This is a genomic window from Metapseudomonas boanensis (genome assembly GCF_018704125.1).
Taxonomy (GTDB): Bacteria; Pseudomonadota; Gammaproteobacteria; order Pseudomonadales; family Pseudomonadaceae; genus Metapseudomonas; species Metapseudomonas boanensis.
On the sequence record NZ_JAGTIS010000008.1, the window covers coordinates 1 to 112,598 of the forward strand.

Genomic DNA, 112,598 nt, shown 5'->3' on the forward strand with positions numbered 1-112,598 from the left:
ATCCTGGGCAAACTGCCGACCGTCGAGGAGTACATGGCCTACGCGAAGAACATCGACAGCATGGCGGCCGATATCTACCGCTACCTGTCCTTCGACCAGATCGCCGAGTACAAGGAAGCCGCTGCGAGCAGCAGGATACCGGCCCTCCAGACAGCCTGACCGGGCTATGGGAATCCCATTGGGATTCCCAACTGGCCGCTCAGGGTTCGTTGAGCGAATAGAGGTCGATCCAGCCCAGTTGGTTCTAGCATCGTCCTCTGCTTGATCCCGTTAGAGTCGCTCCCGAAGGAAGTCCACGAATGCCCGAGTCCGCGCAGAACGGCGCCGGTCGTGACTGAAAACCGCGCTTACAGGGAGCGCAACAGGTTGATATTCGGCAAGGATGGTGGCGACCGCCCCTTGCCGGACATCCGCGGCGAACAACCACTCGGGGGAAAGGGAAATTCCCAGGCCAGCCAGAACCATTTCCCGGATGGCCTCGCTGCTATTACTGGTGACGTTCCCCTTGATACTGACGCTGTGCTCCTCGCCGTCACGGCTGAAGCGCCAGACATCGTAGTGTTCCAGCAATGTGAAGCCCAGGCAGTTATGGTGCGAGAGGTCAGCGGGCTTGCCAGGCGTGCCATGGCGGCTTAGGTACGCTGGCGTGGCATACACCTGGCGCAGGGTGTTTCCAAGCGAAACCGAGACCAGCCTTTCGCTCTTCACCACGCCAATGCGAATCGCAACATCGATGTTCTCCCTGAGAAGATCTTCGTTCTGGTCGTTCAGTCGCAGGTCCATCTGAACGCGCGGATAGCGCTCTAGAAACTCGCACACCAGCGGCGCGATGCACAATCGTCCGTAGCTGACCGGCGCCGCCACCCGCAACGGTCCGGCGATTTGCTCCTGCCCACTGGCGAAATTGAGCGTGGCAGCCTCCAGGCTGGCGAGAATGCTCTGGCTCTCTGCGTAAAACCGCTGCCCCTGGTCGGTCAGGGATAGCTGCCGCGTGCTGCGTGCGAAGAGCGCACCACCTAAGTACTCCTCCAAAGCACGGATCTGCTTGCTCACCGCGGGCTGGCCGAGGTTCAACTCCCTGGCGACAGCCGAAAACGAGCCGCGCTCGACCACTCGCATGAAAACGCGCATGGAATCGAAGAGGTCCATCGAGCAATTCCCTCTTTGTACGGAATAAATCTAATCAACTTTTGCTTTCTTATCGGAATACACCGGCGCGGGGAAGATGAGCCCATCCACTGACCGGAGGTTTACCGCCATGAATCACACGATGCTCGCTGCCATTGCCGAATCCGCCCAGGCCAAGCTTGTAGTGCACAACATCCCCCGGCCCGTTCCAGGCACAGGGGAAGTGTTGATCAAGGTACAGGCTGCGGCCGTCAATCCTCTGGATACGAAGATCGCCGCGGGGCAAGCGGGTCATGCCCGGCAGCCGCTGCCGGCAATATTGGGCATGGACCTGGCCGGTACGGTGACCGAGCTGGGAGACGGCGTAGACGGTTTCGCCCCTGGAGATGAAGTATTCGGCATGGCCGGGGGTATCGGTGGCATCCAGGGCACCCTGGCCGAGTACATTGTCGTGGATGCCCGACTGATCGCGCCCAAGCCCCGGGCGTTGAGCATGCGCGAAGCGGCGGCGCTGCCGTTGGTGTTCATTACCGCCTGGGAGGGGCTGGTGGATCGCGCCAATGTCCGAACCGGCCAACAGGTGTTGATCCATGGTGGCGCAGGCGGGGTCGGCCATGCGGCTGTGCAACTGGCAAAGGCCAGGGGGGCCCGCGTTTATGCCACTGGTTCGGCGACCAGCCTGGACTTCATCCGCGAGCTGGGTGCGACCGGGATCGACTACCGGGCCCAGACCGTGGAGGACTATCTCAAGCGTTATACCGGGGGCGAGGGATTCGACATCGTTTATGACACGGTCGGCGGAGCGACCCTGAATGCGTCGTTCAACGCCGTGAAGGTCTATACCGGGCATGTGCTCAGCTGCCTGGGCTGGGGCCAACACAGTCTGGCGCCCTTGTCGTTCCGTGGTGCGAGCTATTCCGGAGTGTTTACCCTGATGCCACTGCTCACGGGCAAGGGGCGACAGCACCACGGCATGATCCTGCGCGAAGCGGCAGCCATGGCGGATGCTGGGCAATTGAAGGTAAATGTGGATCAACGCCGCTTCGGGCTTCACGATGTCAATGAAGCCTTCCGCCAGGTTTCCGAAGGCCTCGGCCAAGGGAAAACAGTGATCGAGATGGACCGCTGACCAGTTCGGCCGCCAAGTTTACCTCACCTTCGCCGCTGCGACCGAAGGCTTTGCACGGTCGCGGCGACTTTGGGATCTGCCCGGCTCAATTGTCCGCATGGGTTGGCTCGGCGCGGTTACGACCTGGTTCTGGTGGCGCGCAGTCGCGATCGATTGGAGCAGCTTGCGCAAAGGCTGGTCGAGCAGACCGGGCGCACGATCGAGGTGGTCACCGCAGACCTCAATGACGATTCCGACCTTGCGCGCGTTGAACATCTGCTCCGAACCGACTCCCGCATCAGGGTGCTCGTCAACAATGCCGGCATGGGGGCGACAGCGCCGCTCCTGGAGTCCGACATCGAGAAGATGACGCAGATGATCGGGCTGAACGTGACCGCGCTTACTCGGCTGACCTATGCCATTAACGCCGGGGCTCGTCGCTCGCAAAGGAGGGACGATCATCAATATCGCCTCGATCGTCGGCATCGCACCAGAGCTCCTCAACGGTGTTTACGGTGGCACCAAGGCATTTGTGCTGGCATTCAGCCAATCACTGAACCATGAATTAGCGGACAAGAATGTTCGTATCCAGGTGGTTGTGCCGGGCGCAATCTCGACTGAGTTCTGGGAAATTGCCGGCACTCTGGTCGAATACCTGCCAGGCGAGATCGTGATGCAGGCGCAAGACATGGTGGACGCGGCGTTGGCAGGCCTCGATCAAGGAGAGCTTTTCACCATCCCCTCGTTGCCGGAGGTGACCGATTGGGATGCTTACCAAGCCGCACGACAAAAACTCATGCCTAATCTTTCGAGGCACGTACCCGCCGAACGTCATCGCGCTGACCACAAGGCAATCTGACCGTCAGGCAACTATCAAAGGGGTTGTCAGGTCGAGAGAAATGGCTTGAGCAGCATGCGGGAGAATGTAATGAGCGAACTCACCAACCAGATCATCAATGCCCACGGTGGATTGAAGCGCTGGATGACGTTGCAGCAGGGACAAGGGCTGCGCGTACGGTTTCCTGGATCGATCGCGACGCACAGCGAAGTTCAGGATTTCTATTTCGATCGTGACTTTCTGCTTCGCCGACATGACTACAGCGTGGATGTAGCCGGAGGATTCGTTGCCGCGCAGTATGTTCATGACTACATCGAGGCCGATGGTATCCGTCTCCCCACCAAGCGCCGGGCTTTCAGACTGGGACCGGATAACCAGGCGTTGACGGACAACATGCTGGTTTCGATCGATTTGAGCGATATCCACTTCAGCTGACATCCCGCACACCACAACGCGTGACGATACGATCAAGCGTCATGGAAATGCCGGGCGGTTACTGGACGACGTCCCCAGGCGATACCTTTCGGAGCGATTGATGGCAGATTGACGAAAGCCAATCAAAAACGTTGCGAGGCAATTCGATCTGCAGTCATTTCATCTCGATAATTAAATGAAATGAGCAAAGACATGCTGCTCGGCGAACGGGCAAATGCGTATTGGCTCTTCAGTCAAGTTTGAGCGCACGCCACGTGGCCTGTCCCCGCGCTGGAGAACAGGATGACCATTCACCTCGACCACCTGATGGTGCCCTCTCGCAACAAAGTCCGATCGGCGAAGCTGCTGGCCGAACTGCTGGACGTGCCCTGGTCGGAAAGCGGAACCGGCCCGTTCGTGCCGGTTTACGTAAACGACGGTTTGACCCTCGATTTCGATGAGTGGGCCGACCCCTTCCCGCTGATCCACTTCTGCTTCCGCGTGAGCCCGGAGGAGTTCGAGGCCATCCTCCAGCGCCTCCAGGCAACGGGCATCCCTTACCGCAGCAACGTCCACGGGCCAGTCAATTACCTGGTCGATACCGAGCATGCCGGCCGCATCGTCTACTGGAACGAGCCCGACGGCCATCAATGGGAAATGCTGACGCTCAGCTATGCGCGCCAAGTCAGGGAGGATGCGTCACCAGAAGGAAGCGGTACCTGAAAAAACGTTCGACACGTCAGGCCGAGCGAGCGACCGGACTCGCAGCGCCCATCCCGAGACGTCAATTGGATCGGTACAGGAGCCTTTCACTGTATGGGCTCGTACCTGAGCGGCAGTGTATCGGGCCCCGTAAGGTTTCCTTCAATTTGTCCTGACAAGTAATTGACCCCTGCCATCACCCCCGTATCGGGGTTGCGCATCAGCTCGAGCCACTCTTCGTCAAAGTCATCGTTCAAGCTTTTTCGAAGATGCGCTTCGACTCCCGGTCTCGCGTTTTCCTTCGAGATGATGCTGAAGCCTGCGACTCCCAGGGATATCAATGTGCCAGCGACGCGTCCGGCCAACGCGGAAACGGCGCTTGCAGCGCCGCGGGTGACGAGTTCGGCTGCCAGTTCTTCGCTGGTCTGTTTCGCCACGGTCGATATGCCAGCCGGCGATACGCCCGTGCCCTCGCGAGCAGAGCTACCGCGAACCCGATCGACCAGGGCCACGTAGGCGGGTAGCTCGTCGAGCGGATCGGCGTGAATGACCTGGTAAAGCGAGGCACTGTGGGTTGTGGAGGGTGCCAGTGCGATCGCCGGGATGCCTTGCAGCCGCCGGTCGAATTGATCCAGAGGAACGCCGTAGCGCTGGGGTATTCCCTGAATTTGCTGTCCAAGGAGCTGGACGTAGAGCTTTGTCGCCTGGTCCATGACCTTGATCGGATCGATCTCCTCAGCCACGGGGTCCAGCACTCGATCCTGGTATTGCTCCTGGAGATAAATGGAAATCCGATCCACGGTCGGATCTATCTCGCCCTCTGCGCCAAGCTTGTACCAGGCCACCTTCAGAGTCAGCCATTGCTGGGTCCAGTAGCTGGTAAACCACGGGATGAATTCTGCGTCAGTGCGCTGGTAGACAAGGTCCATCCAGCTCTCCATGGATTCATGTGCGTAGGTGTTGGCCCGTTCCGTGGCGGAACGTGATGCGGCGACGATTTGACTGTCGACCTGTCGCCAGGTGCTCTGCGGTACGATTATCGGCGGAGCCGGCTCTTGGCTGCGCTCTGAGGTGGCGCATCCCCCCACCGCCACCATCAAGGCGACGATCAGGGCACGCCAGCGCAACATCGCGCTCTCCTATAACAGACTGGACAGCGGTATGGTCACCGCCATCGGATCGGTTTCGAGCGAGCGCTTCACATCGCTCATAAGGATTCAGCTACTGCCCAGATGGGCTGCTCTCTTCCTCCTGACAAACTGCAGTTGGCACTTTCGCAGTTATCCCAGCCCCCTATCCAACGGAACGTCCACTACGTCCGACCATGGTTTCTTGAGTATAGGCGTCAAGAACGTCGACAGGATAAGCAGGCGAAAAGGGGCTGAAACAGGAGGAGCACAGCTACCTGGGAGGCCTGGAATTGGAGCAATAGCGGATGTCGACCATCATCCGATCGAGCCATTTAGAGCAATTTCCGGAGTTTGCCGGTCCGAGTTTCAAGAACCTCCTTGTCGCTCACCCACGCGTTCTAGAGCAAAGACTCAAGCACGACTTGTGACATCGCGATGCCCAGACGGCAAACTACCAGCCAAACGAGCAGCGCGAGACCGCGTTCGGAGCCCACCATCTGGTGCAATGGCCCCCTCCCCGGCTCGTTGGCAAAACACATGGAACCTAGAATGCCCCCAAGACCCGTCATCAACGCTCAAGTAAGCCCGAAAGGCAGCCTGGAAACACTTTCTCAACGCGAAGTACAGCAACTGAGCGAAGCCGGCTCAGGCAGCATGTACGCGCTGTTCCGCCAGTGCGCCTTGGCAATCCTCAATACCGGCGCTCACGTCGACAACGCCAAGACCATCCTCGATGCCTATAGGAACTTCGAGGTTCGCATTCACCAGCAGGACCGCGGGGTGCGCCTGGAGCTGCTCAACGCACCGGCGGATGCCTTCGTCGATGGCGAGATGATTGCCAGCACGCGCGAGATGCTGTTCAGCGCCCTGCGCGACATCGTCTACACCGAGAATGAGCTGGAGAGCCGACGCATCGACCTGGACAGCTCCCAGGGCATCACCGACTACGTCTTCCACCTGCTGCGCAACGCTCGCACCCTGCGCCCCGGAGTGGAGCCAAAGATCGTGGTGTGCTGGGGCGGCCACTCGATCAGCACCGAAGAGTACAAGTACACCAAGAAGGTCGGTCACGAACTGGGCCTGCGCCACCTGGATATCTGCACCGGCTGCGGCCCCGGCGTCATGAAGGGACCGATGAAGGGCGCCACCATCGCCCATGCCAAGCAACGCATCCACGGCGGCCGCTACCTGGGCCTGACAGAGCCCGGCATCATCGCCGCCGAGGCGCCCAACCCGATCGTCAACGAACTGGTGATCCTGCCGGACATCGAGAAACGCCTTGAGGCCTTCGTACGTGTCGGCCACGGCATCATCATCTTCCCCGGCGGCGCCGGCACGGCCGAGGAGTTCCTCTACCTGCTCGGCATCCTGATGCACCCGGACAACCGCGACCTCCCCTTCCCCGTCATCCTGACCGGGCCGAAGAGCGCCGCGCCCTATCTGCAGCAACTGCACGCGTTCGTCGGCGCGACCCTGGGGGAAGCCGCCCAGCAGCGGTACCAGATCATCATCAACGACCCCGCCCAGGTGGCCGTGCAGATGGCCCAGGGTCTTAAAGAGGTGAAGCAGTTCCGTCGCGAGCGCAATGACGCTTTCCACTTCAACTGGCTGCTGAAGGTCGACGAGAGCTTCCAGCGCCCGTTCGACCCCACACACGACAATATGGCCAGCCTGAAGCTCAGCCAGAACCTGGCGCCCCACGAACTGGCGGCCAACCTGCGTCGCGCCTTCTCCGGCATTGTCGCGGGCAACGTGAAAGACAAGGGTATCCGCCTGATCGAGCAGCATGGTGCCTACGAGATCCAGGGCGATGCGGCCGTGATGAAGCCGCTCGATCACCTGCTACAGGCATTCGTCGAGCAGCACCGGATGAAGCTGCCCGGCGGCGCGGCCTATGTGCCCTGCTATCGGGTCGTGGAAACCCGGACCTGAGCAGCCTGAAGCGACCACCAGAGGCTTGAGGAAGGAACCAAGGCCCGGGCTGTGATGGTTCAGGGCCTGGTCGGGGCAAAGCGCCGGCACGAATTCTCCACACGTGATAACCCAGTTCGGCCGCAAACTTGCCAGTGGACGCGATGCAGGTGTTGACCAATATCCCGACGATGCCCTCGGAGCTCAGCCGGGCTCACCCGACGGCCGCCCCAAGGGGCGGCTCGGCAGGCCAGCGTACGAAAGCCCTCACGACCTCACTTGCCGGCGCGCGCCATGCAGCGTCGATGACGCTCATCGACGCGATTGGCGAACCAGGCTGTGGTGAGATTACGGGTGATCTTGGGGCTTTTCAGGGTGATGCCCGGCAGCACGGCACGGGGCAATCGCTTGCGTTCGACTTTCTCGGCCAGCGCGAACACGCGCTTATAGAGTCTGGTGTCTTCGAAGGCCAGTTGATCGCCCTGCTCCAGGTCGCGCCGAATGGCGCTGTCGCTCAAGTCCAAATGCTTGCGCAAGGTACGTACGGCGAGCTCAGTCGAGCCTGGGATCCGAGAGCCGTGGATGATCAGGTCGCCGTCGAGCGCCAGCGGTATACCGGAGGCCCGGCTGACCGCCGCCTGGAAGGCGGCGTTGCGGCTTGCGTACCACCCGGCATTGAAATCGGCAAATCGAAAGAGCGGCCGACCGTAAGTGACCGGATAGCCCAGCAGGTGAGCGATGCCGAAATACATGCCACCCCTTCGGCTGAACACCTCCTGGCGGATGGAACCCTTCACCGGGTAGGGGTAGCCCCGCGCCTGGCTTTCGGCAAAGGCGATGCTGACCTGCATCGGCCCACCGGTTTGCACCGGGTTGAAGTTGCCGAACAGCTTCTGGCCCATGGGGGCCATGCCGATGAAGTCATCGAAGATCGCACTCAGTTCCTTCTCTGTGCGGACGGTTTTCAGCCGCTGGCTATAAGTTTTGCCCGAGGGCGAATCGATCCCCAGCGCGGCGTTCACCAGGAAGCTGGGGACATGCAGCTTCGCCGCACGGCGGTCGATCTCCTGCCGTGCGATCTTCGCCAGCCCCGGCACCGAAGGGTCGGTCTGAAAGGTCGACTCCTGCTCTGTGACGGCCAGCACAGCACAGAGGTTCTCCGTGGTCGGCGGGATGTCCTGCGCTGCGAATGCCGCGTAGATATCAGTCGCCCAGCCCTGTCGGTCAGGCGTTTTGGCCGGCATCAGCCGTACGATCTTTGCCCGCACTTCGGCCGGGTTGGGTGGGGCCTCCTGACCGAGGCGTGTGCCGCAACCGGCGAGTGTCAGGAGCGATACGATACCCACCATCGCGATCCCGTAGCGAAACGCCGAGACCGGCCATTCCCTGCTCGATCCTCTTGCAGCAGCAGGTTCTGGAAAGCCCGCCGGCAAATAGCGGCAAGCGAGCTGTTCAAGGTTCATATTCGAAACACCTTGCGGAAAACGCTCGCGAAGATGTCATAAATAGGTGGGGTCAGCCAGAAGCGGAATATCCCCTTCCCTCAATCACCCCTCGCCCCGCCACCGTTTCCGCACATGCAGATACGCAGCCACGTCACTGTATCCCAGCTGCATGGCAATCTCGGAGCGGCTTTCGCCTTGTAGTTGGAGGTGTTGTTCCAGCTCTGCGCGTACCAGGTCGAGCAGTTGGCGGAAAGTCAGGCCTTGCTCTTCAAGGCGGCGAAGCAGGGTGCGGGCGCCCTGGTGGAGAGTTTCGGCCTGGGTTTTCAGGCTGGGTACTTCACCACGTGCCAAGGCATGCCGGGCGCTGGTTACGACTTTTCCCGCCTAGCCGCTGAGCTGGCGATGACGGGCGATGCGCGTGTCCAGTTCCCGGGTGAGCATTTCCAGCATGCCCGCGTGGCGAGTCAGCAGGGGCAGGCGCCCACCGGCCTACGGTATCGAACACCTCGTGCCAGTGAGCGGGCAGGATGAGTTGTTCTGGCCATTGATGCGAGCTCGCAAGGCTGATGCCACCGCGCAACCGGAACAGGACTTTGCTCCATGAGCACAGACATGATCCTGTTCACGAGCCACAGCCGGGGCCTTGGGAAAGGCAGCGCACCGAGCGCCTGGGTTAGCGAGTTCATTCGCGATTACAGCCCAAAGCCCAACCGCAGAATGGAGCTGAGTCCAGCGATGCCCAACATCCCGACGTCCCCTGACGAAGCACCTTGAATCACCCACCGATTCCGCTAGGCTCTGCAAGCTCAATTTCAAGGAGTACCCCACCATGGCCCGAGCCACCGCCCGCCACATCCTGGTTGCCACTGAAGCCAAGTGCAACGAGCTCAAAGCCGCCATCGAAGCCGGCGCCGACTTCGCTGAACTAGCCAAACAGCACTCCACCTGCCCCTCCGGCCGAGACGGAGGCAACCTCGGTTCCTTCCGCCCTGGCCAGATGGTCAAGGAGTTCGACACCGTCGTGTTCAGCGCTCCACTCAACGTTGTACAAGGCCCTGTGAAAACCCAGTTCGGCTTCCACCTGCTGGAAGTCACCAGTCGCCAGGACTAGCAGTCCCCAAGGCGCCGCCGACAGGCGGCGCCTACTGAACGCCTCCACACCTCTCAATAAAAAGGGACCATCCAAAGACGACGGAGCCATTCGTGCCCCAGCCCTCCCGTCCCAGCCGTCGAGCCCGCGCACTGCCTAGCTGACAGAAATGTAATCACCTCTCGCCTTCCGATGTGGCAACTTGCACGGACTGGCCGCATGCCTCCGAGGCTGCGGCGATTCTCCTGACTGACTGGATTGGAATGGCATGCAGTGCAAAACCTCGCGGCGGACCTTCGTCAAAGGCCTGGCCGCCGGCGGCATCCTCGGTGGCCTGGGCCTATGGCGCAGCCCGGTCTGGGCGGTAACCAGCCCGGGTCAGCCAACAGTGCTGAGCGGCACCGAATTCGATTTGTTCATTGGCGAGACCCAGGTGAACTTCACCGGCACGCCACGTACCGCCAAGACCATCAATGGCTCGCTACCCGCGCCGCTACTGCGCTGGCGCGAGGGCGACACGGTGACGCTGCGGGTGCGCAACCGCCTGGATGAGGACACCTCCATCCACTGGCACGGCATCATCCTGCCGGCCAACATGGACGGCGTGCCGGGCCTGAGCTTCCATGGCATCGCTCCCGACGGGATGTACGAGTACCGCTTCCAGGTGAAGCAGCACGGTACCTACTGGTATCACAGCCACTCCGGGTTCCAGGAGCAGGTGGGCGTATACGGCCCCATCGTGATCGACCCGAAAGAGCCGGAGCCCTTCCAGTACGACCGCGACTACGTGGTGATGCTGAGCGACTGGACCGATGAGAACCCCTCGCGCGTGCTGGCCAAGCTGAAGAAGCAGTCGGACTACTACAACCATCACAAGCGCACGCTGGGCGACTTCATCGACGATGTCAGCGACAAGGGCTGGGCCGCAGCCGCAGCCGACCGCAAGATGTGGGCCGAGATGAAGATGAGCCCCACAGACCTCGCCGACGTCAGTGGTGCCACCTACACCTACCTGATGAACGGCCAGGCGCCTGACGGCAACTGGACAGGCCTGTTCCGCCCTGGCGAAAAGCTCCGCCTGCGTTTCATCAACGGCTCGGCCATGAGCTACTTCGACGTGCGTATTCCCGGCCTGAAGATGACGGTCGTCGCCGCCGACGGCCAGTATGTGGCGCCGGTGAGCGTGGATGAAATCCGCATGGCCGTCGCCGAAACCTATGACGTGATCGTCGAGCCCAGCAGCGCCGAGGCCTATACCATCTTCGCCCAATCCATGGACCGCACCGGCTATGCCCGCGGCACCCTGGCAGTACGCGAAGGTTTGAGTGCTGCGGTACCGGAGCCAGACCCGCGCCCGCTGATCAGCATGGCCGACATGGGCATGGACCACGGCGCCATGGGCCATGACATGCCCGCGACGGATGACTCAGGCATGGCCGGGATGGACCACAGTCAGATGGCCGGCATGGATCACTCGAACATGGCGGGCATGGACCATGGCCAGGCCAGTGGCTCGGTCAGCCAGATGCAGGCGCATCCGGCCTCGGAGAGCAACAATCCGTTGGTGGACATGCAGACCATGACGCCTGTGCCCAAGCTGGACGACCCCGGCATCGGCCTGCGCGACAACGGGCGTCGCGTACTGACCTACGCCGACCTGCGCAGCACCTTCCCCGACCCGGACGGGCGCGAACCGGGGCGCACCATCGAGCTGCACCTGACCGGGCACATGGAGCGCTTCGCCTGGTCATTCGATGGCATCAAGTTCTCCGACGCCGAACCGCTGCGCCTGAAGTACGGCGAGCGCCTGCGCATCACCCTGGTCAACGACACCATGATGACCCACCCCATCCACCTGCACGGGATGTGGAGCGACCTGGAGGACGAGCACGGCAACTTCCTGGTCCGCAAACACACCATCGACATGCCGCCAGGCTCCAAGCGCAGCTACCGCGTGACTGCGGACGCGCTCGGCCGCTGGGCCTACCACTGCCACCTGCTCTTCCACATGGAAATGGGCATGTTCCGCGAAGTCCGCGTGGACGAATGAAGGAGAACTGAAAAATGAACAAGACTGCCCAAACCTCGACGCTGGTCGGTGCCGCGCTGGCGCTGATCCTGCTGACGCCCACCGTACTGGCGAGCAGCCACACCCATGAAGACCATCAGAAAGCCCCGGCCAGCGGCTCGCAGGTAATGAACCACGGCCAGATGGATCATGGACAGATGAGCCACGACAAGATGATGGAGTCGATGCCTCATGGCGACATGAACCACGATCAGATGATGAACCATGGCCAGATGATGCAGCACGGTTCCAAGGCTGCGGGCCAGAATGGCAAGACGGCGGACACGGATCGTAAAGATGACCAATAGCCAACCACGCCCTGCCCTGGCCGCATTGGCCATCACCCTGAGCCTTTTCGGCCCGGTCAGCGCAGCGCAAACCATGGATCACTCCAGCATGGGCCACGAGCCGGCGCCTGCCATGGACCATGGCCAGATGGACCACGGCACGATGGATCACAGCCAGATGAACCATGGGCAAGCTGCCGGGGCCGCCACCGGCGCATATGTCCCGGAACTGACCGATGCGGACCGGGCCGCCGCCTTTCCACCGCTGCCAGGGCATGGTGTGCATGACCGCGCAATCAACAGCTTCTTCCTGCTGGACAAGTTCGAATACCAGGATGCCGACGAAGGCAGCGTGCTGAACTGGGACGCCTCCGGCTGGATCGGTGGCGATATCGATCGCCTGTGGCTGCGCTCGGAAGGCGAGCGCACCAACGGCAAGACCGAAGACGCTGAGCTCCAGGCGCTCTGGGGCCACGCCATCGGCCCGTGGTGGGAAACCGTGGCCGGAGTGCGCCAGGACTTCAAGCCTGGTGAACCACAAACCTGGGCCGCGCTCGGTGTGCAGGGCATGCCCTTCTATGGTCTCGAAACCGAGGCCACGGCCTTTCTCGGCGAGAACGGCCAGAGTGCGCTGCGCCTCGAGGGCGACTACGACATCCTGCTCACCAACCGCCTGATCCTGCAGCCCACCGCAGAGATGAACTTCTATGGGCGCAACGACCATGAGCGCGGCGTCGGCTCCGGGCTGGCCAATACCGAGGTTGGCTTGCGGTTGCGCTATGAGATCATTCGCGAATTCGCGCCCTACGTCGGCGTGACCTGGAATCGCAGCTACGGCAACACCGCAGACATCGCCCGCGAGGACGGTGAAGACACCGATGAAGCTCGCTTCGTCGCCGGTATCCGAATCTGGTTCTGAGCCTGAACAATGAAAAAAACAATGAAAGTCCTGGCGGTGGCCGGCCTGATCACCGCCTCTGCGGTGGCCGGTGTGGGTTATAGCGGTTGGATCAACGTCGCTGCCGATGACCCGCACTCGGCACCGGTATATGCCTTCCTGACCGCCGTGCGGGAGCGCTCGATCGAGGTCCGCTCACGGGATATCCAGGTCCCGAACCTGAATGACGGGGCCCTGATTCGTGCCGGCGCAGGCAACTACGACGCCATGTGCGTCGGCTGCCACCTGGCGCCTGGAGTCGAGCCCACCGAACTCAGCCAAAGCCTCTACCCCACGCCGCCGGACCTGGGCAAACAAGGGACCGACGGCAATCCAGCCGCTACCTTCTGGGTGATCAAGCACGGGATCAAAGGCAGTGGCATGCCAGCCTGGGGCCAAGGCATGGAAGACCCATACATCTGGGGCATGGTCGCCTTCCTGCAGCAACTACCCCAAATGGATGCGCGGCAGTACCAGGCACTGGTAGCCAGCAGCAGTGGGCACCAGCACGGCGGTGGCGAAAGCCAACTGCACGAACACCAGGTCCCGGACGACAGCCCTTCAGGCAAAGGGCATCATGAAGCTGAACTGGCGGATGACGGGATGGCTGCACCTGAGGTGCACGTACATCCGGACGGCAAGGCGCATAAACACTGAGCTGATCCAGACATCCCTCACCCCTTGCTCTACCCCAGTTGGTCCGTGCAGCGTGAATCGCGCGAAAGCAGCCCTGAGAATGTGGTTTCCCGCACTCGACTGAACAATCAATAAACACGAAGCCCCGCCGCGGCTTGTGGCCGGGGCGGGGCTTCGTTGCAGGCATGCGTCAGGCGCAGGCTGTCTGCATGGTGCGATGGGTATCGATCAGGTGTTGCACCACTCCGGGATCGGCCAGGGTGGAGATATCGCCGAGGGCGTCGTATTCGGCGACAGCGATCTTGCGCAGGATGCGGCGCATGATCTTGCCCGAGCGGGTTTTCGGCAGTCCCGGCGCCCACTGGATGACATCCGGCGAGGCGATCGGGCCGATTTCCTTGCGGACCCACTGTTTCAGTTCCAGACGCAGAGCCTCGGAGGCCTCCACGCCAGCGTTCAGGGTGACGTAGACGTAGATACCCTGCCCCTTGATGTCGTGCGGCATACCGACCACGGCAGCCTCGGCCACTTTCGGGTGGGCGACCATGGCGCTCTCGATCTCGGCAGTACCCATGCGGTGGCCAGAAACGTTGAGCACGTCGTCAACGCGGCCGGTGATCCAGTAGTAGCCATCTTCATCGCGACGAGCGCCGTCACCGGTGAAGTACATGCCTTTGAAGGTCTTGAAGTAGGTGTCGACGAAACGATCGTGGTCGCCGTACAGGGTACGCGCCTGGCCCGGCCAGGAGTCGATGATCACCAGGTTGCCCTCGGTGGCGCCTTCCAGGATATTGCCAAGGTTGTCCACCAGAGCCGGCTGCACGCCGAAGAATGGGCGCGCAGCGGAGCCCGGCTTGAGGGCGTGGGCGCCCGGCAGCGGGCTCATCAGGCAAGCGCCGGTTTCGGTCTGCCACCAGGTATCGACGATCGGGCAGCGTGACTGACCGACAGTCTCGTAATACCAGTGCCAGGCTTCCGGGTTGATGGGCTCGCCCACCGAGCCCAGCAAACGCAGGCTGGAGCCGTCGGCGCCTTCGACCGCCGCCTTGCCCTCGGCCATCATGGCGCGGATGGCAGTCGGTGCGGTGTAGAGGATATTGACCTTGTGCTTGTCGACGATCTTCGACACGCGGGTCACGTCCGGGAAGTTCGGCACGCCTTCGAACATGACGGTGGTGGCGCCATTGGCCAGCGGACCGTAGACCAGGTAAGTGTGACCGGTGACCCAGCCGATGTCGGCGGTGCACCAGAAGACCTCGCCCGGACGGTAGTCGAACACGCGCTCGTGGGTCAGCGAGGCGTAGGTCAGGTAGCCTCCGGTGGTGTGCAGCACGCCTTTCGGCTTACCGGTGGAGCCGGAGGTGTAGAGGATGAACAGCGGGTCTTCCGCGCCCATTTCCTTCGGGGCACAGTGGCTGGAGGCCACTTTCATCAGGTCTTCGAACCAGACATCACGGTGCGGGTGCCATTTGATGTCGGCACCGGTGCGCTTGCAGACGATGATCTTCTGCACGCTGTTGGTTTCGGGGTTGGCCAGGGCGTCATCGACGTTGGCCTTGAGCGGGGTTTTCTTGCCGCCGCGCACGCCTTCGTCGGCGGTGATCACGACCTTGGATTTGCAGTCGATGATGCGGCCAGCCAGCGCTTCGGGGGAGAAGCCACCGAACACCACGGAGTGGATGGCGCCGATGCGGGTACAGGCCAGCATCGCCACCACGGCTTCCGGGATCATCGGCATGTAGATGGTCACCACGTCGCCACGGTGCACGTCCTGGCCACGCAAGGCGTTGGCGAACTTGCAGACGCGCTCGTGCAGGTCGCGGTAGGTGATGTTTTCGTGCTCGGAAGGGTCGTCGCCCTCCCAGATGATCGCGACCTGGTCACCGCGCTCGGCAAGGTGACGATCGAGGCAGTTGGCGGAAACGTTCAGGGTGCCGTCAGCGAACCATTTGATGTCAACGTGATGGTCGTCGAAAGAAGTCTGCTTCACCTTGGTGAAGGGCTTGATCCAGTCGATGCGCTTGGCTTGCTCACGCCAGAAGCCGTCCGGGTTGATCACGGACTGCTGGTACATGGCTTTATAGGTCGCCTCGTCCGTCAACGACTGGGCGGCCACCTCTGGGCGGACCGGATACAGTGAAGCAGCGCTCATGGTTCTTACCTCAATGGGCAGTTGTTTTTGTATGGCGCCTTTTGTATCCCCCGTCCCGCTGTAGGGCCATTCGACCATGGTCTTACCAAAGATGGACTATGGTGTTGCATGCACCGCGCCCCCAGGGGCTGGCGCCTGCCCGCCGGTTTTCAGGCGCCAACGAGAGATCTGGCCCGGCAGTTCCCAACGATTGCTTGTAGCGGCCAGCGACAAGCCGGCGAGACGTGACCTTTATGCTCAAGTTTCAGCAAGGGCTTGCCGAGCTTTCCGCCAGCAAAAGACACCCGTTTCCCTGGCAGACGCCACCCATAGAAAGATCATAATATTGAACACCCACTCCTGACCGACCCGACCAACACCAGCGAATACCCCCTATATTTCGGCATAACTTGATAAATTTTTTATCAAAAAAACTATCGATTTGCATTTATTCATATCTACAGGTAATATATCGTTCATTATGTTGAACACAAAGCCTGTATCTCTCTCCACTTCTCGCCTGGTGTCTCGCGAACGACACTGGACCGGCGACCTCTAGCTCCTCCCCAACGGCAAACACCTGCTGGTGACGCTGCGCCAGGCGGCATTTCGCCCCTGAAATATCAGCACCGTCACCGCCACCGATCCATTGAACCGCAGCTCGCCGCTTCCTGGCGAAAAGCCTGCGGAGCCCTTGGGAGGGCACTATGCGTTCCTGGATTTACCTGATGGTCGCCATCGTCTTCGAAGTGGTGGGTACCACGTCGATGAAGTTCGCCGCCGGTCACTACCCCATCCTTGGCCACCTGCTGATGTACGGCCTGATCGGCCTGTCGTATTTCTTCCTCGCGCTGGCGGTAAAGCGCGTCCCTGTCGGTGTGGCTTATGCGCTCTGGGAAGGGATCGGCATCGTGCTGATCACCGCAGTGAGCGTCACCTGGCTGGGCGAAAGCCTCGGCCTCTACAAGGCCCTCGGCCTGGGCGTGATGATCGCCGGCATCCTGCTGATCAAGGCCGGTACCCGCGCCCAAGCGGACACCAAGCGCACTGACGACCTGGAGGTTGCAACATGCTGAGTCCGAGCTGGATTTCGTTCGCCTGGTTGGGCCTGGCCATCACCCTGGAAGTCGTGGCCAACCTGTTTCTGAAGTATTCGGACGGCTTTCGCAAACGCGGGCTCGGGGTTGCCTCGATCCTCTGCGTGCTGGCAGCCTTCACCGCGCTGGCTCAGGCAGTACAAGGCATGGAGTTGTCGCTTGCCTACGCTATCTGGGGGGGCTTCGGCATCCTCGCCACGATCGCTATGGGCTGGGCGCTTTTCGGCCAGCGGCTGGCCTGGCGGGGTTGGTTGGGTCTGGTTCTGCTGCTCGGCGGGATGAGTCTGCTGAAGATGGCCTGATAGCCGAGGGCCATCTCACCTTGGAGAACGACACACCTGCCGCAGTCTTGCCGAGACCGACATTTTCGAAGACAAAAAAAGGTTCATCGCGGGATCTGGGGGAGAGGCGAGTTGACAGCCGGATAGCCGGTACTCTCTCTGTAGGAGCCAGCTTGCTGGCGAACATGCGCCATTCGCCAGCAAGCTGGCTCCTACAAGGTTTCGCGCGCCTTCGATTCACTCCGCCCGACAAGTCCGCCAAGGAGGTGTTGCAGGCTGCTTTCCGGGGAAGGCGGGAAGCCGGCGCCAGACAGTCGATCCGCTCGGATACGCGTCCGCAGTAGAGGCAGTCGACGCGACGCACCGGCAGTTGTAGCAGGACGCGCTGATCCTGCAGGTCACGATCCCGCACCTGGCGATGTGCTGTTGCTCGTGGATCAACAGGTTGGGTTTGGCACGCGGCTGCAAATCGGAAAGCGCTCCGCTTGGGGCTCAAGACTGATCAGCAGGGTGTCGTGAGTAGATTGGCGACAGGCGACGACCTCGTAGCCCGGCCAGAAAGGGGCCAGATCAATAGGATGCACGGCGACAGCAGGGGGTGGGGGTTGGGCTGTTTGGCGACTGCCAATTTACCCGCTTCCCTGACTGTCAACTCGCTCTTCCCCCAGATTCTGCGAAGCACCCAAAAAAATGGGCGACCAGTTGGTCGCCCGCCCAATCATTCCGGGAGAGGAATGTCAGAAACGCTTGTGTCCGCATCACGCAAGATTCAGACACCTGCCTTTTTACGCGTCAGCCCCCGGCCGGGCCATTACACCAAGGTCTAACCGTCCTCTTTGCCCAACCCATGTTGACGCAGTTTGTTGGCAATAGTGGTGTGGGACACTCCAAGGCGTTTGCCCAGCAGCCGGCTGCTCGGATGCTCGGCATAGAGGCGCTCCAGCACTGCCTTCTCGAAGCGGCCAACGATGGCGTCCAGCCCACCCTCCAGGGAAAAGTCGCCCAGCGGCTGCGGCGCACCGTAATCCGGCAGGCGGATATGCTCGGGCTTCACCGTGCCGCCGTCGCACAGCGAAACGGCCTGGAACAACACGTTCTCTAGCTGCCGCACATTGCCGGGCCAGTGATAGTGGCTGAGCTTGTCCAGCACCTGCGGCGCCAACTTTGGCAGACCGCAGCCGATCTGCCGGCTGGCCTGGTCAAGAAAATGCTCTACCAGAGGGGGCAGGCCATCCAGACACTCGCGCAGCGGTGGGATGTGCAAGGACAGCACATTGAGGCGGTGATAAAGGTCCTGGCGGAACTCACCCCGGGCGCAGAGTTCGGAGAGGTCCACCTGGGTTGCGCAGATTACCCGCACATCCAGGTACACCTCTTCGTCGCTGCCGACGCGGCGGAAGCAGCCATCCTGCAGGAAGCGCAACAGCTTGGCCTGCAACCGCGGGCTCATCTCGCCCACCCCGTCGAGGAACAGCGTGCCACCGGCGGTCAGTTCCAGCAGCCCCAACTTGCCTTCCGGACGGGCGCCCTCGAAGGCGCCAGGGCCGTACCCGAACAGTTCGGTCTCGGCCATGGATTCCGGCAGGCCGGCGCAGTTGAGTGCCATGAACGGCGACTGGCCCCGCGGGCTGGCCAGGTGGCAAGCGCGGGCCAGCAGCTCCTTGCCGGTGCCGGTTTCACCTTCGATGAGCAAGGGCGCATCGAGCGGCGCCATGCGACGCGCCTCGCGCACCACTGCCGCCATCACCTTGGAGCTCTGGAAAATACTGTCGAAGCCGCGCAGTTCGTGCTTGCGCACGTTGTAGATGCGCTCGCCGACGCGGTCAGCACGATGCAAGGTGATTACAGCGCCAGCCAGGGCCTCGCTTTCGTCGTGTTCCGACTGCAGCGGCGCGATGTCGGCAAGGAAGGTATCGCCCTTGACCTTGATGCGCAGGCCGTTGATCCGCGCCTTGTTGGCACGCACCAACTCCGGCAGGTCGAAGTCTTCGACATAGCGCGCAAGCGGAATACCCGGCACCTCGTCCACGCGCACCCCGAGCAACTGCGCCGCCGCGCGGTTGGCCGCGACGATGGAACCACCCATGTCGATGGAGAGCACCGGGAAGTCCAGAGCCCCGAGCAAGGCATTCAGTTCGAGGTGACGCCGCTCGCTGGGCATCAGGCCGACACGCTTGACCCCGAACACGCCGGGAATGGTCTCCAGTTTTGGCCGCAAGGCCTGGAACTGCAGATTGATAAGGTTCGGGCAATGCAGGTAGATGGCATTGCCCTGCTCACCGCCCACCTCGCCTCGGGCGACGTTGATGCCATATTCGACGAGCAGGTTGAGAATGTCGCGCAAGATCCCTACGCGGTTCTGGCAATGGACTTTGATACGCATCTGGCACCCCAGGTATCGGGCTTTTCTGTGGGTTCTGGGCGAAAAAATCCGCTCTCGACCCTATTTTCCCGTCAAGAATATGTGACAAATCAACGCACCAGCAAGCCGATGAATCGCCATTCCGCCGCATCCGTAACCTTTTCTTTACGATTTCAACCCCACCAAGGCGGCACCTGAGACTCCTGCCCTGCTGCGCTGCAGCCCGCTGTGCGCTATCGATAAGGCAACACAACAACGAAGCCCCATTTTCCAGGAGGCCGAATGAAAGTAGCGAAGTACGTGGCCCGCGAACCCGATGCCAACGGTTTTATCCATTACCCGGAAACCGAGCACGCGGTTTGGAACACCCTGATCACCCGCCAACTGAAAGTGATCGAAGGCCGCGCCTGCCAGGAATACATGGACGGTATCGAACAGCTCGGCCTGCCGCGCGACCGCATCCCCCAGTTGGGCGAGATCAACAAGGTGCTGCAGGCCACCACCGGCTGGAGTGTCGCGCGCGTACCGGCGCTGATCCCCTTCCAGACCTTCTTCGAGTTGCTGGCCAGCCAGCAATTCCCGGTGGCCACCTTTATCCGTACCCCGGAAGAGTTGGACTACCTGCAGGAACCGGACATCTTCCATGAGATCTTCGGCCACTGCCCGCTGCTGACCAACCCCTGGTTCGCTGAGTTCACCCACACCTATGGCAAGCTCGGTCTCAAGGCCACCAAGGAAGAGCGCGTCTACCTCGCTCGCCTGTACTGGATGACCATCGAGTTCGGCCTGCTGGACACCCCCCAAGGCCGGCGCATCTACGGTGGCGGCATCCTCTCCTCGCCGAAGGAGACGGTCTACGCTTTGTCGGGCGAGCCCGAGCACCAGCCCTTCGACCCGCTGGAATGCATGCGTACGCCGTACCGCATCGACATCCTGCAGCCCCTGTACTTCGTGCTGCCAGAGCTCAAACGCCTGTTCGACCTGGCCCATGAGGACATCATGGCGCTAGTGCACCAGGCCATGCAGATGGGCCTGCACGCGCCGAAATTCCCGCCGAAAGCGGCCTGATCGAACCTCGATGTAGGTTGGGCCGAGCAGAGCGAAGCCCAACATTGCGGGCGCGGGGCCTCGCTTCGCTCAGCGCCAAGCTACACAAATGCATATCCGGAGAACTCCCATGACCGCCCTGAACCAAGCCCATTGTGAAGCCTGCCGCGCCGATGCGCCGAAAGTCTCCGACGAAGAACTGGCCGAGCTGATCAAGCAGATCCCCGACTGGAACATCGAAGTCCGTGACGGAATCATGCAGCTGGAAAAGATCTTCCGCTTCAAGAACTTCCGCTACGCCCTTGCCTTCACCAATGCCGTCGGCGCCATCGCCGAGGAAGAAGGCCACCACCCGGGCCTGCTCACCGAGTGGGGCAAGGTCACCGTGACCTGGTGGAGCCATGAGGCCAAAGGCCTGCACCGCAATGACTTCATCATGTCTGCCCGTACCGACGAGGTGGCTGCCACCGCCGAGGGGCGTAAATGAACCATTTCACCAAGGTGGGCCGCGTACCAGGCGACCCCATCCTCGGCCTGATGGATGCCTACCGCGCCGACCCCAACCCGGCGAAGATCGATCTGGGCGTGGGCGTCTACAAAGACGCTCGCGGCCTGACGCCGATTCCGTACGCGGTGAAATTGGCCGAGCAGCATCTGGTCGACAGCGAAACCACCAAGACCTACATCGGCGGCCATGGCGATGCAGCCTTCGGCCAGTTGATGCTGAACCTGGTGCTGGGTGCTGGCAACCCGCTGATCACTGCCGGTCGCACCGGCGCCACCCAGACCCCGGGCGGTACCGGCGCCCTGCGCCTGGCGGCCGAGTTCATCGCCGCCAACATGCCGGGACGCGGTGTTTGGCTGAGCGACCCGACCTGGCCGATCCACGAAACCATCTTTGCCGGTGCCGGCATCAAAGTCGCCCACTACCCCTACGTGGATGCGGCCAACCGCCTGGATGTCGAGGCCATGCTCGCCGCGCTCGAGCGCGTGCCGACTGGCGACGTGGTGCTGCTGCATGCCTGCTGCCATAACCCGACTGGATTCGACCTGGGCCAGGATGACTGGCAACGGGTGCTGGACGTGGTCAGAGCCCGCGAATTGCTACCGCTGATCGACTTTGCCTACCAGGGCTTCGGCGATGGGCTGGAGCAGGATGCCTGGTCCGTGCGGCTGTTTGCCGAGGCACTGCCGGAGCTGCTGATCACCAGCTCCTGCTCGAAGAACTTCGGCCTCTACCGCGAACGCACCGGCGCGCTGATCGTCTGCGCCGCCGATGCCGACAAGCTTACGGACGTGCGCAGCCAGCTGGCCTTCCTCGCCCGCAACCTCTGGTCCACCCCGCCGGCCCATGGCGCCGCCGTAGTGGCGACCATTCTCGGCGACGCCGCGCTCAAGGCGCAGTGGGTCGAGGAGCTGAACGCCATGCGCCAGCGCGTAGCCAGCCTGCGCAGTGGTTTGGTGGAAGCCCTACAGCCATTCGGCCTGGCCGAACGTTTCGCCCACATCGGCGTGCAGCGTGGCATGTTCTCCTACACTGGCCTGTCGCCTGAACAAGTGGCGCGCCTACGGGCGGAGTTCAGCGTGTACATGGTGAGCACCGGCCGTGCCAACGTGGCGGGACTGGATGCGAGCCGAATTGGGGATTTGGCAGCTGCGATCGCCAAGGTGTGCTGAGCAGCCCCTCGCCCGCTTGTAGGTTGGGCCGGGTGGCCCGACCTACGGCAGGCGTTCAGCCTGCTCGGCGAATGGATTGGCTATGTCTGCGTTAGCTATTACTAGCAATCAATGGCCGGGCTGAGAGCCTTGTAGGAGCGGTGTGACGCCGAGTTCATGCTCGCGAACCGGGCCCTTTCGCAAGCAAGCTCGCTCCTACAAGGAATGCCGCCACTCGCAACACTCAACGCAGCCAGAGCCAATGGATTCGCCCCTACGCTCGATTCAATAATCAACTTTCCCCCTCCCCGCCTTGACCGCCCCGCGCTTGGCTTTTCCCTCCAGCCGGCGCTTCTTCGAGCCCAGGGTCGGCTTGGTCGGTCGCCTTGCCTTTTCCACCTTGGCCACGCTGCGGATCAGCTCTGCCAGGCGTTCCAGCGCGTCGGCGCGATTCTGTTCCTGGGTGCGATACTGCTGCGCCTTGATCACAATCACGCCATCGCCGGTGATCCGGTTGTCACGTAGCGCTAGCAGCCGCTCCTTGTAGAAGGGCGGCAACGAGGAAGCCTGGATATCGAAGCGCAGGTGCACGGCGCTGGACACCTTGTTGACGTTCTGCCCGCCAGCGCCTTGGGCGCGGATGGCGGTCAGCTCGACTTCGTCGTCGGGCAGATGGACGCTGTTGGAAATCTCCAGCATGGGGGCAGGCACATGGCAGTATGGGTGCACAGCATAGCCGCCGGGCGTCGCTTTGGCGCGGCTCATGCTCCTTGAAATCTTTGGTTCGATATTCCCGAAGCCAGCACCCTGCAATCGGGATTAACGTAATCCACTGATCGGCAAAGAGGGGCAGTGATGGACTCGATAACCCAGGCGGTGCTCGGCGCCAGCATCCAGGGCGCACTGCTGGGGCGCTGGCAGGGGCGCCAGGCACTGCTTTATGGCGCCGTGCTCGGCACACTGCCAGACCTGGACGTGGTGATCGACTACGGCGATGCGGTGGCCCAGATGACCTACCACAGGGGGTTCAGCCACTCGCTGTTCGTCCTCACCGCCCTGGCCGCTGTGCTCACCTGGCTGATACGACGCTTCCGCCCACACCCAGGCTACACGACACGCCGGCTGTTCCTGGCACTCTGGCTGGTACTGGCCACCCACCCACTGCTTGACGCCTTCACCAGCTACGGCACCCAGTTGTTCTGGCCGCTGGAGATGCCGCCAGTGGCCTGGTCGAGCATCTTCATCATCGACCCTCTCTACACCGTCCCCTTGCTGATCGCGGTGGTCGCCGGACTGGTCGGCGGCCTCAAGGAGAGCACGGCGCGGCTGCCGGTGATTGCGTTGATCCTGTCGAGCCTCTACCTGGCTTCCACCCTTGGCGGCAAATGGATGGCCGAACAGCGCGTCGAGCAGGTCCTGGACCGTCAAGGCATCCGCGCCCAAGCGATATTCAGCACACCGACGCCCTTCAATTCGCTGCTCTGGCGGGTGATCGTGCTGGATGGCGAGGACTACCATGAAGCGCTGGTAAGCTGGCTGGATACTGCCCCTCCCAGACTGGAACGCATACCACGCGGCACCACCCTCGCCCGCCACCTGCGCGACTCGCCCCAGCACCAACGGCTGGTCTGGTTCACCCACGGCATCCTGCGATACGACCAGATCGGCCCGGCGCTGGTGGTCACCGACCTGCGCTTGGGCATGACCGGCTTCCACCCCTTCCGCTTCGTCCTGGCCGAGCAACAGGGCGGCCGCTGGCAGCTGGTGCCAGCGGCCCGGCGCTGGCCGACGGACCGGGGCGACCTGTCTCGTCTGCAAGTGCTGTGGCAACGCATTTGGCGCGAGGATCAGCCCGTACCGTTGATTGCCTGGGCAAATGGTTTGCAGAAGAAGCCTTGATGCATCCGCAAGGATGCAGGCAGTAAGAAGGAGTCACTCACAGAGGAAACAAGGGCGAGGCGCCAGGCACCTCGCCCCTGTCAATCAGCCGACCTCGTAGCCGGCGACCTTGCCAGCCTGGGCCTTGCTGGACAGCTTGAGGCGGTAGCAGCCCCACATCACCAGCAGCCACACCGGAATCGCATACACGGATACCTGGATGCCCGGGATCATCAGCATGATCACGAGAATGAAGGCCACGAAGGCCAGGCACAGGTAGTTCGCCGCAGGGAACCAGAACGCGCGGAAGCCGGTGCGCACACCGTCGCGATCCATGCGCTTGCGGAACTTCAGGTGCGAGTAGCTGATCATCGCCCAGTTGATCACCAGGGCTGCGACGACCAAGGACATCAGCAGTTCCAGCGCGTTGTGCGGGATCACATAGTTCACCACCACGGCGAGGAAGGTCACCAGCGCGGAGACCACCAGCGCACGTACCGGCACGCCACGTTTGTCCACCTTGGCCAGGGAACGCGGGGCGTCGCCCTGTTCGGCCAGGCCCAGCAGCATGCGACCGTTGCAGTAGGTGCCGCTGTTGTAGACGGACAGCGCGGCGGTGAGGACTACGAAGTTCAGCAGGTGGGCTGCGGTGTCGCTGCCGATCAGCGCGAAGATCTTCACGAAGGGGCTGCCGCTGTAGGGATCACCGGCACTGTTGATGGACTGCAGCAGCGCATCCCAGGGGCTCAGCGACAGCAGTACGACCAACGCGCCGACATAGAAGATCAGGATGCGGTAGATCACCTGGTTGATCGCCTTCGGGATCACCTGCTTCGGCTTGTCGGCCTCGGCAGCGGTGAAACCGAGCATTTCCAGGCCGCCGAAGGAGAACATGATGAAGGCCATCGCCATCACCAGGCCGCTCACGCCGTTGGGGAAGAAGCCGCCGTGGGCCCAGAGGTTGCTGACCGCAGCCTGCTCACCACCCGAGCCGCTGAACAGCAGCCAGCAGCCGAGGACGATCATGCCGACGATGGCCACCACCTTGATCATGGCGAACCAGAATTCGGCCTCGCCGAACAGCTTCACGTTGGCCAGGTTGATGGCGTTGACCACCAGGAAGAACACCGCAGCAGTCGCCCAGGTCGGTACCTCAGGCCACCAGAAGTGGATGTACTTGCCGACTGCGGTCAGCTCGGACATGCCGACCAGGGTGTAGAGCACCCAGCAGTTCCAGCCGGACAGGAAGCCGGCGAAGCCGCCCCAGTACTTGTGCGCGAAATGGCTGAAGGAGCCGGCTACCGGTTCTTCGACGATCATCTCGCCGAGCTGGCGCATGATCAGGAACGCGATGAAGCCGCAGATGGCGTAGCCGAGGATCATCGACGGCCCGGCAGACTTCAGCACCCCGGCCGAGCCCAGAAACAGGCCGGTGCCGATGGCGCCGCCAAGGGCGATCAATTGGATGTGGCGATTCTTCAGGCCGCGTTTCAGCTCGCCTGAGTGTTGCAGATCACTCATTGCGTCACCTTTTGTTGTTGTCGTGACGGGATTGAATCCACCGAGCTTGTGGCCCGGTAGACGTTTGCAAGGCAGGTAGACCTCTTACTGCGCGTCTGGCTGCACCTCCGGAGCGGCATTCCTGAACGCTTCGAGGGTTTCGCAGCGTGCAGCGATATCGAGGATGCGCGGATAGCCCGACAAGTCACAGTTGAAGCGCCGCGCGTTATACAACTGAGGAATCAGGCAGGCCTCCAGATAGCCCGGCCGCGTGCCCAGGGAAAGCTTGCCGCCGAATACCTCCAGGCCTCGCTCGACTGCCGCCAGGCCGGTCTCGACCCAATGGCGGTACCAAGTGTCCTTGGCCTCGTCCGACACGCCCAGCTCACCGGTGAGGTACTGGAGTACGCGCAGGTTGTTCAACGGGTGGATGTCGCATGCGATGTGTTGGGCCAGCGACCGCACCTGGGCGCGATGCGCCGGGTCGGCGGGCAGCAGGGACGGCACCGGGAAGACCTCCTCCAGGTATTCGAGGATCGCCAGGGACTGGGCGATGCGCACCTCTCCCCCGGCATTGCCACCATCGAGCAGCAGAGGCACGAGCCCCTGGGGATTCAGTTCGCGATAGGCCGGCTGGTGCTGCTGGCCACCGTCCTTGACCAGGTGCACCGCGACCTGGCGGTAGACCAGGCCCTTGAGATTGAGAGCAATACGGACGCGGTAAGCGGCACTCGAACGCCAGTAGCCGTAGAGGGTCAGTTCAGTATTCATGCGGGCTCCAACAGCCGTTGCCGAGCATTTGAACGCAGGGCAGCGAGGCTTGGTTTTCAGGGATCAGACGACCTGGATCATGCCACGGTGCGGTTGCGGAATGCCTTCGGCATCAGGGGAGGTGAATTCGATGAACGCCAAGGCGTCGCTACCCATCGGGTTGGTTTGCTCGATCAGGGTCACGGCGTACATCCGGCCTCCTCGTCTTATTCTTCTGTGCGGCTCGCTGCCTGTGCAGCGGTAACGCCCTGGATGACCCAATCACACTCTCTGCCAGGTGCTTGAACAAGCGGCTCGAAGCACAGGCGAACGCTCGCAACCACGAGAATCGGCAAGTTTTCCTTACAACGAAAAATATTCATTGATGCCCCCTGCAAAATGCCCTGGCTTCGTAATGAATTATTTACAAGCCGTCTAACCAGGCTTCCAGACGGAACAGCGGTCACCCACGCGCACCCCGACCAACGGTGATTTGCAGGATGGGTTGCGCCGTGCCAGATGAAGGCGACACGCCATTACACCGTATCGAGCGACAGCCGAAGGGACCGCGGGCAATGCCAAGAATGGATGACAACCGCCTGTACGATGAACTCGTCAACCTGTGCTACGAGTGCGTGCTCGACCCTGACACCTGGCGCCCCTGCTCGACCGCCTGGTCATGAGCAGCGGGCATCAACAAGGCGCGCTCCTGTTCCTCGACCAGCGGGAAAATCACCCACAGGTCACCTCGATCCACCTGTGCGACCCGGCCAGCGTGGAGGCCTACAACAGCTACTACCACTAGTTCGATCCGGCCAAGGAGAAGCTGGTCCCGCGACCGGTTGGCAGCTGGTATCACGATCTGGAAGACCTGGGACCACAGCGCATCTGCCGCGACCTCTACTACCAGGAATTCCACATCCCCTACGGCATGCACCACATTTCCTGCATCAAGCTCCATGAGGAGACTGACTCAGGCGTCTACCTGTCATTGCTCACGGCCGTCGGTGCAGCCTTGCCGGAAAGTCGCCACCGAGACCTGCTGATGCGCCTCAGCCCGCACCTGCTCAGGGCTGCACGGATGTCCAAGCGGTTCGAGAACCTGGAACTGGAAGTGGCCAAGCGCGACCTGCGGCTCGACCGCCACCAGACCCCGGTGTCGCTGCTCAGTGATGATGGCCGCCTGGTGTTCTGTAACCGCGAGGCAGAAAAACGCTTGGCTGAACCGGCCGCCCGGGCACTACGCTGCCGCCGCAGAATCATTGCGCGAGCGCTGGACGATACCTGCGCCCAGCCCGGCAAACAGGCGCGCGTGCTGTGCATTGCCGGCGGACACTTCCGCGAAGTGGAGCTTTCCCGCGCCCTGCGACATGGTCAGTTCGCTGAAATGTGCGTCTTCGACGACGATGAAACCTGCCTGGCGACCGTTCGACGCAGCTATGGAGCGCTGGGAGTCACGACCTTGCAGGGCACTCTGGAACAGCTGCTGGCCGGGCAGTTCGAGTTCGATGGATTCGACCTGGTGTATTCCGCCGGGCTTTGCGAACTGCTGGACGACCGCACCTGCGAACGCCTGGCGCAGCGCCTGTTCCATGCGGTGAAGCCGGGAGGCCGCCTGCTGCTGGGCAACATGCGCCCGGGCATTTCCGCAATCGGTTTCCTGGAGGGTCTGCTGGACTGGCACCCACACTACCGACAGGACTCACGCATGCTCGGACTGCTGGACGGTATCGACTGCAACGAGATTGCTTCGGCACGGGTATTCCATGACGTCGGCCAGCGCGTCGTCTTTCTGGAGGCCGTGCGCTACGGATAAACCGGAGCACCCCGGCCACTCAGTTCTGCAGGTGGCCGTAAAGCTTGGCGTAAAGCCCGCCCACGGCGATCAACTGCTGGTGATCACCGTCTTCGGCGATATGCCCACCGTCGAATACCAGCACGCGGTCGGCCTGCTTAACCGCCGACAGCCGGTGGGCGATGATCAGCGTGGTGCGGCCATTGAGGAAGGTGCCAAGGGCCTGGTGCAAGGCGTACTCGGTGGCGGCGTCCAGGGCTGAAGTGGCTTCGTCGAGGATCACCACCTTGGGCTCGGCGAGCACCATCCTGGCAATCGCCAGACGCTGGCGCTGGCCACCCGAAAGGCGCACACCGGAACGGCCGACGACAGTCTCCAACCCTTGCGGCAAGGCCCGGATGGTGTCGGCCAATTGGGCGATTTCCAAGGCCCGCCAGCAGGCCTGATCACCGCGTTCGCGGCCCATGGTCAGGTTGGCGCGGACGCTGTCATTGAACAGGGCGGGATGCTGCAGCACCACCGCGACATTGTCCCGTACCTGGGACAGGCCGATTTCCTCCAGCCGGCAGCCGCCGAAGCGAATGCTGCCCGCCTGGGCCCGGTAGAGGCCGAGCAACAGCTGCACCAACGTGCTCTTGCCACCACCGCTGGCGCCGACGATGGCCACCTTTTCGCCCGGGGCGATGGACAGGTCGAGTCCGTCGAGCACCGGCTCATCGGAGTACGCGAAGCGCAGGCCGCTGACCTCGATACCGACGGTGTCGCGCCCTTTGAACGGGTCCAGCGCGGGGACGTATTGCGGCTCGTCGGCCCGCGCCAGCAATTCGTTGATACGCCCCAGGGCCGCGCCGGCAGCGTAATAGGAGTACTGCAGGCCCAAGAGCTGCTCAACCGGGCCGATCATGAACCAGAGGTAGCTGAACACCGCGAGCATCTGGCCGATCGAGAGATCGGAGAACAGCACCGTCAGCATCGCCGCGGCGCGGAAGAAATCGATACCGAACTGGAACAGCAGGCCACTGGTGCGGGCTGACGCGTCGCTTTTCCACTGCGAGGCCACGGCATAGTCGCGGACTTCCTGGGCACGCTGGCCAAGCCGACCGAAGAAGAAGCCCTGGCGATTGCTGGCGCGCACCTCCTGGATCGCCTCAAGGGTTTCCGTCAATGCCTGGGTAAAGCGAGCGGTGCTGTCGTTCTCCAGCTTCTTCAGGTGCTTGACACGCTTGCCGAGCTGCACCGTGGCGTAGATCACCAGCGGGTTGAACAGCAGGATCAGCAGCGCCAGTTGCCAATGCATCCAGACCAGGATCGCCGCTGTGCCGGTCAGCGTGAGCACCGCCACCAGGAAACGACTTAGGGTCTCACCGACGAACTTGTCGAGGGTATCCAGGTCCGTCACCAGGTGGGCGGTGACGGTACCGCTCCCCAGGCTCTCGTATTCGCCCAGGGAGATACGTTTCAGCCTATCGATCAGGCGGATGCGGATGCGGTAGACGATGTCCTTGGCCAATTGCGCGAACAGGCGGGCCTGCAGGACGTTGAACACCAGGGCCATGCCACGCAGCACCAGGGTCGTCAGCAGCATCAGGCCGATGTAGCCGGTGGCATTCTCCCAGGCAAGGGGCAGAAAGTTATCCATGAAACGCAGAGCGGCATCACCCCGCTCGAGCAGCACTTCATCTACCAGCAGCGGTAGCAGTAGCGGGATCGGCACGCTGCAGAGCGTAGCCAGCACGGCCGCCAGGTTGGCCAGCCAAAGGGCCTTCTTGTGGCGCAGGGCCAGACGGCGGACCTCCGCCCAGCTCAAGCGATCAGGCATGGAGACCTCGCTCCAGCCAGCGCTCCAGCAAGGGGGCAAGCTCGTCCAGAGGCTGATAGCCGTTGGTCAGCAGCGCCAACTGGCCATTGCGCTCGGCCAGCAACGTCGGGAAACCGGCAATGCCCAGGTCCTGGACCCAGGTGAAATCCGCCGCGGTGGCCTCACGGGTGGCAGCCGCATCGAAGGCCTCGGCGAACTCGATGCGTGGAATGCCCACCTGCTCGGCCAGTTCAACCAGGGTGGAGGCCTGGGTCACGTCGCGCCCCTCGGCATAAAAAGCATGCTGGATGCGGCGCACCAAGGGCCACACGGCTGCGGGATCGAGACCCCGAACCGCGACCAGTGCCCGGCAGGCCGGCTCGGTGTCATAGACGAAGCCGTCAGGCAGGGCACCCTCGAAACGGAAGGGCTGGCCAGTGGCCTGATGCACGGCCTGCCAATGCTCGAGGATATAGCGCCGGGTATTCATATCCAGGGCCGAACCATGGCCGGCTCGCAGGCCGCCCGCCACCAGGTGCAGTGGCACACCGGCGGCCTTGGCTCGCGTGGCGAGGGCCTCGGCGACCGGAGCAAAACCCCAGCACCAGGAGCACATCGGATCCATCACGTACAGCAGGCGAGCCTTGGACACGCTTACATCTCCGTTGCTTGGCGGGGGTCGCGGCCGATCGGGTGAGGCAAGTTGCGCGCCTTGGCGAGCTCGATCTGCTTCTGCCGCTCTCGAGCACTGGCACGGGTCTTCTCACTCAGGCTGTCCCAGCAGTGCGGGCAGCTGATCCCCGGTGCGTAATGCGGCGATTGGCGATCCTCGACCGAAATCGGGTTACGGCAAGCATGGCACTGGTCGTAATCCCCTTCAGAAAGATCGTGGCGCACAGTGACCCGATTGTCGAAAACAAAACAGTCACCACGCCAGAGGGTTTCCTCCTGGGGCACTTCTTCCATGTACTTGAGGATCCCGCCCTTGAGGTGGAAAACCTCCTCGAAGCCTTCGTTCAGCATGTAGCTGGACGCCTTTTCGCAGCGGATGCCGCCCGTGCAGAACATGGCGACCTTCTTGTGCTTGGCCGGGTCGTAATGGGCCTTGATGTAGTCCGGGAACTCGCGGAAGGATTTGGTTCTGGGATCGACCGCCCCTTCGAAAGTGCCGATGGCCACTTCGTAGTCGTTGCGGGTATCGATCAGCAGCACCTCGGGGTCGCTGATCAGGGCGTTCCAGTCCTTCGGCTCGACATAGGTGCCGACCTGCTGGTTGGGGTCAACACCCGGTACGCCGAGGGTGACGATTTCCTTCTTCAGCTTGACCTTGGTGCGATAGAAGGGTTGCTCGGTGCAGTAGGACTCCTTGTGGTCCAGGTCCGCCAGGCGCGGATCGGCCTTGAGCCAGGCGAGCAACGCGTCTATGCCTTCGCGGGTGCCGGAAACAGTGCCGTTGATGCCCTCTTCGGCCAGCAGCAACGTGCCTTTGATGCCGTTGTCGGTGAGGGTCTTGAGCAGGGGTTCGCGCAGCGCAACGTAGTCCTTCAGAGAGACGAACTTGTATAGCGCCGCAACAACGATCTGGGTCATGCGGGTATTTCCTCCAGTGGTCGCCCGCGTAAGGGGCGGACCGGGGTGATAGAAACGACTGCGCCGGCTTGGCCGGCGCGGTGCGAAGTCTACCAAAAAGCCGCAGCCTGCTGGCTGCATGAAAAGGTCTCAGGTGCCCAACGGGCACCCGCAAACCTGTCTCAGGATCTCGCGAGCTGCGGCCAGCGGATCCTGGAGCAGATTTCAATGGTCGTGCTTACTGCCGCCCTTGCACGTCGGCGAGTCCGGTGCCGCGCCCTGCTCCACCCACTCATCGGGCGTGTAGGTATGCAGGGCCAGGGCATGGATCTGCCCCATCAGCTCGCCCATGGCGGCGTAGACCGCCTGGTGGCGCTTGACGACGCGGAGTCCTTCGAACCGTGGGCTGACGATCACCGCCTTGTAGTGGGTTTCCAGGCCACGGCTGTGCATATGGCTTTCGTCCAGCACGTCAAGGTGCTGGGGTTCGAGCGCTTGCAGGGCGACCAGGATGCGATCACGCATGGACATGCTGCTTCTCCACTCAGGGCTTTTTCTTATCCTGGGGGGCCAGCTCGCCGGTCATGTCGCTGAGCAGCTTGTTGACCTCGGGCACGGCACTCTCCAGGCGGCTCTGGGTGAGCTGGGCAGATTGCTGGGTGAGCGCGGGCATCTTCTCCAGCACCTTCTTGCCCAGCGGCGATTCGTAAAAGGCGATCAGGTCCTTGAGCTCGCTCTCGCTGAAGTTGCTGGTGTAGAGCTTCACCAGATCCGGCCTCAGCTTGTCCCAACCGACGGCCTTGTCCAGGGCAGCATTGGCCTTGGCCTGGTAACTCTCGAGGGTGGCCTTCTTCGCAGCAGGCGCCTTGGTCTGCTCGAAGCGCTGGGCGAACATTTGCTGGACCTGGGCGTATACGGGCACCGTCAGCTTGTCCGCATGGGCAAGCTTCAGGAAGCGCTCGGCATTGGCAGCGTGGCTAGCAGCGTCGGCCAGGACCTGGCCGCTGGCGCAAGCCAGCAGGACGGCAGTGCAGAGTACGCGGAACTTGGTCATCGGGTTTCCTTGTCTGGACAGGGCTGGGGTTGTGCCCGGAAGTCGGTCATTCTGCGCTCAAGCCGTTACCAGGCTCAAGCCGCCAGGTTCAGACATCATCCCGGCGAAAATGTGCGCGACCAGACACCACTGAATGATTGCCAAAGTGCCATCACTTGCTCATGATTTCGCGCCGTGGGCATGCTTGCGTTCATTCGGCATCAACCGCAGCTCATTGGCGCGGCTTCCTAAGCCTTTGTAGCCTGGATCGCACAGCGCCACCCCAGCACACACATGGACGTGCCTGATGAATAGCCCTATTTCGGCCCTGAATGCTTCCGGGCTCAACAACTTGTGTGACGCTCAAGGCGAGCTCGACCCGGCCGCCATCGGCTGGTCCAGCCGCCCCAGGCTCAACTGCGCCATCCCTGGGCATTTCGGCCGTCGCAAGCGCTGGAACCACTGGTGCGTCACGACTCCGCATTGGATGTTGTCGCTGACCCTGGCCGATCTCGACTTCATTGGTTATGGCGCCGCCTATTTCCTCGACCTCAACAGCGGCAGATCCGTAGCCCACACCCAGCTGCGCGCCTTCGCCCGTGGCTGTTCATTGCCTGATTTACCCCTGGAAAGCCATGAATTCCAGCATCCACGGCTGCACATCAACGTGGAAGAACACCCGGGCCGCCTCCGTCTGACCGTCGCAGCACCGTCTATCGGCGGCCAGCCGCTGCAAGTGGCGCTGGACGTGCAGCGCCCTGCACATCTGGACTCGGTCAACCTGGTCGCCCCGCTGGCAGGGAAAGGCTTCCATGCCTGCAGCCGGCAACTGGGCTTGCCAGCAAGCGGCGGCGTGCAGCTGGGCGATAGCCACTATGACTGCGCACCTGGCCAGAGCTTCGCTGCTCTGGATTTCGGTCGTGGCATCTGGCCCTTCAAGAGCCATTGGACCCGCGCCGCGTTCGCCGGCCCAGGTGGTATCGCTGGCAACTTTGGATCAGGCTGGACCGACGCCAGCGGATTAACGGAAAACGCCCTGTGGTTCGGCGGCAAGCTGTCCAAACTGGACCGTCCAGTGCAAATTATTCAGGACACCTTCTCGCCATTGGCCCCTTGGCGACTCGAGACCGCTTGTCGGCGAGTGGAGCTCACTTTCAGTCCTCTGCACCTGCACCATGCCCGCCCCCGCCTGGGCCCGATCTACGCCGATACACGCCAGTGGTTCGGCCGTTACGACGGTGTGCTGCGTAGCCCGGTGGGGGAGCGCGTGCCGGTCACGAACGTCCAGGGCTGGCTAGGCGCGACCCATGCGCGCTGGTAATCGCCTCGGCCTATTGAACCGAGTGCTCGAGATACGGCCTAAACTGCGGATTCAATAACCCGGAGAACGTGCCATGAGCCGCTCAGAAACCGACAGCCTGGGTTCCGTGGAAGTCGCCGACGAGGCCTACTGGGGCGCCCAGACCCAGCGCTCCCTGGAGAACTTCGCCATTGGTGCCGAGCGTATGCCGCTCGCCATCATCCATTCGCTGGCGCTGATCAAGAAGGCCGCTGCGCGCGTCAACGGCCGTGATGGTGACCTTCCGCCGAATGTCGCCCGGCTGATCGAACAAGCCGCCGACGAAGTGCTCGCCGGCAAACACGACAGCCAGTTCCCCCTGGTGGTCTGGCAGACCGGCAGCGGCACCCAGAGCAACATGAACGTCAACGAAGTCATTGCCGGCCGCGCCAACGAACTGGCCACCGGTAGCCGTGGCGGCAAAACCCCGGTGCACCCCAATGACCACGTGAATTTCGCGCAGAGCTCCAATGACTGCTTCCCTACCGCGATGCACATCGCTGTCGCCCGGGCGGTCCAGCATGACCTGCTGCCGGCCATCGGCGAACTCTCCGGAGGTCTCGCCGAGCAGTCGGTACGGCACGCCCACCTGGTGAAGACCGGTCGCACCCACATGATGGATGCGACCCCTATTACCTTCGGCCAGGAGCTTTCGGCCTTCGTCGCCCAACTCGACTACGCCGATAAAGCCATTCGCTCAACCCTGCCCATGGTGCTCGAACTGGCCCAGGGTGGGACCGCTGTCGGCACCGGCCTGAACGCCCCGCATGACTTCGCAGCCGCCATGGCAGCGGAACTGGCGGCACTCACCGGCTTTCACTTCATTTCCGCACCCAACAAGTTCGCCGCACTGGCAGGCCATGAGCCGTTGGTCGCCTTATCCGGCGCCCTGAAGACGCTTGCAGTGGCCCTGATGAAAATCGCCAATGACCTGCGTCTGCTGGGCTCCGGCCCACGCGCCGGTTTCGCCGAGGTGAAACTGCCGGCCAACGAGCCAGGCAGTTCGATCATGCCCGGCAAGGTCAACCCGACCCAGTGCGAAGCCCTTTCGATGCTGGTTTGCCAGGTCCTCGGCAATGACGCGACCATAAGCTTCGCCGCGAGCCAGGGGCATCTGCAACTGAACGTGTTCAAACCGGTGATCGCGCACAACATCCTGCAGTCCATCCGCCTGTTGGCCGATGGCTGCCGCAACTTCCAGCAGCACTGCGTGGCCGGATTGCAGCCCGACGCCGGGCGCATGGCCGAGCATTTGGAACGAGGCCTGATGCTGGTCACCGCACTGAACCCGCACATTGGCTACGACAAGGCCGCGCAGATCGCCAAGAAGGCTTATGCCGAAAACACGACGCTGCGCGAAGCAGCCCTGCAACTGGGCTACCTGACCGCCGAAGAATTCGACACCTGGGTACGCCCGGAAAGCATGCTGGAGGCGGGTCACCATGGCTGACGGAGCGAAACACGGCGCCACCCCGCTGGAAGGCGATGGCAAGCGCATTCTGATGATCCTTGGCACTCCCAAAGGCGGCAGTCTCTGCCATGCCTTGAGCGAAGCCTATGCCCAGGGCGCACGCAGCGAAGGCCATGTGGTACGAATGCTCAAGCTGGGAGAGCTGGAGTTCGACCCGGTCCTGCGCGAAGGCTATGACCGGAGCCAGAACCTCGAGCCGGACCTGCTGGAAGCCCAGCGGCAGATCCACTGGGCCGAGCACCTGGTGTTCATTTATCCAGTCTGGTGGGGAGGCCTGCCTGCCCTGCTCAAGGGTTTCTTCGACCGAGTGTTCCTACCCGGCTTCGCCTTCCGCTATCGCGGGCAGTCATCCCAGGCCTGGGACAAGTTGCTGAGCGGCCGCACGGCGGACCTTCTGGTGACGCTGGATACCCCACCCTGGTACTTCCGTTGGATCTACGGGGCGCCGGCCCATCGGCAGATGGTGCGCACCATACTCGGTTTCTGCGGCATCAAGACTCGCCGCCTTACCGAATTCTCCCCTGTACGGCCCTCATCGGAAGAGCAGCGACAGACCTGGCTGCGCAAGGCCGAGACCCTCGGTACTCGCTGCTGAGCCTCGAGCCTCACGCAACCTTTCGCGAATGAATTGGCTATGTCCCAGTTGAGTGTTGAAACTGGCTGACCCCCTGTAGGAGCGAGCTTGCTCGTGAATCGCGAGCTTTTCGCGAGCAAGCACTCGGCGTTCCCCTTGCTTCTGCGAGGCTCCTCGCTCGACGCTCTATTCCTGGCCACAGCGAGTGCAGACAGAGCTGTTGAATTCGCTTGTATGTCCTAGGGTGAAACCTGTCGGGGGCGCAGAGCGCGAATTCATTCGCGAATCAGGACCGAGCCCCACATGTCTCAATCGCTCGGCAGGACTGCTGCCTGAATCCGCCGTGCCCGCCAACTGTTCATCAGGGAGGGTGCCAGCGCCGTCAGGGCCGAGCCGAGTACAACCAGCATCGCGCCCCCGTAGGCGATGCCATTGACCAGCTCGGGCTGAACATGGTCCGGCCACAGGTAGGCAGCAGCGGCCACGGAGGCAAAGGTCACCAGCGGGGTGATCGCCAGCGTAGCGCTGACCCTTGAGGCCTCCCAGTGCGCCAGCGCTTCAGCAAAGGCCCCGTAGGCCACCAGGGTATTCAGGCAGCAGGCCAGTAGCAGCCAACCTTGCAGCGGGCTCAACTGGAGCAACTGCAGCGGGTGAGCCCACGGCGTCAGCAGTGCGGCGCATCCCAGGTAGATCACCATCATCACCTGAGGCGAGCTCCAGACCGTCAACAATTGCTTCTGCGCCAGGCCATAGAAGGTCCAGACGAACGCCGAAAGCAGGATCACCAGAACGCCGACGGTGTACTGGGTCATGGAGGTGAACAATTCCTCCAGGCGCTGGTTGAAGAACAATCCGAAACCCAGAACGGTCACCAGCAGCCCGACCACCTGCCCCAGGCTGAAGCTTTCCTTGAAGAAGAACAGGCTGCTCAGCAGGAACAGGATCGGCGCCACCTGGATCACCAGCTGAGTCGTTCCCGGACTGAGCATTTTCAGCCCCATCAGGTAGAACACATAGTTGCCCACCAACCCGCCGATGGCCAGGGCAAGCAACCACCCGCCGCGCGCTCCGAGTGGACGCAAAGGCGGCAAGCGACGCGTCGCAGACAGGAAGAGGAACAGCAGGGTGCCGGACACCACCAGGCGGTACCAGGTAACCGTGACCGGGTCCATGGTCTGCAGAACGGTTTTCAACTTGATCGGCAGGACGCCCCAGAGCACGGCAGTCACAAGGGCGAGGAACAGGCCGTAGAGCCAACGGCCAGAGGAGATATGCATACGCACCTCAGCGGGGCCCCGGTCGGCACCATGCCTCCAGGGCGGGCACACATTCTAGGCCCCGCAGCAGGCGCGGCACAGGAACAGTTCAGCGGGCTTGAGGGTTGAAACTGTACCAGTCGGGCCGCCCGTCGCCCGCCAATGCAGGTGCGTTGGCGCTGATTAGACTCTAAAGATGGGTTCTGAAAGGAGATGCTTCGATGTTGGCTCAACGTGAAACCGATGCAGCAATCGGCACCCATTACCGGAGCGAACGGGTCAGCTCAGTGAATGGACAGTATTTCTTCGCAACCCGCGAGGGCACTCTCGAGGGCCCCTTCTTCACGCGGGTGGATGCCGAGCTGGCGGTACAGCGCTATATCGGCCGAATGCATCAGGCCCAGGCAATCCTCACCGGGCGGGCGCGTTAAGGGGCAGGCTGAATTAACGCATCAGGGTTGATTTCGGCCGACCAGCGAGCCCAACGGTGAGCAATTGCACACGCCACCCTCACGCGAACAGGGTCAATTGCAAAGCCCGGTACAAGGCCGTAATGCTGTTCACATAAGAAATAACGCCGCTTTTCCTTCAGCAGGAGGGCGGCGTTTTTGACTTTACACCATCACGAAGTTATTTCTGCTAAGCAGGTATCTCTCGTAGGAGCGAGCTCTGCTCGCGAACCCGCCTCCTTCGCGAGCAGAGCTCGCTCCTACGGGGCCTTCAGCTTGGTAGCCCGATGAAATCCGGGAAAAGTCCAACTGCTGCACCCGGACTTCATCGGGCTACGAGGTGGCAGACTGCTCCGAAGGCCGATCACGCCCCTCCTCCTATGCGCTGCCGCCAATGCCTAAGTGAACAGCATGACGGCACAAGGCCGGGCTTCGATGATTGACCTGATCGACTCAGCGCACCGCCTCGAACAACCCGGTAGCGCCCATGCCCCCACCTACGCACATGGTGACGATACCGTAGCGTTTGCCGCGGCGTTGCAGCTCACGCACCAGATGGCCGACCTGCCGTGAGCCGGTCATGCCGAACGGATGGCCGATGGAGATAGAGCCGCCGTTGACGTTGTACTTCTCGTTATCGATACCCAGGCGATCGCGCGCATAGAGGCACTGCGAAGCAAAGGCCTCGTTGAGCTCCCAGAGGTCGATGTCGTCGACCGACAGACCGCGCGCCTTCAGTAGCTTGGGCACGGAAAACACCGGGCCGATGCCCATCTCGTCAGGCTCGCAGCCAGCCACTGTGAAGCCGCGGAAAAAAGCCTTTGGCTTGAGGCCGAGCTCGATGGCCTTGTCCAGGCTCATCAGCAGCGTCATCGAAGCGCCGTCGGACAGCTGCGAGGAGTTGCCTGCAGTCACCGAGCCATCTTCGGAGAAGACCGGCTTGAGGGACGCCAGGCCTTCCAGGGTCGTGTCCGCGCGGTTGCAGTCGTCGCGATCCACCACGGTGTCCATTACGGACTTTTCGCCGGTAGCCTTGTCCTCGACGAAGTACTTCACCGTCATCGGCACGATCTCGTCATCGAACAGCCCCTCGGCTTGGGCACGGGCCGTGCGCAGCTGGCTTTGCAGGGCATAAAGGTCCTGAGCCTCACGGGTGACACCGTAGCGGCGAGCGACAATCTCGGCGGTCTGCCCCATGGGGTAGTAGATGCCTGGATGCTGGGCCTTGAGCAGCGGGTTGACGAAATTGTCCTGATTGATGCTCTTGAGGGTCAGGGTGATGGACTCGACGCCACCGGCCACCATCACATCGCTGCAACCCGAGGCGATCTGGTTCGCCGCGATGGCGATGGCCTGCAGGCCAGAGGAGCAGTAGCGGTTGAGAGTCATGCCGGCGACCTGGATGCCCAGGCCCGACAGCACCGCCACGTTGCGGCCGATATTGTGGCCTTGAGCACCTTCGTTGGAGCCGGCGCCCACCACGCAGTCATCCACCAGCGCCGGGTCCAGGTCGTTGCGTGCAAGCAGGGCGTTCACGCAATGGGCGGCCATGTCGTCCGGCCGGGTCATGTTGAACTTGCCGCGAAAGGATTTGGCCAGGCCAGTTCGCACGCTGTCGACTATCACCACTTCACGCATGACGCACCTCGTTCTTGTTCGGATGGAAGGTGAGGCGAGGATAGTTCCTACCAATACTTATCCACCACGATCATTCACTGGACGTATGCGCCGCCATCCCGCACTCATTTGCTCTTGAATGCAGCCTCCAGTGCCTCGTTGAGGGTGCGAAGCACTTTCACCCGGGCGTAGCGCTTGTCGTTTGCCTCCACCAGGGTCCAGGGCGCGATCTCGGTGCTGGTACGATCCACCATGTCGCCCACGGCATCCGCGTAGTGGTCCCACTTGTCGCGATTGCGCCAGTCGTCATCGGTGATCTTGTAACGCTTGAAAGCGATTTCTTCGCGCTCCTTGAAGCGCTGCATCTGGGTTTCCTGATCGATGGACAACCAGAACTTCACCAGCACGATGCCGTAGTTGTGCAGCTGCTCCTCGAAGTCGTTGATCTCGCCATAGGCGCGCAGCCAATCGGACTGTGAACAGAAGCCCTCGACCCGCTCCACCAGCACCCGGCCATACCAGGAGCGATCGAAGATGGTGAACTGCCCCCGCGCCGGCACATGGCGCCAGAAGCGCCAGAGATAGGGCTGCGCGCGCTCCTCTTCAGTGGGTGCGGCGATGGGTACCGTGCGGTACTGCCGCGGGTCCAGGGCGCCAGTGACCCGGCGGATCGCCCCACCCTTGCCAGCAGCGTCGTTACCCTCGAACACCGCCATCAAGGCGTGGCCACGCATGCGTTTGTCGCGCATCAGGCCGGACAGCCGGGCTTGCTCGGTGGCCAGTTGTTCCTTGTATTCGTCCTTGTCCAGCGCGCGGCTCAGGTCAAGGCTGGCCAGGAGGCTTCGATTGTCGAGGCTGGCCACCAGCGGCGCTGCGTGAGGATGGGGTGCGCGCCGCTCCGCCACTTTAAGCGCGGCCTGCAGCCCCTCGAGGATGATCCGCCCAACGCTCAGGCTGCGATAGTTCTCGTCATAGCCCTCGATCACATACCACGGTGCATAGTCACGACTGGTGCGGCGCAGCACACGCTCGCCGAAACGCACGAAACGGTCGTATACCTCGGTCTGTTTCCAGTCCAGAGGGCTGATCTGCCAACTGCGCTGCGGGTCCTTCTCCAGCGTCTTGAGGCGCTCCTTGAGGTGCTTCTTGGACAGGTGGAACCAGAACTTGAAGATCAGTGCTCCTTCGTCGCAGAGCATGCGCTCGAAGCTTTCCACCTCGCCGATGGCTTGGTCCAATCGGGCGTCCTTGATATCACCTTCGACCCGCGCGTAGATCATCTGACTGTACCAATTGCCGAAGAAGATCCCGGTGGTGCCCTTGGGTGGCAATTTGCGCCAGAACCGCCACTGCGGCGGCCGCGCCAGCTCCTCGTCGGTGGGGAGCAGAAAGCTCTCGACATGGATCAGGCGCGGGTCCATCCACTCGTTGAGCAGCTTGACCGTTTCGCCTTTGCCAGCGCCCTCGACACCGTTGATCAGGATGATCACCGGAAAGCGTGCCTGCTCCTTCAGCTCGAACTGCGCATCCAGCAGGGCTTCGCGCAGCTCCAGCACGGCCTTCTCATAGGTTTCCTTGTCAATGGAGTGGCCGATTTCAGCGGATTCGAACATGCAGACCTCCTTGGCTAATGAAGAAAAGGTAGCGGAAGCGCGACGGGATGTCTGGTGCGCCACCGCAGGGATGCACACATTGATCTGAATCTCGCAGTGCCCAGCCAATCCCTCCAATCGGCTACCATTCCCGCTTCGCCGTCACGGAATACCCCATGCCCGATTTTCACCATGCCCGCATTGACTGGGATGAGCGAGGCCTGCCGCTCTCGCGTGAGTTCGACGACGTCTATTTCTCCCCCGACTCCGGCATCGACGAGACGCGCCACGTCTTCCTCGCCGGTAACGATCTGGCCGAAGCATTCGCCGCCCTGCCGCAGCAAAGCCAATTCTGCATCGGCGAAACCGGCTTCGGTACCGGGCTCAATTTCCTCTGCGCCTGGCAGCTCTTCAAACAGACCGCCCCTGCTGGTGCGCGGCTGCACTTCGTCAGCGTGGAGAAGTTCCCCCTAGCCCGCGCCGACCTGGAGCGCGCCCTGGCACTCTGGCCGGACTTGGCACCATTCACCCAGCAATTGCTGGAGCAATACATTGCGATCCATCCCGGCTTCCAGCGCCTGATGTTCGACGGCGGTCGTGTAGTGCTGACCCTGATGGTCGGCGATGCCCTGGACTGTCTGCCGGAACTGGACGCGCGCATAGACGCCTGGTTCCTTGACGGTTTCGCGCCGGCCAAGAACCCGGAAATGTGGAGTACCGAGCTGTTTGCCCAACTGGCCCGGCTGTCACACCCCGGCACCACCCTCGCCACCTTCACCAGCGCCGGTTTCGTCAGGCGCGCGCTTAAAGACGCGGGTTTCCGGATCAAGCGCGTCCCCGGCTTCGGCAAGAAATGGGAAATGAGCAAAGGCGTCTTTGAAGGTGAGGCCACCCTCCAGGCCAAACCCTGGTATGCCCGGCCACGCTATCAGCCGGCACTGCGTGAAGCGCTGGTCATCGGCGCTGGCCTGGCCGGATGCGCCAGCGCCGCCAGCCTGGCCGCGCGGGGCTGGCAGATCACCTTGCTGGAGCGCCACGAAGCCATCGCCCAGGAGGCCTCCGGCAACCCGCAAGGTGTGCTCTACCTGAAGCTGTCCGCCCACGGCACGCCCCTATCGCGGCTGATCGTCAGCGGCTTCGGCCATACCCGTCGTCTGCTGCAACGCCTCGAACACGGCGTGGATTGGCAGGGTTGCGGCGTCCTGCAATTGGCGTTCGATGCGCAGGAAGCGAAGCGCCAGGCCAAGTTGGCCGACGCCTTCCCCCATCAGCTGCTGCACAGCCTGGACCAGCAGCAGGCCGAAGACCTGGCGGGCGTCGCGTTGCCTGCTGGCGGTCTCTACTACCCAGAGGCTGGCTGGGTGCACCCCCCTGCCCTCTGCCGCCTGCTGACGGCCCATCCGAACATCCGCCTGCGGCCCCACTGCGAAGCCCTGGAGCTGCATCGCGAAGACGGTCTCTGGTGCGCCTATGCCAATGGGCAACGCCTCGCCACCGCGCCCGTGGTGGTGTTGGCCGGGGCTGCCGAAGTGCTGCGCTTTCCGCAGACGGTGGATCTTCAGCTCAAGCGCATTCGTGGCCAGATCAGCCGCCTGCCGGCTACGCCACAGAGCGCCGGATTGCGCACGGTGCTCTGTGCCGAGGGCTACGTCGCACCGCCCCGCCGTGGCGAACACACCTTGGGCGCCAGCTTCGACTTCCACAGCGATGATCTGGAGCCGACGGTGGCCGAACATCAAGGCAACCTGCGACTGCTGGAAGAGATATCCCTGGACCTCACCAGCCGCCTGCAAGCCGAACGCCTCGATCCGGCAACACTCCAGGGGCGTGCAGCCTTCCGCTGCACCAGCCCGGACTACCTGCCCATCGTCGGCCCCCTGGCCGATAGCGCTGCCTTCGCAAAGGCCTATGGGGTGCTGGCCAAGGATGCCCGGCAAGTGCCAGACATCACCGCTCCCTGGCTCGATGGCCTCTACATCAACAGCGGCCATGGCTCGCGCGGGCTGATCACTGCGCCGCTCTCCGGTGAGTTGCTGGCGGCCTGGCTGGATAACGAGCCGCTGCCCGTGCCGCGCAGCGTGGCCGAAGCCTGCCACCCGAACCGTTTTGCCCTGCGCCAATTGATTCGCGGGCAGAAGGCATGACCGTTGACCTGTTGCTGCTCGAGGCCCTCGGCATCGGCACTGTGCTCGGTCTGTTGCTGGGCCTGACCGGTGCAGGTGGCTCCCTGGTGGCCCTGCCGCTGCTACTCAGCCTGCACCTGCCATTGCGTGATGCCATCGGCGTAAGCCTCGGCGCCGTCGCGCTCTCCGCCGCTATCGGTGCCATACCGCGGGCCGTTCAAGGCCAAGTGGCCTGGCGCCCCGTGCTGCTGCTGGCCCTGAGCGGCCTGCCCGGCAATGCCGCCGGCCAGTGGTTCGGACGCTTCATCCCGGAGTTCGTCCTGATCCTCGGCTTCTGCCTGCTGGTGCTCTGGTCGGCCTGGCGCATGTGGCGAGGCGCCGGCGTACCCCAGGGAGCATCCGGCGCACTGCGCAGCAGACCGCTGGTGGCGATCGGACTGGCCGTCGGCCTGCTATCCGGGGTGATGGGCGTGGGTGGAGGATTCCTCATCGTGCCAGCGCTACTCTGGTTCACTCCACTCGGGATGCTCGCTGCCACCGCCACCTCGATGGCTGTGATCGCATTGGTTTCCGGTGGCGGCTTCCTGCTCTACCTCAGTGGTGCCCAGCCACCGATGCTGCTGCTCGGCGGCCTGGCTGCTGGCGGAGCGTTGGGGGTGCTCGGCGGCAACCAGCTCGCGGTTCGGCTGGGTGGCGAAACCCTGCAACGTCTGTTCGCCCTGATGCTGGTGGCCGTCAGCCTGTCGCTGGCCGCACAGAAGCTGATCAGCTGAGGCAACTGACGGCATATAACAGATCGATATAAAACTCATGAAACGCTCCTGGGGTCGGACCCCTAGGAGCCTGTTGAGCATGTCCCTCCCCGACGCGCGGGTGCGGCGACCAGGACGCAGACTCCAAGCCCTCCCCAACGGCAACACCGGTAAGGAACTATGTGCGGGATTTCTGGAGAACTGCGTTTCGACAAACAACCGGCCGACCTGGCCGCCCTCGACCGAATCACCCACCACCTCGCCCCTCGCGGTCCCGATGCCTGGGGTTTGCATAGCCAGGGCCCGATCGCCCTCGGCCATCGCCGCTTGAAGATCATGGACCTGGCCGCAGCCTCAGGGCAGCCCATGCTGGACCTGGAATACGGGTTGGCCATGGTGTTCAACGGCGCTATCTACAACTACCCCGAACTACGCAAGGAGCTGCTGGCGCTCGGCTATCGCTTCCATTCCGATGGCGATACCGAAGTTCTGCTCAAAGCCTGGCATGCGTGGGGCAAAGACATGCTGCCCAAGCTCAACGGCATGTTCGCCCTGGCCATCTGGGAGCGCGACAGCCAACGTCTGTTCCTCGCTCGCGACCGCCTCGGCATCAAGCCGCTCTACCTCTCGCGCACCAGACAGCGCCTGCGCTTTGCCTCCAGCCTGCCGGCGCTACTGCAAGGCGGTGACATTGACACCAGTCTGAATGCCCAGGCGCTCAACTATTACCTCAACTTTCATTCTGTAGTGCCGGCCCCGCATACCCTGGTCAAGGGTGTCGAAAAGCTGCCGGCGGCAAGCTGGCTGCAAATCGACGCCGACGGCAACAGCAGTCAGGGCACTTGGTGGCAGCTCGATTACGGTCCCAGCGACTCAGAGCACGACCTCGGCCTGGAGGACTGGCGCGACCTGCTCCTGGCCAGCCTGCGCGACGCGGTGGCAGTGCGCCAGCGGGCAGCCCGAGAAGTCGGAGTGCTGCTTTCCGGCGGAGTGGACTCCAGCCTGCTGGTGGGTCTGTTGGCCGAGGCTGGGGTAGAGGAACTCGCCACCTTCTCCATCGGCTTTGCGGATGCCGGGGGCGAACGCGGTGATGAGTTCGAATATTCCGACCTCATCGCGCACCACTACGGCACCCGCCATCAACAGCTGCGCATAGACGAACATGAGGTTCTGGAGCAGTTGCCCCAGGCCTTTGCCGCCATGAGTGAGCCAATGGTCAGCCATGACTGCATCGCCTTCTATTTGCTGGCGCGCGAAGTTTCCAGGTACTGCAAGGTGGTGCAGAGCGGCCAGGGCGCCGACGAACTCCTTGGCGGCTATCACTGGTACCCGCCGTTGGTGGACACCTGCGATCCGTTAAACAGCTATCGCGCAGCCTTCTTTGACCGCAGCCATCTCGAGTACCAGGCCACCGTGCAGCCCGCCTGGCTGACCGACGACCTGGCAGGCGACTTCGTCCGCCAGCATTTCGAGCGCCCCGGAGCCCTCGATCCGGTAGACAAGGCCCTGCGCCTGGACAGCACCGTGATGCTGGTCGAGGACCCGGTGAAACGCGTCGACAACATGACCATGGCCTGGGGCCTGGAGGCGCGCGTGCCGTTCCTCGATTACCGGGTGGTGGAGCTGTCCGCGCGTATCCCCTCCCGCTTCAAACTGGGTGATGGCGGCAAGCAGGTGCTCAAGGCTGCGGCTCGCCAGGTGATCCCCCACGCCGTCATCGATCGCCCCAAAGGTTACTTCCCGGTGCCCGGCCTCAAGCACCTGCAAGGCCGGACGCTCGGCTGGGTGCGCGAACTGCTGCTGGACCCGAGCCAGGATCGCGGCCTGTTCCAGCCAGCCATGCTCGAACGCCTGCTGGCCAGCCCATCCGAGGACATCACGCCGTTGCACGGTTCGAAACTGTGGCAAATGGCAGCGCTGCATCTCTGGCTCAACCAGCAGGGCATCTAGGAGGAATCCCATGAAAGCTTACATTCAGCACAGCCAACGCCTGCTCCGCGGCCAGCCACCAACCTACCAACGCTTGCAAGCGCGTCTGGCCGAAGGGCACCAACCGGGGCAGCGCGCCCCGCAAGTACTGCACTGCGGCTGGGGCCGCCTGCTGCTCGGCCACACCTTTTCGACGCCCGCCAGCCTCGCGCAGGAGCTGCTGGCCGAACGGACCGGCGAACGTGACATCGCGCTCTACGTGGCAGCGCCGCAGCAGGTCCTGGCGCAGGCACCACAGCAACTCTTCCTCGACCCATCCGACACATTGCGACTCTGGTTCTCCGACTACCGGCCAGCGCACCGAGGCTTTCGTGGCTTTCGTATCCGCCGCGCACAAAGCAATGCCGATTGGCACGCCATCAACCAGCTCTACCGTTGCCGCGGCATGCTGTCGGTTAACCCGTCCTGCATCACCCCGCGCCACCTCGGCGGGCCGGTGTACTGGCTGGTCGAAGACGAAGCCAATCACCAGATCATCGGCAGCGTCATGGGCCTCAACCACACCAAGGCCTTTGCCGACCCCGACGGCGGCTCCAGCCTCTGGTGCCTGGCGGTCGATCCACAGTCCAGCCGGCCCGGCATCGGCGAAGCGCTGGTGCGGCATCTGGTCGAACACTTTCTTAGCCGAGGCCTGAGTTACCTCGACCTGTCCGTGCTGCATGACAATCACGAAGCCAAGGCCCTTTACGCCAAGCTTGGCTTTCGCGAGCTGGCCACCTTCGCCGTCAAGTGCCGCAACAGCATCAACCAGCCGCTGTTCATTGGCCCGGGGCCCGATGAGCAGCTCAACCCTTATGCACGCATCATCGTCGATGAAGCGCTGCGCAGAGGCATCGACGTGCAGGTGGATAATGCCGAGGGTGGGCTGTTCAGCCTCAGCCATGGCGGCCGCCGCATCCGTTGTCGTGAGTCCTTGTCCGACCTCACCAGCGCAGTGAGCATGACGCTCTGCCAGGACAAGCATCTGACTCATCGGGCCCTGGCCCGTGCGGGCCTGCGACAGCCCACGCAACGACTGGCGGGCAGCGACAAGGCGAATGCCGCCTTCCTGGCCGAGCATCGCCGCCTGGTGGTCAAGCCGGTGAATGGCGAACAGGGCCAGGGCGTGGCGGTGGACCTGCGCACGCTCGACGAGGTACGGGCAGCCATCGACAACGCCCGGCATTTCGACAGTCGGGTGCTGCTGGAGAGCTGCCACGACGGACTGGACCTGCGGGTCGTGGTGATTGGCTTCGAAGTGGTCGCCGCCGCGATTCGCCGCCCCGCTGAAGTGGTGGGCGACGGCCAGCGAACCTTGCACGAGCTCATCGAACGGCAAAGTCGTCGACGTCAGGCTGCCACAGGCGGCGAAAGCCGCATCCCGCTGGACGGCGAGACCGAGCGCACCTTGCGCGCGGCCGGTTACGGCTACGACGACGTGCTGCCCGCGGACATCCGCCTGGCCGTGCGGCGCACTGCGAACCTGCATACCGGCGGAACCCTGGAAGACGTCACTGCCCGCCTGCATCCTGCCCTGGCGGAGGCGTCGATCCTTGCCGCCCGCACCCTGGAAATACCGGTGGTAGGACTGGACCTGCTGGTGCCCGCCGCCGACCAACCCGACTACATGGTGATCGAAGCCAACGAGCGCGTTGGCCTGGCCAATCACCAGCCGCAGCCTACCGCCGAGCGCTTCATCGATCTGTTGTTCCCGCTCAGTCGGACGCCTTCCTGAGACCGGAGGAGAACGCAGGCGCTGCTGAGCGCAAGGAGACGCCATGACTACCCGCATCCCCGAGCCCGACCTCACCTACCTGCAGCGAGTGCTGCTGGAAATGCTCGCCATACCCAGCCCCACAGGCTTCACCGACACCATCGTGCGCTATGTCGCCGAGCGCCTGGATGAGATCGGTATCCCCTATGAGCTGACCCGGCGCGGCACGATCCGCGCCACCCTCAAGGGTCGCCAGAACAGCCCGGACCGTGCCGTATCCGCGCATCTGGACACCATTGGCGCCATCATCCGCGAGATCAAGGACAACGGACGCCTGGGCCTCGCTCCGGTCGGCTGCTGGTCCAGCCGCTTCGCCGAGGGCAGCCGCGTCAGCGTGTTCTGCGACAGCCGCGTCCTGCGCGGCAGCGTGTTACCGCTGATGGCCTCCGGGCACGCCTTCAATACGGCCGTCGACAGTCTGCCCATCAGCTGGGACCACATAGAGCTGCGGCTCGATGCCTACAGCACCACTCGCGCCGACTGCGAAACCCTGGGGGTGGCGATTGGCGATTTTGTCGCCTTCGACCCACTGCCCGAATTCACTGAAAGTGGCCATATCAGCGCACGCCACCTTGATGACAAGGCAGGCGCCGCCGCTTTGCTCACGGCGCTCAAGGCGATTGTCGAGGCGGGGCTGGAGCCGCCCATCGACTGCCACCCACTCTTCACCATCACCGAAGAAATCGGCTCCGGTGCGGCAGCCGCATTGCCTTGGGACGTCAGCGAGTTCGTCAGCATCGACATCGCCCCGGTCGCCCCAGGCCAACACTCCAGCGAGCATGCCGTCAGCGTCGCCATGCAGGACTCCGGCGGCCCGTACGACTTCCACCTCTCACGCCACTTGTTGCGCCTGGGCGAGGAACACGCGATTTCCCTGCGCCGGGACCTGTTCCGCTACTACCACAGCGATGCGCAATCGGCGGTGGCCGCCGGCCATGACATCCGCACCGCCCTGCTCGCCTTCGGCTGCGACGCCACCCACGGCTACGAACGCACCCACCTAGACAGCCTGGAGGCTCTGGCGCGCCTGCTCGGCGCCTATCTGCTGAGCCCCCCGGTGTTCGACTCCGACGCCCTCAGCCGCCAGCAATCGCTCGAAGCCTTCAGCCACCAATTGGAGCACGACGCCCAGATGGAGAGCGAAACCCGCGTCCCGACCGTGGAAAGTCTGGTTGGCAAAGGAGACAGCAGCGCTTGATGGGCGACGCGGCGGCAGGCAAAGTGCCAGACAAGGAAGCAACAACAACATGGGTAGTCGCATGCCTCGCCTCTGTCTGGCACTTTTCCTGCTGTGGCTCACGTTGCCATCGATCGCCTCGGCGGGCGCCCCGCTAGACCGCGACGAGCTGCGCCTCTCACTCGGTCCCTGGATAAGTTACCTGGAGGACCCCAATGGCAGCCTGAGCTTCGAGCAGGTCCGTGCCCTGCCCAACGCCGCGTTCCGCCCCGTTGCCGGTGAACAGGCCAACCTCGGCAAGAACCGCTCCGCATGGTGGTTCCGTGTCCATCTGAACAACAGCCGGCCGCATCCGCTGGCCGGCTACCTGGAAGCCAACTACCCCCTGCTGGATGACATCCGCGTTTACTACGTCGCCCCTGACGGTGGTGTGAGCGAACAGGAAAGCGGCGACAAGTTTGCCTTCGCCCAGCGTCCGGTGCAGGTTCGCAACTTCTGGTTCCCGCTGAGCGTGCCGCCTGGCCAGAGCACACTGATCCTGCGGGTGGAAAGCACCAGCACACTCTTCGTTCCCTTGCTGTTCAGCACCTACGGTGCCAGTGCCGCAGCCCAGGAGAACCTCGAGGGCTTCACCGGTGCATTCTATGGCGTGCTGTTCGCCATGTTCTTCTACAACCTCTTTCTCTACCTCTCGTTGCGCGAGCCCACCTATCTCTGGTACCTGGCCTACAGTGTCAACGTCGGCCTGCTCGCGGCCTGCTTCGACGGCATGTTGTTCAAGCTGCTGCCCCAGCATGTCGGTCTGCAGTCCGTCGCGATCTACATTTTCATGTACCTGCACTGCCTGACAGCCGTGCAGTTCAGCCGGCACTTCCTGCACACGCGGCAGCATTTCCCCCGGCTCGACCTGGCGCTTCGCTGGCTCATGGCAATCACCCTCGCCAGCCTGGTCTGCGCCCCACTGATTGGACTGCAGGCCTGGAACGTACTCGCCAGCCTCATCGTGCTGGCCGTCTCGCTGTTTCTCCTGGTCACCGGTGTCTACGTCTGGCGCAGCGGCCTGCGCTATGGCTCTTACTACACCCTGGCCTGGGGTGTGCTGCTATTCGCCTTCATGCAGATCACCGCCGGCTCGCTCGGCGTGGAAATCCTGGGCATGTTCGGCGCCACCGTGGTCAAGATCGGCGTCACCATCGAACTGATCACCCTCTCCATCGGCCTCGCCGACCGCATCAACACTCTCAAGGATGAAGGTTACCGCTCACGCCAGGCAGCCGAGCAGGCAAACTTCGAGAGCCAGTCCAAAAGCCGCTTCCTGGCCACGATGAGCCATGAGATCCGCACCCCCCTCAACGGCGTGCTGGGCATGTTGCAGCTGCTCAAGGACACCTCGCTGGATCGTAGCCAGCGCTACTACGTCGAGACCATCTCCAGCTCCGGCAGTGCATTGATGGCCGTGATCAACGACATTCTCGATTACGCGCGCATCGAGTCCGGCAAGCTGGCTCTCGAGTCCATCGACTTCGACCTCGAGGAACTGGTGTCCGAAACCCTCAGCCTGTTCAGCGCGCAGGCCATGGGCAAGGGCCTGGGGCTGCACCTCAGCTTGGACGCCGGTGTGCCTCGGCGAATCAAGGGCGACCCCACGCGGCTCAAGCAGGTGCTGATGAACCTGCTCAGCAATGGGCTGAAGTTCACCGCCCAGGGCCACGTCCTCCTGAGCGTCTCCACCCGCCGCGATGCGCAAGAGCAACCGCACCTGGTGTTCGCCATCAGCGATAGCGGCATCGGTATCCGTGCCGAAGCCCTGGCACAACTCTTCGACTCCTTCTCCCAGGGCGACTCCAGCACCACCCGCCGCTATGGTGGCAGCGGCCTGGGGCTGGCCATCAGCAAGGAACTGGTGGAAATGATGGGTGGAACCATCGACGTGCAGAGCACCGTCGGCAAGGGTACCCGCTTCAGCTTCGAGCTCCCCCTGCAAAGTGCTGACGAGCACGCTGACGAACTGGCCCGCCTGCTGGACGGACGCTCCGCTCTGCTGGTCTCCAGAGATAGCCTCGCGCTCGACGCCCTTAGCCGCCTGCTCGGCCGCTGGGGTATGCGTTGCGAACGCTGCCAGACCCCTGACCGGCTGGCAGGCTGCTTCGATGAATTCAGCATACCGCCATTGCTGGTACTGATGGCGCCCTGGTCGGATGCGCCCGAGCAATGGCTGGACAACCTTCGGCCGCACTTGGAACGCGGCCAGCGCGTGCTGCTGCTCTGCGCTCCCGAGCAGTGCCAGGCACTGCCTGCTGGTGCAGGCCTGCGGCTACGCACCATTACCCAGCCGCTGACCCTGGCCCCGCTACGCGGAACCCTGCTGGATCTCTATCGTGAACGCCGCCTGGAGGAACGCACCCCCGTGCAGGAAGAGCGCCTGCGCATCAGCGCTACGCCCTGTATCCTGGTCGCCGAGGACAATCCGGTGAACCAGATGGTGGTCCAGGGCTTTCTGAAGAAGCGCGGCTATCTGGTACGGACCGTCGCCAACGGCTTGGCTGCAGTGGACGAGTACGAACGCGATCCGGACGGCATCCACCTCATACTCATGGACTGCGAAATGCCCGAAATGGACGGATTCGAAGCCACTCGGCAGATCCGCAAGCTGGAGCGCAGCCGGAACTGGCCGGCCGTCCCGATCGTCGCCTTGACCGCCCACATACTCGAAGAGCACCGCAAGGCAGGCGCCGCCGCTGGCATGGACGACTTCCTTGGCAAACCCCTGGACAGCGCCCTGCTCTACAGCACGCTGGAACGTTTCATCGCCCGCCAGAACATCGACGGATGACGACCGAGGCCCGGCAGCGCTAGCATTCATGCACTTGCCGGAGACCTCGATGCTCATTCCCTACGACCTGCTTGAAGCCGACACCCTGACCCGTCTGATCGAAGACTTCGTCACCCGCGAAGGCACCGACAATGGCGACGACACCCCGCTGGACACCCGCGTCGAGCGCGTTCGCAAGGCCCTGGCGAAAGGCGAGGCAGTCATCGCCTATGACCCGGACAGCCAGCAATGCCAACTCATGCTGAAACTGGACGTGCCCAGGGAGTGGCTTGAGGACTGAAAGCAACGCAGTCTCGGGGTCAGACATAGCGCGACATTGAGCCGAATGGCCACCATTCAGGGGCCACTGCCAACCCCGGCCGCCGCCACACCCGGCTCCGTCGGAGCCAGGACAACATGCTGGCTGATCGTGGCCATCTGAAGAATCTCCACCTGCAGCTTGTCCTTGCCCAGCAGGAAATCCACCAGCCGCTGTGGGAAGGGCCAGTAGTTCAGTTCAGCGGTCAGAGTGATCGGGCTCACCGCAGTGGACGGCACCTGAAAAGAAAACTCACGGATGTCATAGCCCTTGGGCAGGATGCGGTTATCCGAGAGGATCTGAGTGGCGTTCCAGACCTCGATGTCCAACTCCTTGCCGTCCTTGTCCCCCAGGTGAACCTTGAAGTTGCGCGTACCGGGCTCGGTGGCGCCGTCCTTAATGGCCCCCAGGCGGTAGAACTCGGTTCCCATCGCGTCGACCGCATGAAAGTCGATCCACACCTCACGCCCTTCGGGGAAGCCCGTCGGCAATTTGTGCCCGGCACCGACATTGGCCACCTTCACCCTCACGGATACCTGTTGCCCTGGCAGAATGCGATCCGGGACATGGAAGAACTCGATCTGCGCGGCCTCCCGCAGCGATGAACGCGCACGTTGCGCTGCCTCTTTCTGGCCTAGGTATTCCAGCACCGCCGCGTTGGCGCCGCTGAACCAGTGCGAGGCCACATCGTCACGCTCCGGCCCCATCATCGCCGCTTTTCCGACGAAGCCTGGCATATGGCAACTCTGGCAGGTCTCGCCATTGAAGCTGTACGGGCTTTCCAGCCATTCATCATAGGTCCGCTCCACCGCTACCGAGCTGAACGGGTGGGTGACGTTGTGGCAGGTGGCGCAGAAGTCCGAGCGGGTATGCAGCCCCGAATACACCGTGTCGTGATACGGAGAAACCGCGTCCCGGCGCGGACCGAACTTGGTCGGCTTGCCGTGGGCCCGCGGGCTCAGCACATAAGCACCGTTATCCAGCCCGGTGCGGGCACTGATGTTGTGGCAAGTTTCGCAATCTACGCCGGGCATGGGATTGTGTTCGGCAGTGAATTCGATCGAAGCGCGGTTGACCGAGGAGGTTATCTGCCCGGTGGTCAGGCCGATGGGGGTGTGGCAGCCGGTGCAGAAGTTATCCACACGCCCTTCGGTCGCCTGGCTCGCATGCCGGAGCAAGGCGCGGTAGATCGGGTCTTCCCAGGCATGGGACATCATGGAACTGCGCCATTGCTGATAGATTTCCGTATGGCAGGCACCGCATACCTGCGCATCGTCGAAGTCCTTGATGCTCAACACCGCATTGTTCGGGGTGTTGGCCCGATGGGGGAAAAAGGGCAAGCCACCTTTTTCCTGCATCAGCCTTGAACGGGCAGGCTCCAGCCACTTGGCATCGTCCTGGGGTGCCTCGGCCACAGCCGCATGGGACGCCAGCAGGCAGACCAGTGAATAGGCGACAAGCCGAGCGCTGGTGGACGTGAAATGTGCGCGAACCGATCGAGCCAATGGCTGCCTTGCCGAGCCAACCATCTTGCTGCCTCTCTCAAACCGAGCAGCCCCATGACGCCAGCACGTAACCCCGCCCACAGCGAGAGAAAGCCTTGGCAATGCACGAGCCACAAGCAGCCCAGATCACATGGCAGAAACCGGCAGATCCCTAGCAATACCTATCCGGTCCAGCGCAAACTCGTGAATTTCTGATACCCCCGCTACTCGGGGATGCTGTTCAGTAGTAGTCGGGGGCTCCTGCAGCGTCAAAACAGCATCCAGATTGGCAAACAGCCGATCGGAGGCTCTAACTATTTGAACTAATTAAGATGTTTTAGACCGAGCAGCTTGATGAAAAGGCGATGAAGTGCCCCTAAAACCATCCCCAGCGTATACATCCGGGACCCACCGGGTTCGAGGCGATGAGTTCGTGGAACATGCGCCAGTTGGAAACACGAGACTGCGTGAGCAGCAAACGCGGGTGTGCCGCTCAGAGCAGAAAGGGATTGGCCCTGGGAGGCCACAAACGCGCGACAAAATACCCGGGCAGAAAAAAGGCCGCCTTTCGACGACCTCAAAACAAAGCACATAGCACCAAGAATCTGTAGCTCCAGAGTGTAGAAGTTCGGCTACGGATGGATGACAAATTCACTGAAAACCCCGTGCCTTTCGTCGGTTTTCCCGAACTTTGCGCCGCAACCGCTCTAGCACGAGGCTGTTGATATCACGCTGCTTTCAGCTGGATGAGAAGCGCGGCCCGAGCAGGATGATGGTAGCGCCGAGCAGGCAAATCGCAGCGCCGAGCCAGTCGCTGGCCAACGGGCGAGTACGCTCGATCACGCCGAGCCAGCACAACGAGGCAACGATGTAGATACCGCCGTAAGCGGCATAGGCACGGCCGGCATAGGCAGCCTCGACGCGCGTCAGCAGCAAGGCGAACAGGGTCAGACTGAGCAACCCCGGGGCGATCCACCAGGCACTCTTATCCATTCGCAGCCAAAGCCAGAAGGCGTAACAACCGCCGATCTCGAACAGAGCGGCAAGGAAAAACCAGAGGTAGTTGAGCATCGGGTGGCTCTCATAAGATTGGGGGCATCCCTACCCGGCCCTGTGCCGAGGGTAAGAGGAGCTAGCCGCGCACGCCGCCTTCGCGCTCCCAGGCGCAACGTACGCGCAGATTCTCTTCCTTGGGGCTGTGCAGCCCCTGCTCGCTTTCCCAGCGGAAGGTGTGGATTCCATTGAGCTCGGTTTCCAGATGCACCACGGCGCTGCTCCAATAGAGCTGCCTGAGCAGGGCTTCGAACTCCTTCACCCAGAGGCTCCATTCGTATTCGACGGCCGGGTAACTGGCACCGAAGTGGATCACCTGGGTACGGAACAGCCCGGCCCCTGGTTGCTCGCAGCAGGAGAACATCTCGCGCCCGAGGAAGGGCCAGGACTCGCCGCTCGGCAGCCCGGCCAGGACGTCCATGTTGGCAGCGCGACGCAGACTGTGCTCCTGGTCGTCGAGTGACGGCCAGTCACGGATGCAACCATAGACGACGGACTCAGACTCCACGCGAGCACTCCATTGAAACAGTGGCAGCCTTCTAACACAGGACTGCCGTGCAAGGAAGGAACTGCGTCGAAGTCCTCAGCGCCGCCCGCGCCCAAGTAGCCAGGCCAGCAGACACATGATGAGCGCCAGCATGGTGATGATCATGAATGGCATCTGGTAACTGCCCGCCAGGTCACGCCCCAGGCCGGCCAGGACCGGAGTCAGGCAAGCCAGGCCATAGCCGGCGAACAGCATCATGGCCGTCCAGCGACTGACCGCGATGGGGGTATGGACCTCATAGAGCGGCAACACCATGGACAGCGCGAAAGAACCGCTCAGCCCCAGGCCCAGCAACATCGCCCAGAGCTCGGGGACAACTGTCGGCAGCAAGGTGATCATGCCCAGGCAGAGTGAACTGACGAGGCCGCAAAACAGAAGCAGCAGATAACGGTTGTCGAAGCGCTGGGCCAACCAGGGCAGGACGAAGGCGCTCGGCAGGCCCACCAGCATGAAGAGGCTGAACAGGCTGTTGCTGCGCAGCAGGCTGAATCCGGCCTCGTGGTAGCGCGCCACGAGCCAGGTGGTCAGGGCATAGAACAGGCCTGCCTGCAGGGCAAAGAACGCGGTGATCAACCACGCACGCGGCTCACGCCACGGCAACCCTCCATGTACCACCTCGCCGGCTGGCTCGGGACGATTGGGCAGACGCAGCCAGAGCAGCAAGGCCAGCAGAGCGGGTAGCGCCCAGAACGCCAGCCCCCAGTGCCATTGATCCCCCAGAAGCTGGGTCACGGGCGGGGTGAGCACGGCACCACCAGCCCCACCAATGGTCATGCTCAGGGAATACCAGGCAACGACCCGGCCAACCTGATCATGGAACTGACGTTTGATGAAGCCCGAGAGCAACGGGCCGGCGATGGCGATGCCGGCCCCGAGCACCACCGCACTACCAATCAGCACGCTGCTGGCATGACCCGCCAATCGCGCTACCAGGGCCACGCCAATCAGCAGCAGGCACACCGTAATGACCCGCTCGAGGCCAAAACGCACCGCCAGGCGTGGCGCCAGGGGAGCCAGCAGACCCATGCAGAGGACCGGTAACGCGGTAGTGAGGCTGATCAGACCACGACTCAGCGACAATTCGTGGGCGATGCGCTCGATCAGGGGCGCCAGGGAGGTAATGCCGGGCCGCAGGTTGATAGCGGCCAGCACCAGGGCGGCCATGAGCAAGGCTCGGGAGGCGGGTTTCACTGTAGTTCCATGCAGTGCGGCCAGACAGCCGGGGAGTGAAACCCTACTCCCCCGGCCCACTGCCCGGCAACCCGGCAAACGGCAGAAGCTGACCGATCGGACAGCGAAAATCAGGCCACGGTGCGGTTCTTCGCACGCATCTTCGCCGCCATGCTGGCCATCTCATCGTAGAGGGCTTGCGGGTTCTTCTGCTTCAGTGCCCAGGCCATCCGGCCTTGCTCGTGAGGCAGGATCATGAAGTGCCCCGCAGCCACTTCGTCATAGATGTAATCAGCGATATCGGCTGCACTGATGGGCGAGCTCTCCAGCAGCTTACCGACCTGCTGCTTCATGGTCGGGGTCGGGCCACGGAACGAATCCAGCAGGTTGGTCTGGAAGAACGACGGGCAAACCACATGGACGCCGACGCCCTCTTCTCTCAGTTCGATCAGCAGGCTCTCGGACAGCGCCACGACGCCCGCCTTGGCCACGTTGTAGTTGCTCATCGCCGGCCCCTGCATCAGTGCGGCCATGGAGGCGATGTTGATGATCTTGCCCCGGCTGCGTTGCAGCATCGGCAGGAATGCCTTGCAACCCTTGACCACTCCCATCAGGTTGATCGCGATCTGCCAGTCCCAGTCCTCCAGTGACAGCTCATCGAAGAAACCGCCCGAGGCCACACCGGCGTTGTTCACGATCACGTCGATGCCACCGAGTTTTTCTTCGCAGGCCTGGGCAAAGGCGGTCAGCTGACTGTAGTCGCGCACATCACAACGCAGGGTAAATCCGTCGCCGCCGGCCTCGCGGACCAGCTTGAGGGTTTCCGCCAGGCCAGGTTCGTTGACGTCGGACAGGGCCAGCTTCCAACCTTCGCGCGCCCAGCGCAGGGCAATTTCCCGTCCGAGGCCGGAACCGGCGCCGGTGATCATGATGCGGTTTTGCATGGTGAGGTGCCTTTCTGGTGTGTGCGTTGAGTAGGTCGCAGTGTAGCGAAGGCCTTTGAAGGCCCGGCCCTCAATCACAGCGCTGAATGATGAAGGCAAACCGGAACTAGCGACGCCGCGTCAGCCGGTGGAGCAGGACCAGATAGAGCGCCAGGTTGACGGCCACCACCACGCTGCCCAGCACGATCTGGATGGAGGGGGTCAGCCCGCTCGGGTAGATGACAGGGAGTAAATAGTTTTCGATGAAGCCGCCGCTGTAGCCCTGCTGGCCTGCCAAGTGGCGAAAGTGGTTTTCCAGTGGTGTGAGTGGGCAGGTCAGGTGCAGGAACTCGACCGTCGCGCCCCAGACAGCCGTTGGCAGGTGAATAAGCGCCACGCGCGGCCAACGCAGTGCCAGCGCCCCGCCCAGAACCACGGAAAGGATGAAGGCGAGGTGCAGGATGAGCACAGCATCGGCAGCGAGGCGGTAGAGCATTGCAGCTCCCTGAAGGCTCGATACGCTTTTGACATTGTATGTCCCATACGGCCCAGGTCAGAGGTGAGCTTCGCCCCCCGACCACCCGCAAAACCCAACAAAAAAGGTTCATCGCGGAGTCTGGGGGAGAGGCGAGTTGACAGCCGGACAGCCGGTACTCTCTCTGTAGGAGCCAGCTTGCTGGCGAACATGCGCCATTCGCCAGCAAGCTGGCTCCTACAAGGTTTCGCGCGCCTTCGATATGTCACTCCGCCCGACAAGTCCGCCAAGGAGGTGTTGCAGGCTGCTTTCCGGGGAAGGCGGGTAGCCGGCGCCAGACAGTCGATCCGCTCGGATACGCGTCCGCAGTACAGGCAGTCGACGCGACGCACCGGCAGTTGTAGCAGGACGCGCTGATCCTGCAGGTCACGATCCCGCACCTGGCGGATGTGCTGCTGCTCGTGGATCAACAGGTTGGGTTTGGCACGCGGCTGCAAATCGGGAAGCGCTCGGTTTGGGGTTCAAGACTGATCAGCAGGGTGTCGTGAGTGGATTGGCGACAGGCGACGACCTCGTAGCCCGGCCAGAAAGCGGCCAGATCAATAGGATGCACGGTGGCAGCAGGGGGTGGGGGTTGGGATGTTTGGCGACTGCCAATTTACCCGCTTCCCCGACTGTCAACTCGCTCTTCCCCCAGATTCTGCGAAGAACCACAAAAAAGGGCAGCCCGAAGGCTGCCCCAAAATCATGCAAGTGATTGCGGATCAGTGCGCTACAGCGCCGCTGGCACCCAGGCCGGTCTGCGAGCGAACGAACTGCGGGTAGAAGCGCGCACGTTCTTCGTCGGCAGCAACGGACTTGTCGGTAATCGAGAAGAACCAGATACCGATGAAGGCCACGGCAATGGAGAACAGCGCCGGGTACTCATAAGGGTAGATCGCCGTCGCATTGCCGAGGATCTGCACCCAAATGGTCGGACCAAGCACCATCAGCGCTACGGCAGTCACCAGGCCCATCCAGCCGCCGATCATCGCACCGCGTGTGGTCAGCTTCTTCCAGTACATCGAAAGGATCAGCACTGGGAAGTTGCAACTGGCCGCGATGGAGAAGGCCAGGCCTACCATGAAGGCGATGTTCTGCTTCTCGAACAGGATGCCCAGGCCGATGGCCAGTACACCCAAGGCAAGGGTGGTGATCTTGGACACGCGCAGCTCATCCTTCTCGCTGACTTTGCCCTTCTTGACCACGCTGGCGTACAGGTCGTGGGACACCGCCGAAGCCCCGGCCAGGGTCAGGCCGGCAACCACAGCGAGGATGGTGGCGAAGGCCACGGCCGAGATGAAGCCGAGGAACAGGCTGCCGCCTACGGCGTTGGCCAGGTGTACCGCAGCCATGTTGTTACCACCCAGCAGGGCGCCGGTGGCGTCCTTGAAGGCCGGGTTGGTGCTGACCAGCAGGATGGCGCCGAAGCCGATGATGAAGGTCAGGATGTAGAAGTAACCGATGAAGCCAGTCGCGTAGAACACCGACTTGCGTGCTTCCTTTGCGTCGCTGACGGTGAAGAAGCGCATCAGGATGTGCGGAAGTCCAGCGGTACCGAACATCAGGGCCAGGCCGAGGGAGATGGCCGAGATAGGATCCTTGACCAAGCCACCGGGGCTCATGATGGCCTCGCCTTTCGGGTGAACCTTGATGGCCTCATTGAAGAGGGTGGCGACGTCGAAGTTGACGTGCTTGAGCACCATCAGCGCCATGAATGAAGCACCGGAGAGCAGCAGCACAGCCTTGATGATCTGTACCCAGGTCGTGGCCAGCATGCCGCCGAACAGCACGTAGCAGACCATCAGGATGCCCACCAGGATCACGGCGACGTGATAGTTCAGGCCGAACAGCAGCTCGATCAGCTTGCCGGCGCCGACCATCTGGGCGATCAGGTAGAAGGCCACCACTACCAGCGAACCGCTGGCGGACAAGGTGCGAATCTCCTTCTGCTTGAGGCGGTAGGACGCCACATCGGCAAAGGTGTACTTGCCCAGGTTGCGCAGACGTTCTGCAATCAGGAACAAGATCACAGGCCAGCCGACCAGAAAGCCGATCGAGTAGATCAGACCGTCGTATCCGGAAGTGAACACCAGGGCGGAAATACCCAGGAAGGACGCGGCCGACATGTAGTCGCCAGCGATCGCCAGGCCATTCTGGAAGCCAGTGATGCTGCCGCCCGCAGTGTAGAAGTCAGCGGCGGACTTGCTGCGCTTGGAGGCCCAGTAGGTGATGCAGAGGGTGAAGCCGACGAAGGCAACGAACATGACGATGGCGGACACATTCAGCGGCTGGCGCTGGACATCCCCTTCGATCGCACCTGCTGCCCAAAGGGCCGGTGCCAGGGCCATCAGGCCCAGGGCGGTGAGGATACGCGCGATCATTGCTGAGCCTCCTTTAGAACTTCCTGATTGAGGCGATCGAACTCGCCGTTGGCGCGGCGTACGTAAATGCCGGTCAGCACGAAGGCCGAAAGGATGATGCCAACGCCGATCGGGATACCCCAGGTAACGGGCGACTCAGGATTGATGCGGGTACCGAGCAGTTGCGGCTCGAATGCGATCAGGAGAATGAAGGCCAGGTACAGGCCAAGCATGATGGCAGAGAGAATCCAGGCGAAGCGTTCTCGCTTGGAAACCAGTTCCTGAAAGCGCGGATTGTCATGAATCCGCTGATAGATGCTGTCGTTCATTGTTGTTGTCCTCCACAGCGCGGGTTGCTGGTGAAGCCAACAATAGAACCGCCATGCAAGGGCAACAGACGACCTTAGTCGTAGCAGCGGGCCTTTCTCGACCAAGGTCGTAGAAGAATCATTTAGTAAATCTATCAGCACCATCCTCGATTGATATTTCCCTGTATCAGCCGCAATCCCTAGCCTGAGCACATCGAATAATCATTCTCATAACCGAGGTGCGCCATGCTCAAGACCGCGACCTTCACCCTCCTGCACTTCTGCATTGCGTTCAGTGTGGCCTACGTCTTGACCGGCAGCGTCGCCGTCGGCGGACTGGTCGCAGCGGTCGAGCCGCTATGCAACTCGGTGGGCTTCTATTTCCACGAGAAGATCTGGAAGCGTTTCGAGAAGGGTGACAAGCCGCACCAGGAGATCCCCAAGCACGCCTGGTTGCACCATCACGCTTGAGGCTTCCTACGGATCAGGCGTGCAAGAAAACGGAACGAGCCAGCTCTCAATGGCCAAGTGTTCCCCTTCGCCAGCAGGCTTGCTCCTATAGGATCGCTGAATCCGCTAAGATGCGCGGCTTTGCCGACATTCAAGCGCCCTTAACCATGAGTCAGAACGCCCGTTTTCCTGCACTCCCCTACCTGTTTTCCGTCGTCCTCGCGCTGCTGGCCTTGAGTGGCCTCTGGTACGGGCTGGGCAAGCCGGTGATCCTGCCGGATGCCGCCACGCCAAGCCATAAGCTGCAATGCGCGTCCTACAGCCCGTTCGACAAGGACCAGTCGCCGTTCGACCAGCCGTTCGTGCTGCGCCCCGAACGCATGGATGCCGACCTTGCCTTGCTGGCCACTCGTTTCCACTGCGTGCGCACTTACTCGATGACGGGTCTCGAGGCCATCCCCGAACTGGCGCGCAAGCATGGCCTTAAACTGATGCTGGGTGCCTGGGTCAACGGCAACCCAGTCGACACCGCGAAGGAAATCGATGCCCTGATCAAGGCCGCCAATGCCAACCCGGACGTGGTGGAGTCGGTGATCGTCGGCAACGAGACCCTCCTACGCAAGGAAGTCACCGGCGCGCAGCTGGCCAAGCTGATCGGCCAGGTGAAAGGCCAGGTCAAACAGCCGGTCACCTATGCCGACGTCTGGGAATTCTGGCTGCAGCACCCGGAAGTGGCCCCAGCGGTAGATTTCCTTACCATCCACCTGCTGCCCTACTGGGAAGATGATCCTGCTGGGATCGACCAGGCACTGCGTCATGTCGCCGAGATCCGCCAGGTATTCGGCAACCGGTTTGCGCCCAAGGACATCTTCATTGGTGAAACCGGCTGGCCGAGCGAAGGTCGCCAACGTGAAACGGCACTGCCGAGCCGTGTCAACGAGGCCAAGTTCATCCGCGGCTTCGTTGCAATGGCTGAAGAGAATGGCTGGCGCTACAACCTGATCGAAGCGTTCGACCAACCCTGGAAACGCGAGAGCGAGGGCGCAGTTGGCGGCTATTGGGGTCTGTTCGACGCCGATCGCCAGGAAAAAGGCGTGCTCGCCGGCCCCGTGAGCAATCTGCCCAACTGGCCGATGTGGCTGGGAGTTTCCGGCCTGGTCTTTCTCGCCACCCTTCTCCTGGCAGGCCGCCCTGCTTCAACTCGCGCCGCCCTGCTGTTGCCGCTGCTGGCTGCCATTGGTGCCGCGTGCATAGGCCTCTGGGGGGAGCTAGCACGAGTCACCAGCCGCTTCGTCGGTGAGTGGCTGTGGGCCGCCTTCCTGGTTGGCCTCAACCTGCTGGTCCTGGCCCACGGCGCCCTGGCGCTGTCGGCCCAGGGTGGATTGCGCAGCCGCCTGTTCGCCTGGCTTGAAGTCCGTGGCGCCTGGTGGTTGCTGGCCAGTGGCTTTGCTGGTGCCGTGCTGATGCTGGCGCTGGTGTTCGACGCCCGCTATCGCAGCTTCCCGAGCGCTGCGCTGCTGCTGCCGGCGCTGGTCTATCTGTGCCGCCCGGTGTCTGCTCCGCGCCGCGAAATCGCCCTGCTCGCCACACTGGTTGGCGCCGGCATCGCGCCGCAGCTTTATCAGGAAACCCTGGGTAACCTGCAGGCAATTGGCTGGGCCCTGGTCAGCACGCTGCTGCTGGCGGCGCTGTGGCGTAGCCTGCGGGTCAGGGATTGAGGACTGGTCGTAAGGTGGATCACGCTGTCGACCCACCATCGGAGTTGGGTCTGCCGCGATGGTGGATATGAAAAGCGATAGCTTCCCTACCCACTCTCACAAACAAAAAAGGACGCTCAACGCGTCCTTTTTCATTTACTCAAGCTCAGGCATTCACTGCCACGGGCTCTGTCTGTGACTGCGGCTGGCGAACCAGGCGCAAGCCGGCGATGACACTGGCGAATACAGCGAGGCTGGCGGTGTAGAGCACCAGGGCCGGCAGCGCGAACAACAGGGCCAGCAGGGCCAGGCCCCAGCCGGTGCGACCGGGTACGAAGAAGGCGGCAAGGGCGGCGCCCAGGCTTATCCAGGCGATAATGCGAAAATGGATCAGCAGGCCGAGGCCGGCACGCATCTGGCATTCCCAGCGCTGTGCCTGGTCGACGCAGAGGCCGACCCACTGGCCATCCTCCATCAGGGCGAAACGGACCCCGTAGCTGGCCGCCAGCCAGAGCGGCAACAGGATCAGCAGCAGGATGAGGGACGAACGGCTGGACATGGTTCTCTCCGAATAGGGAAGCGGCGCCAAGGATAATCTCCCGACCGCCTTATGCAAGGGCCTTGCGTCCATTAGGCCATCGCTGGCCTGACGTACGGCCCGCACTCACAGGGCTTGCAGTTGTCATAGGCTCGGTATTCACTCATGACGCGCTCTTATAAGGAACGCGCTCCCGGCTCCTGACTTGGCATAACCGGGGAGTGGATGGAGCCCGCCACCTCGGCCAAGCCTCCGCAGACACTGAACAGGGACCTTTCCTATGCTCCGCCTTCGCCTCGCCGCCCTGCTGGGTAGCCTGATCCTCTGCGCTCAAGCACTGGCCGCAGACGTGGATGCCAAGACCTACGGTTTTCCGATCACCAACCCGTTCGAAGCAACCATCGCGACGACGCCGCCGGACCTGCGCTCAACGCTGCCGGCCGACAATGACGTCGACCAGACCGACTATGACCTCAAGCTGCGCCCGGAGCGCGAGCTGCCCGACAACTTCTGGCCGGTGAAGAAGCTGCGCTATCGGCTGGCCAGACAGGATCACCCGGCACCGCTGATCTTCGTCATTGCCGGCACCGGCGGGCGCTACGACAGCAGCCACGCCGAGTACCTGAAGAAGCTGTTCTATGGTGCCGGCTACCACGTCGTCCAGCTCTCATCGCCCAGCAGCTATGATTTCATGGCAGCAGCCTCGCGCCATGCCACACCTGGGCTCTCGACCGAGGATGCCGACGACCTTTACCGGGTCATGCAGGCGGTTCGAGCGCAGCATCCGAAGTTGCCGATCACGGACTTCTATCTGACGGGCTACAGCCTGGGTGCGCTGGACGCCGCCTTCGTCAGCCACCTGGACGAAACCCGCCGCAGCTTCAACTTCAAGCGCGTGCTGCTACTCAATCCACCGGTGAACCTCTATACCTCGATCACCAACCTGGACCGACTGGTACAAACCAATGTCAGGGGGGTGACCGACAACACCACGTTCTACCAGCTCGTGCTCGGCAAACTCACTCGCTACTTCCAGCAGAAGGGCTACATCGATCTGAACGACGCGCTGCTGTTCGACTTCCAGGAGTCCAGGCAGCGCCTGTCCAATGAACAGATGGCGATGCTGATCGGCACCGCGTTCCGCTTCTCTTCCTCCGACATCGCCTTCACCTCGGACCTGATCAACCGGCGCGGCCTGATCACGCCAGTGGGACTCACGATCAATGAACGCACCAGCCTGACACCCTTCTACGAACGGGCCCTGCAATGCGATTTCGACTGTTACATCACCGAGCAACTGATTCCGTTCTGGCGTGCCCGCTATGACGGCGGCAGCCTGAACCAGCTGATCCAACAGGTCAGCCTCTACGCCCTGACCGATTACCTCAAACAGAACAGCAAGATCGCCGTGATGCATAACGCCGACGACCTGATCCTCGGCCCGGGAGACTTGGGCTACCTGCGCCGCACCTTGGGTGACAGGCTTACCGTTTTCCCCCATGGCGGGCACTGCGGCAACCTCAACTATCGCGTCAATGGCGACGCCATGCTGGAGTTCTTCCGTGGCTAAGAAAGCACTCCTCCTTGCCCTGGTGCTGGCCAGTGGCCTCGCCCAAGCCCAGCATGAGACCGACCAGGACGGCTTCACCCAGCCGCTCAAGGACCTCAAATTCAACCCAGGGTTGGACCAACGCGAATTCGAGCGCTCGACCCTGGATGCACTAGACGTCTATGACCCGCTGGAGTCCTGGAACCGCAGCGTCTACCACTTCAACTACCGTTTCGATGAATGGGTGTTCCTGCCGGTGGTCAACGGCTATCGCTACGTCACGCCGGGCTTCGTCCGCAGTGGCGTGAGCAACTTCTTCAGCAACCTCGGGGACGTCCCGAACCTGCTCAACAGCATGCTGCAGCTGAAGGGTAAGCGTTCTATGGCGGTCAGTGGACGGTTGTTACTCAACACCACCGTTGGCGTGGCCGGCCTGTGGGACCCGGCAACGCGGATCGGCCTGCCCAAGCAGAACGAAGACTTCGGCCAGACCCTGGGCTATTACGGCGTAGGCGATGGCCCGTACCTGATGCTGCCGATCCTCGGCCCATCCAACCTGCGTGATACCGGAGGCCTGGCGGTCGACTTCTTGGCCGACAGCCAGATCAACTTCCTCAATGTGCCCGAGGTAAGCAGCGACCACCCGGAAGTCACGGCATTGCGCATGGTGGACAAACGCCACACCACCAACTTCCGTTACGGGCAGCTCAACTCGCCGTTCGAATACGAGAAGATCCGCTACGTCTACACCCAGTCCCGCAAGCTGCAGATTGCGGAGTGAACAGTGTAGCACTTTAGCTCGTAGCTTGGGTGGGCGTTCATTCGCAAAGGGCGGTAACGCGGTCCCTGGGGCTTCACCGACAGACATCAGGCCTGCGCAGTGAATGAATTCGCCCCAAAATAGAGTGGAAAAACATCTAATCCATCGATCTAAACAACGCAAAATCAGGCAACATCCATTCAATCCATACGCGTAGCATCGCGCTCATTCCACCCTAGGAGGTCCAAATGAGCAGCTATCGTCAGATTCTCGAACAGCGTCCCGGCCAACCGGCTTCGGACGGTGCCGGAGTCAACCTGATACGTGTTTTCGCCGAGCAGGGCGTGCCGCGCTTCGACCCTTTTCTGATGCTCGATGAGTTTGGCTCGGCCAACCCGGACGACTATGTCGCCGGTTTTCCGTCTCATCCCCATCGCGGTTTCGAAACCATCACCTACATGCTTGAAGGCCGCATGCGCCATGAAGACCACCTGGGCAATCAGGGCCTGCTGGAAAATGGTGGCGTGCAGTGGATGACCGCCGCGCGCGGCATCATCCACAGCGAGATGCCGGAACAGGAAGAAGGCGTGATGCGCGGCTTCCAGATCTGGCTCAACCTGCCCGCCAAGGACAAGATGGGCGACCCCGGTTACCGCGATTTCGACCCGACTGAAATCCCCCGCGTGCGCACAGTGGCCGGCGTCCAGGCTCTGGTGATCGCCGGGCGCTTTGACGATGGCCAAGTGCAACAACTAGGCGCTGTGCAACGCCCACACACCGAGCCGCACATCTTCGATCTGGAACTGCCCGCCAATGGATATGTCGCCCCGCTGCTGGCCGATGGCCTGCGCGTCATGCTCTACGTCTACGAGGGGGAGGTGCATGTCAATGGCAATCTCGTGGGCAAAGGTCGCCTGGTTCGCCTGTCCGATACCGGCGTGCTGGAGTTGGCATCCGCTACCGGTGCCAGGGTCTTGTTGCTGGCTGGCCGTCCGCTGGGCGAGCCCATCGTGCAATATGGCCCCTTCGTGATGAATAGTCGTGAAGAGATCGAGCAGGCCTTGCGCGACTATCGCGACGGACGGCTCGCGCCCTAGGTAGCGGGCACCGTCAGCGGATGGGACGGTGCCAACTCCAGGCCAAGGAAGCGCTGCAGCTCGGCCCTCTGGGCCATTGCATCCTGATAGCCCAGTTCGATCAGCTCGCTGCAGTAGCCAGGCTCGAACAACAGGTAGCTCAGCACCCCCGCACCACTGGCGCGGGTCGCCCCAGGCCCGCGCAGGAAGGTCCGGATTGCCCGGGGCATTTCCCGGCGGTGACGGGCCGCGATTTCGTCCAGGGGCCGGCTCGGCGAGACGATCAACACCTCCACCTGCTCCGAACTCAGGTGGCGAGGGCGTCCCTCGCTCGGTATCGCCTGGCTCATGAGGTTGATCCGTTCCAACAGCTCGATGTCGCCTTCCAGGTTATCGATGAAGGTACTGTTGAGTAGATGCCCCCCGATCTGCGCCAAGGTTGGTGGTCGCCCTCCTTGCGGCCTGGCTACCCCGCGGTTGGTCTCGTCGCCCAGCGGATTGCCGCTTACCCCCACTACCAGCACCCGGCTCGCGCCAAGGTGCAGCGCTGGGCTGATAGGCGCGGTCTGGCGCACTGCGCCATCACCGAAGTACTCACGATTGAGGCGTACAGCCGGGAATAGTAGCGGAATGGCCGAACTGGCCATCAGGTGCTCCAGCCCCAGGCGCGTCGGCACCCCGACACGACGATGACGGAACCAGGGATCGATGGTGGCGCGACCTTGGTAGAAGGTGACCGCTTGTCCGGATTCGTAGCCGAATGCCGTCACCGCTACGGCACGCAGATTGCGGCTTCGCACAGCGGCAGAAATACCGGAAAAGTCCAGTTCGCGCCGCAGCAGCTCGCGCAACGGCGCACTGTCTAGCAAGGCAACGGGAATATCCCCGCCCAGCCCAAGCAGGCTATGGGCGACGAAGCGGGAGCTCTGGCGCAGCACGCCAGGCCAATCGCTGCGGTATATGTGCCCGCAATGGAAGCCCTGCCAGACTGCACTCAAGCGACGCACCGCCTGGCTGAAATGCAGCGCGCCACAAGCCAGGCCGACAGCATTGACCGCCCCTGCGGAGGTGCCAACGATCACCGGGAAAGGATTGGACGCCGCGTCGGGCAACAAGTCCGCTATCGCCCCGAGCACGCCCACCTGGTAGGCCGCTCGTGCACCACCGCCAGAAAGGATCAGCCCGGTGACGGGCTGCTGGGCGGCGGGGGTTGGCTGCATGGACGAACTCCGGTGACTTTTCGCGAGTATAGGGCTCAGTAGAGCTTCGGCGCGCCTTCAGGACGCGTCTTGAAGCGACGATGGGCCCAGAGATATTGCTCAGGGCATTCACGTACGGAACCTTCCACCCAGCGATTGATACGCAGACAGTCTTCTTCCTCCGTATCGCCTGGGAAATCCGCCAGCGGCGGATGGATCACCAGCCGGTAGCCCGAGCCGTCAGCCAAGCGCTGTTGGGTAAAAGGCAGCACGCGGGCGCGGCCCAGCCGGGCGAACTTGGTGGTGGCCGTGACGGTGGCCGCCTCGATGCCGAACAGCGGCACGAAAATGCTCTGTTTGCGTCCGTAATCCTGGTCCGGGGCGTACCAGATCGCACGTCCGGCCCGCAGCACCTTGAGCATGGCGCGCACATCCTCGCGCTCGATCGCGGTGGCATCCAGATTGTGGCGCTCGCGGCCACGGCGCTGGACGTAATCGAACACGGAGTTCTTGTGCTCGCGGTACATGCCATCGATGGTATGCACCTGGCCCAGCAGGGCTGCGCCGATCTCGAGGGTCGTGAAGTGCAGCGCCATGAGAATCACGCCCTGCCCCTCCGCCTGAGCCTGACGCAAATGCTCCAACCCCTCGATGTGCGAAAGCCTGGCGAGGCGTGCCTTGGGCCACCACCAGCTCATGGCCATCTCGAAGAAGGCGATGCCCATGGAAGCGAAATTCTCGCGGAGCAGTTGCTCGCGCTCAGCATTGGACAGCTCCGGGAAGCACAATTCCAGGTTCCGTCGGGTAATCTTGCGCCGCGATCCGGCCACCCACAGCATCAGCGTGCCCAGCACACGACCAAAGCGCAGCTGCATGGAGTATGGCAGCATCGTCACCAGCCAGAGCACGCCCAGCCCCAGCCACAGCGCCCAAAAACGCGGATGCAGGAACTGTGGGCGAAAACGAGGTCTATCCATCTCTAAATCCGCTTAAGCGAGAAAACCGCGCATTCTACTAGAAATGTCCAAAGCTCGACCCGCCAACCAAGCTGGTCAGCTTGCGAGCGCCGGTTGATCTCGCTATAAGTCCTCGCCATTCAAGACTGCAGGCAAACCATGAGCCAAGCCGACCTTCTCGACCAAGACCCAGTGTTCCAGCTCAAGGGCAGCATGCTCGCCATCACCGTGATGGAACTGGCCCACTACGACCTCGAACGCCTGGATCGGCAACTGGACGAAAAAGTCGCCCAGGCCCCGAATTTCTTCCAGAACACCCCCCTGGTAATGGCCCTGGACAAGCTGCCGGACGGAGCGCTCGCGCTTGACCTCCCGGCCCTGCTGGATGTCTGCCGCCGTCACGGTCTGCGCACCCTCGCCGTGCGCGCCAGCCGCGCCGAGCACATCGCCGCCGCCGATGCCCTGGATATCCCGGTGCTGCCGCCCTCCGGCGCCCGCGAACGTCCCATCGACCCAGTTGAACCCACGGCCAGGAAAAAAGTGGAAAAGCCGGTGGAAAAGCCGCCGGAGCCTACCGTCCAGCCAACCCGCGTCATCACCACCCCGGTTCGTGGCGGCCAGCAGATCTATGCACCTGGCGGCGACCTGGTGGTGCTGGCGGCAGTCAGCCCGGGGGCGGAACTTCTCGCCGATGGCAACATCCATGTTTACGGCCCGATGCGCGGTCGTGCGCTGGCGGGTATCAAAGGCGATGCCAAAGCGCGTATCTTCTGTCAGCAACTGGCCGCCGAACTGGTTTCGGTGGCCGGTCAGTACAAGGTCGCGGAGGACCTCCGACGCGACCCGCTCTGGGGTCAACAAGTACAAGTCAGCCTGTCGGGTGACGTGTTGAACATCACCCGTCTTTAACGGATACTGCCGCGAATTTTCAGGGACCTGAAAGGGAATCCAGGCGGCCGAAATCGGCCATTAAGTTCCCGATTTTCTTATTTTTTTGGGGTGAATCACCTTGGCCAAGATCCTCGTTGTCACGTCCGGCAAGGGTGGAGTGGGTAAAACCACCACCAGCGCCGCCTTAGGTACCGGTCTCGCTCTGCGCGGTCACAAGACCGTCATCGTCGACTTCGACGTCGGCCTGCGTAATCTGGACCTGATCATGGGTTGCGAACGTCGCGTGGTGTATGACTTCGTGAACGTCATCAATGGCGAAGCCACCCTCACCCAGGCCCTGATCAAGGACAAGCGCCTTGAGAACCTTTACGTCCTGGCTGCCAGCCAGACCCGCGACAAGGACGCCCTGACCCTCGAAGGCGTCGGCAAGGTCATCGCCGAGCTCTCCCAGAACTTCGAATACGTGGTTTGCGACTCGCCAGCCGGTATCGAGAAAGGCGCCCACCTGGCCATGTACTACGCCGATGAGGCGATCGTCGTGACCAACCCGGAAGTCTCCTCCGTCCGTGACTCGGACCGTATGCTCGGCCTGTTGGCCAGCAAGTCGCGCCGTGCCGAACAGGGCGAGGATCCAATCAAGGAGCGCTTGCTGCTGACCCGTTACAACCCAGAGCGCGTGACCAAGGGCGAGATGCTCGGGGTCGAAGACGTCGAGGAAATCCTCGCCATCAACCTGCTCGGTGTCATCCCGGAATCCCAGGCGGTGCTCAAAGCCTCCAACCAGGGCGTTCCGGTCATTCTCGACGATCAGAGTGACGCCGGCCAGGCGTACAGCGATGCCGTCGATCGTCTGCTCGGCAAGGAACTGCCCCATCGTTTCCTCGACGTGCAGAAGAAAGGATTCTTACAACGCCTGTTTGGAGGCCGTGAATGAACATTTTCGACTTCTTTCGCGAGCGGAAGAAGCAGAACAGCGCTTCGATCGCTAAGGAACGACTCCAGATCATCGTTGCCCACGAACGTGGTCAGCGCAGCCAGCCGGACTACCTGCCTGCCCTGCAGAAGGATCTGGTGGATGTGATACGCAAGTACGTCAACATCGATCAGGAACAAGTCCAGGTCATGCTGGAGAACCAGGGCAGCTGCTCCATTCTCGAGCTGAACATCACCCTGCCTGATCGTTGATCCTGCAGGAATTGACGGCGGCGGCTTCGGCCGCCGTCGGCGTTTTTGGATACCGTCAATGCCGCTTTCCCAAATCGAGTTCGTCCATCAGGACGACGCCCTGCTGGTAGTCAACAAACCCACGCTGCTCCTTTCGGTGCCCGGGCGCGCCGATGACAACAAGGACTGCCTGATTACCCGTCTGCAGGAAAACGGCTACCCGGAGGCGCGCATCGTCCACCGCCTGGACTGGGAAACCTCCGGCCTCATCGTGCTGGCTCGCGACGCTGACAGCCATCGCGAACTGTCCCGCCAGTTCCATGACCGCGAGACGGAGAAAGCCTACACCGCACTGTGCTGGGGCGAGCCGGAGCTCGACAGCGGGCGCATCGAGCTCCCCCTGCGGTACGACCCGCCAACCAAACCGCGCCATGTCGTAGACTTCGAGCATGGCCGCCATGCCCTGACCTTCTGGCGGGTGGTCGAACGTTGCGGGCATTACAGCCGCGTCGAACTGACCCCGATCACCGGTCGCTCGCATCAGTTGCGCGTACACATGCTGTCCATCGGCCATCCCCTGCTTGGCGACCGCCTCTACGCCAACCCCGAAGCCCTGGCCGCCCACGAGCGACTGTGCCTGCATGCCAGCCTGTTGTGTCTGACGCACCCGCAGACGGGTGACCGCCTGCGCTTCGAATGCCCGGCGCCGTTCTGACCTAGGCTGAGAAGAAAAGCACCGTCCTTCCGAGGAAGCCGTGCATGAGCTTCAGCGATTACTACCACGCGACCCAGGGACAGCCGCCCCGCTATACACTGCTGACTGCCCTGGAGCTCTGGGACGGACCTCCGGGATACGCTCTGGACCTAGGCTGTGGTGCCGGCCGCGATACCCTCGAACTGCTCCGGCGCGGCTGGCACGTCCTGGCCGTGGACGCCGAAGCGGAGGCACTGGCACGCCTCGAAGCACAGCTCGACGACCAGCATCGCTCCAGGCTGCAGAGCCTCTGCTGCCGCTTCGAGGCGCTGCCACTGCCGGCCGCCGACCTGATCAACGCCAGCTTTGCCCTGCCGCTCTGCCCACCAGCTGCCTTTCCCGACCTGTGGCAAGCCATTCGTCGGGCCCTGGCCGAGGGCGGGCTGTTTGCCGGCCACCTGCTCGGCGAGCGGGACGACTGGGCCAACAACGGCATCACCATCCTGCGCCGCCAGCAACTCGAACACCTGCTGGCGGACTGGGAAGTAATGATGCTGGAGGAAAAGGAAGAGGATGGTGTCACCGCCAAGGGTCGAAACAAGCATTGGCACCTGTTTTCGGTGGTGGCGCGCAGCAAATAGGCGAAGCGAGCCGAATCATGCCTGACCTATCAAGCCCTTAGCGAAAATTCACCGCCCGTTGCCCTCCTATTACCCAAGCCCGATGGGATAAACTCCGGCCACTGCTGTCCGGAGTCCCCTAATGCGCGAAGAGTTGAACCAAGGCCTGATCGATTTCCTCAAGGCCTCGCCCACCCCGTTCCACGCCACTCGCAGCCTGGCCCAGCGCCTCGAGGCCGCCGGCTACGTGCGTCTCGACGAACGTGAGGCTTGGCGCGTCGAAAGTGGTGGCCGTTATTACATCACCCGCAATGACTCCTCGCTGATTGCTGTGAAGCTGGGCAAACGCTCCGTCCTCGAAGGCGGCCTGCGCCTGGTCGGTGCGCACACTGACAGCCCCTGCCTGCGAGTCAAGCCGAACCCCGAACTGCACAAGCAAGGCTTCTGGCAATTGGGTGTCGAAGTCTACGGCGGCGCCTTGCTGGCCCCCTGGTTCGACCGTGATCTGTCACTGGCCGGACGTGTCACCTACCGCGCCGCGGGCATGGTGGAAAGCCAACTGATCGACTTCCAAACGCCTATCGCGGTGATCCCGAACCTGGCTATCCACCTCAACCGGGATGCCAACCAGGGCTGGCCGATCAACGCCCAGACCGAGCTGCCACCGATCCTGGCCCAGCTCGCCGCCGGCGAAACCCGCGACTTCCGTGACCTGCTCGCCGAGCAGCTGACCTTGGAACACGGTGTCGTCGCGGATGCCGTGCTGGATTTCGAACTGAGCCTCTACGACACGCAGAGCGCCGCGGTAATTGGTCTGGGAAGCGACTTCATTGCCGGCGCCCGTCTGGATAACCTGCTGTCCTGCTACGCAGGCCTGCAGGCCCTGCTGGCCGCGGAGGCCGATGAAAGTTGCGTATTGGTTTGCACCGACCACGAAGAAGTCGGCTCCTGCTCCGCCTGCGGCGCCGACGGTCCGATGCTGGAGCAAGTGCTGCGCCGCCTGCTGCCCGAGGGCGATGCCTTCGTCCGCATCGTCCAGCGCTCGCTGCTGGTCTCGGCCGACAACGCCCACGGCGTACACCCCAACTACGCCGACAAGCACGACGGCAACCATGGTCCCAAGCTGAATGCCGGGCCGGTGATCAAGGTCAACAGCAACCAGCGCTACGCCACCAACAGCGAGACCGCTGGCTTCTTCCGCCACCTGTGCCTGGAAAACGAAGTACCGGTGCAGAGCTTCGTCACCCGCAGCGACATGGGCTGCGGCTCGACCATCGGCCCCATCACCGCTAGCCAGCTTGGCATCCGGACCGTCGATATCGGCCTGCCGACCTTTGCCATGCACTCGATTCGCGAGCTCGCTGGCAGCCATGACCTGGCTCACCTGGTGAAGGTCCTGACCGCCTTCTATTCCAGCCACGACCTGCCCTGAAAAGGACGCCCGCATGCTCAGCCATATCCGCAACAGCCTGGAGGAAGCCAGGGCCGCTCTGGACAACTTCATCGCCAACGAAGACGCCCTGCGGAACGTCGAGCGTGCGGCGCAGTTGCTGGTCGAGAGTTTCGAGAACAAGGGCAAGGCATTTTCCTGCGGTAACGGTGGCTCGATGTGCGATGCCATGCATTTCGCCGAGGAGCTGACCGGCCGCTACCGCAAGAACCGCCCCGGCATCGCCGCCGTCTCCATCAGCGACGCCAGCCACATCAGCTGCGTCGCCAACGATTTCGGCTACGACCACATCTTCTCTCGCTACATTGAGTCCCACGGACGCGCGGGTGATGTGCTGATCGCCATCAGCACCAGCGGCAAGAGCCCCAACGTGGTGAAAGCCGCGGAAGCGGCGCGAGGCCTGGGCGTCAAGGTCGTAGCCCTGACCGGAAAACCCGGCTCGGTGCTGGAAGCGCTGGCCGACGTGTGCATCTGCGCCCCCGGCGGCGACTACGCCGACCGCGTGCAGGAGTTGCACATCAAGGTGCTGCATATCCTGATCGAACTGATCGAGCGCAAGCTCAGTCCGCAGAACTATCTCTAGAGATTTCCTTGTGGGGGCGAATTCTTTCGCCAAGCAGACCACAGGTCTGCCCCTCTAGACACCGAGCCAGGCACAGCATCCCTCACCTCAACCCTCTAAGGGAGAGGGGGATTTCGTGCGGAGCCGAGCCTTTGTGCTGTGCCTGCAGGAGCGGATTCCCTCACCAAGCTGACCCGAGGTTGGCCAACCGCCCTACGCCACCTCGACGCTCACATGGATGGCATCGTGCCGCCAGTACTCCAGATCGCAATCGATCAGCCGGCCGTGCTGGTCACGGTTGATTCGGGTAATGCGTAGCGCCGGGCTACCGGCTGAAACCTTCAATGGCGCAGCGGCTTCCGGGTGCAGTGCAGTCGGCACCATGTCGAACCGCACACGTCCGTAATGAATCCCGTACTCGCTGGAGTAAAGGTCAGTCAGTGATTGAGTCAGGTCGAAGTCGATGATCCCCGGAAAATAGGCCGGGTTGAGGTAATGCTCGACGTAGAGGACCAAACGACCGTCCACCCGCCGCGCTCGACGGATCTGATAAACGCTGGACAACGCCGGCAACTCCAGCAGTTCGCAGATTTCCACACTGGCCGGAATCAACCGAGCCCCCAGCACTTCCGTGGCGGGGACTCGCCCCTGTTCCGCCACCATGGCGTGGAAGTGGCTGCGGATCAGGGGGTTGTACGCCAGGCGCGGCGGTGAAACGAACCAGCCACGGCGCTCCTCGCGGTAGATCAGTCCCTGCGCTTCCAACTGCCCCAGCGCCTCACGCAGCGTGATGCGGGTGGTGTCGAATAGCTCACTCAGCTTGCGCTCAGCCGGCAGCTTGCCGCCCTGCGGCAGCAGTCCATGGGCAATCTGCTCCTGCAGGGCATTGCAGATGGCGGTCAGGGGGCGGGGTGCCTCGTCGCGCATCGAAAAACTCCAATCTGGAATAGACCAGCACCATCGAGGTGCATGAGAACCGGTATTGCCGGCCATCCTAGGCAGCCTAGATGACTGCGGGATGACAGTCAGCCCACCTGCACGCGCCATGCCATGGCTGACAGCGACACCCGCATACCGCCTGTCGGGCCATGGTCTACGCTTTTCTATCGTCTGCACTTGCCGAATCGGGTGGCGACACTGCCATCAAACCGTCATCCACGGCTTTTAGATTTGGCCTGGGTCTTGCTGATCTAGACCAACCTCAAAACCTGCTAAGGAGCTTCACATGAAACGCCTGTTGCTGGCTTCACTGATGGGAACGGCCATCGCCCTGGGGACCCAGGCCATGGCAAGCGATGCAGATCTGAAGAGTCTTGAACAAGCCGCGCGCCAGGAAGGTGCCGTCAACAGCGTAGGCATGCCCGACAGCTGGGCCAACTGGAAGGACACTTGGGCGGACCTCGCCAAGCTCTACGGCCTGAAGCACATCGACACCGACATGAGCTCAGCCCAGGAAATCGCCAAGTTCGCCGCCGAGAAGGACAATGCCACCGCAGACATCGGCGATGTTGGCGCGGCCTTCGGCCCCATCGCCGTTCAGCAGGGCGTGACCCAACCTTACAAACCCAGCACCTGGGCCCAGATCCCTGACTGGGCGAAGGACGCGGACGGCCACTGGATGCTGGCCTACACCGGCTCCATCGCCTTCATCGTGAACAAGCAGTTGGTGAAAGAAGCACCGAAATCCTGGGCCGAGCTGAAGAACGGCAAGTACAAGGTGTCCATCGGCGACGTCAGCGCTGCTGCCCAGGCCGTCAATGGCGTGCTGGCCGCCGCCATCGCCAATGGCGGTAACGAGCAAAACATCCAGCCTGGCCTGGACTTCTTCGCCGATATCGCCAAGCAAGGCCGCCTGTCGCTGTCCAACCCGACCATCCAGACCCTGGAGAAGGGCGAGGTGGAGGTGGGCATCGTCTGGGATTTCAACGGCCTTTCCTACCGCGACCAGATCGACCCCAGCCGCTTCGAGGTGCTGATTCCCTCCGACGGTTCAGTGATCTCCGGCTATACCACCATCATCAACAAGTACGCGAAGAACCCCAACGCCGCCAAGCTGGCCCGCGAGTACATCTTCAGCGACGCCGGACAGATCAATCTGGCCAAGGGCAATGCCCGGCCGATCCGCGCCGAGCACCTGAAGCTGCCGGCCGAGGTCCAGGCCAAGCTGCTGCCTAACGAGCAGTACGCCAAGGTCCAGCCGATCAAGGATGCCAAGGCCTGGGAGAACACCTCCAAGGCGCTGCCGCAGCTTTGGCAAGAGCACGTGATCATCGAGATGGAATAAGAAGTCGCCCAATCTCTGGCTGCGCGTGCTCAAGCCGTGTTGAACACGGGCTCGGAATGCTCATTTACAGACGTAAACCCTGCTTCCCCGCCCGTGTTCGCCTTGCCTGAGCTGCGCTCGCTCAGAGCTTGAACAACTTCTGAGGTTGATTAAATGAACCAGAAAGTCATCCTGGTGTTGCTGGATGGCCTGAACTACGAGGTTGCCCGGCATGCGCTGGGCCACTTGCAGGCTTACTGTTCCGCTGGACGCGCTGCACTTTACAAGCTCGAATGCGAGCTGCCGGCGCTGTCCCGTCCGCTGTACGAATGCATCCTCACCGGCGTACCGCCGATCGAGAGCGGCATCGTCCACAACAATGTCTCGCGGCTTTCGACGCAGCGCAGCGTCTTCCACTACGCCGCCGAGGCAGGTCGCACCACCGCGGCAGCCGCGTACCACTGGGTCAGCGAGTTGTATAACCGTTCGCCGTTCAACGCCGCCCGCGACCGCCACACCGAGGCGCCGGATCTGCCGATCCAGCACGGCCATTTCTACTACGCGGACCATTACCCGGATTCGCACCTTTTCGCCGATGCCGAGAGCCTGCGCGTGCGGCATTCGCCGGACTTCCTGCTGGTACACCCGATGAACATCGACGACGCCGGCCACAAGCACGGCCTGAACACACCGCAGTACCGCAACAGCGCGCGGGTCGCCGATATCCTCCTGGCCGAGTACCTGCAGCGCTGGCTGGGCGCCGGTTACCAGGTGCTGGTCACCGCCGACCACGGCATGAACGACGACCGCACGCACAACGGCCTGTTGCCCGAGGAGCGTGAAGTGCCGCTGTTCGTCCTCGGTTCGGCGTTCAGCCTGGATGCCACGGCACAACCCAGGCAAGTGGAGCTGTGCGGCACCATCTGCGAGCTGCTCGGCATACCCCACGACAAACCCATCTGCCGGGAGCTGCTGCTGTGAACTCCACCAATCGGGGCAAGTGGCTGGCCGCGCTCTGTCTGCTGCCCTTTGCCCTGTTCTTCTTCGCCTTCCAGATCGCGCCCCTGGCCTGGGTGGCCATCCACAGCCTGAACACTGCAGACGGCTGGGGACTGGGCAATTTCGTCAAGGTATTCAGCTCGAAGTTTTACCTTCAGGCGATCAAGCACAGCCTGCAGATTGCCTTCTGGTCGAGCCTGATCGGCATCGTCATCGCAGTGATCGGCAGCTATTCGCTGCGCAAGGTGGAGTCGAAATTGCGCGACTTCGTCATGGCCTTTTCCAACATGACAAGCAACTTCGCCGGGGTGCCGCTGGCCTTCGCCTTCATCATCCTGCTCGGTTTCAACGGCGCACTGACCATCCTGCTCAAGCAATCGGGCCTGATCGAGGACTTCAACCTCTACTCCAAGACCGGCCTGATCGTGCTCTATACCTATTTTCAGATTCCCCTCGGAGTGTTGCTGCTCTACCCGGCATTCGATGCGCTGCGCGAAGACTGGCGTGAATCTGCCGAGCTGCTGGGCGCCGGAACCTGGCAATTCTGGCGTTTCATCGGCTTGCCAGTGCTGACGCCTGCGCTGCTGGGAACCTTCATCATCCTGCTGGCCAATGCTCTGGGCGCCTACGCCACGGTCTACGCCCTGACTACCGGCAACTTCAATGTGCTGACCATCCGTATCGCCGCCATGGTCGCCGGCGATATCTTTCTCGACCCGAACATGGCCAGCGCGCTGGCGATGGTGCTGGTGGGGCTGATGGTGCTGATTACCGTGGTGCACCAGTGGCTGCTGAAGAGGAGCTACCATGTCGCGCGCTGAACTTCGCAGTGGCGGCCTCTACCATCGCGTGGTGGTCTACCTGCTGTTCCTGATCCTGTTGCTGCCACTGCTCGGCACCCTGCTCTACTCGCTGTCCACCAGTTGGTCAGCGACCCTGTTGCCGGACGGCCTGACCTTCAAGTGGTACCTCGCGCTGTGGAGCGATGCGCGTTTCCTCAGCGCCTTCGGCCAATCGCTGCTGGTGTGTTTTGGCGCATTGCTGCTGTCGGTGGTGCTGATCCTGCCGCTATTGTTCGTGGTGAACTACCACTTCCCCAAGCTCGACGGACTGATGAACATCCTGATCCTGCTGCCCTTCGCCGTGCCGCCGGTGGTGTCTTCCGTGGGGCTGCTCCAAGTCTACGGCTCCGGCCCCCTGGCGATGGTCGGCACGCCCTGGATCCTGATTGGCTGCTACTTCACTGTCGCCCTGCCCTTCATGTATCGCGCCATTACCAACAACCTGCAGGCGATCAACCTGCGTGACCTGATGGACGCCGCTCAGCTACTGGGCGCCAGCACCTGGAAGGCAGCCTTCCTGGTGGTGCTGCCGAACCTGCGCAATGGCCTTATGGTGTCGCTGTTCCTGTCGTTCTCCTTCCTGTTCGGCGAGTTCGTCTTCGCCAACCTGCTGGTGGGCACGCGCTACGAAACGCTGCAGGTTTACCTGAACAACATGCGCAACAGCAGCGGCCACTTCAACAGCGCGCTGGTGATCTCCTATTTCTTTTTCGTGCTGCTGTTCACCTGGGCAGCCAACCGCTTGAACAAGGACAAGGCATGAGTTTCCTTTCCATTCGCGGTCTGCATAAAAGCTACGGCCAGACCTCCATCTTCAGCGACATCCATTGCGAAATCAGCAAGGGCGAGTTCGTCACCCTGCTCGGGCCCTCAGGTTGCGGCAAGTCCACCCTGTTGCGCTGCATCGCCGGACTCACCGAGGTCAACGGCGGGCAAATCTTCCTGGATGGCCAGGACCTGGTTCCGCTGTCGCCGCAGAAGCGCGGCATCGGCATGGTGTTCCAGAGCTACGCGCTGTTCCCTAACATGACGGTGCAGCAGAACGTCGCCTTCGGCCTGCGTATGCAGAAGGTTTCCTCCGCCGACAGTAAACGCCGCGCCGACGAAGTCCTGGCCATGGTGGAGTTGACCGACTTCGCCGATCGCTACCCCCATCAACTTTCAGGCGGCCAGTGCCAGCGCGTGGCACTGGCTCGCTCACTGGTCACCCGCCCACGCCTGCTGCTGCTCGACGAACCGTTGTCGGCACTGGATGCGCGTATCCGCAAGCACTTGCGCGAGCAGATCCGCCATATCCAGCAGGAACTGGGACTGACCACCATCTTCGTTACCCACGATCAGGAAGAGGCGCTGACCCTCTCCGACCGCATCTTCCTGATGAACGCTGGGCGCATCGTCCAGAGCGGCGACGCGGAAACCCTCTACACCGCACCAGTGGATGCCTTCGCCGCCGGATTCATCGGCAACTACAACCTGCTCGATGCCGACAGCGCCAGCCGCCTGCTGGCTCGCCCGGTCAATGGGCGCATCGCAATCCGTCCGGAAGCCATCGTCATCAGCCATGAAGGTGGTATAGAGGCGGAAGTACGCAGCCACAGCCTGCTGGGCAATGTCATCCGCTATCGCGTTTCGGCCCGGGGTGTAGAACTGGTGGTGGACGTTCTCAATCGATCCGCCGATGATCTGCACCGCAAAGGCCAACGCATCGGCCTGCGTATCGACGACCATGCAATTCGGGAGGTGGCCTGATGGCCCTGGCAATCTTCGACCTTGACGACACCCTGATCGACGGCGACTGCGCGAGCCTATGGAGCCAGCATATGGCCAATCTGGGTTGGGTCGACGGCGAATCCTTCGTGCGCAAGGACACCGAACTCATGGCGCTCTACGCTGAAGGCAAGCTGGCGATGGAAGACTACATGGCCTTCAGCCTGACACCACTGGTGGGGCGCACCGCCGAAGAAGTGGAGTTCGTCGTCGGCCCCTTCGTTGAAGACGTGATCGAACCACTGATCCATTCCGATGCCACACGCTGCCTGGCCCGGCACCGGGAGGATGGCGACCGCCTGCTGATCATCTCCGCCTCTGCACATTTCCTGGTCAGCGCCATCGCCGGACGCCTGGGAGTTGAAGAGGTCCTGGCGATCGAACTGGAGGAACAGCACGGCTGCTATAGCGGCCGTACGCGCGGTGTGCTCACCTACCGCGACGGCAAGGTGACACGCCTGCAGGCCTGGCTGGAGGAACATGGCGAAAGTCTGGACGGTGCCCACTTCTACTCTGACTCGCGCAACGACCTGCCGCTGCTGACCCGGGTCCCTCACCCCCGCGTGGTCAATCCGGATCCGACCCTGCGAGCCCACGCAGAGGAAGCAGGCTGGCCGGTGCTGAGCTGGCGCTGAGGCCATCCATACCCCCTCAACAGAAGCGAATTCACTCGCGAACTAGACCGCAACTCCGCCCGAGTTACCGAGCTGGGCTCAACATCCCACACCCCCGGCCCCTCTCCCAAAGGGAGAGAGGAGCCAGTCCTGCCTGGGTATGCCAGTGGCCTGCCCACAATCCATCCGTTCGATTCTGATCAGACCCGTAGGTGACGCTTGCCATTCACCGCTATATCGTTTTGTATATAGCGAAATCCTGCCCCCCCCCCCCTGGCTTATTCGCTATCCAATAACAAGGAGTCTGTCCATGGGTCACTGCTTTGCGCGCCCTCTTGCCCTCCTCTGCGCCCTTTTCGCCGTCGGAACCGCCTCAGCCGAAGAAGTCCAGGTGGCCGTCGCCGCCAACTTCACCGCCCCCATGCAGGCCATCGCCAAGGAGTTCGAGCAAGACACCGGCCACAAGCTGGTGATCGCCTCTGGCGCCACCGGTCAGCTCTACACCCAGATCAAGAACGGGGCGCCTTTCGAGGTGTTCCTGTCAGCCGACGACAACACACCGGCCAAGTTAGAGCAGGAGGGAGACAGTGTGCCCGGCTCACGTTTCACGTACGCCATCGGCACATTGGTGCTCTGGTCAGCGCAGGCGGGTTATGTGGATGCCAAGGGCGAGGTGCTGAAGAACGGCCAGTTCAAGCACCTGTCCATTGCCAACCCGAAGACCGCACCCTATGGCCTGGCGGCAACCCAGGTGCTGGAAAAGCTGGGACTGACCCAGGCAGTTGCACCCAAGCTGGTGGAAGGCCAGAACATCACCCAGGCTCTGCAATTCATTTCCAGCGGCAATGCCGAGTTGGGCTTTGTCGCCCTCTCTCAGGTCTACAAGGATGGAAAGCTGACCCAGGGCTCCGCCTGGATCGTACCGGCGGACATGCATGAGCCGATCCGCCAGGACGCACTGATTCTCAACAGGGGCAAGGGTAACCCGGCAGCGAAGGCGCTGATGGATTACTTGAAGGGGCCGAAGGCCGCGGAGTTGATCAGGTCCTTCGGCTATCAGCTGTAACGATCGAGGGGTAGACCTCTGCTCCCCGCCCCCTCTCACAGAAGGAGAGGGGACTTACTCCTCGTCGCCTTCCAGCTCGGCCTTCAAAGCCTCGAAGGATGGAGCGGCGTAGATGCTTACTTCCACGGCCAGCTCCATCACCTTGGTCAGGTCGCTCCGGTAGACCAGCACACACTGAAGGGCGTTATCCAGCGCCTCGCTGAAGTCCACCAGCACATAGCCACCCTTCTCTGGATAAAGACTGGCGAGCTGGACCTGGATCCGGTTGAGGGCCTTGAGTGGTTCGACCTTGGCCAGTTGCTTGGGCTGGAGCACAAAACTCACGCTCGGCCCAAAGGAGTCCACCACCTGCTGGAACAGCTCGTCATAAGTGTCGGCCTGGAACAGCACGGTTTCCGGAAGGCTGCCCACCACGACCCATTCACCCAGCGGAATAGGGAAGGTATCGTCGTAGTTGATGTCCGGGTTAGCCGCGAGGAAGGCGTCTGGATCGGCATAGGCCTGAGCTGCCTCGTCGGCAACGCGATTGATGTCCTCCTCGCTCATGCAGCCGGAGCTGATTGCAGTGATCAATTCAATGAGTTGCTGTTTCACGAGAGGTGCCCTGTAGCGGAAAGTTCGGAGGGGCGAAGGATATAGGGAAAGTGGACAGATATAAAAAAACGGATGGCCCTTTCGGACCATCCGCATACTTCAGCACACCACGCTGAACAATCAGGTCGTACGGATCAGATGATCGAAGGCGCTCAGCGAAGCCTTGGCCCCCTCACCCACCGCAATGACAATTTGCTTGTACGGAACGGTAGTCACGTCGCCTGCGGCAAATACGCCATGGATATTGGTCTGGCCCTTGGCGTCGACGATGATTTCGCCACGCGGCGACAACTCCACGACGCCCTTGAGCCACTCGCTGTTGGGCAGCAGGCCGATCTGCACGAAGATACCTTCCAGATCCACGATCCGCAGCTGATCGGTCGTGCGGTCCTTGTAGGCCAGGCCGGTGACCTTCTGGCCGTCGCCTTTCACCTCGGTGGTCAGCGCGCTCCTGATGACGGTGACGTTGGGCAGGCTGCCCAGCTTCTTCTGCAACACGGCATCGGCACGCAGCTTGTCGTCAAATTCGATAAGGGTCACATGGGCGACGATGCCAGCCAGGTCGATGGCCGCCTCGACACCCGAGTTACCACCGCCGATCACCGCCACGCGCTTACCCTTGAACAACGGGCCATCGCAGTGCGGGCAATAGGCCACACCACGGCCACGATATTCCTGCTCGCCGGGCACGTTCATCTCACGCCAGCGGGCCCCGGTCGAAAGAATCACCGTCTTGGCCTTCAGCGAAGCGCCGCTCTCGAAGCGCACTTCATGCAGTTCGCCCTCGCCCTTGGCGGGAATCAGCCCGCTGGCGCGCTGCAGGTTCATGATGTCGACTTCGTACTGCTTCACGTGCTCTTCCAGGGCGCGGGCCAGTTTCGGGCCCTCGGTTTCCTGGACCGAGATGAAGTTCTCGATGGCCATGGTGTCCAGCACCTGGCCACCGAAGCGCTCGGCCGCCACACCGGTGCGAATGCCTTTGCGTGCGGCATAGATGGCTGCCGATGCGCCTGCGGGACCGCCGCCAATCACCAGCACGTCGAAGGCGGCCTTGGCATTGAGCTTCTCGGCATCGCGAGCAGCGGCGCCGGTGTCGATCTTGGCGAGGATTTCCTCGACGCCCATTCGACCTTGGGCGAACAGTTCACCATTCAGGTAGATGCTCGGCACCGACATGATCTGGCGCTCGTTGACCTCCTCCTGGAACAGCGCACCGTCGATGGCGACGTGGCGAATTTTCGGGTTCAGCACCGCCATCAGGTTCAGTGCCTGCACCACATCCGGGCAATTCTGGCAGGACAGCGAGAAATAGGTTTCGAAATTGAACTCGCCCTTGATGGCCTTGACCTGCTCGATTAAGTCGCTTGCGAGCTTGGACGGATGGCCGCCGACCTGCAGCAGAGCCAGAACCAGCGAGGTGAATTCGTGCCCCATGGGGATGCCGGCAAAGCGTAGCGCAATATCGGCACCGGGGCGATTCAGCGAGAACGACGGCCGACGGGCCTCACTGCCATCGGTCTTGAGTGTGATCTTGTCGGTCAGGCCGACTATGTCTTGCAAAAGCACGAGCAGCTCACGGGATTTGTCGCTGTCATCGAGGGACGCGACGATCTCGAACGGCTGGGTGACCTTGTCGAGATAGGCCTTCAACTGGGTTTTAAGATTGGCGTCCAACATGTGCGATTTCCTTTCGTGCGGGCATAGGTCTTGCGGGTACAGGTGCCCCTCGGTGGATAAAGATCATCCGCCCTACCGAAGCGAGGGGCTTTGATGCAGAGCGGACGGCAACCGCCGCCGGGACTATCGAGTCGACAAAACGGATTGTGAAGCGTCGTGAGCAAGCGCTCAGGCAAGGCGAAACAAGGCGAGGGTGCGGAGTTTACGAGCTGTAAATGAGCAGCCCGAGCCTTGTTTCAACGCAGCCTCAGCACTGCGCAACAGCTTCACAACCGTCTTTAGATCTTGCCGACCAGATCCAGGGAAGGAGCCAGAGTGGCTTCGCCTTCCTTCCACTTGGCCGGGCAGACTTCACCCGGGTGGGCGGCTACATACTGGGCAGCCTTGACCTTGCGCAGCAGTTCCTGGGCATCACGGCCAATGCCGCCAGCGTTGATTTCGACGATCTGGATCTTGCCTTCCGGGTCGATCACGAAGGTGCCACGATCAGCCAGACCGGCTTCTTCGATCAGGACCTCGAAGTTTTTCGACAGGACCCAGGTGGGGTCGCCAACCAGCGGGTAGCGAATCTTGCCGATGGTGTCGGAAGTGTCGTGCCAGGCCTTGTGGGTGAAGTGGGTGTCAGTGGACACGCCGTAGATTTCCACGCCCAGCTTCTGGAATTCAGCGTAGTTGTCAGCCAGATCGCCCAGTTCGGTCGGGCAAACGAAGGTGAAGTCAGCCGGGTAGAAGAAGACTACGGACCACTTGCCCTTCAGGTTGGCTTCGGAAACCTCGACGAACTCGCCCTGGTGGTAGGCAGTGGCTTTGAACGGTTTGACTTCGGTATTGATCAGAGACATCGCAACGTCCTCGTTGGGTTGGAAAATTTACCCGACGAAGACTATGGGGTTATTCCAAAAAGATCATATTGATTGAAGCCATCACATTGATTGAACATCTCAATGACATGTTCAATAACCGGCAAGATGCCCCGCACTCAGCAGCACGGGGCACCTCGCTGGCACGTCAAACGAGGTTTTCGTCGACGACCAGCACCAGCTTACCCGACACCTGGTTGCTCGCCAGCGCCTCGAAGGCCGCCTCGGCGTCCTTCACCGGGAAGGCACGCTCCAGGCGTGGGTACAGGCGTCCCTCGGCAAACAGCGGCCAGACGTGCTGGCACAGATCGGCGATCAGGCCGGCCTTGAATTGCTCGTCGCGGCTGCGCAGGGTGGAGCCGATCAACTGCACACGTTTGCCCAGCAACAAGGCCAGATCAAGCTCCGCCTTGCGCCCTCCCATCAGGCCGATGTTCACCCAGCGACCGTCGACTGCAGCCAGCTCGAGGTTGAGCGCGGCATAGTTCGCCCCGACCGGGTCCAGGATCACGTCGAAGGGACCAAAATCGCGCAGACTTTCCAGATCCTCCCCACGCAGGGCGCCGCCTTGGGCACCCAAAGCCTCGCAATAGGCCAGCCGCTCGGCCGAACCCACGCTGACCCAGCAAGGGTTGCCGAACGCCTTGCACAGCTGGATCGCTGCCGAACCCACCCCGCTGGCGCCAGCATGCAGCAGAACCTTCTCGCCCGGCTTGAGCCCGGCCAGCTGGAACAGGTTGAGCCACGCCGTCGCGTAGACCTCCGGCAGCGCCGCCGCCTCGGCCAGCGATAGCCCCTCAGGCACCGGCAGTACGTGGCGCGCATCGACCACCACGTCCTCGGCCATGCCGCCGCCGGCCAGCAGACAACAGACGCGGTCGCCGACCTGCCAGGCGCTGCCCGCACCCACCTCGCTGATCACTCCGGAAGCCTCCAGGCCCAGTATGTCGCTGGCCCCCGGGGGCGGCGGGTAAAGCCCCGCGCGTTGCAGCAAGTCCGCCCGATTGAGGCCTGCAGCGGCCACACGGATACGCACTTGCCCCACATCACAGGCCGGACTGGCCCGTTCCCCCCACTCCACACGCCCTTTGACGCCTTGCAATGCCTTCACGCTGCCTCCATAGTGAGTCCTGACCGGGCCCGGCATTTCTGCCTGGCTTTCGCATTGCGCCGATGGAACCCGGCGCCCTCATTTACGGCCTAATATGCGTTATCACCTGTCCCGACGTCGAATCAGCATGAAGCGCTCCCTGATCAGCTCTGCGTTTGCCCTGGCTTTCAGCTTCAGTGTCCTGCCGCTGCATGCCGCCACAGCCACCCCGAACAGTTGGGACTCGCTGCAGCCCGACCGCGAGCAGGTGATCGCCAGTCTCAATGTGGTCGAGCTGCTCAAGCGCCACCACTACAACAAGCCACCGCTCAATGATGAGCGCTCGGTAAAGATCTATGAGGGCTACCTCAAGCTGCTCGACCCGGCACGGATGTATTTCACCGCAGTCGATATCGCAGAATTCGACCGGTGGCGCACGCGCTTCGACGACCTGCTCAAGAGCGGCGACCTGGAGCCAGGCTTCATCATCTACAAGCGGCACCTCGACCGTCTCGAAGAGCGCCTCAAGTTCGCCTTGGCGATGCTCGACAATGGCGTCGACAAGATCGACTTCAGTGTCGACGAAAGCCTTGAGACCGACCGCGAGAAAGCGGCCTGGGCCAAGGACCGTGCGGCACTCGACGACCTCTGGCGCAAACGGGTGAAGGATGAAGTACTGCGCTTGAAGCTCGCCAAGAAAGAGCCCAAGGCGATTCAGGAACTGCTGATCAAGCGCTACAAGAACCAACTGTCACGCCTCGACCAGACCCGCGGCGAAGATGTGTTCCAGTCGTATATCAATGCCTTCGCGCAGACCTACGACCCGCACACCCAGTACCTCTCCCCGGATAACGCGGAGAACTTCGACATCAACATGAGCCTGTCCCTTGAGGGCATAGGTGCCGTGCTGCAGAGCGACAACGAGTACGTCAAGGTCGTACGCCTGGTGCCGGCCGGCCCGGCGGAGAAGAGCAAGCAGATCGCCCCGGCGGACAAGATCGTTGGCGTTGCCCAGGGTGGCGGCGAGATGGTCGACGTCATCGGTTGGCGTCTGGACGAGGTAGTCAAGCTGATCCGTGGCCCGAAAGGTTCGGTAGTCCGCCTTGAGGTCATTCCGGCGAACAATGCGCCGAACGACCAGACCAGCAAGGTCGTGGCCATCACTCGCGAAGCTGTGAAGCTGGAGGAACAGGCCGCCAAGAAATCGGTCATCAACCTTGATCACGAAGGACGCACCTTCAAGCTCGGCGTCATCGAGGTACCGGCCTTCTATCTCGACTTCAAGGCCTTCCGCGCCGGCGATCCTGAATACAAGAGCACCACCCGAGACGTCCGCAAGCTGCTCGACGAACTGCAGAAAGAGAAGGTCGACGGCGTGGTCATTGACCTGCGCAACAACGGTGGCGGCTCACTGCAGGAAGCTACCGAACTGACCGGGCTGTTCATCGATCAGGGACCGACCGTACTGGTCCGCAACAGCGACGGCCGTGTCGACGTACTGGCTGACGAAAGCAACGGCGCGTTCTACACCGGTCCAATGGCGGTACTGGTCAATCGCCTGTCCGCCTCCGCCTCGGAGATCTTTGCTGGCGCCATGCAGGACTACCATCGAGCGCTGATCATCGGCGGCCAGACCTTCGGCAAAGGCACCGTGCAGACCATCCAGCCGCTCAATCACGGCGAGCTCAAGCTGACCCTTGCCAAGTTCTACCGCGTTTCCGGCCAAAGCACCCAGCATCAAGGCGTGCTGCCGGACATCGAGTACCCGGCCGTGGTCGATACCAAGCAGATTGGCGAAAGCGCACTGCCCGAGGCCATGCCCTGGGACAGCATCCGTCCGGCGATCAAGCCCGAACTCGACCCCTTCAAGCCTTTCCTTGCCGAACTGAAGGCCCGCCATGACGCGCGTACCGCGGAGAACCCAGACTTCGTCTACAGCCGCGAACGGCTTGCGCTGGCACAGAAGCTGATGAACGACACGGTCGTGAGCCTCAACGAGGCCAAGCGGCGAACCGAGCAAACGTCCATCGAAAATCAGCAACTGGCTATGGAAAATACCCGCCGCAAGGCCAAGGGCGAAGAGTTGCTGAAGGAACTCAAGACAGAGGATGAAGACGCCCTCCCGGTCGAGGAGGAAAAGACCAAGCCGGAAGATGATGCCTACCTGACCGAAACCGGGCAGATCCTGCTGGATTACCTGGGCTTGAACTCGGCGGTGGCCAAGCACTGACCGATGTCATAATGCCGTCATGCAATTGTCGTGAAATCCAGGGGCCGCAGATGCGGCCCCTGTCTTTTTCGCGAGATGCAGCATGACCGTCACCGAGCAGTTGAGCGCACTGGGCCAGATCCTCGCTCACGGCGACTTGTACACCCTTTTCCAACCACTCCTTTCGCTTTCCGAACGCCGCATCATCGGCTATGAAGCGCTGACCCGGGGCCCCTCCAACAGCCCCCTGCACCCTCCGGTGACGCTGTTTGCCGTCGCTCGCCATGCCGGTCGGCTCAGTGAACTGGAGATGGCCTGTCGACTGAAAGCCTGCACCCGGTTCAACGAACTGAAGCTGGATGGCCTGTTGTTCCTCAATGTGTCGCCGGAATCCCTGTTGGACCCCGCGCACCAGCCGGGGCGCACACTGAAGATGCTGCAAGCCTTCGGGATACCGCCGAGCCAGGTGGTGATCGAACTCACAGAGCAAACGCCGACCGAGGATTTCGGCCTGCTCGATACTGCGCTTCACCATTACCGCGCCATGGGCTTCTCCATTGCCCTCGACGACTTGGGTGCTGGCTATTCCAGCCTGCGTCTGTGGTCGGAACTGCGCCCGGACTACGTGAAGATCGACCGCCACTTCATCGATGGCATCCATCAGGACGCGGTGAAACGCGAGTTTGTCGAGTCCATCCTCAAGATGGCCAAGGCGTCCCGGGCCCAGGTGATCGCCGAAGGCATCGAAATGCCGGAAGAACTGGCCGTGCTGGCAGAAATGGGCATCGACCTGGTCCAAGGCTACCTGCTGGGCCGTCCGCAAGAACAACCGCTACGCGATGCCCGTGCCCTGCTGCCGTTGCTGGAGACTGGATCCTGCATGGGTGGGGTGGACAGCGACCTGGCAGCGCTACTCACCGAGCAACCAGCGGTAGCCGAACACACACCTATCCTCGATGTCCTGGAAGCCTTCAGGGCCCAGCCCAACCTCAATTCCCTGGCGGTGCTGGATGCGTGCCAGCAGCCGGTAGGCGTCGTCCACCGTCACCTGCTCTCGGAGGCTCTGCTCAAGCCCTTCGCCACCGACCTCTTCGCACGCAAGCCGGTCAGCCGGCTGATGAGTAGCGATTTTCTCGCCGTGGAGATGGGGCAATCGCTGCAGCAGGTCAGCCGACTGATCACCAACCGCGCCCGGCAACGGCTCGAAGAAGACTTCATCATCGTCCAAGAAGGCCGTTATCGAGGCCTGGGACGCGTGATCGACGTCCTCAAGTTGATCACCGAACTGAAGATCCAGCAGGCTCGGCACGCCAATCCCCTGACCCTGCTACCAGGAAACGTACCGATCCAGCATTGCCTGACCAGACTGCTACAGCAAGACCGGCAGGCGGCGGTGTGCTATGTGGATATCGACGCCTTCAAGCCGTTCAATGACCTCTATGGCTACGCCAGAGGCGATGAGGTCCTGCTATGCCTGGCCCAGTGTCTCGGCGAACGTGTCGATCCGGCTCGGGATTTCGTTGGGCATATCGGCGGGGACGACTTCATGCTTGTCTTGGGCTCGGACGACTGGCGCGTGCGGCTCCACTACCTGCTCGAGGACTTTCAAGGCCAGTGCCGACGTTTCTATCGCGCCGAACACCTGCAGGCCGGCTGCTTTGTTGCCCATGACCGGCGAGGCCAGCGCGAAAAGTACCCTCTCCTTTCACTGTCCATCGGTGTTGTAATGCTGAAACCGGAAGCCTGTTCGAGGCTAGATGCCGACCAACTCGCAAGCCTGGCGTCAGAAGCCAAGCGCCACGCCAAGGCTATGCCCGGCTACAGTCTGCACATCATCGAGGCGTTGTAGGAGAAAGGGTCAAAGACCTAGCCCATCCGCACGCCGTGCCATGCGCTCGGCCGCCTCCACATCAGCAGCCAGGCCCGGCCCGCCTTCACGATACAGGTCAGCCAGACGCCTGGCGGCCAGCGGGTGCCTGGCATTCACAGCGAGGTTCCACCAATGCGCCGCCTGCGCAGCATCAGGGGCATTGCGAGCATCCCCCGCAAGACTGAGCACGCCCAGCTGATAGGCAGACTTGCCGTCACCCGCCTGAGCGGCCAGGCGCAGCAGACGAATACCTTCGTCACGGGCACCGAAGCCTTGGCCGCGATGCAGCAGCAAGTGGCCATAGAAGCTCTGGGCCGATACGTCGCCGATCGCCGCCATGCGGGCGAACTGCCCTTGCATCCACTGCCACGCGCGAGGCTGGGCAACCAGCGTTGGCCAGCGCAACATCCGCCGAGCCACGAAGTAACCGATACGCGCACGCAGCCGCCAGAGCATCAGTGCTCCTCTGGGTAACTGAACTCGAACACCCGGACTACTTCAGCGGCATGCCATGAGGCGGCTGCCGTCCCATCCGGCGGACCGGCAAAACGCCCAAGGCGCTCGACACACTCGAAAAAGCCCGTGCGAGGAAGGCGGCTGGCGCCCTGGCTGATCACCAGTGAGCTACGCAATGGTCGCTCCGCTCGGGCATCCAGTGCCGCCAGGTGCTCAAGGGCCGCCGTAAGCGTCTGCATCGCCGGGGTGGGCAATTGCAAGCGCTCAATCAAGGCCCGGTAAGTCAGAAGGTGGCGCTGGCGGCGCGCATCTTCCAGTTCATCGAGTAACGCTTGCCAATGCTGGCGGCTTATACGCAGGCTCAAGATCCGGACTCCCAGCCGGAAACTCCCAAGGCCCGTGCCAGAGCGCGCTTGATCGCCTCATCAGGCTCACGCTCACCATTTTCGATGAGCCCCAGATAATGAGGGCTGATGCCAACCGCACGAGCCAATCCCTCAAGGCTCTGCCCCTGAGCCTCGCGTAGCGACTTCAACTGGCCAAACGCCGTTTTGCTGGTCTCGTTGGCCGGGTCTGCGCTGGCCTGACCGGCGGCGCGCAGCAGCGCCTGATACTCGGCCCAAGGCAATACCGCGTACTCCGCTTGGCCGTCACGCATGATCACTTGCACACTCATTGAAGCTCCCCGTGGAACAAAGTGCCGACTGCTTCAGCACCCCCCTTGCAGGCGCCATCTTAACAGGCCAAAAGCCTGGAAGGGGTGAACTATACTGCCTCCAGCCAGGGGGAGAAGCGCGTGAATCTGCATTTTCGTGTGAACATCTTGCTGCTGCTCAGCCTGTGGTCCCACCTAGCGGTCGCTGAAGAGTTGCACTGGGGCTTCGGCCCTGCAGAGGGCATGCCTTACGTTCAGGTGAGCGACCATGCCCTGCTCGGCGGATTCATTCGGCGTCTCGGCGAACAAGTTGCTGAAACGCTCGGAGTAACGGTGAGCTTCGTTGAAACCCCGAACAAGCGCATCGAAGAATCGCTGAAGAATGGGCGCATCCATGTAATCTGCAACACCAATCCGGAATGGCTGGCCGATGCGCCGGCCTTCCACTGGTCACCGCCCCTGTTCGAAGAAACGCACGCACTGCTGCAGCACCGCGACTCCGCCCCCGTCACCAGCCTCACCGACCTCAAAGGCAAGACCGTCGGCACCACACTCGGCTTCACGTACAGCATGCCGCTGATGGAAGCCTTCGCGAACAAGCAGGTCATCCGCCAGGACATCCGCGACCTTGACACACGCCTGAACCTGCTTAGCCGGAAACGCCTGGACGCAATCATCGAAATGCGCCGATCACTGACCTTTGAACTCGCCGTCCGTCCGGGCTTACCCCTTGTGTCGAGTCCCTGGGTGATCGATCGATACAGCATGCATTGCGCCTATGGCCCTCGACTACCGGTCACTGCGGAGCAACTGGACGCCACCCTGCAAAGCCTTAGAGACAGCGGCGAAATCGAACGCCTGCTTGACGGCGAGCAGTTTCGGGCACGGCTGCAGGATCACTGACGGGATTTCCCGTCCGGGGCCGGCAATCGCTCCAGCGCAGCCTGCACTTCCGGCGACTGCGCCTGACGCCAGGTGCGAAACGCGTCCAGTTCGTGCGACCAGGTCTTGAGCACCCAGGCGACCACTGCCAGATCATCAACGAATCCCAACCCTACCAGCCAGTCCGGCAACGCATCCAGGGGCGTAACGAAGTACAGTAACGCAGCCACCACAGCGAGGAACGCACGAGGATTGATGCGGCGGTACTCACCACGCAGCCAGGCGTTACACAAGGACAGTAACAGGCGCAGGTCTTCCTTCACGGCCCCCAACCTGCCACCCTCCCGCGAGCCCTTGCGAGAGACGGCCAGCAGCAGAGACGGTAGCCGGCCGCCAGCAAGGAATCGTTGAGCCAAGGTGAGGTAACGCGAAAAATTCCAAGGTGCTTTCATCGGGACTCCTGAGCTGATCCCCGGCCTAGAGGCGTTTTGCCGGTTATCCACGGAAACTGTGGATAACCTTGTGAGCAGATTATGGATGACCCAGGCAAACGCCCACCTGATGCGGCTTAGCGACAAATCGGGCAATTTTTGCCCATCTTTACAAATCTAATAAAATCAATAACTTACAAAAGCATGCCAGACTGCGACCGCCGGTCGCATTGCCTACTTGTACAGTTACCCTGGCATGTGCATAACCGTAACACTTTATCGAGGCAGCTCTTCATTCTGACCGAGAGGTCATTTACCGGTTCCGATCAGACTGCTCCCGAAATGAAAACGCCCCGTCGAAACGGGGCGTTTTCATGGAAACGACTGCCGGCAATTACTGCTGGGCAGCCGGATCCTTGATGCTGATCAGTTCCAGGTCGAACACCAGTACGGAGTTGGCCGGGATGGCCGGGCTCGGGCTCTGCTCACCGTAAGCCAGCTCGCTGGGGATGTACAGCTTGTACTTCTCGCCAACGTGCATCAGCTGCAGGCCTTCGACCCAGCCCGGGATCACGCCGTTGACCGGCAGGTCGATCGGGCTGCCACGCTGGATGGAACTGTCGAAGACGGTGCCATCGGTCAGCTTGCCTTCATAGTGAACGGTCACTACGTCGGTGGCTTTAGGCTGTGCGCCTTCAGCTTTCTTTACAACTTCGTACTGCAGACCGGAGGCGGTGGTCACCACGCCCTCACGCTTGCCATTGTCCTCGAGGAACTTCTTGCCGGCCTTGGCGTTTTCAACGTTCATCGCAGCCAGACGCTCCTCGGAGCGCTTCTGCAGGAAGGCGAAAGCCTCTACCAGCTCTTCGTCCTTCAGGCGTTGTTCTTTCTTGCTGATAGCGTCTTCGATACCTTGGGCAACAGCGTTGGGATCGAGGTCATCCATGCCTTCCTGAGCCAGGCTCTTGCCCATATTCAGGCCGATGCCGTAAGACGCCTTTTGCGCCGGAGTCTTCAGTTCCACGCTGGTCTGCGAATCGCAACCCGCTAGAACCAGGCCCACCAGGGCCACCGCGGCTGCCAACCGATGTTGTTTCATGCTGAATCCTTGTCTGTCGCCGTGATGGCAATTCGATGGAACGGCGAGCTTAGCAGGCCGCCGCAAGTAGTGGCTATGGGCAATGAGAACAGAGAGTTGCCAATTAGTTCAGTGACTTGCAGCAAAACGCGGCAAGCAGAATCGGCAAAGGCGACGAGACTTTGGCGGGCGCAAAGAAAAAGCCCCCAGGTATCGCTACCTGAGGGCTTTCGTATATGGCGCAGCGGACGGGACTCGAACCCGCGACCCCCGGCGTGACAGGCCGGTATTCTAACCGACTGAACTACCGCTGCGTGTTACTGCGAGATTGGTGGGTGATGACGGGATCGAACCGCCGACCCTCTGCTTGTAAGGCAGATGCTCTCCCGGCTGAGCTAATCACCCTTCACTCTCGAAAACTATAAAGCCCTCAGGCGTCGCCACCTGAGGGCTTCTGAATATGGCGCAGCGGACGGGACTCGAACCCGCGACCCCCGGCGTGACAGGCCGGTATTCTAACCGACTGAACTACCGCTGCGCATTACCGCAAGATTGGTGGGTGATGACGGGATCGAACCGCCGACCCTCTGCTTGTAAGGCAGATGCTCTCCCGGCTGAGCTAATCACCCTTCACTCTCGAAGTGGGGCGCATTCTAGAGCGGTATCCCGCGCCTGGCAAGCCCATTTTAAAAAAAAATTTTGAGTGCTTCCAAAGGCTTAGCTCAGGGTTGGCCTGAGGGCTCCCGGCGAGAATAATGCGCGCTTTGTGTCTGGAGATTTTCCCCCATGTGGTTTCGCAACCTGCTTGTGTATCGCCTCACCCAGGATCTGAATATCGATGCCGAGGTGCTGGAAACTGCGCTGGCCACCAAGCCGGCACGTCCGTGCGCCAGCCAGGAGCTGACCACCTATGGTTTCGTTGCCCCGTTCGGCAAAGGCGCGGACGCACCTCTGGTGCACGTCAGCGAAGGCTTCTTCCTGATCGCCGCACGCAAGGAAGAACGCATCCTGCCAGGCAGCGTCGTCCGCGATGCGCTAAAGGAAAAAGTCGATGAGATCGAAGCCGAGCAGATGCGCAAGGTCTACAAGAAGGAACGCGATCAGCTTAAGGACGAAATCGTGCAGACCTTCCTGCCACGCGCATTCATTCGCAAATCCGCCACTTTTGCCGCCATCGCCCCTGCCCAGGGCCTGATTCTGGTCGATGCCTCCAGCCCGAAGCGTGCCGAGGATCTGCTCAGCACCCTGCGCGAAGCTATTGGCTCGCTGCCGGTACGCCCTGCGTCGGTGAAGATAGCGCCGACGGCCACCCTGACCGAATGGGTCAAGACCCAGCAAGCAGCGACCGATTTCTACGTGCTCGACGAATGCGAGCTGCGTGACACTGACGAAGACGGCGGCGTCGTGCGCTGCAAGCGCCAGGACCTGACCAGCGACGAAATCCAGCTGCACCTGACCTCCGGCAAGCTGGTCACCCAGCTCTCGTTGGCCTGGCAGGACAAGCTGTCTTTCATCCTCGACGACAAGCTGGTGATCAAGCGCCTGCGCTTCGAGGACCTGCTGCAAGAGAAGGCCGAGCAGGACGGTGGCGACGACTCCCTCAGCCAACTGGACGCCAGCTTCACCCTGATGATGCTGACCCTGGTGGAGTTCATCCCGCAGCTGTTCGAAGCACTCGGCGGCGAAGAGATTCCACAGGGAGTCTGACTCTCGCGAGCGCCGGCTTCCCGCTCAGTTCGGGAATACCGGCGCAACCGCGATACGTACAAGGAACGACCATGCGCGCTTGCTGCCCTCAGCCGATTCGCCGGCAATACCTTTGCTCTGTGGATCCTGTTGTTCGCCGTGCTGGCCTTCTACCAGCCCGCCCTCTTCCTGCCCCTGACGAAATGGATAGTGCCGTTGCCCGGCCTGATCATGTTCGGCATGGGCCTGACGTTGAAAGCCGAAGACTTCCGTGAAGTTGCACGTCGCCCGATTCAGGTGCTGATCAGGGTGCTCGCCCCTGGCCGCCGTACCCAGCGCGCTGTTCAGCGTCTGGCACAATCTCTCCGGCTCCCTGCTGGCGGCAGTCTTTCGGCGCATGAGCGAGCCAGTGAGCGACAGCAAGTGCTGAACGCCTTGCCCTTCATCCCGCCGGGCTTGCCCTGCTCGGCGAGATGTGCAAAATATTGCGCATCGTAAGGACGACCTTACCACTCTCGCAGTGATCACCGGGGACGGCCCCAAACCGCTCTGTCTCTTAGGAGGTCACCATGTCCTGGATCATTCTGTTTTTCGCTGGCCTGTTCGAAGTGGGCTGGGCCGTTGGCCTGAAGTACACCGACGGTTTCAGCCGCCCCCTGCCTACCGCGCTCACCGTGGGAGCGATGCTTATCAGCCTGGGCCTGCTCGGCCTGGCTATGAAGGACTTGCCGCTGGGCACCGCCTATGCGATCTGGACGGGCGTTGGCGCCGTCGGCACCGTGATCGCCGGCGTCGTCCTGTTCGGTGAATCGATGGCTCTGCTGCGGCTGCTCAGCGTCGGGCTGATCGTCGGCGGGCTGGTCGGACTAAAGCTCAGCCATTGACGATGCCGGGCCTGCATGCCGCCCGGTTGGCAAATGAACTGCTTCTGCCCGCAGTCACGCTTTTCGGGCTGAGCATGATGCAGGAGCGAGCTTGCTCGCTCCTACGGAAAATGCAGCCAGTTGCAACACCTGACTGGGGCAGCGTCAATGAAATCGCTCGCCGTACTGCCTCAGCGCAAGTCACCGCGCAGTTCGGCCACCTGCAATTGCAGGGTCAGCCGATCAGCGCGCTCAGGCATCAGCGGAGTACCCGCCACCAGTTTGATGCGCGACCAGAAGCGCTTGAAGAAGCCCTTGGCCGGATCGCGACTGAAGAAGCTGCCCCACAAGCCCTGCAATGCCATGGGAATGACCGGAACCGGGTTTTCCTCGAGGATGCGCTCGATACCGCCCTTGAACTCGTTGAGTTCGCCGTCGGCGGTCAACTTGCCCTCGGGGAAGATGCACACCACCTCACCATTACGCAGGTACTCGGCGATACGTTTGAAGGCCGCGTCATACACCAGCAAGTCCTCGTGACGGGCTGCTATAGGCACGGTACCTGCGGTACGGAAGATGAAGTTAAGCACCGGCAGATCGTAGATCTTGTAATACATCACGAAGCGCACCGGGCGTCTTACTGCGCCACCGATCAACAACGCGTCGACGAAGGACACGTGGTTGCACACCAGCACCGCTGGGCCCTCCTCGGGGATGGCGTCCAGGCCCTTGTGCTCGACCCGGTACATCGAATGCCCCAGCAGCCAGACCAGGAAGCGCATGCTGAACTCGGGGACGATCTTGAAGATGTAGCTGTTCACCGCCACGTTCATCAGCGACACGACCAGGAACAGCTCCGGGATCGACAGCCCGGCCACACTGAGGAACAGGATCGAGACGATCGCCGACACCACCATGAACAGGGCGTTGAGGATGTTGTTCGCGGCGATCACCCGCGCCCGCTCGTTCTCCGCCGTCCGTGCCTGGATCAACGCATAGAGAGGCACAATGTAGAAGCCGCCGAACAGGCCGATTCCGAGGATATCGCCGAGGATCAGCCATGCCTGGGGCTCACTTACCACTGTCAACCAATCGTGCGGCGCAGCGCCTTGCGGGAAGCCGCCGGAATGCCACCACAACAGGATGCCGAACAGCGTCAGGCCAATTGAACCAAAGGGCACCAGACCGATCTCCACCTTGCCGCCGGACAAGCGCTCGCACAGCATCGAGCCCAAGGCGATTCCAACGGAGAACACGGTGAGAATCAGCGTCACCACGCTCTCATCGCCGTGCAGCAGTTCTTTCGAATAGGCAGGAATCTGCGTCAGGTAAACCGCCCCCAGGAACCAGAACCAGGAGTTGCCCACCAGCGAGCGCGATACGGAGGGCCGCTGACCGAGCCCCAGACGCATGATCCGCCACGACTGGCGAAAGATGTTCCAGTCAAGCGCAAGCTCAGGCAACGCTGCCGCCGCGCGTGGAATTCCACGGCTGGCCAGGTAACCGCAGCAGGCAGTGAAGACAATGGCTCCGGCCACCACAGGTTCGTATCGATCAGCGGACATGATGATCCCCGCACCGATGGTCCCCGCCAGGATTGCCAGGAAGGTGCCCATCTCCACCAGGGCATTACCACCTACCAATTCATCCTCACGCAGCACCTGCGGCAGGATCGAGTACTTCACCGGGCCGAACAGCGCTGAGTGGGTACCCATGGCGAACAGGGCAAGGAACAACAGCGGCAGGCTGTCGAAAACAAAGCCCGCTGCCCCCACCGCCATGATCAGGACTTCCGCCAGCTTGATCGCCCGGATCAGGGCATCCTTGGCGAACTTCTCACCAAATTGTCCACCCAGAGCTGAGAACAGGAAGAACGGCAGGATGAACAGCAAGGCGCAAAGGTTGGTAAAGACACCCTTGTCGCCCGCGATGCTCAGCTTGTAGAGAATGGCGAGAATCAGCGACTGCTTGAAGATGTTGTCGTTGAAGGCGCCGAACAACTGGGTGACGAAGAAAGGCAGGAAGCGTCGGCTGCGCAGCAAGGCGAATTGCGAGTGTCGGGTCATCGTCCGTGTTCCTGGGTTTCGGCGGGCTCGCCATCTCGCATTGGACAGCACGTCCTCGCGCCAGGCCACATTTGCGGGCAGGTCCGCCATCAAAAAAACATAATGCAAACCATTTGCAATTGATTTAAATTCGCGCCGCCAACGACAGCCCGTTCAACCAGCAGTAGCGAGCGCACACATGTTCAGCAGGACCCGTCTCTGTCTCTCCATCTCCCTGGCCTGCCTCAGCCTGCCGACCCTCGGCGCCACGGTCGACGAGCCCCTTGAGCTGGAAACCATGACCGTCAGCGCCACCCGCGGCCACAGCCAACTAGGCAAGACGCCACAGAAGATCGTCGTGATCTCCCGCGAGCAGATCGAAGAACAACTGGCCATCACCAGCGACCACGGCCAGGTGCTGAGCAACCTGATCCCCTCTTATTCGCCCAGTCGCCAGAAGCTAAGCAATGCCGGAGAGACCTTCCGCGGCCGCACAGCCTTGGTAATGATCGACGGTGTGCCGCAATCAACCCCGCTGCGTGCCGGCGGGCGCGATGGCTACACCATCGACCTGTCCATGGTCGAGCGCATCGAAGTGATCTACGGCGCCAGTGCCGAGCACGGCTTGGGCGCTACCGGCGGCATCATCAACTACGTCACCCGCCGCCCCCAGGGTGGCACCCTGAAGCAGCACGTAGGGACCCGCATAGAGGCCGCAGACGACTTCGATCACGACGGCATGGGCTATAAGCTGGACTACCGCGTCGAAGGCAACCAGGGCAACTGGGACTACCTGGCGGCCATCAGCGGCCAGACCCGCGGCGTATTCTACGACGCTGACGGCGAGCTGATCGGCGTCGACGACACCCAGGGCGACGTCATGGACTCGCGCAGCAGCGACCTGCTGCTCAAGCTCGGCTACTGGTTCGACGCCGATCAGAACCTGGAGCTGATGGTCAACCGCTTCGAGCTCGAGGGCGATCACGACTACGTCAACGTGCCGGGCGACCGCGACGCTGGCATCCCTGCCACCTCGCGCAAGGGCCACCCGCTCGGCAAGGCCCCGCAGAACGAGGTGCTGTCCACCAGCTTGACCTACAGCCACACCGACCTGGCGGGTAACCTGCTCACCGCGCAGCTCTACAGCCAACGCTTCCGCGCCCGTTACGGTGGTGGCATCCTCGCCGCCTTCCAGGACCCGGCCATCGCCCCGGTGGGCACGCTGTTCGATCAGTCGCAGAACGAGTCGGACAAGTACGGCGGCAAGCTCAGCCTGAGCCGTGACGACCTGCTCGACGGCTACCTCAAGCTCACCGGCGGCCTCGACTTCCTGCAGGACACCACCAGCCAGATGCTCATCGCTACCGACCGCGAGTGGGTGCCCGAGACGGTGTTCAAGAACCTGGCGCCCTTTCTTCAGGCCGAGGTACGCGCCACCGATCGCCTGACACTGCACGGCGGAGTGCGTCACGAATTCGCCGAACTGGAGGTGGATAGTTTCCAGACCATCGCTTCGGCCGGCGGCGTCACTGTCGAAGGCGGCAATCCGGACTTCGAGGAAACGCTGTACAACGCTGGTCTGGTGTTCCAGGCAAACGACTGGGCACAGGTCTTTGCCAACTACTCCGAAGGCTTCGGCATGCCCGACGTCGGCCGCGTACTGCGCGGCATCAGCCAGCCGGGTCAGAGCGTCGGCGATTTCCTCGATCTCCAGCCGATCGTCACCGACAACCGTGAGATCGGCTTGCGCTTGAACTGGCAGGATTTGGACTTCGAGATCAGCTACTTCGAGTCCGACTCCGATCTCGGCTCGCGTCTGCAGAACGTCGGCGGCGTCTATCAGGTACGCCGCGAGCGCACCGAGATCGACGGTGTCGAGGCCACCGCTGGCTGGCAAGTCAACGACGCGCACCGGCTGCAGGCGACCTACAGCCATCTCAACGGCGAGTCCGACACCGACGACGACGGCAAGGTCGATACCGACCTGGACGGCGCTAACATTGCACCGGACCGCTACGGCATGAGCTGGCAGGCCAACTGGAGTGACCATCTGAACACCCGCGTGCAGGCCAATCATTACGCCAGCCGCAGTTTCGACACTCCCGGCCTCGACTTCGACGGCTACAGCCTGGTGGACGCCTCCATCGGTTACCGCCTTCCGGTCGGCGAGGCCACCCTGGGCGTGGAAAATCTGTTCAACGACGATTACATGACCTACTACGCCCAGGCTGCGAGCACCCGTGACGACCAGTTCTTCGCCGGTCGCGGACGCACCTTCACCCTGGGCTACCAGGTCAGTTTCTGACGTCTGGGCGCTCGACGCAGGACGGCCTCGCGAGAGGCCGCTCTAGCTTCAAAGCGGCAATTGCCCCAGCATCCAGCGCAACAGGAAGAACAGCATCAGGCCGCCGAGGATAGTCGCCAGCAGGTGGCGAGTCAGGGCCGCAATCAGGATCGCCCCTAGGCCGGCAAGTAGATAGGCATTGTCCAGTGCCAGATCGATGTGTTCGCCGTCAGGCATCAGCATCCCCGGCACCACGATGGCGGTCAGCACGGCTGTCGGTACATAGTGCAGCCCCTGGCGTACCACCGGAGGGAATCGCAGGTTGGGCCAAGCGAACAGGCTGTAGCGAATGGCGAAAGTAATGGCCGCCATTCCCAGAATCAGACTCCAGATTTCCATCAGACTCCGTCTCCCAGCAAATCGAAGCGATAGCGCCGCTCCAGCACGACTCCTACGGCGATGCCGCTCAGCGCGGCCACCATCAGGCCAAGCTTGTAAGGCAACCCATGGCACAGGAGCGCGACGACTCCGGCCACCAGGGCTGCCGCCAGGTGCGGACGATTGCGCAGCATGGGCACGACGATGCCGATGAAGGTGGCCAGCATGGCGAAATCCAGGCCCCAGGCCGCCAGGTTCGGTACCGCCTGGCCGAAGATCACGCCAACCAGCGTACACAGCTGCCAGTTGAGGTACATCGCCAGGGCACCGCCGAGGAAATACCAGTGTTTGTGCGGCGAGGCATCGGTCTCGGCATAACGGTGCTGGACCACCGCAAAAGCCTCATCCGTCAGCCAGAATGCCAGCGGCATGCGCCAGCGTGTCGGCAGGTGCCGGACGAAGGGCTGCAGCACTGCGCTGTAGAGGGCATGGCGCAGGTTGACCACGAAGGTGGTGAGCAATACCACCACCGCCCCTGCCCCACTGGCCAGCAGCGTGATAGCAATGAACTGCGATGAACCGGCGAACACCAGCAGCGACATGCCCAGGGTCTGCCAAGCGGACAGGCCAGCGCCGGCGGAAAGGGTGCCGAAGATGATGCCGAAGGGAATGGCGCCGACGATCATCGGTACGATGTCGCGGGCACCGCGGACGAACTCTGTGAAGCGGGACATGGGGCCTCCTTGTCCCGCAAGCCTAGTGACCAGCAGTCAGAGTGTCTTGAACGATCTTGCGCAGGCGTTGCGGTATTCGCCTGGCCCCACACCGTAGGCCTGCTTGAACTGGCGGGTCAGGTGGCTCTGGTCGGAAAAGCCGAGCTGCGCCGCTGTATTAGCCGGCGTGCAGCCGGCCTTCAGAAGCGCACGGGCCTGGTCCAGGCGCTGCTGCTTGAGCCAGGCATGCGGCGGCATGCCTGTGGCCCGGCGGAAGGTCCGGGCGAAATGGAACGGGGAGAGATTGACGGCCGCCGCCAACTCTTCCAGCGACGGTGGCTCAGCCAGGCGCTCGCGGAGCAGGTCTTTGGCCAGCAGTATGGCCCGCGATTCGCGGCCGGGCTCACCAGGTTTCGGCAATTGGGCATGGCGCCGGAACAACGCCAGCAGGGCCTCGCGCCAAGCAGTCTGCTGCTGCAAGGCACTGGCCTCACCCTCCACGAGGCGATGCAGCGCCAAGAAGGTCTGCACCAGATCGGCATCCCGATACACGCTGCTGCTGAACGTCGGCATCCCGCCTTGAGGCAGCTCCAGTTCATCCATCAGTCCGCGGATCTGGCTGGTCTCTGGATAGAACACCCGGTAGCGCCAACCGTCATCGTGTCCTTTGGAACCGGTATGAACCTCATCCGGATTGATCACCGCGAGGCTACCAGCCGGAGCCAGATGATCGACGCCTCGGTGGCGAAAACGCTCGGCCCCAGCCTCAACCACAGCTATCGCATAGCCGTCATGCACATGCGGTGCGAAGCGATGGTCGATATAGCGCGCGGACAGAAGCTCCAGGCCACCCAAGTGCCCGGCTTGCCAGAAATGCGCACTCTCACGGGGGTCTTCCATGGCCTCAGGCGCTGAACCGCGCTTCCAGGTTCTGCTTCACCTCCGGCCAATCGCGGTCGGTGATGCTGAACAGCACACTGTCGTCCAGACGACCATCGGCGAGGCGCCGGTGATTGCGCAACACGCCTTCGCGCTGCGCCCCGAGCTTCTCTATTGCACGCTGCGAGCGCAGGTTGCTGGCGGCAGTTTTCAGCTGCACCCGCACCAGTTGCCACTCTTCGAAAGCATGGCGCAGCATCAGGTACTTGATCGACGCATTCAGACCGCTGCCATGCTCGCTACCGGCCAGCCAGGTCCAGCCGATCTCGGCCGCCGGAAGGACCGGCATGAAATCGGCGAAACGAGTAGTGCCTACCAGGTTGTCCCCCAGGCGGATGGAGAACACCACGGCCTGCTCCTCGCGCTGGGCGGCCAACCCTTGGCGATACCAGTCCGGCCGCAGCGGGCCGTTCATGAAGATCAGGGCATCCCGGTTGGCATCAGCCAAAGCCACCAGGGGGGGAATATCGGCGTCGACCATCGGCTCGAGGCGCAAGGCGCCGCGCTGCAGGATGACCGGTTGTGGCTTGAACATCTGCGCCCTCCTCAGGCGAAAAACCCTGCCCGATAAGAACATCGCGATTCGCGGAAGTGCCGGGCAAGCGGCCGCCATGGACGAACAAAACGCCGCAGCCGCTGCTGGCACGCTAACAGCCCGGATCAAGCGGCTCAAGCCCGCCTGCGACCTTGGTAGCAGCCGCCTGACGAATTGCCGACTTTGGTGCGAAACTGCAACTAACTGATTTCTGGCGGGCACCCGCCGATGGATTTCCCGGAGTCTGCATGTCGCTGTCCAGCGGGTTGATCGCCACAGTCGCTTTCCTCTACATGGCCATCCTCTTCGCCATCGCATTCTATGGTGACCGCCGCAGCGCGCCGCTCTCGCCTCGCGTCCGCGCCTGGGTCTACAGCCTCTCCCTGGCCGTGTATTGCACCAGCTGGACCTTCTTCGGCGCAGTCGGCCAGGCCGCCGGCCAGGTGTGGGCCTTCCTGCCGATCTACCTCGGCCCCATCCTGCTGCTGGTCTTCGCACCCTGGGTGGTGCAGAAGATGGTGCTGATCAGCAAACAGGAGAACATCACCTCCATCGCTGACTTCATTGCCGCGCGTTACGGCAAGTCGCAATCCCTGGCCGTAGTGGTGGCGCTGATCTGCCTGGTCAGCGTGCTTCCCTATATTGCCCTGCAACTCAAAGGCATTGTCCTCGGCGTGAACCTGCTGATCGGATCCGGCGCCGAGTCCACCGGCACCCGCGCCCAGGACACTGCGCTGATCGTGTCACTGGTGCTGGCGCTGTTCACCATCCTCTTCGGTACTCGCAACCTCGATGCCACAGAGCACCACCGCGGCATGGTGCTGGCCATCGCCTTCGAATCGCTGGTCAAGCTGCTGGCCTTCCTTGCCGTAGGTGCCTTCGTCACCTTCGGCCTCTATGACGGCTTCGGCGACCTGTTCGAGCGCGCCCGCAGTGCTCCGCAACTTCAGGATTACTGGGCGCAATCGCTGGATTGGTCGTCCGTGCTGGTGCAGACCGGGGTGGCGATGATTGCCATCATCTGCCTGCCCCGCCAGTTCCATGTGACGGTGGTGGAGAACATCGAACCCAAAGACCTTCGCCAGGCACGCTGGGTGTTTCCCATCTATCTGGCGCTGGCCGCCCTGTTCGTCGTACCAATCGCCCTGGCCGGACGAATGATGCTGCCCGACGGCGTGATGCCGGACTCCTTCGTCATCAGCCTGCCCCTGGCCGAAGCCCACCCGGCCCTGGCCTTGCTGGCCTTTATCGGTGGCGCATCGGCTGCCACCGGCATGGTCATCGTCGAAGCCGTGGCGCTGTCGACCATGGTCTCCAACGACATGCTCCTGCCCTGGCTGCTACGCCGGCAGAGCGCCGAACGGCCCTTCGAGGTCTTCCGCCACTGGATGCTCTCGGTGCGCCGGGTCAGCATCGTCATCATCATCCTGCTGGGTTACGTCAGTTACCGCTTGCTCGGCTCCACCGCGAGCCTGGCGACCATTGGCCAGATCGCCTTCGCCGCCATCGCCCAACTCGGCCCGGCGATGATCGGTGCGCTGTTCTGGAAACAGGCCAACCGCCGTGGCGTATTCGCCGGCCTGGCGGCAGGCGCGGCCCTCTGGGCCTACACCCTGGTACTGCCGGTGGTGGCGCGCGGCCTGGGCTGGCCGCTGGACAATTTCCCAGGCCTGTCCTGGCTGTCCAGCAACCCGTTGGGCCTGCCAATCGAGCCGCAGACCCAGGGCGTGGTGCTGTCGCTTGCGGGTAACTGGCTGCTGTTCGCCTGGGTCTCGGTGTTCTCCCGCACCCGAGTGTCTGAGCACTGGCAGGCCAGCCGCTTCGTCGGCCAGCAGGTGTCAGCACGCACCAGCTCCCGCTCTCTGCTCGCCGTACAGATCAACGACCTGTTGATGCTGGCCGCACGTTTCGTCGGTGAAGAGCGAGCGCGCCAGAGCTTCGAGCGCTTCGCCCAGCGCCTGGGCATCAGCTTCAACCCGACGCAGAACGCCAACCAGGACTGGATCACCCACACCGAACGCCTGCTTGCGGGCGTGCTCGGCGCCTCATCGGCACGCGCTGTGGTGAAAGCAGCCATCGAAGGCCGCGAGATGCAGGTGGAAGACGTGGTGCGCATTGCGGACGAAGCCTCCGAGGTGCTGCAGTTCAACCGCGCCCTCCTGCAAGGCGCCATCGAGAACATCACCCAGGGCATTAGCGTGGTCGACCAGTCCCTGCGCCTGGTGGCCTGGAATCGTCGTTACCTGGAGTTGTTCGAGTACCCCGAAGGGCTGATCAGCGTCGGCCGGCCCATCGCCGACATCATCCGTTTCAACGCCGAACGCGGCCTGTGCGGCCCCGGAGAAGTGGAAACCCATGTGGCCCGACGCCTGTACTGGATGCGCCAGGGCAGGCCTCACACCTCCGAGCGGCTGTTCCCCAACGGTCGTGTCATCGAACTGATCGGCAACCCCATGCCTGGCGGCGGCTTCGTCATGAGTTTCACCGACATCACTGCCTATCGTGAGGCCGAGCAGGCGCTCAAGGACGCCAATGAGGGGCTGGAGCAGCGGGTCGCCGAGCGCACCCATGAGCTTTCCAAACTCAACCAGGCACTCATCGAGGCCAAAGGTACGGCCGAAGCCGCCAACCAATCCAAGACACGCTTCCTAGCCGCCGTCAGCCACGACCTGATGCAGCCGCTGAACGCCGCCCGGTTGTTCTCCGCAGCCCTCGGACATCAGCAGGAAGCCTTGCCAACCGAAGCCCGGGAACTGGTCAGCCACCTGGACAGCTCGCTGCGTTCGGCCGAAGACCTGATCACCGACCTACTGGATATTTCTCGCCTGGAAAGCGGCAGGATCACCCCTGATCGCATCGCCTTCCCACTCGCCTCGTTGTTCGACACCCTGGGCGCCGAATTCAAAGTGCTGGCCCAGGAACAAGGCGTCGATTTCCACCTACGCGGCAGCAAGCTGCGGATCGAGAGCGACATGAAACTGCTGCGCCGAGTGTTGCAGAACTTCCTCACCAACGCTTTTCGTTACGCCAAGGGTCACGTACTGCTGGGCGTGCGCCGCGAGGGCGGGCAACTGCGCCTGGAAGTCTGGGACCGCGGTCCAGGCATTCCGGAAGACAAGCGCAAAGTGATATTCGAAGAGTTCAAGCGGCTGGACAGCCACCAGACGCGTGCGGAAAAAGGCCTGGGCCTCGGCCTGGCAATTGCCGACGGTCTCTGCCGGGTGCTCGGACACAAGCTCGAGGTGCGTTCCTGGCCGGGTAAAGGCAGCGTTTTCAGTGTCACCGTTCCACTGGCGCGCATCCAGCAACCGTCGCCGGTTGTGCAGAAGGCACTGGAAGGGAATGGCCAGACCCTCAACGGTACACAGGTGCTGTGCATCGACAACGAAGACAGCATCCTCACCGGAATGCACAGCCTGCTGTCACGCTGGGGTTGTCAGGTATGGACCGCGCGAAATCGACTTGAATGCGAGCACCTGCTGGCCGAATCCGTACACCCGCAACTGGCGCTGGTGGACTATCACCTCGACGAAGGCGAGACCGGCACTGAACTCATGGCCTGGCTGCGCACCCGCCTCGGCGAGCCCTTGCCCGGCGTAGTGATCAGTGCGGACGGCCGCGCCGAATTGGTGGCCGAAGTCCACGCCGCCGGCCTGGACTACCTGGCCAAACCAGTCAAGCCTGCGGCTCTGCGTGCCCTGATAAGCCGCCACGTCAAACTGCAATGAGCCAGTAGCCGGGTGGATGCCGCTTTTCACATTCGCCCGCGAGCGCTCGGTTAATCCACGATAGTCGGTCGATGATGCGTGCCCCTACGGACTGGTGCCCCACACAGCAGCCTGTTGCTGACCGCCCTGATGGATCCGTGTCGTCCACCGCCATTGCCATCACCCTTCCCAGCTACAGGAACACAAGGCACTACGCCCATTACTGGCGGCAGGCTACTGGCCACGTCGGCCACTGGATGCGCGATCGTTTCAAGGAGAAAAGCTCGTACGCGCTGGCAAGGGTCTTCAGCCAATTGATCAGTTCCTGGTACATCGGCTTTTTCCACACGCCGCTGCTGCCGGAACTGCTCTGGCGCTTGGGAAGGTCAATTGGAACTGATGCGCAGCCCTTTCGCGAATGAAATGGCTCTGTCTGCGTTGAGTGTTGCAAGTGGCGGCATTCCTTGTAGGAGCGGGGGGGGACGCCGAGTTCTTGCTCGCGAACCGGCCCCTTTCGCGAGCAAGCTCGCTCCTACAACGCTCTCAGCGCGGCCATTGATTGCTAGTAACAGCTAACGCAGACAGAGGCAATGAATCCGCCCCTACAGCCTCAGAGCTGCTCATCCAGCAACGGCAAGCCCCCCGCACGTTCAAGCAGATCACTGGGCAGGCTCTTGCTGGCACGGGCGCCTAGCAACTTGAGGTTCTCCACTCGGCTGATCAGGTTGCCGCGCCCGTCCACCAACTTGTTACGGGCCGAGGCGTAGGCCTTGTCCAACTGCTGCAAGCGGCTGCCCATCTCGTCCAGATCCTGCACGAAGGAGACGAATTTGTCATAGAGGGCCCCAGCGCGCTCGGCGATTTCGCGGGCGTTCTGGCTCTGCCGCTCCTGCCTCCAGAGGCTGTCGATAACCCGCAGGGTGGCGAGCAAGGTAGTCGGACTGACGATCACGATGTGCTGCTCGAAAGCTTCCTGGAACAAGCCGGGGTCAGCCTGCAGCGCGGCGGCGAAGGCGGCTTCGATCGGCACGAAGAGCAGCACGAAGTCCAGGCTGTGCAGGCCCTCCAGGCGTTGGTAATCCTTCACCGAGAGGCCCTTGAGGTGGCTGCGCAGCGACAGCACATGCTGCTTCAACGCGACACTGCGGCTGGCCTCGTCTTCGGCGGCCACCAGCGCCTGATAGGCGGTGAGGCTGACCTTGGCGTCCACCACCACCTGTTTGTCTCCCGGCAGCTGCACCAGCACGTCGGGCTGGAAGCGCTCGCCCTCGGCACTCTTCAGGCTGACCTGGGTCTGGTACTCACGACCCTTCTCCAAACCGGCATGCTCCAGCACCCGCTCCAGCACCAACTCGCCCCAGTTGCCCTGGGTTTTCTGGCCTTTCAAGGCGCGCGTCAGGTTGGTCGCCTCATCGCCCAGGCGTTGGTTGAGCTGCTGCAGGCGCTCCAGCTCCTTACCCAGGGAAAAACGCTCACGGGCTTCCTGTTGATAGCTTTCCTCGACGCGCTTCTCGAACGCCTGGATGCGCTCCTTGAGCGGGTCGAGCAATTGGCCCAGACGTTGCTGGCTGGTTTCGGCAAAACGCTGCTCACGTTCATCGAAGATCTTCCCTGCTAACTCAGCGAATTGTGCTCGCAGATCATCACGAGCCGCTTGCAGGTCTCCCAGGCGCTGCTCGTGGGCCTCACGCTGCTCACGCAACTCGGCCTCCAGACCCGCGCGCTCAGCGGCCATGTGACGCAGTTCGGCCTCCTTGCGTTCGCGCTCCTGGTTCCAGGCCAACAGTGCCTCTCGGGCGCTCTGGCGCTCGACACCCAGCAGCTCCGCCTCACGGCGCAGGGCTGCCAATTCGGCTTGCTGGGCAGCATTGAGCTGACTGAGTTCGCGGTTCTCGTCCCGGCTGTCATCCAACTGAACAGCCAGGCCATCCTGGGCCATCTGCGCGGTTGCCAGGCGCTCCTCGAGCAGGACCAGGTTGGCCTGCATGGCCGACAAACGACGCTGCTGGTGCCAAACCAGGCCCAGCAAAGGCACGGCGGCGGCCAGCAGGCCAATCAGCAGGTTGGGAATATCAATGGGCATGGAAGGCTCCGCACAGGAATGCCGGGCAGTATACCCAGGCTCATGCGGCGCTATCAGGGCTTAAGCGGAAGACGGCTAAGCAGGCGCTTGGCTTCGTGGGAGCCTTGCGACGCCGCCTGCTCCAGCCAGTAGCGGGCCTGCTGTGGCTCGTTGATACGCGGCTGGCTACACAGGCGCCCCAGCTCCAGCTGGGCACGGCGATCACCAGCACGAGCAGCCTGACGAAGCATCTCCAGGCCGATACGACGATCACGATTGTTGCCGCAATCGCGGCAGAGCATCTGCCCTAGGCGACTCTGGGCCTCGACCACGCCTTCGCGGGCAGGCTGCTTGAGCAGGTTGCCGGCGAACCGCTTCACGCTGGACGCTTGGCCAAGACGTGGGCTATCCAGTAGCCAGAAGGCCACGCGCAATGGCAGGGTCTGCTCTGCAGGAATGGAGGAAGCAGGTATGCGGTACTTCATTAATCGGACGGGGGTGACCGGAAAGGCGCGCAACTCTACTCCTTTTTTCCCATAGGTAAAGTCTTGCAATTGTCGCAGGCAGCGTTCTAGAGCAACTGCTCTGCACAATCCACAGAACCTGTGGATAACTCTGTGCAGAAGTTGCTAGCAAGATCATCTATGGCTTGTGCTTTGGGGCCTGCGCTCAAACTGGTGATTTTTTCGCCAACAAAAAAAGTCCTTGTTTTTCATTTATTTAATAAATCAGCACTGAGAATCAAACGCTTACGAAGCAAATCGGGAGCGGATCGAGAAGCTACTTCGCAACTGTGCACAACTGCCGGCTGTCAATAGCCGCCGCGCCCTTTTGAGGGGCATTTCCTGTTGAAAACCTGCTCCAGGCCAGGCAGTACGGGCGTGCCAGCTGTCGACAGGTGGTGCAAAAAAATGCCTTATCAAGCCCGGTTCGTTCGCTCTACTCAAGCGATTGCTCCAACACCGTGCACAAGCCACAGTCGAAAGCTCGTTCGGTCCGGTGATTGAGTTACCCACATCATCTGGCCTTAGAATATCGAGCCTCCTCCCATCGACTGCGTGCCATGGACAAAGCCCGGATACATCGCCTGATCGTCGACAAGCTCGGCGCCGACCTGCTCCTGTTGCAGCGCGCAGCACAAACCGCCTATGAGGCGGCGACCCATGAAGAAAACGTTGCCGAGAACAAGTACGACACCTTGGGTCTGGAAGCCTCGTACCTGGCCACTGGCCAGGCCCGTCGTGCCGCCGAGATCAAGCAGGCTCTGGGCCTGTTCGAGCATCTCAACCTGCGCGCCTACGATGCCAGCCGCGGCATCCAGCTCAGCGCGCTGGTGGTGCTGGCCGCCGAAGATGGTTCCGAACAGACGCTGTTCCTGGGCCCCGAGGCCGCCGGCCTGAAGGTTGTCGAACAGGGCCGCGAAATCACCGTGATCAGCCCGCGCTCGCCTCTCGGACAGGGGCTTCTGGGGAAGGCCGAAGGCGCCGAGGTCGTGATTGCCATCGGCAATAGTCGCCAGGTGTTCGAAGTGGTCGAGGTACACTGAAGGCGTTGCGCATTACGCCGGGAGGCTCCATGCCCATCCAACGTCGCCGCGTCCTGCGGATCAGCTTCAACCCCTGGCTGCTGACCATGAGCATCGCACTGGGCATCTGGCTCGGGTTCGTCGCGGTGGCCCTGACCGGCTATGCCGGCTACAAGCTTTACATGGCCGATGCTCCAGCCCCAGTCAGCCAGGTTGCTCCTCCTCCTCCGCAACCGGCGCAACCCTCGCCTGACGAGAAGCGTCTGCAGCAGTACGAAGACAATTACAACGCGGCCCAACGTGAAGAAAACGCGCGCTTGCAAAAGCTGGAAGAGGCTCGGCGCCTGGGTGATGCAAAGTGCCAGTTCTGGACCGAGCAGTACCGCAATGCGCCTACTGACAAGGCACGGCGGAACATGGAACAGTACTGCAACTGAACTGCCGAACCGACCAAAGGCAGCCTGCTTCAGGATTCCTTCATATTGCTCGGACTAAACTCAAGGCGTGTGCCCAGTTGGTGGCGCTAGAGGCGGTTCGCAATGAGTCCCGAAATTTTCATAGCCTTGATGGTCATGGGCTGGCTACTGGCAGCGGTCGCGCTGCTGTGGGCCATGCTTCGGATCTCCCACCATCACCACCATCACCACCACAGCCCACCTTCACCACCCCGCTCTACGCGGTCGTTTCGACGGAGCAAGGCACGGCAATCGCCGGTGATACCCCACTGATACCCACAGCTGATCCGCTAACTTGGCAGGGCTGCCTTGCGGTCCTGCTCTGCTTATTATTGTGGGGGCGAATTCATTCGCATCCACAACGAATACTCCACTCTTGACTACCTGTTCATACCACGTTCAGCGGAAATCACGACTCCTGATATCCAGCCCGCTCAGGAGCGGCGTGAGATCCTGCAACCGTCGCGCGATCAGGTGACACACGCCGTCCACTGACTCCAGGCGGCCCTCCACCTGCAGCAATTGCGAGTCCACCAGCACGCGTCGCTGTCGCTCGGCCAGATCGTGCCAGACCACCACATTGACCATGCCGTGCTCATCTTCCAGGGTCACGAAGATCACCCCGCTGGCTGTTTGTGGGCGCTGACGACCAACCACCAACCCGGCAACGCTGACATTGCGCCCATGCGGGGTACCGACCAGATCCCGTGAACTGCGGCAGCGCCGACTCCGTAACTGGCTACGCAGCAAGGCCAGCGGGTGAGGGCCAAGGGTGGTGCCGACTGTGGCGTAGTCGGCGTATAGGTCTTCGCCCACCGTCGGCAAAGGCAGGGCCACCTGTGCCTCCACCTGCGTGGGCAGGTCGGCGAACAACGGGGCCTGAACCTCGACTCCCGCTACCGCCCAGCGTGCCTTGTGCCGGTGCCCCGCCAAGCCACGCAGGGCACTGGCATCGGCCAGCAGCTCGCGGGCACGGGCATCCAGCCGAGCACGCCGGCAGAGGTCGGTGACGTTGTCGAAGGGGCGGACCTGCCGGGCGCTCTCGATGCGCCGAGCGTCCTCCTTGCGAAATCCTCGCACCATTCGCAGCCCCAATCGGATGGCAGGTTGCTCGGCTTTGCCAGGTTCCAGCGAGCAGTCCCAATCGCTGGAACGCACGTCCACCGGACGCACCTCGATGCGGTGGCGGCGGGCGTCCTGCAGCACCTGATCGGGGCTGTAGAAACCCATGGGCCAGCTATTGATCAGTGCGCAGGCATAGGCGGCCGGCTCATGGCATTTCAGCCAGCAACTGGCGTAGGTCAGCAGGGCAAAGCTGGCCGCGTGGGATTCGGGGAATCCATAGCTGCCGAACCCCTTGATCTGCTCGAAAATACGCGCCGCAAACTCCGCGCTGTAGCCGCGTTCCAGCATGCCGTGTGTGAGGCGTTCCTGATGCGGCTCCAGGCCGCCATGGCGCTTCCAGGCGGCCATCGAGCGGCGCAGCTGGTCGGCTTCTCCGGGGCTGTAGCCGGCAGCCACGATCGCCAGTTGCATGACCTGCTCCTGGAACAGCGGCACCCCCAGGGTGCGCTCGAAAACCTCGCGCAGTTCGTCGCTGGGATAAGTCACCGGCTCCTCGCCCTTTCGCCTGCGCAGGTACGGATGGACCATGTCGCCCTGGATCGGTCCGGGTCGGACGATGGCGACTTCGATCACCAGGTCGTAGAAGGTTTTCGGCTTGAGGCGTGGCAGCATGGCCATCTGCGCGCGCGACTCGATCTGGAACACGCCGACCGTATCGGCGCGGCCAATCATCTCGTAGGTGGCCTCGTCCTCGGCCGGGATGGTCGCCAGCGTCAGATCGAGCCCGCGATGGCGGCGCAGCAGGTCAAAAGTGCGTCGCAGGGCACTGAGCATGCCAAGGGCGAGGATATCCACCTTGAGCAGGCCTACCAGATCGAGGTCATCCTTGTCCCACTGGATGATGGTGCGTTCGGCCATCGCGGCGTTCTCCACCGGCACCAGGGTATGCAGCGGTTGCTCGGAGATGACGAACCCGCCGGGGTGCTGCGACAAATGACGAGGAAAGCCGATCAGCTCGCTGGTCAGCGCCAATACCCGCCGCAACACTGGGCTTTCCGGGTCGAAGCCGCACTCACGCAGCTGTTCGGGCGGCGGCGCGTGGTCTGACCAACGGCCAAAACAATCGGCCAGGGCATTGACCTGGTCGGGTGGCAGCCCCAGGGCCTTGGCCACGTCGCGTACTGCGCCCGCACCGTGATAGGTGCT

104 protein-coding genes, 4 tRNA genes and 5 pseudogenes (1 of these 113 running past the window's edge) are annotated in these 112,598 nt (G+C 62.3%); 60 read left to right on the forward strand and 53 right to left on the reverse strand.

Features of this window, described 5'->3' with window-relative positions:
- Positions 1-159 (forward strand): hypothetical protein (locus J7302_RS26545; RefSeq protein WP_251702102.1); only part of this gene is annotated, 159 nt, incomplete at its 5' end.
- A gap of 111 nt (positions 160-270) precedes the next feature.
- Here the strand turns inward: J7302_RS26545 and J7302_RS15165 are convergent.
- Entirely contained in the window at positions 271-1,149 is an 879-nt protein-coding gene (locus tag J7302_RS15165; RefSeq protein WP_215376258.1) for a LysR family transcriptional regulator, read from the reverse strand.
- 109 nt (positions 1,150-1,258) lie between these two features.
- On the opposite strand from J7302_RS15165, the gene J7302_RS15170 reads away from it, so the two are divergent.
- The 4 genes and pseudogenes from J7302_RS15170 (at position 1,259) to J7302_RS15185 (ending at position 4,211) form a co-directional block, all read left to right on the forward strand.
- Positions 1,259-2,257, forward strand: coding sequence for a zinc-dependent alcohol dehydrogenase family protein (locus J7302_RS15170; RefSeq protein ID WP_215376261.1), 999 nt, complete (start codon positions 1,259-1,261; stop codon positions 2,255-2,257).
- Between the two features lie 69 nt (positions 2,258-2,326).
- A pseudogene (locus J7302_RS15175) lies at positions 2,327-3,095 on the forward strand (SDR family NAD(P)-dependent oxidoreductase).
- Between the two features lie 69 nt (positions 3,096-3,164).
- Positions 3,165-3,509: a hypothetical protein gene (locus J7302_RS15180; RefSeq protein WP_215376264.1), complete on the forward strand. Its 345-nt coding sequence runs from the start codon at positions 3,165-3,167 to the stop codon at positions 3,507-3,509.
- Between the two features lie 282 nt (positions 3,510-3,791).
- Positions 3,792-4,211 (forward strand): VOC family protein, encoded by a 420-nt coding sequence (locus J7302_RS15185; RefSeq protein ID WP_215376268.1) that lies wholly within the window; start codon positions 3,792-3,794, stop codon positions 4,209-4,211.
- A gap of 86 nt (positions 4,212-4,297) precedes the next feature.
- Here the strand turns inward: J7302_RS15185 and J7302_RS15190 are convergent, their stop codons facing one another.
- Positions 4,298-5,320 carry a hypothetical protein gene (locus J7302_RS15190; RefSeq protein ID WP_215376271.1) on the reverse strand — a complete coding sequence of 341 codons (1,023 nt, stop codon included), beginning with the start codon at positions 5,318-5,320 and terminating at the stop codon, positions 4,298-4,300.
- A 549-nt stretch (positions 5,321-5,869) separates the two neighbouring features.
- Between J7302_RS15190 and ppnN the strand changes: the two genes are divergently transcribed.
- Positions 5,870-7,252, forward strand: coding sequence for a nucleotide 5'-monophosphate nucleosidase PpnN (ppnN, locus tag J7302_RS15195; RefSeq protein WP_215376275.1), 1,383 nt, complete (start codon positions 5,870-5,872; stop codon positions 7,250-7,252).
- A 254-nt stretch (positions 7,253-7,506) separates the two neighbouring features.
- Here the strand turns inward: ppnN and J7302_RS15200 are convergent, their stop codons facing one another.
- Complete coding sequence (locus J7302_RS15200; RefSeq protein WP_215377056.1) at positions 7,507-8,580, reverse strand: DUF1615 domain-containing protein; 1,074 nt, start codon at positions 8,578-8,580, stop codon at positions 7,507-7,509.
- Between the two features lie 198 nt (positions 8,581-8,778).
- Positions 8,779-9,156 (reverse strand): annotated as a pseudogene (locus J7302_RS26980) (AraC family transcriptional regulator); the annotation flags it as partial.
- 349 nt (positions 9,157-9,505) lie between these two features.
- On the opposite strand from J7302_RS26980, the gene J7302_RS15210 reads away from it, so the two are divergent.
- The 5 genes from J7302_RS15210 to J7302_RS15230 all read left to right on the forward strand — a co-directional run bounded on the left by J7302_RS15210 (position 9,506) and on the right by J7302_RS15230 (position 13,715).
- On the forward strand, positions 9,506-9,787 hold the full coding sequence (locus J7302_RS15210; RefSeq protein ID WP_215376282.1) for a peptidylprolyl isomerase: 282 nt from the start codon (positions 9,506-9,508) through the stop codon (positions 9,785-9,787).
- Between the two features lie 247 nt (positions 9,788-10,034).
- Positions 10,035-11,816 (forward strand): copper resistance system multicopper oxidase, encoded by a 1,782-nt coding sequence (locus tag J7302_RS15215; RefSeq protein ID WP_215376285.1) that lies wholly within the window; start codon positions 10,035-10,037, stop codon positions 11,814-11,816.
- A gap of 14 nt (positions 11,817-11,830) precedes the next feature.
- Positions 11,831-12,142 (forward strand): hypothetical protein, encoded by a 312-nt coding sequence (locus J7302_RS15220; RefSeq protein WP_215376288.1) that lies wholly within the window; start codon positions 11,831-11,833, stop codon positions 12,140-12,142.
- Positions 12,132-13,040, forward strand: a complete 909-nt coding sequence (locus J7302_RS15225; RefSeq protein ID WP_215376291.1) for a copper resistance protein B — start codon at positions 12,132-12,134, stop codon at positions 13,038-13,040. Before J7302_RS15220 ends, J7302_RS15225 begins: the two co-directional genes overlap by 11 nt.
- Before the next feature lie 9 nt (positions 13,041-13,049).
- Positions 13,050-13,715: a c-type cytochrome gene (locus J7302_RS15230; RefSeq protein WP_215376294.1), complete on the forward strand. Its 666-nt coding sequence runs from the start codon at positions 13,050-13,052 to the stop codon at positions 13,713-13,715.
- 169 nt (positions 13,716-13,884) lie between these two features.
- On the opposite strand, the gene acs is transcribed toward J7302_RS15230, so the two are convergent.
- Entirely contained in the window at positions 13,885-15,846 is a 1,962-nt protein-coding gene (gene acs / locus J7302_RS15235) for an acetate--CoA ligase (RefSeq protein WP_215376297.1), read from the reverse strand.
- A gap of 686 nt (positions 15,847-16,532) precedes the next feature.
- Between acs and J7302_RS15240 the strand changes: the two genes are divergently transcribed.
- Together J7302_RS15240 and mdtI are read left to right on the forward strand one after the other, a co-directional pair.
- Positions 16,533-16,901, forward strand: a complete 369-nt coding sequence (locus tag J7302_RS15240) for an SMR family transporter (protein WP_215376301.1) — start codon at positions 16,533-16,535, stop codon at positions 16,899-16,901.
- On the forward strand, positions 16,895-17,224 hold the full coding sequence (gene mdtI, locus J7302_RS15245) for a multidrug/spermidine efflux SMR transporter subunit MdtI (protein ID WP_215376306.1): 330 nt from the start codon (positions 16,895-16,897) through the stop codon (positions 17,222-17,224). Before J7302_RS15240 ends, mdtI begins: the two co-directional genes overlap by 7 nt.
- A gap of 259 nt (positions 17,225-17,483) precedes the next feature.
- Here mdtI and J7302_RS27130 read toward each other — a convergent pair.
- Positions 17,484-17,787, reverse strand: a pseudogene (locus J7302_RS27130) (ISL3 family transposase); the annotation flags it as partial.
- A gap of 239 nt (positions 17,788-18,026) precedes the next feature.
- Complete coding sequence (locus tag J7302_RS15250; protein WP_215376309.1) at positions 18,027-19,586, reverse strand: sigma-54-dependent transcriptional regulator; 1,560 nt, start codon at positions 19,584-19,586, stop codon at positions 18,027-18,029.
- A gap of 261 nt (positions 19,587-19,847) precedes the next feature.
- On the opposite strand from J7302_RS15250, the gene phhA reads away from it, so the two are divergent.
- The 3 genes from phhA to J7302_RS15265 all read left to right on the forward strand — a co-directional run bounded on the left by phhA (position 19,848) and on the right by J7302_RS15265 (position 22,289).
- Positions 19,848-20,633 (forward strand): phenylalanine 4-monooxygenase, encoded by a 786-nt coding sequence (gene phhA / locus J7302_RS15255; protein ID WP_215376312.1) that lies wholly within the window; start codon positions 19,848-19,850, stop codon positions 20,631-20,633.
- Positions 20,634-20,742: 109 nt separating this feature from the next.
- Positions 20,743-21,099 carry a 4a-hydroxytetrahydrobiopterin dehydratase gene (locus J7302_RS15260; RefSeq protein WP_215376316.1) on the forward strand — a complete coding sequence of 119 codons (357 nt, stop codon included), beginning with the start codon at positions 20,743-20,745 and terminating at the stop codon, positions 21,097-21,099.
- Positions 21,096-22,289 carry an amino acid aminotransferase gene (locus J7302_RS15265; protein WP_215376319.1) on the forward strand — a complete coding sequence of 398 codons (1,194 nt, stop codon included), beginning with the start codon at positions 21,096-21,098 and terminating at the stop codon, positions 22,287-22,289. Before J7302_RS15260 ends, J7302_RS15265 begins: the two co-directional genes overlap by 4 nt.
- A gap of 264 nt (positions 22,290-22,553) precedes the next feature.
- Here the strand turns inward: J7302_RS15265 and arfB are convergent, their stop codons facing one another.
- On the reverse strand, positions 22,554-22,967 hold the full coding sequence (gene arfB, locus J7302_RS15270) for an alternative ribosome rescue aminoacyl-tRNA hydrolase ArfB (protein WP_215377059.1): 414 nt from the start codon (positions 22,965-22,967) through the stop codon (positions 22,554-22,556).
- Between the two features lie 156 nt (positions 22,968-23,123).
- Between arfB and J7302_RS15275 the strand changes: the two genes are divergently transcribed.
- Positions 23,124-24,167 carry a metal-dependent hydrolase gene (locus J7302_RS15275; RefSeq protein ID WP_215376322.1) on the forward strand — a complete coding sequence of 348 codons (1,044 nt, stop codon included), beginning with the start codon at positions 23,124-23,126 and terminating at the stop codon, positions 24,165-24,167.
- Positions 24,168-24,251: 84 nt separating this feature from the next.
- Here the strand turns inward: J7302_RS15275 and J7302_RS15280 are convergent, their stop codons facing one another.
- The 3 genes from J7302_RS15280 to J7302_RS26550 form a co-directional block, all read right to left on the reverse strand.
- Positions 24,252-25,667 (reverse strand): amino acid permease, encoded by a 1,416-nt coding sequence (locus tag J7302_RS15280; RefSeq protein WP_215376325.1) that lies wholly within the window; start codon positions 25,665-25,667, stop codon positions 24,252-24,254.
- An 84-nt stretch (positions 25,668-25,751) separates the two neighbouring features.
- Positions 25,752-26,417, reverse strand: coding sequence for a maleylacetoacetate isomerase (gene maiA / locus J7302_RS15285; RefSeq protein WP_215376328.1), 666 nt, complete (start codon positions 26,415-26,417; stop codon positions 25,752-25,754).
- A 63-nt stretch (positions 26,418-26,480) separates the two neighbouring features.
- Positions 26,481-26,609: a hypothetical protein gene (locus J7302_RS26550; RefSeq protein ID WP_394359096.1), complete on the reverse strand. Its 129-nt coding sequence runs from the start codon at positions 26,607-26,609 to the stop codon at positions 26,481-26,483.
- A 466-nt stretch (positions 26,610-27,075) separates the two neighbouring features.
- On the opposite strand from J7302_RS26550, the gene J7302_RS26855 reads away from it, so the two are divergent.
- Both J7302_RS26855 and J7302_RS15290 read left to right on the forward strand, forming a co-directional pair.
- Complete coding sequence (locus tag J7302_RS26855; RefSeq protein WP_285899551.1) at positions 27,076-27,201, forward strand: hypothetical protein; 126 nt, start codon at positions 27,076-27,078, stop codon at positions 27,199-27,201.
- 126 nt (positions 27,202-27,327) lie between these two features.
- Complete coding sequence (locus J7302_RS15290) at positions 27,328-28,212, forward strand: class I SAM-dependent methyltransferase (RefSeq protein ID WP_215376332.1); 885 nt, start codon at positions 27,328-27,330, stop codon at positions 28,210-28,212.
- A gap of 19 nt (positions 28,213-28,231) precedes the next feature.
- Here J7302_RS15290 and J7302_RS15295 read toward each other — a convergent pair whose 3' ends face one another.
- The 5 genes from J7302_RS15295 to J7302_RS15315 form a co-directional block, all read right to left on the reverse strand.
- Entirely contained in the window at positions 28,232-30,010 is a 1,779-nt protein-coding gene (locus J7302_RS15295) for an ABC transporter ATP-binding protein (protein ID WP_215376335.1), read from the reverse strand.
- A complete protein-coding gene (locus J7302_RS15300) occupies positions 30,003-30,614 on the reverse strand; it encodes a DsbA family protein (protein WP_394359094.1) in 612 nt (203 codons plus the stop codon). The genes J7302_RS15295 and J7302_RS15300 overlap by 8 nt, the downstream gene beginning before the upstream one ends.
- A 29-nt stretch (positions 30,615-30,643) precedes the next feature.
- Entirely contained in the window at positions 30,644-31,579 is a 936-nt protein-coding gene (gene trhO / locus J7302_RS15305; protein WP_215376338.1) for an oxygen-dependent tRNA uridine(34) hydroxylase TrhO, read from the reverse strand.
- A 204-nt stretch (positions 31,580-31,783) separates the two neighbouring features.
- Entirely contained in the window at positions 31,784-32,089 is a 306-nt protein-coding gene (locus J7302_RS15310; protein ID WP_215376341.1) for a BolA family protein, read from the reverse strand.
- A 13-nt stretch (positions 32,090-32,102) separates the two neighbouring features.
- Positions 32,103-32,612: a DUF2059 domain-containing protein gene (locus tag J7302_RS15315; protein WP_215376344.1), complete on the reverse strand. Its 510-nt coding sequence runs from the start codon at positions 32,610-32,612 to the stop codon at positions 32,103-32,105.
- Between the two features lie 286 nt (positions 32,613-32,898).
- On the opposite strand from J7302_RS15315, the gene J7302_RS15320 reads away from it, so the two are divergent.
- The 3 genes from J7302_RS15320 to J7302_RS15330 all read left to right on the forward strand — a co-directional run bounded on the left by J7302_RS15320 (position 32,899) and on the right by J7302_RS15330 (position 35,996).
- The gene (locus J7302_RS15320) at positions 32,899-33,912 is read left to right on the forward strand and encodes a DUF2804 domain-containing protein (RefSeq protein ID WP_215376347.1); all 1,014 of its coding nucleotides are present in this window, start codon (positions 32,899-32,901) and stop codon (positions 33,910-33,912) included.
- 73 nt (positions 33,913-33,985) lie between these two features.
- Positions 33,986-35,380: a class II fumarate hydratase gene (locus tag J7302_RS15325; protein WP_215376350.1), complete on the forward strand. Its 1,395-nt coding sequence runs from the start codon at positions 33,986-33,988 to the stop codon at positions 35,378-35,380.
- On the forward strand, positions 35,373-35,996 hold the full coding sequence (locus tag J7302_RS15330; RefSeq protein ID WP_215376354.1) for an NAD(P)H-dependent oxidoreductase: 624 nt from the start codon (positions 35,373-35,375) through the stop codon (positions 35,994-35,996). The genes J7302_RS15325 and J7302_RS15330 overlap by 8 nt, the downstream gene beginning before the upstream one ends.
- Positions 35,997-36,283: 287 nt before the next feature.
- Here the strand turns inward: J7302_RS15330 and J7302_RS15335 are convergent, their stop codons facing one another.
- The gene (locus J7302_RS15335; protein WP_215376357.1) at positions 36,284-37,252 is read right to left on the reverse strand and encodes a DMT family transporter; all 969 of its coding nucleotides are present in this window, start codon (positions 37,250-37,252) and stop codon (positions 36,284-36,286) included.
- Positions 37,253-37,452: 200 nt separating this feature from the next.
- Between J7302_RS15335 and J7302_RS15340 the strand changes: the two genes are divergently transcribed.
- Complete coding sequence (locus J7302_RS15340; RefSeq protein ID WP_215376360.1) at positions 37,453-37,662, forward strand: DUF6316 family protein; 210 nt, start codon at positions 37,453-37,455, stop codon at positions 37,660-37,662.
- Between the two features lie 471 nt (positions 37,663-38,133).
- On the opposite strand, the gene J7302_RS15345 is transcribed toward J7302_RS15340, so the two are convergent.
- Both J7302_RS15345 and pap read right to left on the reverse strand, forming a co-directional pair.
- A complete protein-coding gene (locus J7302_RS15345) occupies positions 38,134-39,318 on the reverse strand; it encodes a thiolase family protein (protein WP_215376363.1) in 1,185 nt (394 codons plus the stop codon).
- 104 nt (positions 39,319-39,422) lie between these two features.
- The gene (gene pap / locus J7302_RS15350; protein ID WP_215376366.1) at positions 39,423-40,910 is read right to left on the reverse strand and encodes a polyphosphate:AMP phosphotransferase; all 1,488 of its coding nucleotides are present in this window, start codon (positions 40,908-40,910) and stop codon (positions 39,423-39,425) included.
- Between the two features lie 155 nt (positions 40,911-41,065).
- Between pap and mnmC the strand changes: the two genes are divergently transcribed.
- The 7 genes from mnmC to J7302_RS15385 all read left to right on the forward strand — a co-directional run bounded on the left by mnmC (position 41,066) and on the right by J7302_RS15385 (position 51,796).
- Complete coding sequence (mnmC, locus tag J7302_RS15355) at positions 41,066-43,033, forward strand: bifunctional tRNA (5-methylaminomethyl-2-thiouridine)(34)-methyltransferase MnmD/FAD-dependent 5-carboxymethylaminomethyl-2-thiouridine(34) oxidoreductase MnmC (protein WP_215376369.1); 1,968 nt, start codon at positions 41,066-41,068, stop codon at positions 43,031-43,033.
- Positions 43,030-43,785: a sulfite exporter TauE/SafE family protein gene (locus J7302_RS15360; protein WP_215376372.1), complete on the forward strand. Its 756-nt coding sequence runs from the start codon at positions 43,030-43,032 to the stop codon at positions 43,783-43,785. The genes mnmC and J7302_RS15360 overlap by 4 nt, the downstream gene beginning before the upstream one ends.
- 159 nt (positions 43,786-43,944) lie before the next feature.
- Positions 43,945-45,714 (forward strand): N-acetylglutaminylglutamine amidotransferase, encoded by a 1,770-nt coding sequence (locus J7302_RS15365; RefSeq protein WP_215376376.1) that lies wholly within the window; start codon positions 43,945-43,947, stop codon positions 45,712-45,714.
- Between the two features lie 10 nt (positions 45,715-45,724).
- Positions 45,725-47,467: an N-acetylglutaminylglutamine synthetase gene (gene ngg / locus J7302_RS15370; RefSeq protein ID WP_215376380.1), complete on the forward strand. Its 1,743-nt coding sequence runs from the start codon at positions 45,725-45,727 to the stop codon at positions 47,465-47,467.
- A 43-nt stretch (positions 47,468-47,510) separates the two neighbouring features.
- The gene (locus J7302_RS15375; protein ID WP_215376383.1) at positions 47,511-48,704 is read left to right on the forward strand and encodes an osmoprotectant NAGGN system M42 family peptidase; all 1,194 of its coding nucleotides are present in this window, start codon (positions 47,511-47,513) and stop codon (positions 48,702-48,704) included.
- Positions 48,705-48,765: 61 nt separating this feature from the next.
- Positions 48,766-51,516 carry a hybrid sensor histidine kinase/response regulator gene (locus J7302_RS15380; RefSeq protein WP_215376386.1) on the forward strand — a complete coding sequence of 917 codons (2,751 nt, stop codon included), beginning with the start codon at positions 48,766-48,768 and terminating at the stop codon, positions 51,514-51,516.
- Between the two features lie 49 nt (positions 51,517-51,565).
- Positions 51,566-51,796 carry a YheU family protein gene (locus J7302_RS15385; protein ID WP_215376391.1) on the forward strand — a complete coding sequence of 77 codons (231 nt, stop codon included), beginning with the start codon at positions 51,566-51,568 and terminating at the stop codon, positions 51,794-51,796.
- A 56-nt stretch (positions 51,797-51,852) separates the two neighbouring features.
- On the opposite strand, the gene J7302_RS15390 is transcribed toward J7302_RS15385, so the two are convergent.
- The 9 genes and pseudogenes from J7302_RS15390 to J7302_RS15425 all read right to left on the reverse strand — a co-directional run bounded on the left by J7302_RS15390 (position 51,853) and on the right by J7302_RS15425 (position 60,197).
- Entirely contained in the window at positions 51,853-53,319 is a 1,467-nt protein-coding gene (locus J7302_RS15390) for a multiheme c-type cytochrome (RefSeq protein WP_375737825.1), read from the reverse strand.
- A 717-nt stretch (positions 53,320-54,036) separates the two neighbouring features.
- Complete coding sequence (locus J7302_RS15395; RefSeq protein WP_215376397.1) at positions 54,037-54,369, reverse strand: YnfA family protein; 333 nt, start codon at positions 54,367-54,369, stop codon at positions 54,037-54,039.
- A 61-nt stretch (positions 54,370-54,430) separates the two neighbouring features.
- Entirely contained in the window at positions 54,431-54,859 is a 429-nt protein-coding gene (locus tag J7302_RS15400; RefSeq protein ID WP_215376400.1) for a hypothetical protein, read from the reverse strand.
- A 75-nt stretch (positions 54,860-54,934) separates the two neighbouring features.
- Positions 54,935-56,089, reverse strand: a complete 1,155-nt coding sequence (locus J7302_RS15405; protein WP_215376403.1) for an MFS transporter — start codon at positions 56,087-56,089, stop codon at positions 54,935-54,937.
- Positions 56,090-56,199: 110 nt separating this feature from the next.
- Positions 56,200-57,012 (reverse strand): SDR family oxidoreductase, encoded by an 813-nt coding sequence (locus J7302_RS15410; protein ID WP_215376407.1) that lies wholly within the window; start codon positions 57,010-57,012, stop codon positions 56,200-56,202.
- Positions 57,013-57,118: 106 nt separating this feature from the next.
- Positions 57,119-57,487 carry a DUF2784 domain-containing protein gene (locus J7302_RS15415; protein WP_215376431.1) on the reverse strand — a complete coding sequence of 123 codons (369 nt, stop codon included), beginning with the start codon at positions 57,485-57,487 and terminating at the stop codon, positions 57,119-57,121.
- A gap of 287 nt (positions 57,488-57,774) precedes the next feature.
- Positions 57,775-58,079: pseudogene (locus J7302_RS27135) on the reverse strand (ISL3 family transposase); the annotation flags it as partial.
- A gap of 151 nt (positions 58,080-58,230) precedes the next feature.
- Positions 58,231-59,889, reverse strand: coding sequence for a cation acetate symporter (locus tag J7302_RS15420; RefSeq protein WP_215376467.1), 1,659 nt, complete (start codon positions 59,887-59,889; stop codon positions 58,231-58,233).
- A complete protein-coding gene (locus tag J7302_RS15425; protein WP_215376470.1) occupies positions 59,886-60,197 on the reverse strand; it encodes a DUF485 domain-containing protein in 312 nt (103 codons plus the stop codon). Before J7302_RS15425 ends, J7302_RS15420 begins: the two co-directional genes overlap by 4 nt.
- A gap of 225 nt (positions 60,198-60,422) precedes the next feature.
- Here J7302_RS15425 and J7302_RS15430 point away from each other — a divergent pair, with 225 nt between their 5' ends.
- Both J7302_RS15430 and J7302_RS15435 read left to right on the forward strand, forming a co-directional pair.
- Complete coding sequence (locus tag J7302_RS15430) at positions 60,423-60,647, forward strand: DUF2061 domain-containing protein (protein ID WP_215376473.1); 225 nt, start codon at positions 60,423-60,425, stop codon at positions 60,645-60,647.
- Between the two features lie 146 nt (positions 60,648-60,793).
- On the forward strand, positions 60,794-62,344 hold the full coding sequence (locus J7302_RS15435) for a glycoside hydrolase family 17 protein (protein ID WP_215376477.1): 1,551 nt from the start codon (positions 60,794-60,796) through the stop codon (positions 62,342-62,344).
- A 145-nt stretch (positions 62,345-62,489) separates the two neighbouring features.
- On the opposite strand, the gene J7302_RS15440 is transcribed toward J7302_RS15435, so the two are convergent.
- Positions 62,490-62,882, reverse strand: a complete 393-nt coding sequence (locus tag J7302_RS15440; RefSeq protein WP_215376480.1) for a hypothetical protein — start codon at positions 62,880-62,882, stop codon at positions 62,490-62,492.
- Between the two features lie 259 nt (positions 62,883-63,141).
- On the opposite strand from J7302_RS15440, the gene J7302_RS15445 reads away from it, so the two are divergent.
- The 3 genes from J7302_RS15445 to J7302_RS15455 all read left to right on the forward strand — a co-directional run bounded on the left by J7302_RS15445 (position 63,142) and on the right by J7302_RS15455 (position 66,267).
- The gene (locus tag J7302_RS15445) at positions 63,142-64,431 is read left to right on the forward strand and encodes an alpha/beta fold hydrolase family protein (protein ID WP_215376483.1); all 1,290 of its coding nucleotides are present in this window, start codon (positions 63,142-63,144) and stop codon (positions 64,429-64,431) included.
- Entirely contained in the window at positions 64,424-65,191 is a 768-nt protein-coding gene (locus J7302_RS15450; RefSeq protein WP_349814451.1) for an MlaA family lipoprotein, read from the forward strand. Before J7302_RS15445 ends, J7302_RS15450 begins: the two co-directional genes overlap by 8 nt.
- Positions 65,192-65,418: 227 nt before the next feature.
- Positions 65,419-66,267, forward strand: a complete 849-nt coding sequence (locus tag J7302_RS15455) for a pirin family protein (RefSeq protein ID WP_215376490.1) — start codon at positions 65,419-65,421, stop codon at positions 66,265-66,267.
- Here the strand turns inward: J7302_RS15455 and J7302_RS15460 are convergent.
- The gene (locus J7302_RS15460) at positions 66,264-67,466 is read right to left on the reverse strand and encodes a patatin-like phospholipase family protein (RefSeq protein WP_215376493.1); all 1,203 of its coding nucleotides are present in this window, start codon (positions 67,464-67,466) and stop codon (positions 66,264-66,266) included. The two genes, J7302_RS15455 and J7302_RS15460, sit on opposite strands and share 4 nt — an antisense overlap.
- A gap of 35 nt (positions 67,467-67,501) precedes the next feature.
- Positions 67,502-68,422, reverse strand: coding sequence for a lipid A biosynthesis lauroyl acyltransferase (locus J7302_RS15465; protein WP_215376497.1), 921 nt, complete (start codon positions 68,420-68,422; stop codon positions 67,502-67,504).
- Positions 68,423-68,560: 138 nt separating this feature from the next.
- On the opposite strand from J7302_RS15465, the gene minC reads away from it, so the two are divergent.
- The 7 genes from minC to lpcA all read left to right on the forward strand — a co-directional run bounded on the left by minC (position 68,561) and on the right by lpcA (position 73,803).
- Positions 68,561-69,310, forward strand: coding sequence for a septum site-determining protein MinC (gene minC / locus J7302_RS15470; RefSeq protein WP_215376500.1), 750 nt, complete (start codon positions 68,561-68,563; stop codon positions 69,308-69,310).
- A gap of 100 nt (positions 69,311-69,410) precedes the next feature.
- A complete protein-coding gene (gene minD / locus J7302_RS15475; protein WP_215376503.1) occupies positions 69,411-70,226 on the forward strand; it encodes a septum site-determining protein MinD in 816 nt (271 codons plus the stop codon).
- Positions 70,223-70,477 (forward strand): cell division topological specificity factor MinE, encoded by a 255-nt coding sequence (minE, locus tag J7302_RS15480; protein ID WP_120652640.1) that lies wholly within the window; start codon positions 70,223-70,225, stop codon positions 70,475-70,477. Before minD ends, minE begins: the two co-directional genes overlap by 4 nt.
- 58 nt (positions 70,478-70,535) lie before the next feature.
- Positions 70,536-71,171, forward strand: coding sequence for an RluA family pseudouridine synthase (locus J7302_RS15485; RefSeq protein ID WP_215376506.1), 636 nt, complete (start codon positions 70,536-70,538; stop codon positions 71,169-71,171).
- A gap of 44 nt (positions 71,172-71,215) precedes the next feature.
- Positions 71,216-71,791, forward strand: coding sequence for a class I SAM-dependent methyltransferase (locus tag J7302_RS15490; protein ID WP_215376509.1), 576 nt, complete (start codon positions 71,216-71,218; stop codon positions 71,789-71,791).
- Positions 71,792-71,912: 121 nt separating this feature from the next.
- On the forward strand, positions 71,913-73,202 hold the full coding sequence (locus tag J7302_RS15495) for a M18 family aminopeptidase (protein WP_215376513.1): 1,290 nt from the start codon (positions 71,913-71,915) through the stop codon (positions 73,200-73,202).
- Between the two features lie 13 nt (positions 73,203-73,215).
- A complete protein-coding gene (gene lpcA / locus J7302_RS15500) occupies positions 73,216-73,803 on the forward strand; it encodes a D-sedoheptulose 7-phosphate isomerase (RefSeq protein ID WP_215376518.1) in 588 nt (195 codons plus the stop codon).
- A 192-nt stretch (positions 73,804-73,995) separates the two neighbouring features.
- Here the strand turns inward: lpcA and J7302_RS15505 are convergent, their stop codons facing one another.
- Complete coding sequence (locus J7302_RS15505; protein WP_215376521.1) at positions 73,996-74,709, reverse strand: UTRA domain-containing protein; 714 nt, start codon at positions 74,707-74,709, stop codon at positions 73,996-73,998.
- A gap of 298 nt (positions 74,710-75,007) precedes the next feature.
- Between J7302_RS15505 and J7302_RS15510 the strand changes: the two genes are divergently transcribed.
- From J7302_RS15510 to modA, 7 genes are all read left to right on the forward strand, one after another.
- Positions 75,008-76,066: an ABC transporter substrate-binding protein gene (locus tag J7302_RS15510; RefSeq protein WP_215376525.1), complete on the forward strand. Its 1,059-nt coding sequence runs from the start codon at positions 75,008-75,010 to the stop codon at positions 76,064-76,066.
- Between the two features lie 153 nt (positions 76,067-76,219).
- A complete protein-coding gene (locus tag J7302_RS15515) occupies positions 76,220-77,026 on the forward strand; it encodes an alkaline phosphatase family protein (RefSeq protein WP_215376529.1) in 807 nt (268 codons plus the stop codon).
- The gene (locus J7302_RS15520; RefSeq protein WP_215376533.1) at positions 77,023-77,865 is read left to right on the forward strand and encodes an ABC transporter permease; all 843 of its coding nucleotides are present in this window, start codon (positions 77,023-77,025) and stop codon (positions 77,863-77,865) included. The genes J7302_RS15515 and J7302_RS15520 overlap by 4 nt, the downstream gene beginning before the upstream one ends.
- Positions 77,852-78,649, forward strand: coding sequence for an ABC transporter permease (locus J7302_RS15525; RefSeq protein WP_215376536.1), 798 nt, complete (start codon positions 77,852-77,854; stop codon positions 78,647-78,649). The genes J7302_RS15520 and J7302_RS15525 overlap by 14 nt, the downstream gene beginning before the upstream one ends.
- Entirely contained in the window at positions 78,646-79,635 is a 990-nt protein-coding gene (locus tag J7302_RS15530; protein ID WP_215376539.1) for an ABC transporter ATP-binding protein, read from the forward strand. Before J7302_RS15525 ends, J7302_RS15530 begins: the two co-directional genes overlap by 4 nt.
- On the forward strand, positions 79,635-80,288 hold the full coding sequence (locus J7302_RS15535; RefSeq protein ID WP_215376543.1) for an HAD family hydrolase: 654 nt from the start codon (positions 79,635-79,637) through the stop codon (positions 80,286-80,288). The genes J7302_RS15530 and J7302_RS15535 overlap by 1 nt, the downstream gene beginning before the upstream one ends.
- 289 nt (positions 80,289-80,577) lie before the next feature.
- Entirely contained in the window at positions 80,578-81,333 is a 756-nt protein-coding gene (modA, locus tag J7302_RS15540) for a molybdate ABC transporter substrate-binding protein (RefSeq protein ID WP_215376546.1), read from the forward strand.
- A gap of 54 nt (positions 81,334-81,387) precedes the next feature.
- Here modA and J7302_RS15545 read toward each other — a convergent pair whose 3' ends face one another.
- From J7302_RS15545 to J7302_RS15560, 4 genes are all read right to left on the reverse strand, one after another.
- Positions 81,388-81,927, reverse strand: a complete 540-nt coding sequence (locus J7302_RS15545; RefSeq protein ID WP_215376549.1) for a hypothetical protein — start codon at positions 81,925-81,927, stop codon at positions 81,388-81,390.
- Positions 81,928-82,047: 120 nt separating this feature from the next.
- Positions 82,048-83,604: an alkyl hydroperoxide reductase subunit F gene (gene ahpF, locus J7302_RS15550; protein ID WP_215376552.1), complete on the reverse strand. Its 1,557-nt coding sequence runs from the start codon at positions 83,602-83,604 to the stop codon at positions 82,048-82,050.
- 278 nt (positions 83,605-83,882) lie between these two features.
- Positions 83,883-84,446 (reverse strand): alkyl hydroperoxide reductase subunit C, encoded by a 564-nt coding sequence (gene ahpC / locus J7302_RS15555; RefSeq protein WP_215376555.1) that lies wholly within the window; start codon positions 84,444-84,446, stop codon positions 83,883-83,885.
- A 166-nt stretch (positions 84,447-84,612) separates the two neighbouring features.
- A complete protein-coding gene (locus J7302_RS15560) occupies positions 84,613-85,575 on the reverse strand; it encodes an NAD(P)H-quinone oxidoreductase (protein WP_215376558.1) in 963 nt (320 codons plus the stop codon).
- 127 nt (positions 85,576-85,702) lie between these two features.
- Here J7302_RS15560 and J7302_RS15565 point away from each other — a divergent pair, with 127 nt between their 5' ends.
- Together J7302_RS15565 and J7302_RS15570 are read left to right on the forward strand one after the other, a co-directional pair.
- A complete protein-coding gene (locus J7302_RS15565) occupies positions 85,703-87,784 on the forward strand; it encodes a carboxy terminal-processing peptidase (RefSeq protein ID WP_215376561.1) in 2,082 nt (693 codons plus the stop codon).
- 82 nt (positions 87,785-87,866) lie between these two features.
- Positions 87,867-89,612, forward strand: a complete 1,746-nt coding sequence (locus J7302_RS15570) for a bifunctional diguanylate cyclase/phosphodiesterase (RefSeq protein WP_215376564.1) — start codon at positions 87,867-87,869, stop codon at positions 89,610-89,612.
- A 9-nt stretch (positions 89,613-89,621) separates the two neighbouring features.
- On the opposite strand, the gene J7302_RS15575 is transcribed toward J7302_RS15570, so the two are convergent.
- From J7302_RS15575 to J7302_RS15585, 3 genes are read right to left on the reverse strand one after another with little or no spacing between them, the layout of a single operon-like run.
- Positions 89,622-90,089 (reverse strand): SEL1-like repeat protein, encoded by a 468-nt coding sequence (locus J7302_RS15575; RefSeq protein ID WP_215376569.1) that lies wholly within the window; start codon positions 90,087-90,089, stop codon positions 89,622-89,624.
- Entirely contained in the window at positions 90,089-90,454 is a 366-nt protein-coding gene (locus J7302_RS15580; protein ID WP_215376571.1) for a hypothetical protein, read from the reverse strand. Before J7302_RS15580 ends, J7302_RS15575 begins: the two co-directional genes overlap by 1 nt.
- Positions 90,451-90,765: a helix-turn-helix domain-containing protein gene (locus tag J7302_RS15585; protein WP_215376574.1), complete on the reverse strand. Its 315-nt coding sequence runs from the start codon at positions 90,763-90,765 to the stop codon at positions 90,451-90,453. The genes J7302_RS15580 and J7302_RS15585 overlap by 4 nt, the downstream gene beginning before the upstream one ends.
- A gap of 120 nt (positions 90,766-90,885) precedes the next feature.
- Between J7302_RS15585 and J7302_RS15590 the strand changes: the two genes are divergently transcribed.
- The gene (locus J7302_RS15590; protein ID WP_349814452.1) at positions 90,886-91,647 is read left to right on the forward strand and encodes a substrate-binding periplasmic protein; all 762 of its coding nucleotides are present in this window, start codon (positions 90,886-90,888) and stop codon (positions 91,645-91,647) included.
- Here the strand turns inward: J7302_RS15590 and J7302_RS15595 are convergent.
- The 6 genes from J7302_RS15595 to J7302_RS15620 form a co-directional block, all read right to left on the reverse strand.
- Complete coding sequence (locus J7302_RS15595) at positions 91,641-92,078, reverse strand: YkvA family protein (protein WP_215376577.1); 438 nt, start codon at positions 92,076-92,078, stop codon at positions 91,641-91,643. The two genes, J7302_RS15590 and J7302_RS15595, sit on opposite strands and share 7 nt — an antisense overlap.
- Before the next feature lie 373 nt (positions 92,079-92,451).
- Complete coding sequence (locus J7302_RS15600; protein ID WP_215376580.1) at positions 92,452-93,156, reverse strand: FKBP-type peptidyl-prolyl cis-trans isomerase; 705 nt, start codon at positions 93,154-93,156, stop codon at positions 92,452-92,454.
- 216 nt (positions 93,157-93,372) lie between these two features.
- Positions 93,373-93,449, reverse strand: a tRNA-Asp gene (locus tag J7302_RS15605).
- Positions 93,450-93,464: 15 nt separating this feature from the next.
- Positions 93,465-93,540, reverse strand: a tRNA-Val gene (locus tag J7302_RS15610).
- A gap of 56 nt (positions 93,541-93,596) precedes the next feature.
- A tRNA-Asp gene (locus J7302_RS15615) sits at positions 93,597-93,673 on the reverse strand.
- A 15-nt stretch (positions 93,674-93,688) separates the two neighbouring features.
- Positions 93,689-93,764 (reverse strand) — tRNA-Val (locus tag J7302_RS15620).
- Between the two features lie 157 nt (positions 93,765-93,921).
- On the opposite strand from J7302_RS15620, the gene rdgC reads away from it, so the two are divergent.
- The 3 genes and pseudogenes from rdgC (at position 93,922) to sugE (ending at position 95,705) form a co-directional block, all read left to right on the forward strand.
- Positions 93,922-94,842, forward strand: coding sequence for a recombination-associated protein RdgC (gene rdgC, locus J7302_RS15625; RefSeq protein ID WP_215376584.1), 921 nt, complete (start codon positions 93,922-93,924; stop codon positions 94,840-94,842).
- Between the two features lie 117 nt (positions 94,843-94,959).
- A pseudogene (locus tag J7302_RS26555) lies at positions 94,960-95,196 on the forward strand (bile acid:sodium symporter family protein); the annotation flags it as partial.
- A 194-nt stretch (positions 95,197-95,390) separates the two neighbouring features.
- Positions 95,391-95,705 (forward strand): quaternary ammonium compound efflux SMR transporter SugE, encoded by a 315-nt coding sequence (gene sugE / locus J7302_RS15635; protein WP_215376590.1) that lies wholly within the window; start codon positions 95,391-95,393, stop codon positions 95,703-95,705.
- A gap of 170 nt (positions 95,706-95,875) precedes the next feature.
- Here sugE and J7302_RS15640 read toward each other — a convergent pair whose 3' ends face one another.
- Positions 95,876-97,750 carry an MFS transporter gene (locus J7302_RS15640; protein ID WP_215376593.1) on the reverse strand — a complete coding sequence of 625 codons (1,875 nt, stop codon included), beginning with the start codon at positions 97,748-97,750 and terminating at the stop codon, positions 95,876-95,878.
- A 178-nt stretch (positions 97,751-97,928) separates the two neighbouring features.
- Between J7302_RS15640 and J7302_RS15645 the strand changes: the two genes are divergently transcribed.
- Entirely contained in the window at positions 97,929-100,034 is a 2,106-nt protein-coding gene (locus J7302_RS15645) for a TonB-dependent receptor (protein WP_215376596.1), read from the forward strand.
- Between the two features lie 48 nt (positions 100,035-100,082).
- Here the strand turns inward: J7302_RS15645 and J7302_RS15650 are convergent, their stop codons facing one another.
- From J7302_RS15650 to J7302_RS15665, 4 genes are read right to left on the reverse strand one after another with little or no spacing between them, the layout of a single operon-like run.
- Positions 100,083-100,412, reverse strand: coding sequence for an AzlD domain-containing protein (locus J7302_RS15650; RefSeq protein ID WP_215376599.1), 330 nt, complete (start codon positions 100,410-100,412; stop codon positions 100,083-100,085).
- Positions 100,412-101,125 (reverse strand): AzlC family ABC transporter permease, encoded by a 714-nt coding sequence (locus J7302_RS15655; protein WP_215376602.1) that lies wholly within the window; start codon positions 101,123-101,125, stop codon positions 100,412-100,414. The genes J7302_RS15650 and J7302_RS15655 overlap by 1 nt, the downstream gene beginning before the upstream one ends.
- 36 nt (positions 101,126-101,161) lie before the next feature.
- Positions 101,162-102,004: an AraC family transcriptional regulator gene (locus J7302_RS15660; RefSeq protein WP_215376606.1), complete on the reverse strand. Its 843-nt coding sequence runs from the start codon at positions 102,002-102,004 to the stop codon at positions 101,162-101,164.
- Between the two features lie 4 nt (positions 102,005-102,008).
- Positions 102,009-102,578, reverse strand: coding sequence for a GNAT family N-acetyltransferase (locus J7302_RS15665; protein ID WP_215376609.1), 570 nt, complete (start codon positions 102,576-102,578; stop codon positions 102,009-102,011).
- Positions 102,579-102,826: 248 nt separating this feature from the next.
- Between J7302_RS15665 and J7302_RS15670 the strand changes: the two genes are divergently transcribed.
- Positions 102,827-106,306, forward strand: coding sequence for a hybrid sensor histidine kinase/response regulator (locus J7302_RS15670; protein ID WP_215376612.1), 3,480 nt, complete (start codon positions 102,827-102,829; stop codon positions 106,304-106,306).
- Between the two features lie 137 nt (positions 106,307-106,443).
- Positions 106,444-106,707, forward strand: coding sequence for a hypothetical protein (locus J7302_RS15675; RefSeq protein WP_215376615.1), 264 nt, complete (start codon positions 106,444-106,446; stop codon positions 106,705-106,707).
- A gap of 188 nt (positions 106,708-106,895) precedes the next feature.
- On the opposite strand, the gene rmuC is transcribed toward J7302_RS15675, so the two are convergent.
- Together rmuC and J7302_RS15685 are read right to left on the reverse strand one after the other, a co-directional pair.
- A complete protein-coding gene (gene rmuC / locus J7302_RS15680; RefSeq protein ID WP_394359092.1) occupies positions 106,896-108,368 on the reverse strand; it encodes a DNA recombination protein RmuC in 1,473 nt (490 codons plus the stop codon).
- Positions 108,369-108,421: 53 nt separating this feature from the next.
- Complete coding sequence (locus tag J7302_RS15685) at positions 108,422-108,832, reverse strand: tetratricopeptide repeat protein (protein ID WP_215377074.1); 411 nt, start codon at positions 108,830-108,832, stop codon at positions 108,422-108,424.
- Positions 108,833-109,410: 578 nt separating this feature from the next.
- On the opposite strand from J7302_RS15685, the gene J7302_RS15690 reads away from it, so the two are divergent.
- Both J7302_RS15690 and J7302_RS15695 read left to right on the forward strand, forming a co-directional pair.
- On the forward strand, positions 109,411-109,893 hold the full coding sequence (locus J7302_RS15690) for a GreA/GreB family elongation factor (protein WP_215376618.1): 483 nt from the start codon (positions 109,411-109,413) through the stop codon (positions 109,891-109,893).
- 29 nt (positions 109,894-109,922) lie between these two features.
- Positions 109,923-110,309: a hypothetical protein gene (locus J7302_RS15695; RefSeq protein ID WP_215376621.1), complete on the forward strand. Its 387-nt coding sequence runs from the start codon at positions 109,923-109,925 to the stop codon at positions 110,307-110,309.
- A gap of 417 nt (positions 110,310-110,726) precedes the next feature.
- On the opposite strand, the gene J7302_RS15700 is transcribed toward J7302_RS15695, so the two are convergent.
- Positions 110,727-112,598, reverse strand: the 3' portion of a protein-coding gene (locus J7302_RS15700; protein WP_215376624.1) for an error-prone DNA polymerase. Its footprint extends 1,227 nt past the window's final position; only the last 1,872 of its 3,099 coding nucleotides appear in the window; its start codon lies beyond the right edge, outside the window — the gene reads right to left on this strand; the stop codon is at positions 110,727-110,729.

Excerpts from the sequence above, each read along its gene's own strand:
- ppnN (WP_215376275.1), top strand. The coding sequence starts at position 5,870 with ATGCCCCCAAGACCCGTCATCAACGCTCAAGTAAGCCCGAAAGGCAGC.
- J7302_RS15600 (WP_215376580.1), bottom strand. The coding sequence starts at position 93,156 with ATGAAACAACATCGGTTGGCAGCCGCGGTGGCCCTGGTGGGCCTGGTT.
- J7302_RS15430 (WP_215376473.1), top strand. The coding sequence starts at position 60,423 with ATGCTCAAGACCGCGACCTTCACCCTCCTGCACTTCTGCATTGCGTTC.
- J7302_RS15240 (WP_215376301.1), top strand. The coding sequence starts at position 16,533 with ATGCGTTCCTGGATTTACCTGATGGTCGCCATCGTCTTCGAAGTGGTG.
- J7302_RS15320 (WP_215376347.1), top strand. The coding sequence starts at position 32,899 with ATGAATAGCCCTATTTCGGCCCTGAATGCTTCCGGGCTCAACAACTTG.
- J7302_RS15425 (WP_215376470.1), bottom strand. The coding sequence starts at position 60,197 with ATGAACGACAGCATCTATCAGCGGATTCATGACAATCCGCGCTTTCAG.
- J7302_RS15325 (WP_215376350.1), top strand. The coding sequence starts at position 33,986 with ATGAGCCGCTCAGAAACCGACAGCCTGGGTTCCGTGGAAGTCGCCGAC.
- J7302_RS15445 (WP_215376483.1), top strand. The coding sequence starts at position 63,142 with ATGCTCCGCCTTCGCCTCGCCGCCCTGCTGGGTAGCCTGATCCTCTGC.
- J7302_RS15335 (WP_215376357.1), bottom strand. The coding sequence starts at position 37,252 with ATGCATATCTCCTCTGGCCGTTGGCTCTACGGCCTGTTCCTCGCCCTT.
- J7302_RS15395 (WP_215376397.1), bottom strand. The coding sequence starts at position 54,369 with ATGCTCAACTACCTCTGGTTTTTCCTTGCCGCTCTGTTCGAGATCGGC.
- J7302_RS15670 (WP_215376612.1), top strand. The coding sequence starts at position 102,827 with ATGTCGCTGTCCAGCGGGTTGATCGCCACAGTCGCTTTCCTCTACATG.
- sugE (WP_215376590.1), top strand. The coding sequence starts at position 95,391 with ATGTCCTGGATCATTCTGTTTTTCGCTGGCCTGTTCGAAGTGGGCTGG.
- J7302_RS15525 (WP_215376536.1), top strand. The coding sequence starts at position 77,852 with ATGTCGCGCGCTGAACTTCGCAGTGGCGGCCTCTACCATCGCGTGGTG.
- J7302_RS15415 (WP_215376431.1), bottom strand. The coding sequence starts at position 57,487 with ATGCTCTACCGCCTCGCTGCCGATGCTGTGCTCATCCTGCACCTCGCC.
- rmuC (WP_394359092.1), bottom strand. The coding sequence starts at position 108,368 with ATGCCCATTGATATTCCCAACCTGCTGATTGGCCTGCTGGCCGCCGCC.
- maiA (WP_215376328.1), bottom strand. The coding sequence starts at position 26,417 with ATGAATACTGAACTGACCCTCTACGGCTACTGGCGTTCGAGTGCCGCT.
- arfB (WP_215377059.1), bottom strand. The coding sequence starts at position 22,967 with ATGCTGGAGATTTCCAACAGCGTCCATCTGCCCGACGACGAAGTCGAG.
- J7302_RS15655 (WP_215376602.1), bottom strand. The coding sequence starts at position 101,125 with ATGTCCCGCTTCACAGAGTTCGTCCGCGGTGCCCGCGACATCGTACCG.
- trhO (WP_215376338.1), bottom strand. The coding sequence starts at position 31,579 with ATGACCCAGATCGTTGTTGCGGCGCTATACAAGTTCGTCTCTCTGAAG.
- J7302_RS15330 (WP_215376354.1), top strand. The coding sequence starts at position 35,373 with ATGGCTGACGGAGCGAAACACGGCGCCACCCCGCTGGAAGGCGATGGC.
- J7302_RS15265 (WP_215376319.1), top strand. The coding sequence starts at position 21,096 with ATGAACCATTTCACCAAGGTGGGCCGCGTACCAGGCGACCCCATCCTC.
- J7302_RS15310 (WP_215376341.1), bottom strand. The coding sequence starts at position 32,089 with ATGTCCATGCGTGATCGCATCCTGGTCGCCCTGCAAGCGCTCGAACCC.
- lpcA (WP_215376518.1), top strand. The coding sequence starts at position 73,216 with ATGCTCAGCCATATCCGCAACAGCCTGGAGGAAGCCAGGGCCGCTCTG.
- J7302_RS15260 (WP_215376316.1), top strand. The coding sequence starts at position 20,743 with ATGACCGCCCTGAACCAAGCCCATTGTGAAGCCTGCCGCGCCGATGCG.
- J7302_RS15380 (WP_215376386.1), top strand. The coding sequence starts at position 48,766 with ATGCCTCGCCTCTGTCTGGCACTTTTCCTGCTGTGGCTCACGTTGCCA.
- J7302_RS15345 (WP_215376363.1), bottom strand. The coding sequence starts at position 39,318 with ATGCGTGAAGTGGTGATAGTCGACAGCGTGCGAACTGGCCTGGCCAAA.
- J7302_RS15530 (WP_215376539.1), top strand. The coding sequence starts at position 78,646 with ATGAGTTTCCTTTCCATTCGCGGTCTGCATAAAAGCTACGGCCAGACC.
- J7302_RS15665 (WP_215376609.1), bottom strand. The coding sequence starts at position 102,578 with ATGTTCAAGCCACAACCGGTCATCCTGCAGCGCGGCGCCTTGCGCCTC.
- J7302_RS15690 (WP_215376618.1), top strand. The coding sequence starts at position 109,411 with ATGGACAAAGCCCGGATACATCGCCTGATCGTCGACAAGCTCGGCGCC.
- modA (WP_215376546.1), top strand. The coding sequence starts at position 80,578 with ATGGGTCACTGCTTTGCGCGCCCTCTTGCCCTCCTCTGCGCCCTTTTC.
- J7302_RS15645 (WP_215376596.1), top strand. The coding sequence starts at position 97,929 with ATGTTCAGCAGGACCCGTCTCTGTCTCTCCATCTCCCTGGCCTGCCTC.
- J7302_RS15230 (WP_215376294.1), top strand. The coding sequence starts at position 13,050 with ATGAAAAAAACAATGAAAGTCCTGGCGGTGGCCGGCCTGATCACCGCC.
- J7302_RS15570 (WP_215376564.1), top strand. The coding sequence starts at position 87,867 with ATGACCGTCACCGAGCAGTTGAGCGCACTGGGCCAGATCCTCGCTCAC.
- J7302_RS15275 (WP_215376322.1), top strand. The coding sequence starts at position 23,124 with ATGGACTCGATAACCCAGGCGGTGCTCGGCGCCAGCATCCAGGGCGCA.
- J7302_RS15165 (WP_215376258.1), bottom strand. The coding sequence starts at position 1,149 with ATGGACCTCTTCGATTCCATGCGCGTTTTCATGCGAGTGGTCGAGCGC.
- minC (WP_215376500.1), top strand. The coding sequence starts at position 68,561 with ATGAGCCAAGCCGACCTTCTCGACCAAGACCCAGTGTTCCAGCTCAAG.
- J7302_RS15575 (WP_215376569.1), bottom strand. The coding sequence starts at position 90,089 with ATGCTCTGGCGGCTGCGTGCGCGTATCGGTTACTTCGTGGCTCGGCGG.
- J7302_RS15505 (WP_215376521.1), bottom strand. The coding sequence starts at position 74,709 with ATGCGCGACGAGGCACCCCGCCCCCTGACCGCCATCTGCAATGCCCTG.
- mnmC (WP_215376369.1), top strand. The coding sequence starts at position 41,066 with ATGCCCGATTTTCACCATGCCCGCATTGACTGGGATGAGCGAGGCCTG.
- J7302_RS15585 (WP_215376574.1), bottom strand. The coding sequence starts at position 90,765 with ATGAGTGTGCAAGTGATCATGCGTGACGGCCAAGCGGAGTACGCGGTA.
- J7302_RS15465 (WP_215376497.1), bottom strand. The coding sequence starts at position 68,422 with ATGGATAGACCTCGTTTTCGCCCACAGTTCCTGCATCCGCGTTTTTGG.
- J7302_RS15280 (WP_215376325.1), bottom strand. The coding sequence starts at position 25,667 with ATGAGTGATCTGCAACACTCAGGCGAGCTGAAACGCGGCCTGAAGAAT.
- J7302_RS26550 (WP_394359096.1), bottom strand. The coding sequence starts at position 26,609 with ATGTACGCCGTGACCCTGATCGAGCAAACCAACCCGATGGGTAGCGAC.
- J7302_RS15220 (WP_215376288.1), top strand. The coding sequence starts at position 11,831 with ATGAACAAGACTGCCCAAACCTCGACGCTGGTCGGTGCCGCGCTGGCG.
- J7302_RS15360 (WP_215376372.1), top strand. The coding sequence starts at position 43,030 with ATGACCGTTGACCTGTTGCTGCTCGAGGCCCTCGGCATCGGCACTGTG.
- ngg (WP_215376380.1), top strand. The coding sequence starts at position 45,725 with ATGAAAGCTTACATTCAGCACAGCCAACGCCTGCTCCGCGGCCAGCCA.
- J7302_RS15490 (WP_215376509.1), top strand. The coding sequence starts at position 71,216 with ATGAGCTTCAGCGATTACTACCACGCGACCCAGGGACAGCCGCCCCGC.
- J7302_RS15170 (WP_215376261.1), top strand. The coding sequence starts at position 1,259 with ATGAATCACACGATGCTCGCTGCCATTGCCGAATCCGCCCAGGCCAAG.
- J7302_RS15295 (WP_215376335.1), bottom strand. The coding sequence starts at position 30,010 with ATGCCTGATCGCTTGAGCTGGGCGGAGGTCCGCCGTCTGGCCCTGCGC.
- J7302_RS15185 (WP_215376268.1), top strand. The coding sequence starts at position 3,792 with ATGACCATTCACCTCGACCACCTGATGGTGCCCTCTCGCAACAAAGTC.
- pap (WP_215376366.1), bottom strand. The coding sequence starts at position 40,910 with ATGTTCGAATCCGCTGAAATCGGCCACTCCATTGACAAGGAAACCTAT.
- J7302_RS15365 (WP_215376376.1), top strand. The coding sequence starts at position 43,945 with ATGTGCGGGATTTCTGGAGAACTGCGTTTCGACAAACAACCGGCCGAC.
- J7302_RS15200 (WP_215377056.1), bottom strand. The coding sequence starts at position 8,580 with ATGGTGGGTATCGTATCGCTCCTGACACTCGCCGGTTGCGGCACACGC.
- J7302_RS15420 (WP_215376467.1), bottom strand. The coding sequence starts at position 59,889 with ATGATCGCGCGTATCCTCACCGCCCTGGGCCTGATGGCCCTGGCACCG.
- J7302_RS15455 (WP_215376490.1), top strand. The coding sequence starts at position 65,419 with ATGAGCAGCTATCGTCAGATTCTCGAACAGCGTCCCGGCCAACCGGCT.
- J7302_RS15190 (WP_215376271.1), bottom strand. The coding sequence starts at position 5,320 with ATGTTGCGCTGGCGTGCCCTGATCGTCGCCTTGATGGTGGCGGTGGGG.
- J7302_RS15460 (WP_215376493.1), bottom strand. The coding sequence starts at position 67,466 with ATGCAGCCAACCCCCGCCGCCCAGCAGCCCGTCACCGGGCTGATCCTT.
- J7302_RS26855 (WP_285899551.1), top strand. The coding sequence starts at position 27,076 with ATGAGCAGCGGGCATCAACAAGGCGCGCTCCTGTTCCTCGACCAGCGG.
- J7302_RS15410 (WP_215376407.1), bottom strand. The coding sequence starts at position 57,012 with ATGCAAAACCGCATCATGATCACCGGCGCCGGTTCCGGCCTCGGACGG.
- phhA (WP_215376312.1), top strand. The coding sequence starts at position 19,848 with ATGAAAGTAGCGAAGTACGTGGCCCGCGAACCCGATGCCAACGGTTTT.
- J7302_RS15495 (WP_215376513.1), top strand. The coding sequence starts at position 71,913 with ATGCGCGAAGAGTTGAACCAAGGCCTGATCGATTTCCTCAAGGCCTCG.
- J7302_RS15210 (WP_215376282.1), top strand. The coding sequence starts at position 9,506 with ATGGCCCGAGCCACCGCCCGCCACATCCTGGTTGCCACTGAAGCCAAG.
- J7302_RS15315 (WP_215376344.1), bottom strand. The coding sequence starts at position 32,612 with ATGACCAAGTTCCGCGTACTCTGCACTGCCGTCCTGCTGGCTTGCGCC.
- J7302_RS15695 (WP_215376621.1), top strand. The coding sequence starts at position 109,923 with ATGCCCATCCAACGTCGCCGCGTCCTGCGGATCAGCTTCAACCCCTGG.
- J7302_RS15300 (WP_394359094.1), bottom strand. The coding sequence starts at position 30,614 with ATGGATCCGATGTGCTCCTGGTGCTGGGGTTTTGCTCCGGTCGCCGAG.
- J7302_RS15640 (WP_215376593.1), bottom strand. The coding sequence starts at position 97,750 with ATGACCCGACACTCGCAATTCGCCTTGCTGCGCAGCCGACGCTTCCTG.
- mdtI (WP_215376306.1), top strand. The coding sequence starts at position 16,895 with ATGCTGAGTCCGAGCTGGATTTCGTTCGCCTGGTTGGGCCTGGCCATC.
- J7302_RS15385 (WP_215376391.1), top strand. The coding sequence starts at position 51,566 with ATGCTCATTCCCTACGACCTGCTTGAAGCCGACACCCTGACCCGTCTG.
- J7302_RS15595 (WP_215376577.1), bottom strand. The coding sequence starts at position 92,078 with ATGAAAGCACCTTGGAATTTTTCGCGTTACCTCACCTTGGCTCAACGA.
- J7302_RS15180 (WP_215376264.1), top strand. The coding sequence starts at position 3,165 with ATGAGCGAACTCACCAACCAGATCATCAATGCCCACGGTGGATTGAAG.
- ahpC (WP_215376555.1), bottom strand. The coding sequence starts at position 84,446 with ATGTCTCTGATCAATACCGAAGTCAAACCGTTCAAAGCCACTGCCTAC.
- minE (WP_120652640.1), top strand. The coding sequence starts at position 70,223 with ATGAACATTTTCGACTTCTTTCGCGAGCGGAAGAAGCAGAACAGCGCT.
- acs (WP_215376297.1), bottom strand. The coding sequence starts at position 15,846 with ATGAGCGCTGCTTCACTGTATCCGGTCCGCCCAGAGGTGGCCGCCCAG.
- rdgC (WP_215376584.1), top strand. The coding sequence starts at position 93,922 with ATGTGGTTTCGCAACCTGCTTGTGTATCGCCTCACCCAGGATCTGAAT.
- ahpF (WP_215376552.1), bottom strand. The coding sequence starts at position 83,604 with ATGTTGGACGCCAATCTTAAAACCCAGTTGAAGGCCTATCTCGACAAG.
- J7302_RS15250 (WP_215376309.1), bottom strand. The coding sequence starts at position 19,586 with ATGCGTATCAAAGTCCATTGCCAGAACCGCGTAGGGATCTTGCGCGAC.
- J7302_RS15565 (WP_215376561.1), top strand. The coding sequence starts at position 85,703 with ATGAAGCGCTCCCTGATCAGCTCTGCGTTTGCCCTGGCTTTCAGCTTC.
- J7302_RS15340 (WP_215376360.1), top strand. The coding sequence starts at position 37,453 with ATGTTGGCTCAACGTGAAACCGATGCAGCAATCGGCACCCATTACCGG.
- J7302_RS15290 (WP_215376332.1), top strand. The coding sequence starts at position 27,328 with ATGCACCACATTTCCTGCATCAAGCTCCATGAGGAGACTGACTCAGGC.
- J7302_RS15515 (WP_215376529.1), top strand. The coding sequence starts at position 76,220 with ATGAACCAGAAAGTCATCCTGGTGTTGCTGGATGGCCTGAACTACGAG.
- J7302_RS15440 (WP_215376480.1), bottom strand. The coding sequence starts at position 62,882 with ATGTCCAGCCGTTCGTCCCTCATCCTGCTGCTGATCCTGTTGCCGCTC.
- J7302_RS15535 (WP_215376543.1), top strand. The coding sequence starts at position 79,635 with ATGGCCCTGGCAATCTTCGACCTTGACGACACCCTGATCGACGGCGAC.
- J7302_RS15650 (WP_215376599.1), bottom strand. The coding sequence starts at position 100,412 with ATGGAAATCTGGAGTCTGATTCTGGGAATGGCGGCCATTACTTTCGCC.
- J7302_RS15485 (WP_215376506.1), top strand. The coding sequence starts at position 70,536 with ATGCCGCTTTCCCAAATCGAGTTCGTCCATCAGGACGACGCCCTGCTG.
- J7302_RS15215 (WP_215376285.1), top strand. The coding sequence starts at position 10,035 with ATGCAGTGCAAAACCTCGCGGCGGACCTTCGTCAAAGGCCTGGCCGCC.
- J7302_RS15660 (WP_215376606.1), bottom strand. The coding sequence starts at position 102,004 with ATGGAAGACCCCCGTGAGAGTGCGCATTTCTGGCAAGCCGGGCACTTG.
- J7302_RS15375 (WP_215376383.1), top strand. The coding sequence starts at position 47,511 with ATGACTACCCGCATCCCCGAGCCCGACCTCACCTACCTGCAGCGAGTG.
- J7302_RS15435 (WP_215376477.1), top strand. The coding sequence starts at position 60,794 with ATGAGTCAGAACGCCCGTTTTCCTGCACTCCCCTACCTGTTTTCCGTC.
- J7302_RS15225 (WP_215376291.1), top strand. The coding sequence starts at position 12,132 with ATGACCAATAGCCAACCACGCCCTGCCCTGGCCGCATTGGCCATCACC.
- J7302_RS15685 (WP_215377074.1), bottom strand. The coding sequence starts at position 108,832 with ATGAAGTACCGCATACCTGCTTCCTCCATTCCTGCAGAGCAGACCCTG.
- J7302_RS15510 (WP_215376525.1), top strand. The coding sequence starts at position 75,008 with ATGAAACGCCTGTTGCTGGCTTCACTGATGGGAACGGCCATCGCCCTG.